The sequence below is a fragment of the Blautia sp. MSJ-9 genome (assembly GCF_018919065.1).
Taxonomy (GTDB): Bacteria; Bacillota; Clostridia; order Lachnospirales; family Lachnospiraceae; genus Blautia_A.
This window is the reverse complement of record NZ_JAHLQG010000043.1, coordinates 1-115,343: the sequence shown is the minus strand read 5'-3', so window position 1 is coordinate 115,343 and position 115,343 is coordinate 1. Positions and strand designations below refer to the sequence as shown.

The window sequence follows — 115,343 nt, the reverse complement described above, 5'->3', positions numbered from 1 at the left end:
GATCCGGTATGGTCTGAACCAGTTCATCAAACATATCAGAAATCGTCTTACTTCTGTCATATTCACATTCTGTATGATTGAACTCAGCAATTTTATTTACTGCATTTTCAGAAATAACAGAGATTTCTGAAACATATTTGCTCTTCAGCATAGATTTCATTGCTGCTTCATATGCGTCAAGAATTCCGTCTATAAAAGCTTCACTGTACATATCACTGCGGTATTCTGCAGTAAGTACATACTGATTATCGTACTCTCTCACCTGGATCAGCATAGGCATTTTGGCCATATCAAGGGAAAGGTCGCTGCCTTTTGCGATCGTATCTCCGATCGGATAATCGTCACTGAGCTCTGCCTGATATGCAAATACGAGATCAGAATTAAATCCATATTTCGCGCAGATATCAGAGAATGGGAAAATATCATTTGCCATGGATGACAGTACCTGTTCGGAAAGTTCTGTCATATATGCCTGTATAGTTGTTTTTGGTTCAAATCTGCTGTAAACAGGAAGTGTTTTTACAAGCATGCAGACAGTATTTTCAAGTCTGGAATCATTTCTTCCATTATAAATTGTTGCAAAAAGGCTGTTCTCTGAATTAGAGTATTTTGCCATAAGGATACCAAACAGACCTGTAAATAAGACGTTTGGTGTAACTCCAAATTTCTCGCAGCTTGAGAGGATGGTATCTTCTTTGATGTTCAGTTTTCTTTCCAGATAGCCTTTTTCAGGAACTTTTCCTGCGCAGTCCGGAAGTGGAAGTGATTCTGTCTCAACTTCTCCAAAAACGCTGTCATAATATTTCTCAGCTTTTTTGTATTTGCCCTCTTTCATCTGCTGTTCTTCATCAAGGGCAGCATCAAATCCTGTATAGGATTCTTTTTCCAGTTTTTCACCCTTATATGCCCGGTTGATATCTTCGAAAATAATATCGTAGGAATTGCCGTCTGCAATGATATGGTGAAAATCTGTAAAGAGATATTTCTTATCTTCTGTACAATAGATTCTGGCACGGAACAGACGTCCTTTTTCCAGTTTAAACGGACGTACAAGTTCATTCTTCAAGGTTTCAAACTGAGCATTTGTAGTTTCGATCACTTCAGGTATGAATGTGTCTTCACAAGGACGCTGTACCATTTCTCCTTTATCGCTGAGATAAACTTCTGTGAGCAGATAAGAATGTGCATTTACCATTGCTGTAACTGCTTCTGATAATTTCTGTACATCAACTGTATTTTCCAGTTCAAAAAGGAACGGGATGTTGTACACGGTGCTCTCCGTATTCTTGCTGCACTCTGCGAAAATTCCTTTCTGGGAACCTGTAAGCGGATAAACATCTCTCTTTTCATAAGTTCTGATTTTCGGGGCAAGCATAACATATTTTTCCAGTTTCTCAACTGTATTGTTCTCATGAATGTCACTTGTCTTTACAGTAACTCCAAATTCATCAGAGATCAGAATGCAGAGTTTCATGGCACTGATGGAAGAAAGACCGGCTCTGTAGAAGCTTGTGTCAATTCCGAAGAAGTCATTTTCCACAACTTTTGCAACGATTTCAAAGATTTTCTTCTGCATCGGTGTTTTCGGTTCTTTCAGATTTTCCGGCTGTGAAACTGGTTTCGGCAGTGCTTTTTTATCAATTTTTCCGTTCTGCGTTAATGGCATTTTTTCCATCTGGACAAAAACATCCGGAACCATGTAATGCGCCAGTGATCCTGATGCATAAGCGGTCAGTTCTTCGGTGTCGATCTCGCGGTCTGCCATAAAATAGCAGCAGAGATATTTGTTATCAACAGGCACTGTAATACTGGTGACAATTCCCTCGAAACTGTTGATCACTTCTTCAATTTCTCCAAGTTCAATTCTCAGGCCACGCAGTTTGATCTGATTATCAATTCTTCCGAAGAATTCAATTTCACCGTCCGGAGTGATCTTTGCAAGGTCACCTGTTTTGTACGCTCTTTCACCATTCAGTTCAATAAATACATCTGCTGTTTTTTCAGGCAGATTGATATAGCCTCTGCCTACGCCCAGACCTGCAACTACCAGCTCTCCGGTTTCTCCGTCCGGAAGAACTCTATTTTCTTTATCAACAACGTATACCTTAACATTGCCGTTCGGAGCACCGATGGTAATGTTTTTGCTGTCAGTGATCACTTTCATTGTACAGCTGATGGTTGTTTCTGTAGGTCCATAGCCGTTCATGATATGCGCATCTGGATTTACAGAACGGATCTTGTCATAAAGTGCAGGGGGAAAGGCTTCTGCTCCTACGTCAAAAACTTTGATCTGCGAAGCTGCTTCCTGAAGCTGTGGCAGATCGATCATGTTTGAGAGGTAGGTAGGTGTTGTTGTCATGATATCAACTTTGTTTTCTGTGATCACTTTGCCAAGCATGATCGGATTCTCAATCTCCTCATCACTTGCGATCACCGCTGTCATTCCATTTGTGAGAGGGATAAACTCTTCCAGGACAGATACGTCGAATGTCATAGCTGCCATGGAAAGGGACACACTTCCTCTGCTTACATAACCGTAGGTTTCCGCGTTTTTCAGATCTGGATTTACAAAATTGGCAAGGTTGATGTGTTCGATCATCACGCCTTTTGGTTTTCCGGTTGAACCGGAAGTATAGATACAATAGCAGAGATCATGTTCCCCGATCTCTACATCCGGATTCTCTGCATTTTTGTGTTCAAGAAGTTCTTCCAGTAACAGGATGGTGCATGGAAGCTTTGTAAACAGTTCATGGTGTTCCTTTTCTATTTTCTTTGTTGTTATGATAAATGGTGCTCCTGCATCTTCAAAAATAAACTGGATTCTATCGTCCGGATAATCCGGTGCTGCAACAGCAAATGCACCTCCGGCTTTCAGGATACCCTGGCGCACTGTGTAAAAATCGCAGCAGCGTTCCAGCACAACTCCTACAATGCTCTCTCGCTTTACTCCTTTTTCGATAAGCGCATTTGCAACTCTGTTTGCCCGCTCATTTAACTGGGCGTATGTAAAGCTTTCTTTTCCTGCGATCACTGCACATTTGTCAGGATGAAGTTTCACCTGTTCTTCAAACAGTTTTGTTACAGGCTGGAACTTAAAATCAAAACTGCTTCTTTCGTTAATGTCAGACATTTTTCTGCACCTCCTGCTATTATATTGTCATAAACATATTTCTCTCATACGACTAAAAGCTTTTGTTGAAAATTTTTTGTATCTCTTGTTAAAAAGAGATAATTGTATTATTCATATCAATTGCACGGATATAATCCATTGATGTTGAGATTTTCTTTACAAGCTCGATTCCGTGGATATCGAAATCCTCACTGTCATAGCTGTATTCCAATGGATTAAAGTTCACTCCATTGTCTCTTATTCTTAATCTGCAGGTATCATCTTCCAGACAGAGATTGATATCGATCCAGTTGGAAGTTTTTCCACCGAATTTAATGATGTTTACGGTCATTTCTTCTGCACATACAGCAGCAAGATTTGATTTCTTTGCAGATGCTCCGTTTGCTTTGCAGAATTCCATGATTTTCTTATTCACATTCTGTGCTTCTTCCATTGTACTTTTAATGGAGAAATCCAGATTTGTTCCCGGGTTTTTATCCGGAACAATATAGAATGTTGAGTTTTTGTGCTTGATCTTTCTGAAGATCCAAGCCGCGATCACGGTTATGATCTCTGTCGCAACAAATCCGACTGCAATTCCATTAATACCAATTCCGTCAATCTGTTTCCAGATATAAATTCCCACATATGTTGCAGGTAAAACTGCCACTGCATTCTCAAGGAATGTAACGAAACTTGCAATTGCTGTTTCTTCTATGGATTCATAATAGCTTACGATAAATTTGTTCCAGAGATACGGGATCACGCATACGGCAAAGAGACGCAGTGCAGAAACCATATGTACTCCCAGTTCTCCTCCATCACTTCCGAACAGGATTGTGATCTGTTCAGTAAACAGCATGATAGCCACAAATATGACCGCCAGCACTATATAACTGTATTTCAGCATCTTTTTGCAGAGAACACGGATTCCTACATAATCTTTCTCTCCAAAGAGAATTCCTGCAACATTCGGGATCACACCGATGATTCCTCCTGTCAGCATTTCAACGATCAGCAGAACATTATCGCAGACAGTAAATACTGCCATTCCCTCTTCGCCGATCTGATTCATAATGATCGTATTCAGCCCAAGTGCTTTTATAAAGTTGGCTGCCATGAAGATAAGCATCGGCACGCCTGTCACAATGGCTTCTTTGATGATTCCAAAATCACTGACTTTCATCCTGACAAACTGGATATTTCGTTTATCAGAACGAATGTAACGTACAAAAACTACCATTGCGATCAGGAAACCAAGTACCGTTGATAAAGATGCACCTGTAACTCCCAGCGGCGTAAATCTAAGGAAGATGTAGTCAAGCACAAGGTTTATTACGTTGGCTGCGATCAGATATACAGATGCCAGTTCCGGGTGGTTCTCAACACCAAGATAACTTACCATCATCAGACCAATTCCGATCACCGGAGCACCAAGCATGCTGACACGGATATAGTCTCCTGTATAAGTTGTCAGAATGCCGTCACCGGATACCAGAAGTCTGGCGATCGGACCTGCTGCCGGGAATGCGCAGATTGTAAATAAAAGTCCTACTAAAAGAGTCACTGCGAAAGTAGCTGTGAACAATTTCGATGCACTTTCCTTGTCACGTTTGCCGAGCATGTTTCCGACGGCTATAGAGCCGCCGACTCCCAGACAGTAACCGGTAAGCTGAACGATCGTCTCTACTGGAAGACTCATTGTGATCGCAGACATTGCTTCTACACCGATCAGATTACTTACAAAAATCGTATCGACAATGTTTCCTAACTGAAGTGCCAGTGACATCATAATTCCCGGAATAATGTACTTGTTCAGCTTTGCATTCAGCAGTCTGTTATTTGTCTTTTCCATTCTTTTCCCCTTTTTTCTGCAGTAATATTTTTATTATTGTTCACAAGTCAACCATTCATTGCATCTTTAGGTACATTAGCTGAAGACGTTGTGAATAATAATGTATTTTGGGGCTTCATACTCCCAATTATTGTATTTATTTTACCATAATAGACAATTTTTTTCGGATACTCGGAGTGAATTGCATGTATACGGTGCGAATTGCAGATATATGGCGCGAATTGCAGATCACTAATCAGATAATTCAGGATAAAGCTGTTTTTTCCTGAAATTTGTGCAGGCAAGTATGAAAAAGGCCGCTTTCTTTGCTGAAAATCATATTCAGTAGTGAAAGCGGCCACATATAAAACAAATGTCAGTCGATCAGATCATTCTGGAATCTTGACAGATGTTCATAAGGCAAAATAAGGCGTCCTCTGTACAGTCCACATCCGTCATTGATCAGACTGTTATTCACTGCTGCAAACATGTTTACATCCAGCTTTGACAGATCCAGCGTCTGCAGACGGATTCCTCTTTCATATGCATCATCGAAATATCTGCATTCTCCCTGAGGAATGGCATCCCGTCTTGCGCGTTCGCTCTCCTGCTTTTTTTCGTATCCAAGATGGTTGGCAGCACCGATCTCTGCTACATCATCCATGTCCTTTGTCCGGATCTGTACTTCCAGATAAGATCTGGAGCTGTTGTCGTAGAATGTAATATGTAAGGACTGATAGTCAGAATCTTTTTTCTCAGAAATATAATCTCTGTAATAAGGCTTCGCAAGTTCATCCATCAATTCAGAATGGCTTACTTTCACCCCGTTTGCAGGCTCCGCGGTAAATCCCCGTTCCTCCAGGAAACCCGGAAGTCTGTTTGCAATATCGTACAAATATTTCAGCTCTTCTGTCTCTCTGTCCTCACCTGGTTTCAGATGACATTTCGGCAGTGAGATCACGATGCGGTATGCGATCAGATCACGAAAACAGCTCAGTTTATTCTTCAGTTCTGAGATAGGCGGATAGGTTCCGTTTTTCGTGTAGTAATCGTAAATGTATTCTACAATGTATCCGTTAAATTTCTCTTCCGCGCGGATCAGGGATTTAATACGTCCTTTTACTGTAAAAGCCAGAAATGGATATTCATGAGTCATATATTTATAAAACTCTCTGATTTTCTGGGACTGCGCTGTCAGGAAATCGTTATGTTCAAGCAATTCCTTGATCTGAATAAGAAAATTACAGTGGATCAGATCAATTTCATTGCGGTTTTTCTTTGCATCTTTTCGCAAGTCTTCAATATATCTCTGTAAAATTTTCAGTACCGTATCACCGGAGTATAAATAATCATTTAATGTTATCATAAGTATGTCTTGTGCCTTCCCTTTACTGGTTGTTAAAATTTACAAAAAATTTTGTAAATTTTTTGGTTACTTCCTATTTTATCAGACTCTGGGAGATTATCAAGGAAAATCCCGCTATTTATTTTCTTTAATTAATTATTTTAGTACACAAAAACAGACGGCTTATCTCACCGTCTGTTTCCTATTGTTATTTCTATTTCACTTCACTTTTACTCATATCCAGCTGGTATTTGAATCTGCCCGAAAAATTATCCGATCGGCTCAAAATCTACTGCTCCATGTTTGCAAAGCGGGCAGATGTAATCTTCCGGAAGTTCATCACCTTCGTAAATATATCCGCAGACTTTACATACAAAGCCTTTCTTTCCTTCTGTCTCTGGTTTTGGTTTTACATTCTTCTGATAGTAGGTGTAGCTCATAGTCTCCTGGTCGCTTACCACACGGGCTTCTGTCACGCTGCAGATAAACATTCCATGAGTTCCAAGGTCTACATACTGCTCTACTTTCAGGGACATGAATGCGTTGATGTATTTATCCAGGAATACCAGACCGTTATCGGAACGGTTCACTTTCTGCCCTGCAAATTTGTCTGCACTTCTTCCACTCTGGAAACCGAACTGCTCAAATACAGAGAATGGTGCTTCTACAGAGAGACAGTTTACATTCATCACACCAGTCTGTTTGATAACATGGTGGGAATAGTTTGTCTTATTGATATTAACTGCCACACGGAACGGAGAGTCTGTCAACTGTGTAACTGTATTGACGATCAGTCCGTTATCCTTCTTGCCATCATTGGATGTTACTACATACAGACCGTATCCGATACGGAATAATGCTGTCATATCATTCTTATTTGCCAGCTCATCATTCTTTGCAATGTATTCCTGGCAGAGTTCAGAAGCCATTGCTTCCATCTGATCTTTGTTATCCTGGTTTACTGCAGACATGATCTTTACAGTCGTATCCAGCCAGTCAATCTTCTTGCATTCAGAAAGCATCGTTTTCATCACTTTTGCTGCCAGAGGTGCCCAGGAACCGTTCTCGATCAGACCTACTGTGCGGTTCTGGAAATTATGCTCTACAAGGCGAGTGATAAAGTCATTCATAAATGGATAGATTCCTGCATTATAGGTAGTGGTTGCAAGCACCAGTTTGCTGTAACGGAAAGCATCGCTGAGCGCCTGAGACATATCATCTCTTGCCAGGTCATAGACAACTACTTTCGGACATCCTTTGCTCTTTAATTTCTCAACAAACTGATTGACTGCTGCTTTTGTATGTCCATATACAGAAGTGTAGGCAACTACAATTCCCTCTTCTTCAGGTGTGTAAGAGGACCAGGTATCATAAAGTCCGATATAATGTCCCAGATTCTCTGTGAGTACAGGACCATGCAATGGACAGACGATCTGGATATCCAGTGTTGCTGCAGCTTTCAGAAGTCTCTGTACCTGTGCGCCGTATTTGCCTACAATGCCGATAAAATATCTTCTTGCTTCATCGTCCCAGTCTTCTTCTACATCAAGGGCACCGAATTTGCCAAATCCGTCTGCGGAGAAGAGAACTTTATCTGTGCTGTCATAGGTGACCATAACTTCCGGCCAGTGTACCATTGGTGCAAATACGAAAGTAAGGTTATGATTTCCAAGACTTAATGTGGAACCACTCTCTACTTCCAGTTTCTGTCCTTCCAGATCCAGTCCGAAGAAGTTCTTGATCATAACAAATGTCTTCGCATTGGCTACTACAGTTGTACCCGGATATACTTCCAGGAAATTAGCTACGTTTGCTGCGTGGTCCGGTTCCATATGCTGCACGATCAGATAATCTGGTTTACGTCCGTCCAGTACCTGCTCCAGATTATCCAGCCATTCGTGTTTGAAATTAGCATCTACAGTATCCATAACTGCTACTTTCTCATCCAGAATCACATAGGAATTATATGCCATTCCGTTTGGAACTGCGTACTGTCCTTCGAATAAGTCTACCTGATGATCGTTTACCCCAACATATTTGATCGTATCTGTAATCTTCATAATTTCCGCGCCCTCGATTCTTTCTTAATATAGTGTGTTCTATAAACTCTTTTGTATTCATATTTTTGTTTCTGATCTCATTCTATACCATTTCAGTCCAGTTTTCAAGTCTTTTTGGAAAAATTTTCTCAAATTAAAAAAAACGTCTGTGATAAGACGCTTTAGCAACATACATAAGCCCTCTCCACTGTAATTCAATGCGGTCCTGCCCGGATGACTTTGTATGTCATAGCAATATTATGGAATAATTTTTTATGATATAAAAAACAGCGAAGCAGATAAAATTCATCCACCTCGCTGTCTATCTTCTATAACCTTGTAATAATCTTATATAGTGCCTCTACACTATACGGCAGTATCCTCTCATCCAGCTGAAATTTCGGATGATGCAGAGGATGTTCTTGTCCCGGAATCCCTGCAAGAAATACGGAAAAAAGTCCTCTGGTCTCTTTGAAGTATCTGTAGGCATTATCCCCGGATAAAAACAGTTCATCTTCCCCTTCCAGAACAAATTTGTCTCCGAACACTTCCTCTCCCACTGCTTTTGCAGTCTCTACCAGTTCATCATCATTGGCAAATGCATACACTGGATCTTTTGGAAATTCCATACAGATCTGTGTTCCTGTCTGCTGTTCGATCTTCTTCAGACATTTCTCCAGTTCCTGTTCCAACGCCATATATGTTTTCTCATGAACAGCCCGGATGTTTCCATTCAATACTACATGGTCTGCAATGATATTTGTATATTCACCGCCATGGATCGTACCGGTTCCTATAATATATTTACCTGCATTAGGATGCTGTTTTCCGAAATTCTCACTCAGATCATGAATGGCATTTACCACCTGGGATGCAGCATAGATTGCATCAATTCCCTTGTCTGCCTCACACCAGTGGCTTGATTTTCCATGAACATGTATCTGCATGCTGTTGATCATCGAGGATGCCTGTCCCTGATGCACTGCCATTCCCAGTGTCATATCTGCAGCATAGTGAAACATCAGAAATGCATCTGCTTTTGGATTCTCCAGTGCTCCTGCCTGCAACATCCTCTTTGCGCCTTCACCAATCTCCTCCGCAGGTTCAAAGAGGAAACGCAGCCTTACCGGAAAGTTCTCCTGTTCCTCTGCCACAATCTTCGCCAGGATCAATGCTGATGCAAGAATACAATCATGTCCGCAGGCATGCATACATCCCTGATTCACGGACGCATAAGAAAGCCCCGTCTGCTCTTTTATAGGAAGTGCATCCATTTCCGCCCGGAGTACAATGAGTTTCTCCCGATCTATCAGGGAGGGAAGTTCTGCGATCAATCCCGTAGGTTCCACAGGTTTGATCACATATCCCAGTTTTTCCAAATATCTTCGGATATATGCCGATGTTTCCACTTCGTGGAGTGCAAGCTCTGGGTGCTGATGAAAATGGTGTCTCAGATTGATCAGTTCCTCTGTATAATTTTGGATATTCATACTCCCTCCTGTTTTTACCCCGCCAGACATATGATTCATGTACGGTTCTTATTGATTTTGGTAAATCAGTTATTCAATACCCTGTAAATTTTTGAAGACAGTGCGCGGATACCACTTACTCCGCTTCCCTCATAAGTCTGCGCAAAAATGCAGACAACATAATTTGTCTTTTTGCCGTAAACTATTGCCACGTCATTCTGGCAGCTGTCGTTTTCTCCGGTTTTGTTTGCGCATTTTGTTCCTGCTGGAAGTCCTGCCGGGATTTTCCATCTTCTTGTCTGTCGCAGCAAAAGATTTAACATCTCTTTTGAATATTTCGCAGACACACACTGGCCTTTATAAATTTTCTCCAGAATCAGTCCCGCATCTTTTGCAGATGCCATGTTTGTCTGACCATCCCAGGTAAAGGAAGAACTGGAAGGATGAAGACTGCTGTGGCATCCTGTTTTGGTACATCCCACTTTCTTCAGATATTGGTTGATCACGCTGCATCCATTTGTAAAGCTTCTGTAGGAACTGTTTCTTCGGACCAGTTCATTAAAGGATTCATTGTCGCTGACTGTGATCATGTCTTCCAGCAGACTGTTCACGCTGCTTGTCTTCTGAATTCTTCCACTTTTAATACCATCATAAGTTGCAGCCATTGTAAACAACTTGATTACACTGGCCGGCTTCATTGCTTTATCATTAATGGAAATCACATCACCTGTTTTGAGGTCTTTAACATATACAGACCATTCTCCGCTGTATCCATTGATCATTGACTGCAGCTGCTTTTTCAGACTGCTCAGAGACATTTCTTCTTTTTTACATTTGCGGCCATCACAGTCCACATAACTGCCATCCGGTGTCTTCATATTCTTTGCAATCTGACCGTCATCTTCCAGATAATACCCCTGCACCCATGTATTTACATACATTCTTCCAGTTCTGGAAAGATAATATTTCTTTTTTCCAATCTGGGTCCAGCCACGCTTATTTACCCAGAGTTTTCCGTTCTCTCCTCCGAAGTAATATTTTCCTTTAAAGCGTGTATCCATGATTTTGGTATCCAGCACATGAAATGTTCTTCGTAGATCCAGGATTCCTTTTTTATTAAATGCATAATAGCCGGTTGTGATATCGCTTCCTTTGGTCGTTTTCAGATACACAATCCTGGAGGATAAAATCTGTGCATCCTCCTCTTCATCTCCTGTTGTAAGATGCCAGGAATCGCCCTGCTTCTCCAGTACTGCTTTCACACTTCCGTTTACTTTTGCTGAAATTTCTTTCTTCGCTGCTGCCTGAGCCTGTACAGAAATTGCAAAAAAGCAGAATACCGCAAGCATGCAGACCAGAACTTTTGTGATTCTTCCTGTTTTCTTCTCCATCTTTATTTCCATTTCTCGTTTCCTTCTTTTGTTTTCTTTTCTTGTTTTTTTCTTTCGTTTTCCTGTGATTCTTTTATTTCATGATATCAGAGTCAAAAAGCCGTTCGTGCTTGCACGATAAGGCATTTGAACTTGGGGCCCTAACCTCATTTCATCTGTATGTCTCAGGATTCAGGCATACTCAAAACTGCATCAGGGCGGTCTCTGCAGAAATTCTGAATTTCTTCCAGAAATCTCTGACCATATTTCTTTAACTTATTTTCTCCCACACCGGAAACTTCCAACATTTCGGATTCATTGGACGGCTTCTTCACACACATATCGATCAGCGTCTTGTCACTGAATACAATATATGGCGGCATGGACTCTTCCCGTGCGATTTCCAGACGCAGTTTCCGCAATGCTTCAAATAAATCATAGCCTGCAGATGTAAGTGCATCTGTACTGCGTTTTCGGACAGATTTTGCGGTCTTTTTCTTTTTATCCGGCTCTTTTTCTTCATAAGTACGCATGACTACGTGCGTATTTTCATCTTTTAAAGGAGTAATATTTCCCAGTCTCAGAACACTGTAACGTTCCTGTGTCTGGTATAAATATCCCATTTCTACCATCTGGCTGATCAGGGTTCTGAGTTCTGCTTCGCTGTGATCACTCAATGCACCATAAGATTTATACTTATCTGTTCCGAGTTCCCGCAGGCGTGCCCGCTTTGCCCCTATAAGTGTGCCCAGTACGATTGTCAGTCCGTATCTTCCTCTGGTTTCTGCCACGCAGTTGACTACCTGTTTTGCTTCTGCTGTCATATCTACTTCATGGTATTCCCGATGACAGTTTCCACAATTGTCACATGGACCTGATGTCTTCTCCCCGAAATATTCCAGAATATAATTTCTCAGACATCCTGTTGTCTTACAGTAGCCTTCCATGATCTGAAGTCTGCGGATATCCCTCTGACGGATCAGATATTCATCGTCCTCCTCCACATCAGAGAAATCTTTGTTATCCAGAAGCATCCTGTTGATCATTACATCCTGCGGAGAAAACAGCAAAATGCACTGGGAATTTTCCCCGTCACGACCTGCACGTCCTGCTTCCTGATAGTAATTCTCCATGCTCTGCGGCATATTATAATGGATCACATAACGCACATTCGATTTATCAATTCCCATTCCAAAAGCATTCGTCGCCACGATCACCGGCGTTCTGTCATAAATGAAATCGTCCTGGTTCTGCTTTCTGCTCTCATTGTTAAGTCCTGCATGATATCTGGTAACAGGAACACCTTTTTTGAAGAGCATTTCAAACAGGTTATCTACATTCTTTCTTGTTGCACAGTAAATGATTCCACTTTCTGTCGGATGTTTCTCTATATATTCCATCACAAAGTCATCTTTACGGCGGATATTTTCTACACTGTAATATAAATTCTTTCTGTCAAATCCGGTAACAACAACTGCCGGATCAAACAGATTTAAGGTACAGAGAATATCATTCTTTACTTCTTCTGTGGCTGTCGCTGTAAATGCGCTGACGATTGGTCTTTTGGGAAGATTACGGACAAATTCTACAATTTTGAGATAGCTCGGGCGGAAGTCCTGTCCCCACTGGGAAATACAGTGTGCTTCGTCCACCGTTATCATAGAAATTTCTACATGTCTGGCAAATTCCAGAAATTCGTAGTTTTCCAGACGTTCAGGAGCCACATAGATGATTTTGTATCTTCCCCCAGCTGCCAGATACAGAGCTTTGCTGATCTGATTTTCCGTGAGGGAAGAATTAATAAATGCAGCATGGATCCCCGCCTCATTCAGGGCTTTTACCTGATCCTGCATCAGAGAGATCAGCGGGGAAATTACAAGTGTAATGCCCGGCAGCATAAGCGCCGGAATCTGATAGCAGATAGATTTACCTGCTCCTGTCGGCATGATTGCAAGCACATCCTGATGTTTCAGGATGGACTCCACAATACTCTCCTGCCCTTCTCTGAATGTATCGTAGCCAAAATACGTCTTTAAGGTTTGTAATGCGTTCAACTTTTTCTCACCTTCCATTCAGTTAAGTTATCATTTTACGTAATATAATCCATAATACGGTCATTCATCCGCTGTATTTTGTTACTGTTCACTCCGTTTTCAGTAATACATTTTGCAGAACAGCAACTGTATTTTTTTTTCATTTTATCACACTTCTTCTAATGCGTCAGGTCTTTTACCCATTTACATTTTCGAAAATGATACAGCACCCACGGCAGTTTACCAACCTCATCAATGCAAGTACATGCATATACGAGCACTACAGGCCAGTGGAAAAAGTAAGTTCCTGCTACAGCCAGTGGAATTGCCAGACACCACATACACACTGCAAGGCTGTACATATCAAACATAGTGTCCCCACCGGCTCCAAAGATTCCGTTGATCGTAACATCATTCACTGCACGTCCAATCATATAAACCGCAATAACTGCAAACATTCCCTTCAGATATCCTGCTGCCTGCGGTGTCAGTTTCACAAAATGTAGAATAATCGGTGCCGATATCACCATCAAAAGTGCCATAGCAGCTCCACATACCAGTGAAATCTTCAGCAGGCGAATGCCGTAAGCCTTTCCTCTCTCCAGATTTCCGGCTCCCAGTTCATTTCCTACCATAATTCCTGCAGCACTGGAGATTCCGGCACTGAAGCAGCAGATCATATCTCTTACAACTGCTGCCACAGAATTTGCGGCTGCCGCATCTACTCCAAGATGCCCCATAAAGGAAGAATAGGAAGTAAATCCGACTCCCCAAAACAAACATGCTCCCAGAAGTGGAAGTGCACATTTCCGGAAGTCCTGCGATAACTGCTTATCTCTCTGGAATAACTGATCCATATTCGGATGAATATATCCTTTTCTATAAGAAACAGCTATGGAACATGCAAGTTCAATGATCCTTGCGATCAGAGTTGCCACTGCCGCACCTCTTACTCCCATCGGAGTAATTCCGAATGCTCCGTAAATAAATACTGCGTTCAGGATAATATTGATACATACAGTCGCAGAACTGATCACTGCGGTTGTCTTTGCATGCTCGCTGGTCTTCATGATAACGAGGTAGCACTGTGAAATTCCTGTAAGCAGATAGGAAAATCCTGCAATTCTCAGATAACTGATACCATAATCAATCAGTACACTCTCATTTGTAAAGATCAACATGAGATATTTTCCGAAGAAAACACATCCTGCAAAGAATATCACGGACACCAGTCCGCATAAGCGAAGTGCCATACAGAAGATGGCATCCAGAGTCTTAATGTCGCCTTTTCCCCAGTACTGTGCCCCCAGAATTCCGAGACTTGCAGTTGCCGCTGACAGAAACATGTTCTGGATAAACTGGATCTGTGTTGCCAGGGAAACGGCAGACATATAATTCTGATCCATTCCTCCAAGCATAAATGCATCCGCTACTGCTACCAGAGCCAGCATCAGATTCTGCAGCACGATAGGGATCATCAGACTCCATAATTTGTTGTAAAATGCATGGTCTTTTTCTCTTTTCATCATTTGCTCTTTCTATATTATTATTCGGGCAGGTAAAAATATCCGCTTCACTACTTACTTAATCATTCAAAGTTACAATTCATATAACATATCATGCCATTCTTCGCCACCCCATGAAGAGCCTGAGATTCCCAGATCCTTGTATCCCATTTTAGTGTACATCTCCACTTTGTTATCCAGACAGGTAAGAAAAACTTTCTCTCTGCCGTTTTCTTTCTCTCTTCTCAGATACTGATGCATCAGTTCTCTTGCGAGTCCCTGCCCTCTGTATTCCGGCAGTACGTCAAGCCCCAGAAGCATAATGTTCTTTCCATTCCGGTTGTTTAACGTAACATCTGTGAAAAATTCATCACGGAAAACTTCCTCATCTGTTGCGCTTCCATTTAAAAAACCGGCTATTTTGCCAGTCTTTTTATCCACTGCGACCAGAAAGAGTTCTGAAACTTTCTGTATTCTTTCTGTCATATGCTTCTCTGAGCACGCCTCATTTGGCGGAAAACAGATCTGTTCTATCTGTACTGCCTGATCTGTTTCTTCCGGTCTGATATTACGGAATTCATATTTCTCCATAATTGTTTCACTGATAAATTCCTTCATTTCTTTTTCCTCATCCAAAAATTATTCTAATACTCCCTTTTATCAACTTACTGACCGCACAAAGAAAAGTAAAGCTTTTCGCAGGGTGTATTCATTTCATTATACTGTAAAATATTCGATTTCTCAATGAATATTATCGCCGGAACGAATAAAAACAGAGATACCTGCTTTTTACAAGTATCTCTGCTCGCTATTGGTAAAACAGATAAAATTCTCCTCTTTGCCCCTTACCTGATCTGGTTAAACAATAACTACTCCTCCGGCCATACAAAATGCGCATTTCCCGCTTCCAGACCATCTATCAGGATATTCTGTCCGGTGCAGAAACGGTTTGTGACTGTCATAAAATAGGCCCAGTCTGCAGCTTCTTCTACTGTCATCCAGCGTTTCAGAGGGGTCTGCTCCATGATCTCGCTCCACAAAGCTTCATCCTCCATAACCGGTTTATTCAGTTCCGTCAGAACGCCTCCGAAATCAAGGCTGTTGCAGGTTGCTCCATATTTTGCAATGCGGAGAGCAACATTCTTTGTATAGGAAAGGACTCCTCCTTTACTTGCAACATATTCCGGAAATTCAGAACCGTTATGCCCACTGGCAGAACCAATCATAAGGACTGCTTTAATCCCCGGATGTATTCCATATTTCTCGGTAATGGCAATCGTTCCTTTTAAATTTACATCGATATCCTCTTCGTTCTGCACCCCTGCATTGTTGACCACAATGTCAAATGGCTCTAATTCCGGATACTGCGCCTTATCGCGGATATCCATACAGATATGTGTATAACTCTCATGCTGTATGGATGCTTTCCTGCGGTCAATCCCGATAACTGTATGTCCTTCTTTCAAAAATTTATCTGCAATACCCTTTCCAATCCCGGAATTTGTACCCGTGATCAGTACTCTCATATTCAGATCCTCCATTTTTCTGCCTGTGTATTCTTGTATTTATTTAATCTTATCATATTCACCTGAGAAATTATCCTCGTATTATTCCTGCGTTTTTGATACCTTCTTTGTCCTATGTTTCTTTGCCTCATACAGACTCTCATCAGCACGGGATAATGCATCATGTAGTGATATTTTTTCATCTATTTCCCGGGCAGAACAACCAAATTTACATCTGCTTCCTTTGCTGCATCTTATATTCTTTTCCTCATCATAAACAGATTAAGCGGATAAAACCGCTCTGTTCTCAGTAACGTATATGTAAGTCAAGTATACTCTCCACTGTAAGTTCATGTCAAACGGATATATAACAATTCTTTCTTCTCCCCTGCAACAATGTTACAGTTCACTATAAATATATTCTTCCCGAAAATGCTACATGCGGAAGTTCATAAAAGGTGCTGCTCTTTGGACAGATTGGTCGGTACAGTGGGTCTGCTACGATGATTTTGGAATCTTTCAGTGCTTCTTCCATTGCTTCTTCTCCCAGTACTACTTTGTCTTTTTTGCCAAGTAAAGCTTCGCATCCTTTCAACGGACAGAATACACGGGTCGAATGTCCATATTTCTTTTCGATACCTGCTGCCAGCGATCCCATCGTGACAGGTTCTCCAATCAGAGTGATCTCTGCATTCTGCCGCATGCGGTTCTGCAGATATATAGCCGCAGGGTCTGCCTGCTGTGCAGCTGAAGCCCCGTCTGTGACTGTAGAGTACTGCTCGATTGTAGACTGCTGTGTAGTTACAGACTGCTGTGTTTCTGCAGTGCATCGCGCGATTGCTGTCTCCAATGCATTTGAAATATCTTCTGCCAGCCACTGGTTTGGCGTTCCGATCACATATGGTATTTTGTATCTTTCCCAGAGGACCTTTGCCGCCCGCAGTCCCACTGCAGACACCACCAGATTGACGGCTGCTTCCCCTGCTTTTTGCAGAGTTTCCAGGTCATCTCCCATCGCCCATGTAGATAAAACGTTCCATCCGTATTTTTTCAGATTTTCTTTTAATACTTCTACGTTTTCCTGTGGTCCAAAATCCAGTGGTGTCACACCTAATAGATTTACACTTTTTAAAGAAGATCGGTCTTTTTCCTGCCTGTCAGGCTCTTTAACAAACCGCCGGGCGATTTGTTCCAGTGCAATTCCTGCTCCATAGATGTAATCATTCATGCCATTTGTCGGCACAGAAAATGTCGGAATTCCGGTTTCTGTCTCGATCACACGCGCAATTGCCGGGAAATCCGTTCCATTCATAAATGGGATCGGTGAGCCTGCCAGTGCGATAAATTTCGGGTGCAGTTCACGGGCTGCATGCTCGATATCGTCAATAAATTTCCGGTCATTTCCCATAATCGCATCGATTTCTGTAAGTCCTGAAATAAAGATCAGGCTGTCCTGATCATACCAGCGGATCTCATCATGGGTATTGTATGTAGAATTGCATCCGGAAGGGTCATGCATCACTGTCATTCCGCCAAGTTCATACAGTGCGGAACAGACACCAGATACATCTGCCGTATAAATTGGTATGATTCGATAAGATTGTCTCATAGGCAGCACTCGCACCCCCATCCTTTTTGCACTACAAGTTTCTCTGTATCCTTTTCTTCTCGATACGCCTCCATCATCAGCTCCGCCGTTCTTCTGATCCCGTCAAATCCATACAGACCTTCTCCCTGTACCAGATTGACAAAGTGGCGGCTTCGGCTGAAATAGGCTGCTTTCTGTCCAATGGCAAGCATTTCTTCACTGCCACCTCTTGGCAGTACACGCATCTTCACCTGAATGGTTGCGATCAGTTCAAGTTCCGGCGCATGCTTCTGCAGCCAGAGAAACTCCTCTCTTTCCTCCGGACTGATTCCATCCAGATAAACTGCTTTCACACAAAATCCATGTGTCAGAAGTAGCTTTGCCAGTCCAAGGGGTCTTGGATGATATAGATAGTCTAAAGTGACAGGCATATCTTTAATCAGCTCTTTTGCTCTTGCCAGCACTTCCTCACAGTTTTCTCGTTCATGCGCTAATTCGTCTTCTGTTAATTCCGGCAGTCCAAGTGCATCTGTCAGCTGTTTTAACTGTTTTTCAATTTCATCATAGTCAAAACTGCCAGGCAGATACAGATGCTCACGTCCCAAGCGCTCCGCCTGTGCTTCCATTCCGTATTTTCCTGCCGGATAGCAGTCGATAAACAGACTGCCTTTGCTCATATCCAGCAGATCCTGCCATGTTTTACAGGCTGGCAGTTCTCTCACTGTATACTCATATCGTTTTAATAAACGCTTGATATCACTGCTCTCATCCAGCACAAAATCACTGCCAAAGACAGATACTGTTTTCATGTTCGGTTTGCAGGCCGGAAGCGGATCATACATTGCTTTGCGCAGCTTCTGATCCGGAGTTAGTCCATGCTTCTGCATGATTGGGTCCATGTAACAACGGATAAAACAGATATCCGGGAAACGATACTCCAGTTCACTGTAAATATAGTCCAGATTGCTTCCCACAAAATGATGCAGACAAACCGTAAACAGTAAAACAGCCTTTGGGTGATCTCCGCGTTTGTTCAGCACGTCTGTCACGCCCTCAATAGTAATATCCTCCAGATTGCTGTTTAAGAGATCCTGTTCTTCCAGGATTACAAAGGAAAAACGTTCTGCCGCGTTCATCTCTGCTGCTGTCAGCACAACGCCCCGCATACAGTTATCTGCACAGACATAAATCTGAATGGATTCCGGAACCTGCATCCCTGTATGTACAATATTCCAGTTGCCATGCACCGGAGAATTATATTCCAGCTCCGAAGCAAATGGCGCCGGGAAGGAAGCATCTTTTATTTTTACCACTGCGCCTTTCGGATCAACCGTTTCACCCATACGACGTAACATTACACATCCTCCTGTGTCTGTCCATTCATGCATTCATTTATATGTTCATTCATACGTTCGTCCGTATATTTATCCATATGCTCGTCTATATATTTATCCATATGCTCATCCATACATTTACGCATATATTCATCCCTTACAACATCGTTTTCATCTTTCAAAACACCACCACATATCCGGTACATCTGCACCGCAAGTGCACGGTATTCCTCTGCCATTTCACTTTCAGGATAGCACTCCATCAATGTTTTCTGCTGTTCTTCCGCCAACGCTACCTGACTGCTGTGTGATAACGTACCAATAACTGCTGTCTGGAAATCATCTGCCAGTTCTACCACTTTTTTTTCTTCCCTCGGAACATCCCTGCGGTTCAAAATCAGTCCGCCAAGCCCTGCATATCCACGATTTTTAAAGTTCTGCACTGCCATGGCAATATTTGCCGCCGCATGAATCGCCATATTTTCCCCGGATGTAAGAATAAATACTTTGTCAGCGTAACCATTTCGCATCGGCATGGAAAATCCTCCACAGACTACATCTCCAAGTACATCATATAAAACCACATCCGGTTTGTATACCTCATAGGCTCCCAGTTCTTTCAGCTTTTCCAGCGCCGTGATGATTCCACGACCTGCACAGCCAAGCCCTGGCGTCGGTCCTCCGGCTTCCACACAGATGACATTATTATAGCCAATGCGTATCATATCTTCTAACTGCAGTGATTGCTTTTTTTTGTTATATAAATCGAGCACTGCCGGAACTGCTTCTCCGTGACGAAGTAAAATGGTAGAATCCGCTTTCGGATCGCATCCGATCTGCATCACTCTAAGCCCCATCTCAGCCAATGCTGCCGCTACATTGGAAACAGTCGTAGATTTTCCAATTCCGCCTTTTCCATATACTGCGATCCTGATCAATCCTTTATTCCTCCTTCCGCCGGAGTAATGACCTTTGAATATGCTGTTTTTGCAGATACTCCTTTTAAATGTCCGATTTTTCCGGAAAGTGCACTGATCTTATCCTGCGGTGCATCGATTGCAATGCTGATAATACTAATCCCTTTCGAGCGGTATGGGATACCCATTCTGCCAATAATATACTGACGTGCCTCATGAAGCAGGGTATTTAATTCTTCGATCGCATCTTCCTGTTCTACAATAATTGAAATAACTGCCACTCTGGTGTCCATGCCCTGATTCCTCCTGTTTAACAGATTCTTGGTAACAGCTCTCCTCCCGGCTGTGGAAGCAGTGCCTGTGTGCCGATCTCAGTCTCCATGATAACTCTTCCAGGTTCTTCTGCGATCACTTCACCGATGATCGCTGCATTTTCGGAATATGGACATTTTCGCAAGGTTTCTACAATTCCTTCAGCCTCTTCCTTTGGCGCCATAATGACAAGTCTTCCCTCACATGCCAGGTATAAAGGTTCCAGTCCAAGCATTCCACAGACTCCTTTTACTTCCGGCTGTACCGGAACTGCTGCTGCATTTAAGCGAATACCCACGTTACTCTGTCCTGCAATCTCATACAGGACAGTTCCGACACCGCCTCTGGTTGCATCACGGATCACGTGCAGATTGTGTGTGGTATCCATGACTGCTTTTACCGTATTCCATAAAGGTGCACAGTCACTGGTCACGTCCGCATCAATTCCAAAATCTTCTCTCTCTAACAGAATCGTGCATCCATGGCGTCCGATATCACCGGTTACAATGATCGCATCCCCCGGTTTTGCCAGTTCTCCGCCAACGATTACTCCTTCTTCGATCTCACCCATTCCGGTCGTAGTGATAAAGACTCCGTCCACCTGGCCTTTTCCTGCAACCTTTGTATCTCCTGATACGATATGTACTCCTGCTTCTTTTGCCGTTTTCTCCATGGCTGCAGCAATTTCTTCCAGTTTTTCCATCGGAAATCCCTCTTCAATTACAAATGCGCAGGTAAGATACAATGGTTTTGCTCCCATGCAGGCAAGGTCATTGACAGTTCCGCAGATAGACAATTTTCCGATATTTCCTCCCGGAAAGAACGCCGGAGATACGATGAAACCATCGGTAGATACTGCCATTTTGCCTGTAGGAGGAACTAATACTGCTGCATCATCAGCTGTCAGATCCTTGTTCGCAAAATGTGCTTTAAACACCTGGTCGATCAGTTCAGAGGTCTGTTTTCCACCGGCTCCGTGTGCCATTGTTACTGTTTTATTTTCCATGATGATTTCCTTCTTTCTTATCAAGATAATTCCCATCGCCAAATGCGATTTTCAATAGATTTTGGCTCATAACTGTGAATATACTGAACAGTTATGAATACTGATAGTATGCAGAACAGGCGCCTTCGCCGGATACCATGCAGGCTCCGACCGGATGCTGCGGTGTACAGCCTTTTCCAAATACTTTACAGTCAGATGGTTTGCATTTTCCCTGCAACACATCCCCGCAGCGACAGGCCGGGTTTGGTTTTCCTTCAATCTTCGGCATCTGATATTTGATACGTGCATCGAAATTCTGCCATTCCTGTCTTAATTTCATGCCGGATGCAGGAATCACACCCAGACCTCTCCATTCACAGTCACATGCTTCCATCATCTCATCTACAAGCACCTGTGCTTCCCTGCTTCCATCCTGTGTCACCACACGCGGATAACAGTTTACAAAAAACGGCTTTCCTTCCTGAAATTTTACCAGTGCAACTGCCAGTGCTGTCATCAGCTCTTTTGCAGTAAATCCTGCCACAACACCACTGACTCCTTCTTCTGTCAGTGCTTCGCACAGACGTGTTCCTGTAATGGCGTTGACATGTCCCGGATATAAAAATACATCCGCACTGCCTTTTAACACCTCATAAGCCTGAGGCATGGTTTTGTTGGCAGTTAATATTGAGTAATTATCCAACCCGTTTTCTTTTGCAGCTTTTACTGAAAGACAACTTGCCGGTGTCGTTGTTTCAAATCCGACTGAAAGAAATGTCACCTGTTTGTCCGGATGTTCTCTGGCATATTTTTCCGCATCTGCCGGAGAATATACGACGTGAATGTCAGCCCCTTGTTCACGGGCTCCTGCAAGGCTCATCTTTGTTCCCGGCACACGTACCAGGTCACCAAATGTACAGATGGTAACTCCTTTTTCCAGTGCCAGATAAATCGCTTCGTCAATAAAGCTGACCGGAGTTACACATACCGGACATCCCGGTCCGGAGATCAGTTCCACCTGTTCAGGAAGCAATCTGCGGATTCCCAGTCGGAAGATCTCATGAGTGTGCGTACCGCATACTTCCATGATCCGTACCTTTGGGCCATCATAATTTTCAATGATCTCTCTGGCGGTTTTCCTTTCGGTTTTCTCTTCGCTCTTCTTTTCACATTTCTCCTCTGCCATTATAAAAATTCCTCCATGAGCTGCTCGGTTTCACTGTCGTCTTCATCGGTGATCTTTGCAATTGCCACACCTGCGTGAACCATAACATAATCTCCAGGCTCCAGATCTTCCAGAAGCTGAGAAGAAACCTCTCTTTTGGCACCGCCTGCGTCGATGAGCGCTGTGCCATTACTGATTTTTACTACTTTTGCTGATAATCCTACACACATCTTTATATCCTCCTACCGTTCGATCAAACGGATAAAAGCATCCGCTTTGTTATTTATTCATACCCTAAGAACTGCTTCGCAGTTTATCTGGTCAAATTAATATGTTACTGTTCGCTACTATTTTTAAAAGCGCATGATTCAGAACAAGGTGAACAATTATATCGATACATCCCATATGCTGCCTGTCCGATCGCGATTCCTCCATCATTTGGCGGGATCATGTGATGCCGCAACACTTCAAAACCTTCCTGTTTAAGTCGTTCTTCTGTCAGGCGCAGCAGTAATCGGTTCTGAAATACACCGCCGCTCAGTGCGACTTTATTTCTGCCACTGCTGTTACGTGCTTCGCTACAGACTGCTACAATCTGCTCTGCCAGTACCTGATGAAAAAGATATGCCAGCCTGCCGCTGTCTGCACCTTGCATTTTTTCTTCTACAATCTGTTGTATCAACATTCTGGTATTTAAAATGAAACGTTCCTCGTTTTTATACACCAGCTTGTCCAGTTCCTCATTTCCGCTCAGATTTTCAACTACTTCAATATCCTGCAGTTCATATTCTTTTTTTTGCTGTTCGCATTCTCGCTGTTCACAATTTCCCTGTTTATATTTTTGCTGTTCATATTTTTTCTGTTCATATGCTTCTGCTGCAAACTCCAATGCCATCGATGCTTCACCCTCAAAACTTGACTGGCGCCTGATACCCAGAATCGCACTGACTGCATCAAAAAGCCTTCCCACACTGGTTGAAATCACTGCATTGATCTTACGGTCTGCCATGGTAAACTGCACTTTGCTTTCCTGTTCGCTGCAAAGTCCAAGCTTTTCAATAATCTTCCATGCCTGTTCGCGGTCTTTTGTATATCCATAGATCATAGATACCGCAATACGCCAGCCCTCTTTTGCAGAAGCGTCACCGCCAATCTGCAAAAACGGGGTAATATTTCCAAATCTTGTAAAATTCTCATAATCTGCCAGCAGAACCTCGCCACCCCAGATCGTACCGTCCGTTCCATATCCGGTTCCGTCAAAAGCAACTCCAATGACCGGATCGTGGCAGTCATTTTCTGTCATACAGGACAAAATATGCGCATAATGATGCTGCACCTGGATCATCGGATAACCGAGTTCCTTCGCTACAACCGTGGAGTTATACTTCGGATGCATATCACAGACCACCACCTGTGGCTTTACTTCCAGCAATGTCTGAAACCGGTGAATCGTTTCCTGCAATGCTTTTACAGTTCTCAGATCTTCCAGATCTCCCACATATGGAGACGGATAAAATCGACTGTCCACACCAATGCAAAACGTATTTTTCAGTTCTCCACCAACAGCAAGCACCTGCCCTTTCCAGTCTGTTGATGTCATAAACGGCAGCGGTGCATAGCCTCTGGACCTCCGGATCATGTATGGTTCGTTTTTATAAAAATCCATCACCGTATCATCTGCCCGGATCCTGATTTTTCGATCATGCGATAACATCGCATCACACAAATGTGACAATTCAGCAACTGCTTCCTCATCTTCCCGGCAGATTGGAGCCCCGGATGTGTTCCCACTGGTCATCACCAGAAGATCCGGCATTTCGATTCCATCATCATACTGGAAAATCAGCAACTGCACCGGTGCATAGGGAAGCATCACTCCAACTTTCGGATTTTCCGGTGCTACAGAAGCTGCCAGTCTGCCGCTGTTTTTTCTGTCCAGCAGCAGGATTGGTTTCTGATGTCCGGTAAGAATTTCCTCCTGTTCCGGTGTCACAACACATTCCCGTTTTACCACTGATTCATCCTTTGCCATCACCGCAAAAGGCTTGGCAGGACGTTTCTTTAATGTACGCAGACGTTTAACCGCTTCTTCATTTGTCGCATCGCAACACAAATGAAAACCTCCGATTCCTTTGATCGCTACAATTTTACCTTCACTGATCATCCGGCGTGTATATGTAATTGCATCACGCCCTCTCTCAGTTCTGCCGATCAGATATACCTCCGGTCCGCATTCATTGCAGCACACCGGCTGCGCATCATAGCGCCTCGTTTTCTCATCGAAATATTCTTTCGCACAGTCCGGGCACATCGGAAACTCTTTCATACTTGTACGTTCCCTGTCATATGGCAGTGAATCCAGAATCGTAAGTCTCGGTCCGCAGCAGGTACAGTTGATAAACGGATGCAGATAGCGCCGGTTTTTCGGATCAAACATTTCTTCTTTGCATTCTTCACAGATTGCAATATCCGGGGAAACGAATATCTCTCCCTTTGTTTTCTCACTTTCGATGATATCGAATATTTCGAAATGTACTGCTGTCTCTGCTGTAACATCTTTTGTATTTATTTTTAAGATAGCCGCACGTTTCGGCGGATGTTCTTTCAGTTCATTCAGGAATCCATCGATCTGTTCTTTTGTACCCTGCGCAAAAATTTCCACATATGGTCCTTTATTACAGACAGTTCCGCAAATCCCATGAGTCGTCGCATGGCGGCTTACTGTTGGCCGAAAACCAACTCCCTGAACAATACCGTATACCCGGATACGCCAGGTCATCTCCTCTTTATTCATACACTTCTCCCACCGAACTCATACGATCATAGTCACAATGATCGTGGCTGTCCGGTTTTCCCGGTTCTTTTACTTCTCTTGTTTTTTTGATTCTTTCAGTTTTCCTGGTTCTTTCAGTTCTTTGGAGTCTTTCGCTGCTTCCACTGTTACAAGTTTCCCTGACACTGCAAAATGTATAGTATCTACAAATGTTCCTTCAAATTTCGGTGTCATTCTTGCCATACATGGATCCGCATAAATCACATCATATGCGCCATTTTCCACCAGCTTAATATAATCTTCCTCATCCCGCAGATGCAGATCTTCGTCCCTGCGAATCTCCGGCTTCATCATAAACCAGCTTGCCACTGTTACCTGTACATCCGGCGCTTTCTTTAATATTTCCTCACGGATAGCATTTCCTGTCACCTGCTGCTGTACAATAAGTACTTTTTTTCCATGATAATTCATGTCACAAAGCAGCTCATCCACTAGCGGATAGCCAATCTCATAAGGTGTTCCATAGGTTTGTTCCAAGTATTTCGCCGCTTCCAAAGCTGCCGGTGCTGCTACAATATTTTTCTCCACACTGGAAGCCTTTTTCACATCATCAAGTCCGTTTCCCATTCCGTAACAGACCGCCGTTTTCCCTTCTGCTGCAAAACGTTCCCGGATACGGTCTGCTGCACGCAGATCACTGATATCCTGCGGTGTCATGCCGAGAATCCCTATTTTGTTTGGAATCACTTCTTCCTTTTCGCCCGCAAATACACGAAACAGCTCCATCCATGCTTTTTCTTCGCCCTTGTCATATAATTCCATGCCATCTGTATCTACAGTCAGGATTGGTAGATCCACTTTTTTTTCAGTCATACGTTTCAGTGCATGGTAATCCGTTCCGATCACTGCCGGAACCGGTGTCCCGATGATTGCCGCAAATTTCGCATCCAGCTTTGTCACTGCATCTGCCAGTTTTGCCACCAGACGGTCATCGCGGCCAAGAATTGCGTCCATGTCACGAAGCCCGGCACTGAACAGTGCGCTTTTGCTTTCAAACCACCGTGGTTCATCGAATCCGCAGATATTTCCGGTACAGCCGCCGGCATCACAAATAACGATAATGCCTCCAAATTCATATAATACAGACACAGCCCCGGACTGATCCGGTGCAAAAGGTGTCAGATATTTTCTCAGTCCTCTCATTGTGTTATACCTCCGCCAGTGACTCAAACAGTCTGCGTACGCCGGCATAACCATATGGCTGCCGTTCTTCATTCCAGCGCACGTTTGGACATTCTTTATGATAATATCCGGCATCTTTTCCAATAGTCAGATTGACGCCGGACTGACTTCCATCATAATACAGCATAGTTGGTTCCAGATTGGAAAATACTTTCGTTTCCGGACTGATCTGCGCTAATTGCTTCACATAGATGAAATTTTCGCCGGATAAAGTTCCATAAATCTCCGGCACATGAAATCCGTAGCGTACCAGTGCAAGTGCCAGCTCAAATGGATCTCCATTCATCCATTCTCCAACTGCAAATGCTGCATCCGGATGTACTTCCTTAAATTTTACCACCACATCCTCTGCTGCTTTCCGCGGCATTTCATCATCAAATTCCACGCCTAATGCAGCTCCAAATGCACGATACTGGCTGGCAATTTTATCAATCTGATACAGTCTGCGCAGCTCGATATACGGGATTTTCAGACGGTCATGAAAATCCTCTGCTGCAAAACGTGCTTCCGGGTGCAGTACCAGATTAAAGTTTGCTTCCGACATGGTCTGATATTCTGCATAATCCCTGCATCTGGAAATCTCATGAATTGTTTTTATCCCTGCTCCGTGAAGCAGATCATACAGTTCACAATCATCCACCAACGGCGAAAAATATCCAAGTAAATTCACCACATTTCCTTTTTTCTTCTTCGGCTCTAACAGGGAATAAATGGACTGTCGCACATGCACCATCGGCGGCTTTCTCCCCTCTCTGGTCAGTGCATACATATAACACGGTCTTACGGGAATACCTGTATATTCCTCTACCTTATGACAGACACGCTCCATATCTGTGCCAAGCAGGGCATCCACACAGGTAATACATATCATCACAACGGATGGCTTTTTCTCAAGTTCTTCGCAGATTTCCGCCACTGCTTTCGGGATTTTTTTCAAATGTCTTCCTGTTACAATATCTGTCTCATCCATCAGCAGGTAATAGAAACGGTCGTGGTAAGCACGCATGGAACTAAGCACCGATGTATTACGACCACAGCATCCCGGAGACACGATCAGCATGATAGAGTCCGGAACTGCCAGACCTGCTCGCTTAACGCCAAATCCTTCTGCTCCTGGAGAGTTGAACGCCAACGTTGCCGGAGAACTGTAGATCAGATGTGTATGGGAAATAAGCTGCTGCGGAATCTTATCTTTTCCCAGCTCATTCAGCTCTTTTACTGTACAAAAATAGGCTTCCTGTCTCATACGTTTTCCTCTTCTTTCCATAACAATGCAGCCAGGTCAAGGAAACATTTACTGATCTCGGAGTCTGGATTTCCTTCGATCACTGTCTTTCCCTGTTCTTCCCAGTGGATAATTTCATCACTCCGTGGTACTTCTCCCACAATCGGCACTCCAATTTTTTCAGAAAATGCCCGTACTTTCTTTGTCTCATTTTCTACATTTCTGTGATTTAACACGATGCCAAATACACGGGCATAACTGCGGTCCTCGAAATTTCTGACAGCGCTGGAAATATTGTTTGCAGCATACAATGCCATTTTCTCCCCGGATGTAACGATCAGAACTTTATCCGCGTATCCCTCACGGATCGGTGCTGCAAAACCACCGCATACAACATCACCCAGTACATCATACAAAACCACATCCGGTTTATAATGTTCGAATAACTCCATATCCTCGAGAAGCTGAAAAGTTGCAATAATCCCACGCCCCGCGCAGCCAAGTCCCGGAGTAGGACCGCCAGTCTCAATACAGAGGATTCCTCCGTAACCTTCCTTTGAAATCTGCGCCAGTTCATCCGGCTCCTCGTCCTCTTCCCGCATAAAATTCATTACCGGACGAAGTGGCTCTCCGCCTAATAAATTAATAGTGGAATCCGCTTTCGGATCACAGCCGATCTGAATGACACGCTTCCCCATATTTGCAAAAGCGGCCGCCAGATTGGAAGTCACTGTGGACTTTCCGATACCGCCCTTTCCGTATATTGCTACCTTTAACATATTGCCCCTCCTGTTGTTTTCCGCTACTTATTAAATATGCAAAAAACCACTTTCCTGGCATTTTGTCAGAAAAATGGTTTTGTAAATTCTTATCTAGCAACTATTTCCGCTCGGATTCTCCTTGCCGTCAGAGTTTTCTTATTTATTTGTATTAAGATCATTTCCATTAATTACTGTTATGTCTTTTTCAGCAAATATTTCGCAGATGCGTGAATCAGATACAGTAATTTTATAGATTAATTTTATCATCTACTATACAAATTAGTCAACACGAACTCTGGTGATTTCTGAATTAATGGAATTACAATGTTACTGTGTACATCGTTTTCAGTAACATTACAAGTAAATAGCAGAATTGCTATAAATAATCCACGCCATTAGCTATTCATTGCAAATATATCAATGGCTTTACTTGCAAATTCCGAAGTTCCTGTTCCACCTGCAGCATCAATATTTTCAGTAAGTTCTCCTTCACCAGCATACATTCTTCCAAGTCCCTGCAGAATTTTAGCTGAACATGTATAAAAATGTTCTGTGATATAATCTTGAAGTTTTTTAACCTGTGCCTGAACCTGCTTATCAGATGGATTCATTTCCTTCATCTGCCCGAACTCAACAAAAATCTCCATAAACTCATTTACAACTGTAACTTCGTCATCTTCTGTCCAGTTCTTTGTTTTCTCTTCGTACTCTTTGTACTCAGGCGTCTGTCTCCACAGTTCTTTTGCACGTTTAGAATACTCATCTATCTTTCTTGTATCAAAAGCTTTAAAATCCATATATTTCGTCCCTATTCCTTTTATTCCCCGAGCAAGATTAATAAGATTTTCCAGATGTTCTTTTTTCATAGTAAGCAATTCGATTTGCTGTTCTAATGCTCTGTTTCTGTCAAAATTAGGTGCATCTATGATACCTTTAATCTCCTTAAGTGGAAATTCCAGTTCCCTGAACAGTAAAATTTGCTGTAACCTTTCCAGGGATGTATCATCATATAATCGATATCCTGAAGCTGTATATTCTACTGGTTTTAAGAGACCAATGGTGTCATAATATTGCAAAGTGCGTATACTCACTCCTGTTATTTTACTTACCTCATTCACTGTCATCATCGACAATTCCTCCTCTTGATAAGCATACTCTAAACCATTACGTAGCGTAGGAGTCAATAGTTTTTTGCAATTATTCTTTTAAAATAATAAAAGCCCGGATTTCTCCGAGCATAAAGAAAGCACCAATCGATTTGATACGACTGATGCCTTCGTGTAATTACGACCTGCTGAAAGGAATGCTATTCCAATGCATCGCTTCTAACATAGTGTGTTTTTCGTCCAGAACCAAGGCGAGTAAGCGTACCGTCCTGAACTAATTTTTTCAATGCTGCTTCGACAGAAGAACTGCCCAAACTCGGACAGCCCGCCAAAGCATTCTGCTTCGTAAAAGTACCAATATAATTCATTGCATACTCCTGTACAACATCATAGGCGGTCCTTCTTTCTACCGCCGTGCTTTTCTTTCTCCCAATTATATATTGTAATTGGGAGAAAATCAATTCGTATTGGGAGATAACCTTAGGGTTGAAACATAATATTCTCTGGAAATCTGCTAATATTTTGTTTCACTTACTCATTTAATCGTTTGACTTCATCCCCATAAAATTCTGCTAAACTTCCAGCTTAACGCTATAAATAGGAATTACTTTTCACTTCCATCTCAGGCAGTATGTTTTATCTCTATTACATACTTTTCCTTTAATTTTGAGCATCTATTCTGAGCAATAATCCCTTCATGCTGCATCCTGCCAGCTACAATTCCTGGATGAATTCCTATTGATTTCGCAAATTCTACAATCTCATTATCAGAAGTGTATTTTGATGGTGCTAATTTCTTATATTCTGCAGGAGGAATCAAATAATTAGTTGCAAATTTATCCGCTTCCCTTTCCAGATTATTATTAATGTCTATCATTTCTTCAACTGTACTGCTTACAAATACTGTTTTAATCTTTTGCTGAAGAACATGTTTAATTTCATGGAATAGCGAAAACCAGAATTTATCTGCATCCAATCCTCTATTATTCATAGCAAGCACTACTCTATCCTCGTTTACCCATTTAACCGCGCCATTCACTCCTGAATTTTTCAAATGAGGCAATAAGACAAATGCAACACCACACTCTGCAAAAATTTCACGCATTCTTGGCAAAAATTCTTCCGGTTTCTTAATCGTCATCCCTCTAAGTTCTGGCAAATATCCTTTTAATTTTTCAGCATCATAAGGTTTGGTCTCGACATTTTTTGAAATATTTATAGCTGTTTGAATCCAGGCTCTGGAATTTATAATATTCTTTTCTCTTCCGCATGTCCCGCTTGCCCTGAAATTCACTAAAAAATCTGGCTGTAACATAATTCTCAAATCGGCTACCTTGAAGAACTTACACAAATTAGACACTTTTTCATTAATATTTCTTGTTACTGAAAGACCAATAACATCTACAAAATATTTATAATCAATTTCCCTTGCGAGTTCTGCCTGCGCATCAAAATCCTTAGCCTGCTGTATTTCAATCAATTTCTGATCATAAGTATTCTGCAAATTAAGCCAGACTTCTGCACTTGTTCCCATCATAACAGAAAGCTTCTTTGCCAAATCATTTGATATATTAGCCTGTCCGTTAATCAACTGGCTTAAAGTCTTTGCTGTTGTTCCCATTCTTGTTGCAAACTCAGCCTGACTTATTTCCATATCCGCAATAATATCCGCAATATAATATCCTGGGTGAAATGCCACTATATCCTTGTATTCATCTACATTACTCATAATGGTTCGACACCTCCGTCACCTTCACAATTTTAATCATTCTACATTGAGCTAAAATGTCCCCTTCTGTAATTTCATTTCCATCATTGTCACAAGGAATCATTGTAACTCTATATCCTGTATTCCCTAATCGTATACTCCATTCCTCTTTTCTATCACCTTTTAAATGTTCAAAATGAAATGGAGGATAATTAGCAATATCCATCAAAGACCCTGCATTAATTATAAAGTTTTCTGCAGCTTCAAGTTTCTTTTTTACTTGCTCAGGATATCGCCACTTTTTCTTGTACTCCGAACAAAACTGTTTCTTTGCAGTTTCATTCTTATACAATATCTGCATTCCCAAACTTAATCATACAACTCCTTTCATTTTTTCATTACCAATTTAGTAATAGTAATTATAGCATCATCTAAAATCATAGTAAATACTTTTCAGACATTTTATTACCTTTTAGGTAATTATTTAAGTGCAAAAAATCCTCTAAGAGATAAGTATTTCACTATCTCTTAGAGGATTTTCCTTTGTGTAATAGAAAAAGAGGGAGAGTCCCGCAGGCTCTCCCCCGCCTGTAGGCTTCACAAGTTTCTACAGAACGATCACTAACCTCAATATATGTCATTTTAAATGTCTTGTCAATATTCTCACACATTCTTATGTCAGATCTAATCACGATTATTTTATTCTATTTTTGAAAAAAGCAATCATTTTTTACGTTTCATACCTTATCCCATTGCCTCTTATCATCTAAATCTATCCTCCAATTTGTCACATACATCTCCTTGGGTGCCATCTTGAGTGCCATCTTGGGTGCCAAAATTTAGCTTTGGCACCATTACAAAAATTTAACCTATAGGAATGGAATACAATTTTTCTCATTTTCCATATAATTAACTTAGAATTCATAGGCATACCAATCTGTGGAGTTCTATTACTAATGTTCCCGACATTTGTGTCGGGAACATCCTACTCAAATATACAATTCATGAATTCCTTAATCTTTTTTCCTTTTTATATTTCATAACCATTAACATAATTTCATTAGAATTGCTCTTACCTAACTGTAGATTCGTATTTATCTCACTAAATCAAAGTGCAACTCTACAATTGAATTTAACTGTCCTGCTATTTCCGTAAACGGCAAATTTCCCCAGAAAATTTAATTCATATCCCTCATTTGTTATATCTATATTGTCTGATAACAATTCTTTAAATTTTAATAGATCGAACTTTCCTTCATTTGTAAAACAAGACGGAAAGTCTGCTCTTAATTTTTTTATCGTATCATCACTTATATTAACCGCTTCATTTGCATGAATTTCATCTAACATATTATCAAATTCCTTTTAAGACAATCTGTATTAATTATATCAAAAATCCGCCGTTTTTGCTATTAGAATCTTGCTTGAATTTCTGTAATTTTTACTCACCAGAATCTTAATACGCAACCCAAAAATTTTCCAAAATATAAGGAATCTCATTCCTTTTTGATGTAAAATTAAATCGCCACAATAAAATCTCACTAACCAAAAAGAAAAGCGATTCCTTATACCTTATTTTGCATCGAACACTTGCACTTTGAAACGGAAATTTTTAAATAAAATTTCCAAATATCTTCCCAAACCCGATATCAATTTTACCGTCAACATGACTTATTTAAGTGCCTCTACTTCTTAATATTACAGTTTTTACTTCATCAAAATCTAGCAGACTGACGCCTTAGGAGAAGTTATTCATTTTTCAATAACATTTTGCTGAAACTCAAGCAGTTGTTTGGCAACCACATAAAATCTTCCTTTTCAACTACTATAAAAAATACTCCTTTTGGGTAAGAATTATCGTATCTGATTTTTTACCCAAAAGAAGCTATTTTTTACCAAAAACATCAATTATTTTTCACTAACCATATTATATCATTTTTTAATTATCAACTCACATTTTATAACATTTGCGCAACTGCAATTTCCGTAAGAGTATCTGCTTTTTCTCGACCTTCAGTATCACTTACCTCTGCCATCAACTCATTTGCTACCCGCTCCCTATCATACTTTAATCGTTCTAGCATTGATTTATGCTTTATTTCAAAACTTTTAAATATATCATCCCAAGTAAGCGCATATACTTCACAATTATCTACTTGAAATACTAGTCCAACTTTCCCTTTATCTTCAAATGCTTTATATTGGCTCTTAACATAATCATCTACCTCTTTACATACAGCAATAAACTTCCATTTTCGGAATTCACTATTAAATTGCGGTTGCCTTCTAACATAATCCATATAGTCTTCGACTTGTCGTAATACTTTCTTTGTTAATGGAATTCTCGGCGCTTTTAATTCAACAACAATATTTTCTTCCAGTGTCGTTTCAAATGTTGTTTCAACATTTCTTGTATTACATAAAAAAATATCCATACGTCGTTCATTTTCCGCATCCGGATTCAATTCTGCCGTAACATCCTCTTCTCCATATAAAATGTTCCTATACTGTTCCAATGCTTTTTGCATCCTCTGATCAGCACTTGCCAAATTGTACTGTTCACCAAATAGCCAGAAATGTCTTTCTACAATTTTCTGTATATGATCACGTTCATTTGAAAATTTTGTTAAATCATACACTATACTTTTCAATAATTCTATTACTTTGTATCTATCTTCAATAAACTTGATTGTATCAATAATATTCTCCAAAGATGTTTTCTTTAATATCTTTGAAAAATCATTTCTTTGCTCAGGTGATAATTCCACAACTTGCTCTATTATAGTTAAAACATTTTCCCTTTCTTCAGAACTTAAGAGCAGATTCAAAAAACCTAGTAACGATTTTTCCTGAATTTGCTTTAATTTATGAAAAATCAAAGGCTCCAATTTAAAAATTTCCTTTGTTACTCTTTTCAAATCATTCTTACGCATTTGTCCATATGCATCATCTGGAAATTCAGGAAAAGTTTTTCTTTCGCTTATCATGGCTTCAACCTCTTCTTCAGCTTTATCCGATAAATATATACTAATTTTATTTTCAATTAGCTTTTGAATTTCTTTATGCAATTTTCTCAGAACCTTTTTCTCACTCGGAGATTCAAACAAACTAATCTGTGCATCTTCATAATCATCTATAACATTTTCTTTATCATCAAAAAAATCCGATTTGACAAACACACTATGGTTAAAATTAATGGTATTACGATTAAAAGTTGTAGTTCGTTTTCCCTTCAATATGGTTTTTTTATCAAAATAGTAACAACAAAATTTTTCAGAGATTGATTCCTGCCATACAATCAAATTAATTTCAAACTCATATCCATCAATTGTTACTATAGCTTTTTCACTCAAATCAATATTTATATATTTTTTATAATCAAGCTTTTCTCCATTAATTACTATCTCAGCATTTTTATTTTTATATAAATACAAAAACCATGCGAAATCTTTGAGTAACGCTGGCTCTATTACTTCAAAACTCATATTTTCCACAGTTAATGTATTTATATTAACAAATTTCACTTCGGTTCCCGTTACCCTTTTCCCAGACAACTGCGGTTCTGAGCAATCAATCACTTCTTTTTTATCGCTTGACATAGCGATCTCGTATTCTTTATATACATCATTATCTTTATAAACAGTATGCCACACTGCATTATTAGAAAAAGCAATAAAAGAGAATCTCCCTTTTCCTTTATTTGCCTTAGCTTTCATTTGTAACGACAACAAATTCTTCTTTGATGCCAGAAATGCACCAAATGTTTCCCCTAATTCATTATAATTTATTCCATCACCATTATCTTTTATAATTAATTCCTTAATTCCAAATGCTTCATTAAGTGTATATTCTACACTAACAGTTGTAGCATTAGCTTCAAAACCATTCCAAATATATTCACTTATGGCCGCTTTATAATCACTTGTAATTCCAGAAGAATCAATACTTTGATTTTTTATACTTACAGGTATAATCATAACATCCGCCTCCCATATCATAAGTGTCTTATATCATTTTCACGTTTCTTTTCTCACGACTTATTCATTGCTGTTAATTCAAAGAGATTTTGTATCTAACTTTACATCTACAAATTTCTTCTCTGCAAAGTAGCTTTCACAATTCTCACACATTGAATATATTACAAATCGGAGTCAAAAAGCAACACTACACTTTCAACTGTGTTTTCGTTGATCAAGCAAATTGCTTCACCTTCATGTTTTCTATAACACACTGTAGATGTCAAATTAATTTTTCCAATTATGCTCTCATTTTTTATCAGTTATCTTTTCCAACACCTTAACTGAATTCAAATAATCTTCTTCCACAGCACTGAGTGTCCGTGCTTTATATTTTCTATATTCATCTGCCGCTTTATCAATAGCCTGTTTGTGTGATATACTTCCATTCCCCTGCAAAAGCTGTTCCCCACTCATTGTCAGAATCCGGTCCAGATGTTCAGCCCAATCTTTCATTGTCATCGCCTGTTCTCTCTCCGCCTGACGTTCTGCGAAATCAAGATATCCCGATACCAGTTGTCCCATTGCACGCAATTCTTTTTCAGATAAATAATTCTTTGCAACTACTGCTTCCTTTAATGTTGGTTGATTGCCTTTAAAAGTAGTAAGTCCCATAAACTCCTTTTCTGCATCAGCTCTGGTATAAATTACTTCTGCTGCAGTTTGTCCATGAATTGCATAGTGAATTTTATTTTGCACTTTTTTGAAAAATACAATGGATATTTCCGCTTTCGGATCATAATCTATGCTCGTTGCATAAATTTCCAGGACCTGACGATAAAATACTTTCGCGGATGCACGAATATCACGGATTCTCTCCAGCAATTCCTTGAAATATCCACCGCCACCCAAATTTTTCAAACGATCATCATCTAAAGCAAATCCTTTTCTCATGTATTCTTTTAAAATTCCGGTTGCCCAGATTCTGAACTGTGTTCCTCGTTTTGATTTTACACGATAGCCAACAGAAATAATAACATCAAGATTGTAATAATCTACATTGTAAACTTTTCCATCAGAAGCAGTTGTTGCAAATTTTGCAACAACTGAGTCCCGCTGTAATTCACCTTCTGTAAATATATTTTTTATATGTCTGGAAATGGTTGATTTATCTCTCTGAAACAATTCGGCCATCTGATCAATAGACAACCAGACTGTATCACCATCAAAAGTAGTTTCAACTTTCGTCAGACCATCCTCTGTCGTATAAATAATCATATCTGCTTTTTCTTTATCCATAAATTAATTTCCCTCCAAAATCAGATATATTATCAACGTGAACGAGGCACTATAGCGAAATCATCATTCCCCATCTTTACCATTTATGATACGGTAGTAATCATCCATATCCACGCTGAGTTTTACCGTGGCGTCTGGTTTTCGTTTGCCCAAAAGGCACACAGTCTCAACATGAACAGTCATCCCAAACTGGTCAACTGCACAGACCTTGCGAAGTTCATACCCTCTCTCACACAAATACTTCAAATCTCTTGCCAATGTCGCACTATCGCAACTGACATACACAATCCTCTCCGGATTCATCTCCACCATAGTCTCCAGCAGCGTCTCATCGCATCCCTTTCTAGGTGGATCCACAACGATAACATCTGCATAAACACCATTTTTCTTATATTCTCTCGGCAATACTTCTTCCGCTTTGCCTACAAAGAATTCTGTATTCTCCAGCCCGTTAAGCTTCGCATTTTCTTTCGCGTTCTCAATCGCCGCCGGAACAATCTCTACACCGCGAACAAATTTCGCTTTCTGTGCCAGGAACAGCGAAATAGTTCCGATTCCGCAGTAGAGATCCCAGACTGTTTCCTCGCCATGGAGGTCTGCATATTCCAGTGCTTTTGCGTAGAGTTTCTGTGTCTGTCTTGGGTTGACCTGGTAGAATGAGAGTGGGGATATCTGGTAGGAAATATCGCCAATCTTATCGGTGATATATTCCTGTCCCCAGAGCAGGCGGATTTCTTCGCCGAGGATCACGTTGCTGCGTTTCTTATTTACATTGATGGTAATGCTTGTCATTCCCGGAATTTCGCGCAGGGATTCTACCAGCGCATCTTCTTTCGGGATTTTATTTCCGTTCAGGATCAAACAGACCATCACTTCTTTTGTGAAATATCCGTAACGGATCAGAATATGACGCACCAGTCCCTTGCCTGTTGCTTCATTGTATGGTTCAATCCCGTATTTCTCCATATGTGCGATCACACGGTCCAGAACTTCTTTATTCTCTGCTACGCCAAGTGCGCAGTCGCGGTTTTCGATAATGTTATGGGTTCTTCCCGCATAGAACCCTGTGACGATTTTTCCCTCTTTATTTCTGCCTACAGGGAACTGTGCTTTGTTTCTGTAGTGGAAAAGCTCGTCCATGCCAATGATCGGCTCCATAGGGATATCTGTAAATCCTCCGATGCGCTCCAGATGACCTTTGACTTTATTTGTCTTAAATACAAGCTGCTGGTCATAGGAGAGTGCCTGAAGCTGGCATCCGCCGCACTGGCGGGCGAAGGCACATTTCGGTTCTACTCTGTATGGAGATGATTTGAGTACCTCCATCAGACGACCGTAGCCGTAATTTTTCTTTGCTTTGATTATTTTAGCTGTTACTGTATCTCCGATTACTGCGTCCTTGACAAAAACGGTGAAGCCATCGGCTTTTCCGATACCTTCACCGTCAATTCCGCAATCTTCTATCTCTAACGTAACAAGATCGTTCTTACGAAATTCCATAAAGATTACACCTCATCTGTTCTTCTTAAGTTGGACTCAAACAGTCTGTTGTATCCGAGCCATTCTTTCTTGCCCTTATCTGCGGCAAAAATCTCTGTGATGGTTTCCATTCTTGCATCTGTATTGTCTGCAAGATTCAGAGCTACCGCTTCCACAAGTGCAGGTTTCTTTGGTGAACCGTATTCCAGTTCGCCATGATGAGCAAGAATACAGTGGATCAGCTCATTCTTAAGTACCTCCGGAAATTCTGGAATCTGTCCTGCCAGGTCGTGAATCATCTGCGCACCGATATAGATGTGTCCCAGAAGCTGGCCTTCGTCTGTATAGTCATTTAACGGGAATGAGGATAATTCTTTTGTCTTTCCGATGTCGTGAAGCAGGGATGCTGTGATCAGCAGGTCTCTGTTAATGACCGAATATGCTTTTGACATATAATCGCAGAGTCTGGTAACTCCGAGTGTATGCTCCATCAGACCGCCGATAAATCCGTGATGTACGGTCTTTGCTGCGGAATGTCCCTCAAATGCTTTGATAAATTCCTCATCTTCTATAAACAGCTTCTTCAGCAGTGCAGACAGATATGTATTCTCTACACTGCCAATAAAAGCTTTTAACTGACTGTACATGTCATCTGTGCTGTTCTCACTTACAGGAAGGTAATCTGCCGGATCATACTCGTCCTCTGCTGCCTTGCGCACACGCTTAATATTTAACTGCATAGCACCTGCAAAGCTAGTCACATCTCCAACTACGTCAATGTAGTCCAATGCATCAAAATCATCAATACCCAGGGAATTCGGATCCCAGATCTTACCGTCCATGATGCCGGTCTTATCCTGAAGAATAATGTTCTCATACGGTTTTCCGTTCTTTGTTACAGCGGACTGTTTCTGCTTACACAGATAAATCCCGCTGATTCTGTCTCCCTCATGTAATTCGTTTAAAAAACGCATAACTCTGCCTCTCTATCTATTCTATATTTTCAAAACTTTGCGGTATAAAATTATTCGCTTCCCATTGCCTATCTCTCTTCAACTAATACCTTATAATCCTTCTCTACGTAATCCCCTCTGGAATTCTTACGCAGAACAGTTAAAGTAATTTTCTCTCCCGCTTTCTTTGTCTGCAGGTATGTATAATAAGACTGCATACTTTCTGTCAGGTTTCCGTCAATCTTACTGATAATGTCTCCGCACTGGAGTCCAGCTTTCATTGCAGGGGAATCTTTCTCTGTCCGTTCTATATAAAGTCCCTGTCCGATTCCTGTTCCGTAAATTCCTGTATATCTGGCTTTCTCTCCGTTAGCCAGACGCTCTACCAGCGGGAGGATCTGTGAAACAGCGATCGCATGGATATTATCACCGTCGCTTTCGCTCTCTTTCAGGATCATGCCTGTTACATTTCCTGATATATCCAGAAGCACACCACTTCCGTCTTTATTTCCCTGCATGTCTGTAGATAACACTTCATATTCTGTATCCGCAGCTTCCAGCTTCTCAGACACGGAAGTAACCATTCCGTAAACCACTGCATCACTGTCACCGGCAGGGCTTCCAATCGCGATAACCATATCGCTCTGCTCTGGTTCCTGTGCATTTGTCAGATCAGACACTACAATGTCCTCTCTGGTACTGTCACTGAGAAGACTCTTCTTCACCGTTGCAACCGCAAGTCCGGTATCTTCGTCCCCCTTACATATCTCTCCTGTTACTGTAGAACCATCCGCAAATATGATCTGCAGTTCCTGCAGGTTCTCCAGTTCTTCCTCATAAGTCAGGATATAAAACTGTGTATCTGTTTCCAGGAAAATAAGTCCTTCCGAATCGCCCTGCTGCAGATAAGAATTATCCAACAGGTCTTCATCCTTTGAAATCCCTCTTACGCTAACAAGTGACTTCTGCGATTCCTGAGATACCTTAAGTACTTCTTTATAAGTTTCCTCATAGAATGCAAGAGGACTCTTCGCTGTCTCCTCTGACATCTGTTCCGTCTCTTCGCTCTCCACAGTCTGCGCCTCAGATACAGCCTCTGCTTTCTCCATAGTACTGGTTTCTGTCAATTCTATCTTCTGCTGTGTATCCTCTTCTTTATCCGCAAGAACAGGAAATACCCCTGCAAAAGTTACAGCCGCACAGCCGCCAAATAAAACACCACATCCTGCAATTGCCAGTAATCTGCATGCCATGCTTCTGCGTTCTCTGGGTTGTTTCTTTATGGTTTCCTGTATAAACTGATACTCTCTTGTATCCTTTCTTTTATTTATGTCCTGTTTCATAAAACTCTTTCTCCTGTTATCGTTACTGTCCGCTCTACTCCCAGTAACCGCTATTCCTCAACTCAGGTCTGATCTATCATCTGTCAGGACGAACAAATCTAAAAATATTTTAGCAAAGAGATATGAATTTTTTATGAATATAGTATAAGTAATTTTCCAGTGACATAAAAAAACCTTGCATCAGTTAAGATACAAGGTTTCTCATGCGGAAGATGGGACTTGAACCCACACGAGCGCAATGCTCACAAGATCCTTAGTCTTGCTCGTCTGCCAGTTCCGACACTTCCGCATATCGCGTTTCATCTTTAAGTTTTACTTATTGTTGCGACAATTGGTACTATACCAAAAACTATATAAAGTGTCAATAGTTTTTTTGAAATTTTTTAAATATTTTTTTAAAAACATGTTTTTGACCTCTCAGACCAAACTATTTTAGCACTTTTCACAGCACCCAAAATCATATATAATAAGAAAGGTATTTCAGCCATACCCAATAATCCAGCTGAGATACCCCCACTATTACAGATACACCCGGAATGAGATCAGCTCTTTTTTCCGGTATCATAAATATTAAAAGTAATAATCAGGAGACTTAAATCAACAATGAATCAGAAAGCATATAAAGCACTTGAATACTATAAGATCATCAATATACTGACAGACAAGGCTTCTTCTTCCATGGGAAAAGAAATCTGCCGAAAGACAGAGCCGTCTACAGATATTGATGAGATCCGCCATATGCAGACTCAGACTAAGGACGCCCTCACCCGTCTCTTCCAGAAAGGCAATATCTCTTTCGGAAGTGTCAAGGATGTGCGTGGTTCTCTGAAGCGTCTGGAAATCGGAAGTTCTCTCGGGATCGGTGAACTTCTTGCCATCTGCAGCCTGCTGGAGAATACCAATCGTGTCAAAGCTTATTCCAGAAGTGAGCGCGGTGATTCGCTCCCGGACTCTCTGGACGGAATGTTTGAAGCATTGGAGCCGCTGACTCCTCTTACAACAGAGATCCGCAGATGTATCCTCTCAGAGGATGAGATCAGCGATGATGCAAGCAGTAATCTTCGCCAGATCCGAAGAAACATGAAAATTGCCGGAGACAGGATCCATACGCAGCTCTCTTCTCTCGTAAACGGAAGTGCCCGCAATTATCTGCAGGATTCCGTTATCACTATGAGAAACGGCCGCTACTGCATCCCGGTCAAAGCAGAATACAAAGGTCAGGTTCCAGGTATGGTACATGACCAGTCTTCTACAGGTTCTACTTTATTCATCGAGCCTATGGCGATCGTAAAATTAAACAACGACATTCGTGAACTTGAACTGGAAGAACAGAAAGAGATCGAAGTGATCCTCTCCAACTTAAGCCAGATGACCGCAGAACAGACCGACTCTATCCGCGCAGACCTTAATATCATGGTACAGCTTGACGTCATTTTCGCCAGAGCATCCCTTGCCATGGATATGAATGCTACAGAGCCGATCTTCAATGATGAGGGACGTATCCGCCTGAAACAGGCACGCCACCCGCTCATTGATAAGAGGAAAGCAGTTCCGATTGATATCCGCCTTGGTGATGATTTCGACCTGCTTGTTGTTACCGGACCAAACACCGGTGGTAAAACTGTATCCTTAAAGACTGTCGGACTTCTCACTCTCATGGGGCAGTCCGGACTTCATATTCCGACACTGGACCGCTCCGAACTTGCACTGTTTGAAGAAGTTTACGCAGATATCGGTGATGAACAGAGTATCGAGCAGTCCTTAAGTACGTTCTCCTCACATATGACAAACGTGGTCTCTTTCCTTAAGAAAGCTAACCGTCACTCACTCGTTCTTTTTGATGAGCTTGGTGCAGGTACAGACCCGACAGAGGGTGCTGCCCTTGCCATTGCGATCCTCTCCCATCTCCACGAGCAGGGAATCCGCACTATGGCAACCACCCATTACAGTGAGCTGAAAGTATACGCCCTCTCCACTCCAGGCGTGGAAAATGCCTGCTGTGAATTTGACGTGGAAACTCTCCGTCCGACTTACCGCCTGCTGATCGGTGTTCCGGGAAAAAGTAATGCATTCGCTATTTCTTCCAAACTCGGACTTCCGGATTATATCATTGATAAAGCCAAAGAACAGATCAGCGAACAGGATGAGTCTTTCGAAGATGTCCTCAGTTCTCTGGAGAGCAGCCGTGTGACTATTGAGAACGAACGCCGCGAGATCGAGCAGTACAAACAGGAAGTTGCTTCCCTGAAATCCGAAATGGAATCCAAACAGGAGAAACTGAACGAACAGCGTGACCGCATCATCCGTCAGGCAAACGAAGAAGCTCATGCCGTTCTCCGCGAGGCCAAGGAATATGCAGACCAGACCATGAAAATGTTCCACAAGTTCCAGAAAGACCACGTCGATCTCTCTGCTGTGGAAAAAGAACGACAGAATCTGCGCAAGCGTATGAATAAAGCTGAAAAAGGCATGACTCAGAAAACTGCTGCCAAAAAACCGAAGAAAGAACTTACAGCCAAGGATATTTCCCTCGGTGATGCAGTCAAGGTTCTCAGCATGAACCTGAAAGGTACTGTCAGCAGCCGTCCGGACAACAAAGGTTTCCTCTTTGTTCAGATGGGTATTATCCGTTCCAAAGTTCATATTTCTGATCTGGAACTGATCGATGAGGCAGAGATCACCACTCCTACCATGCAGCGTACAGGTGCAGGTAAGATCCGTATGTCAAAATCAGCTCATGTATCCACTGAGATCAACCTGCTCGGCAAGACTGTAGACGAGGCAGTTGCAGAACTTGACAAATATCTGGATGACGCTTATATCGCTCATCTCAAATCCGTCCGTATCGTTCACGGTAAAGGAACCGGTGCTCTGCGAAAAGGTGTACACAATTATCTGAAACGCCAGAAACACGTAGAATCTTTCCGTCTGGGAGAATTCGGCGAGGGTGATGCAGGTGTCACAATTGTAGAATTTAAGAAATAGGAGGAAATGCCATGGTTTCCAAACAGAAAATCCTCATCGTTGATGATGATAATAATATCGCAGAGCTTATTGCCCTGTATCTTACCAAAGAATGTTTTGAGACAAAGATCGTAAATGACGGCGAAGAAGCACTAAAAGAATTCGCTTCTTTTCACCCGGATCTGATCATTCTGGATCTGATGCTTCCAGGCATCGACGGTTATCAGGTCTGCCGTGAGATCCGCCATACCTCTGATGTTCCGATCATTATGCTCTCTGCCAAGGGCGAAACCTTTGACAAGGTCCTTGGCCTGGAGCTTGGTGCTGATGACTACATGATCAAACCTTTTGACTCCAAGGAACTGGTAGCCCGCGTCCGTGCTGTCCTGCGTCGCTTCCAGGTAAAACAGCCTGCAGTTTCTTCCAATGAGAAATGCGTCACTTATCCGGATCTGGTCATCAATCTGACCAACTATGCAGTTACTTACATGGGACATCAGGTGGACATGCCACCAAAGGAGCTGGAACTTCTCTACTTCCTTGCATCCTCACCAAATCAGGTATTTACCCGCGAGCAGCTTCTGGATCATATCTGGGGCTATGAGTATATCGGTGATACCCGTACTGTAGACGTTCATATCAAACGTCTGAGAGAAAAGATCAAGGACAACCCACACTGGGCAATCGCCACTGTATGGGGAATCGGATATAAATTTGAGGTAAAAAATCCATGAAACAGCATCATCTTTCCACAAAATTTCTGATGTTCTATATTTTCATCGGGGTTTTTGGATTCTTTACTGTAACACTGGGCGGCTCCTATATGGTGGAAAAGCATTTTGAGCATTCCTTAAGCACCGCTCTTTATACGGAGGCACATAATATTGCTTCCAATGATGCAGTTAAAAGCAATATTTCTTCCACTACAGTAGACACCCTGCAGGAACACTTATCTGCAATCGCAGATTTTCAGGATGCTGTGTTGTGGATCATTAACAGCAATGGCGAGATTATTGTCAGCACGCGAAAAGATATCGACATCGATGATCCGATTCCACTGGAGGAATTTGACGCTGCCAAATGGGGCAGCAATTATTATCAGGTTGGAAACTTCTATGGCTATTTTGACACGGATCAGCTCAGTGTCATTGCTCCGATCACCTCTGATATGACGACCAAAGGCTATGTAGCGATCCATTATGCTATGACAAACCTCTACCAGAGCCGCAGCAGTATCCTGTTTATCATGCAGGTGATCTTTCTCATCTGCTATGCTGCCACCAGCCTGCTTCTGTGGGTCTACAGCCACTATATACGTAAACCGCTGACTAAGATCATGAAAGGTGCCAGTGAATACGCTGGTGGAAATCTGGAATACAGGATCGAAGTTACTTCTGATGATGAAATGGGTTATCTGGCAAACACCCTGAATTATATGTCAGACGAGCTGAATAAAAACGGAGAATACCAGCGAAAATTTATCGCCAATGTCTCTCACGACTTCCGCTCTCCGCTTACTTCCATCAAGGGATATGTCAATGCCATTCTGGACGGCACGATTCCCTATGAAATGCAGGACCGTTACCTGAAGATCATCGCATTCGAATCGGAACGTCTGGAAAAACTGACCCGCAGTCTTCTGACTCTGAACGAACTGGATATGAAGAAACGAATGATGCACATCCACCGCTTCGACATCAACGATACGATCAAAAATACAGCAGCTGTATTTGAGGGAATCTGTACCAACCGCCAGATTCGTCTGGAGCTGCTGCTTTCTGGTCATGAGCTCTATGTCAAAGCGGATATGGAACAGATCCAGCAGGTTCTTTATAATCTTCTGGACAATGCCATTAAATTCAGCAATGATAATTCCTCTATCCAGATAGAGACTACCGTAAAGAGTGGAAAAGTTTTCGTCTCTGTCAAAGACCACGGAACCGGCATCCCGAAAGAAAGCCTTAACAAAATCTGGGACCGCTTCTACAAGATTGACGCCTCCCGCGGAAAAGACCGCAAGGGCACCGGACTTGGGCTCTCTATTGTTAAGGAGATCATTAATGCACATAACCAGAATATTGATGTGATCAGTACAGAGGGCGTAGGAACTGAATTTATCTTTACTCTTGAAAAGACAAAATAAAATTCATTTTTCAACTTGAATGGAACCCATCACCCTGAATCGTACATAATATTTACAACAAAAATACCGTAACAAAAGTAATTTATTATCTACTTTTATTACGGTATTTTTATATGAATTATCCACTGCTCTACTTACTTGAATTATTGTAATCCTCGTAAATAATACATTTAAGACAGTTCAACAAAGTGTGAAAACAAGGAAAATATCGCAGGCGTGTTTGGCGCACGGCAAAGATATCTGACGCAGGATTTCACTCTCTGTTGAACTGGATTAAGATGCATTATTTCAGAAGATTACTATAGTTAAAAAACATCTATCAAATTTAGCTAAATGGCGTCCTCAGCATTCTGTCCTCATTTACCAGATAAATTCCACGCGGTGTAATTCTGATCTCCGGAATTACCGGCAGTGCCATAAAGGATAACGTAATAAACGGATCAAAACCATCTTTAACGCCCATCTCATGGGCTTTCGGGATCATCCTTGCAAGTGCCTCGTTTACATGCTCATAACCGGCATCACTCATCAATCCCATTACCGGAAGCGGCAATGTTCCATAAATCTCTCCGTTGCATACCAGTGTATATCCGCCCTGTGTACGCATCATTTCTTTTACAGCAAGTGCCATATCATGGTCATTATCTCCCACTACGATAATATTGTGGGAATCATGAGAAACACTGGAAGCAATCGCACCGCCGCGGATTCCATATCCTTTCACAATACCGACTCCCATTTTTCCTGTGTTCTTATGGCGCTCAATTACAGCAATCTTCTGGAATTCGCCGTCAGGAGCGAAATATTTCTCACCATCTGCTTCCATCCACGGAACCTCTTCCAGCACATCCTTCGTTACAATCTGCTTCTCAAGCATCTGGATCACTCTCGCCTTTGTTCCCGGATGTTTCAGTTTCAGGCGTTCCTCACTGAAACCTGATACATGAACTGTATTTTTCAGATGCGGAGGACACGGCTTCACTTCTACTTTCTCATCCCTGATGATTTTCTTTCCGCAGTGATATACATCTATAACATTCAGATCTGTCACATTATCCAGAATTACAAAATCTGCCTGTCTGCCAGGTGCGATCATTCCAAGTTGATGCAGACCATAGCATCTTGCAGGTTGAATTGTAGCCATCTGCAGCGCTTTCTCAACTGGAAGTCCAAGCTGTACTGTACGCTTCACATTATAATTAATATGCCCCTCTTTACGGATTTCCTCAATATGCTTGTCATCTGTGCAGAAACAGAAACTGGAAGTATCTGTATGATGCTCCACAATTCCTTTCACGATTGCATCCAGATTTCTCGCCGCACTTCCCTCGCGGATCAGCACATACATTCCATTCCTTGCCTCAGACATTGCATACTCATAATCCACACATTCATGATCTGTGTCAATTCCACCCAGTACATATGCTGCCAGATCACCAGGCGAAAGAAACGGTGCATGACCATCTTTCACTCTGTCCTGAAACAGATGAAGCTTCTCATGCATGGCAATACTTCCGTTGATAACAGACGGTGCATCCATCACTTCTCCAAGTCCCAGAATCCTCGGGTGATCCAAATAAGCTTTCATTCTGCCTGCTGTAAGAAGACATCCATTATCATCCACATGCGTAGCCGGAACACAGGATGGCATCATCACATATACATTCGCCGGAGCGTCCTCTGTCTGATCCAGAATGTAATCAATACCATCTGTACCAGATACATTCGCAGACTCATGCGGATCTACAATAAACGTTGTTGTTCCGCACTGCGCCGCCTGCCGGACCAGCTCTCCCGGTGTCACCAGAGTAGATTCCAGATGCAGATGACTGTCAATAAATCCCGGACAGATCACTTTTCCATCCAGATCAATCTCCGTCACCCCTTCATATGTACCAACGCCAATCACAATTCCATCCGCAACAGCCACATCGCCATCAATAAACTCCCCTGTACCAGAGCTGAACACACGACCATTCTTAAACACCAGCTCCGCTTTCTCAAGACCTCTCGCCATCTGCGAATATCTGCGATATACCTCAAGTTCCATAAAAACGCCCTCCCTTCTAATCTTGAAAAGCTTTTTAATTTTTCAGACTTTTTAGGTTTAAAATTATATTTTTCTTTATATTTCATTATATATTATCATCTGTATTCCCAATATGCAACCCGATTTTTCTTATTTTCAATAAATTATTTTTAATAAATCCTCACAGAAAAAAGCTGCAGAGCAATCCCCTGCAGCTTTTCTGTATAAATCATATCTTTTATATTTACATCATATAATCCTTGATCACATCATGATCTCTGAGCACTTTCTCAACCACTGTACCCTTAACAACCTTCAGAAGTGGTTTCTTCAGTACATCCAGCGGTCCAGGAAGTTCGATTTCCAGTGGAGATTTTCCATCCATCAGCTTCACGCTGCTGTCCAGTAATTCTCTGATATCATAGACACTGCCCCAAACTTCCGGCACACCTCTGTCCACACCGAGGAGTCCATAAACAGCCTCCATAGCAGTTCTGACAGAATATTCAGTAGTAAATACAGTATCTCTAGGAGTCTCAGCAAACTGTCCTAAGAATGCGAAGTTTACACATCCATCCGGAATAACGTCAGGTCTGTCACCTTTTGTTCTCGGCATGAAGAATGCTGTGATATAAGGCATCATAGTCGGTACACAAACTGCACTGTTCTCTGCCAGATCCTCGATATCCTCAACCGGAACGCCCAGATGATACAGCCACTCTTCTGTGATCTCCTTACCTGTACAATCTTTCATAGGTTTCTTGATATAATCTCCAGGTACATCTGTAAACAGACCATATACCCATACGCAAACCTTATCTTTATCCTGATCCTTGAACTGTCCCTGTCTGTTGATCGTCCAGCTCATCAGCCAGCTGGAATCCTGGCAGCTTACGATACCGCCGGTAACAACCTTACCTGTTCTTGGGTCACGTTTGCAGATATCTGTAATATAAGGAATGATCTTGTCATCCAGAGTTGTAACTGTTGCTGACTCCCAGTTTGTCTTTGCAATATCGGAGCAGAATTTCTCAGGATGTCCAAAAGACGGATCCTGTTTTGCGATATTTTTCCAGAGGCTCCAGCATCCGCTTGTACGAACTTCAGCATCTCCGTTCGGTGCATGATTCTGGTCACCGTAGATCGTTCCCTCTGTACAGCTTCCGTTTGTTACAAATACAAGGTCATTTTCAGTAAGAACAATACCTTTTTCTACGCCATTTACCTTGCACTCGATTGCTTTGGCGATCTTCTTATTTCCTTCAAACTCAAAGAGCACATTTGTAACTTCTGTGTTGAACTGGAATTCAACGCCTGCTGCCTCCAGATATTTCTGCATTGGCAGGATCAGAGATTCATACTGATTGTATTTTGTAAATTTCAGAGCACTGAAATCCGGAAGTCCGGAAATATGATGGATAAATCTCTGGAAGTACAGTTTCATCTCCAGTGCACTGTGCCAGTTCTCGAATGCAAACATGGTTCTCCAGTATAACCAGAATGTGGAATTAAATACTTCGTCATCGAATACATCTTCGATTGTCTTGTCATAAAGGTCTTCATCTTTTGTCATGAACAGTTTCATGATCTCCATGCAGCCTTTCTGGCTCAGATTGAATTTGCCGTCTGTATGTGCATCCTTGCCTCTCTCTTTGGTTGCACGGCAGAGAGAATAGTTCGGGTCTTCTTTGTTCAGCCAGTAGTATTCGTCAAGCACGGATACGCCCGGTGTTTCAATGGATGGAATACTTCTGAAAAGATCCCATAAGCATTCGAAATGGTTTTCCATCTCACGTCCGCCGCGCATTACATATCCTCTGCTCGGATCGAAGATACCATCGCATGCGCCGCCTGCAATGTCCATTGCTTCCAGAATGTGAATGTTCTTTCCAGGCATCTGTCCGTCACGTACCAGGAAACAAGCTGCTGCAAGAGATGCAAGTCCGCTTCCTACGATATACGCATGTTTGTCATCTACGCCTTCCGGTTTTCTCGGGCGGGCAAATGCTTCATAGTTACCATTGGAATAATAAATTCCTTTGCTGTTTTTCTCATATTTTCCACGCTCTGTATTGCGGTATTCACTTGTGTTGTGAAGTGCATCATATTCTTCTTTTTTCTTTGTTTCTGCTGTTTTGTATTTCTTTCCTGCTGCCACTGCTGCTACGCCGGCTCCAACTGCTAATGCGGATACAAGTCCTAAACCTTTATTTTTACTCATAATACACATCCACCTTTCTCGAATTCTTGTCCTTCGGAAGTTCTTCAGATTTGTGATCATACATGCCTTTTTCGTTCTGTCATCTTTACCCATTTTAAGGAACCTCTTTTGCATCTGTCAAAAATTTTCTTTTTGTTTCAGCAATCATTCTCATGACTTTCTTATTTACATATTTCCCATCTGTCTGGCATCTCATCCATCTGAATTTTTATTTGTTTGTTGCTATGGGTGTATATTAACAGTTAAATTAACTTCCCACAATTTACAAAAACCGCAGAATGATAAGTTTTTTATCACCCTGCGGTTTTTGTAAAGAATTTTTATGATTTTTCAATATCCTGCTGGAAATTCTGAATAGAGGTAGTCACAGTATTATGAAGAGTCAGGCTCATCTTGTTTACCAGCTCCTCAATGTCCTCTTTCATTCCTGCCTGGATCCACTCAAACATAATCCCCACAAATCCATATTTATAGAAGTTTGCAATGAATTTCTTATCTTCTTCTGTGAGATCCAGCCCCTTACTCTTCTCTTCCACCACACCTGCGATCAGATCATAGGTAAGTTTGAAAAGATAATTCTCCATTCGTTCCCTGTCTACATTTCTGTAAACATTCATGATAAATGGTTTGTTTTCCAGAACTGCCTCAAATACATGAGTCAGCCCTTCTGTCCAGGACTCGGAAGTCTTTTTGCCCTGGAGAGCTCTTGTCCCGTCTTCTACGCACGACCATTCTACCAGATCATAGATATCCTTGAAATGGTAATAAAAAGCCATACGGCTGATTCCGCAGTCTGTAGTAATATCTGTGATGGTGATCTTATCCAGCGGTTTCTTCAGAAGAAGCCGCTTCAGGGATTCTTCCAGTGCTGCTTTTGTCGCATTTGGCATATTGATTTCTCCTGTCTGTTTCTATTATATTGCTCCACCAATAACTATCTCCCCCGTTATCTGTGGATTGGATAATAGAATGCTCCACATACTTTAATCGCAGTTATTTCCACTCGTAGTTTCTCAGGTGTCCTTCCAGGTTCATATGGTCAAAATTATTCTGGCGCAGTGCTTCGTAGAGAACGATAGCCACGGAATTGCTAAGGTTCAGAGAACGGATATCTCCGATCATCGGAATTCTTACGCAGTTTTCCTGATTGTTTACCAGAATATCCTCCGGGATTCCGGCACTTTCTTTTCCGAACATAATGTAGCAGTCTTCTTCGTAATGAACATCTGTGTAGGTCTGCGGTGCTTTTGTTGTTGCATAGTAAATCTTTGCTCCCGGATTCTTCTCCAGGAAGTCTTCGAAGTCCAGATACGTAGTCACATCCAGATCTTTCCAGTAGTCCATTCCGGCTCTCTTTAAGGCTTTCTCACTCAGGGAAAAACCCAGAGGTTCGATCAGATGGAGTCTGGTTCCTGTTGCTACGCAGGTGCGGCCGATATTTCCTGTGTTTGCAGGAATCTCAGGCTCATGAAGTACAATATTTAACTTTGCCATTTTTGTTATTCCTCGTATTAAATTTATCTTTCTTTCAATCCAATTTCCCGTCTAAACAAGGTAGTTTGCTTATTAAACTTCCACTATTATTCAACGAGTTTCCATATCTATTATATTATACGATATAATTCATCCTCTGCCGGACGCTCCAGATATCGGGCACTGCCGCCGCTGTACAATAAACGGTCATTGCCGCTGTTTGTCTGTCCAATGATCTCTGCCATGAATCCCTCATTGCGAAGTCTCTGCACAAGGGCCTCGCCTCCGCGGATTCCGATCAGTACTGCACCATCTGCCTGAAGTTTATATGGATTCAGATCAAAAATCTCGCACACTTCTATCGTTTCCTGGCGGATCGGAACTTTACGGAAGTCTGCTTCCAGCCCTACCTCCGAAGCTTCTGCCATCTTCCAGAGTGCACTCAGGAAACCACCTTCACCCATCGCATATAATGCGCTGGCACCTGCTTCCTGCGCAGTTTTCCAGATAATGCTGCCAGCCCCATAATCGCTCCAGAGTGAAATACAATTCTGAATAAAACCGGCAGAGAATCTCTCTGCCAGTTTGTCCTTTTTATTTTTTGCTATTACAGAGGTTCCTTTCAGAGCCACCGGACATGCCACTACCAGTTCATCTCCCGGTTTCAGACATCCGGTTATTTCTGCCCTCAGAGCCTCCATTGCTGCCTGTCCAAGTCTCATTTGTTTTCTCCTGAATATTAATTATACAAGCAGAGACAGAACGGTCGGCACTACCATTGCCAGTACCAGGATGATCGCAATGATCGCAGTGATCACTTTACGGTTCTTCGGATTAAACATTCCCATTTTTCTTCACCTCTTTAAGCCCTGTTCGGGTTCTCAAACACATCTTTCGTCACATCTGTCACGCGGGCATTATTTGTCAGCGGATCGCGGTCTGCATAATCAAACAACAGCACTTTTCCATCTGCAAATACTTCCACATGTGCATTCTTTGCCACTTTTTCCCGTTTTCTGAAGTCCCATATCTGTCTCTCAAAAGGCTTCTGGTCTCTGGCAAAGCCCGGACGGCTTTTCAGATTCTCTCTCAGATAGAGATCATACACCATCTGGTCTTTTACCTGATCCATGGAAATCTCCGACACATCCTCCAGAAATTCCAACAGAATCTCATATCTTCGCATTCTTGTATGAGAAACATCACCATAACCTTTTTCCATATAAAAATTGCCAAGTCTCTCATAAATTGAGAAGGCATCTGGGAAAAAGCCTTCCAGATATTCAAGTGTATTCTGGAATTGTCCACTATTATAATACACTTCCACCATATTTTCCACCGTTTTCAGCTTCAGAACGTGGTCATAATCCAGCCATTTCGTGGAAAGCACCTCATAAGGCTCCCGTGTTTTGTATACAATGCCGTATTCCTGACACATTTCCATCATGTGGGAACCTTTTAATACTTTGAGAAATCCTAACTGGAGCTGCTGCGGTTTCAGTGCATAGACATCATTAAAGGAGTGTCGGAAGCTGTCGTAGTCTTCATATGGAAGTCCTGCGATCAGGTCCAGATGCTGATGGATGTTGCCAAAGCTGTGAATTCTATCTACTATTCCTTTCAGTTTCTCGAAATCCATGGTTCTGTGGATTGCCTTGATCGTGTCCGGATTTGTGGACTGTACTCCGATTTCAAGCTGGATCAGACCCGGACGCATGGTAGACATTTCCTGCAGTTCCTCTTCTCTTAAGAGGTCTGCGGAAATTTCGAAATGGAAGTTTGTCACGCCGTTATCGTGTTCATTGATATACTTCCAGATTGCCATTGCATGGTCATGTTTACAGTTAAAAGTACGGTCCACAAACTTCACCTGCGGCACCTTATTGTCTATGAAAAACTGCAGCTCTTTTTTTACCATCTCTGTATCTCTGAAACGCAGTTTCTTATCAATCGAAGAAAGACAATAACTGCAGGAGAACGGACATCCTCTGCTGCTTTCATAATAAATGATCCTGTTCTTAAAATCGGACAGATCTTTGTAAATGAATGGGATACTGCTTAAGTCCATGATCTGGCGCCATCCATTATGTATGATCTTCTCTCCGTCTTTGTAACAGATTCCTGTCATATCTTTCAGATCCTGTGAATTCTTTTCTACATAATATCCGGCAAGTTCTCTGAATGTTTCCTCACCCTCTCCGACCATGACACCCTTAAATTCCGGGTTCTCTGTCAGGAATTTCTCCGCATCATAAGAAACTTCCGGACCGCCGGCCCAGAAGTCGGCGTCCGGAAGAATCTTTGTCAGATCTGCCATCAGTTCTTTTACAAAAGAAACATTCCAGATATAACAGGACACGCATACCACATCCGGATGCTCCAGATAAATATCCCGCATGATATCATCTTTCTGCTGATTAATGGTATATTCCTTCAGCACAATATGATCTGCATACTCTGCTGCATACGCCTGCAGATCATAAACAGCAAGATTGGAATGAATATATTTGGCATTGCATGCCGCTAATAAAATCTTCATAAGTTCCTGTTCAACCTTCCAGTGCTGCTTTTAATTCTTCTTTGGAAGTAAGACCTACGAAACGTTTCACTTCTGCTCCGTCTTTAAACAGGATCAGTGTCGGGATGCTGACTACACGGAACTGCTGTGCAAGTGCCATGTTCTGATCTACGTCAACTTTACCTACCGCATAGCCTTCTTCTGCCAGTTCTTCTACGACCGGTCCCTGACGCATACATGGTCCGCACCATGTTGCCCAGAAATCGATCAGAATTGGTTTCTCGGATTCTAATACTTCTGTTTCAAAATTTGCTACTGTAATCTCTTTTGCCATGATTTATTTCTCCTTTACTTGTTCTTAATTATCAGATATTTCTAACAGCAGCTCCTGCAGAATCATTTTTTATTTAATGACCTTACATATTTTCCTGCATTGATACCTGCCTGTGCTCCCTCATAAACCGCTTTCGCTACCTGAAGAAGTCCGCCTGTACAGTCACCTGCCGCATAGAGTCCCGGAATGGTTGTCTCCATATTCTCATTTACTTTAATGTTGCCTTTTTCTGTCAGCTCTGCCCCCATCTGACGGGCGATCTCCGTACTGCCGGCAGTTCCCATTGCAATAAACACCCCGTCTGCAGGACAGAAATTATTTGCCTGCTGCTCTGCACTCATTTCCTGTGCCTGTACATCAGGTGCAAGACGGATTCCGGACACCAGATCATCGCCCTCTACAGACTGAATCTTCATTGTATTTACGCTGATATTTTCCTCTGGTGTAAATTCCGGTTCCTCGCCGTTTGTATAAATAGTTACGGTAGAGGCTGTATTGGACAATTCCTTCGCTTCATGCATGGCAAAGTCACCGTTTCCCAGAACTGCTACATCCTTGCCTCTGTAAAAGAAAGCATCGCAGATCGCGCAGTAGCTGACACCTTTTCCCTCAAATTCCTTAACACCCGGAATCTTCGGTGCAGCACGTTTGCTTCCTGTTGCAAGGATCAGACTCTGCGTCTCAAATTCACCCTCTGTAGTCTTTACCACAAAAGTATCAAATCCGCCAACTCCCAGAACCTGCGCATCCAGCATTCTCACGCCAAGTGCTTTCGTCTGAGCAATTCCTGTGTCATATAGTTCCTGACCGGACAGAGGATGCTCCAGTCCGTAATAATTCTCTATTTTCTCTGCTTTCTCCAAAGCACCGATACCATTATTGATCACCAGCGGATCCAGATTCCCTCTTACAGCATAAAGTGCTGCGGAAATTCCGGCAGGTCCGGCACCTATGATTATGACTTTCTCCAATTTATGTCACCTGCTCTCTGCTATTATTCTCAATATGTTTCAATATATGCTGTTTTTTCTGCTTCAGTATGATCAACAGCCGTTACTGATCACAGCGCGAACAATAACTAACAGCTACTGTTACTATACTACGATTCATGCAAAAAATCCATTCTTTTATTTGGATAATTTTAGTTTACAATTTTCCCAAAAATATGCTGTTATAAAAACCTCCCGGACAGATGTTCATTTTTACATCAGTCCGGGAGATTTTTACATTTCCATTTTCTATTTTACTTTGATAACAGCCTTTACAAGATCTGTTTTATTATTGACCGCTTCATCATATGCATCCTGAATATGCTCAAGATCAAATTCATGTGTTACAATTCCTTTTACATTGATCGCACCACTTGATACTGCTGCGATTGCCTTTGGATAAATATTTCTGTAACGGAATACAGATTTGATGGTTGCCTCTTTATCCATGATCTGTGCAAAATTATAGGTGATCTCTTCTTTTGCGGAAATTCCTACTAAAGTGATCGTACCACCTCTTCGTACAATAAACGGAGTCTGAGCAATTGTAACCGGTGAACCTGCAGTCTCAAAAACAACATCGGCTCCGCGTCCGTTTGTAAGTTCTTCAATCTTTTTCAGCGCATCTTCTTTTCCGCTGTTAATCACCTCTGTTGCACCAAGCTCTATTGCTTTCTGCAAACGTGCTTCTACAAGATCAGCTACAATAATCTTACCAGCTCCATGTGCTTTACATGCAAGAAGCGTCACAAGTCCTATACATCCGGAACCAAGAATTACAACAGTATCTCCGGTCTTAACCCCACCCTGTTCAGAAGCATAAAAACCTACTGAAAGTGGTTCAATAAGAGCCCCTTCCTTTGTAGAAACATTATCTGGAAGTTTAAAACACATATTCTCCGGAAAAGCTATGTACTCCTCATTACATCCCTGCACTGGAGGTGTTGCCAGAAAGACAACATCCGGACACAGATTATAATGACCTGACTTACACTGTTCGCACTCTCCGCATGTAATTCCAGGTTCCAATGCTACTCTGTCTCCAACCTTCAACCTCTCTACTTCTTCTCCAACTTTCACAATAGTTCCTGCGCATTCATGTCCAAGCATATAGTCTTCAGATAAATCTACTTTGTAAGAACCACAACATCCATTATGGAAATAGTGAACATCCGATCCACAGATTCCCACATATTCAAGTGATACCAGGACTTCCTTTTTCCCAATCTCCGGAACCGGGATTTCTTTGATAACCATTTTATCTATGCCCCTCATAAAGGCACCTTTCTGCATTGTCATTTCTTTGCTCTCCTTTTTGTTTTATATTTCGACTCACTTTTAATTTATTCTTTGATATCTTTAGTATATTATTTTATGTAAGTTATGTCAATATTTTTATGTAAGTCTGTACATTTACACAAATATCATTCTGCATTTTTGTATATTTTGATATTTTTTCTATTATGTTTTGTATTTTTTTTATTTAAGTATCTTTACACTTTTTCACATTTTTTATTTAAGTTTTAGAAATCCATGGTTTTTGCCAAACAATAATGTTAAAATATAGTCACTTTATCACTGTCAATCCAATCAGATATAAAATCAGGAGAATTTGAATATGGACGAAACAATTGTACGTAATAAAAATATTGAAGAGATCTATCGGCTTATCTATCAAAACAGACAAATTTCCAGACAGGAAATTTCCAGACTTCTGAACATCAGCCTGCCTACCACCACTCAAAATCTGAATACCCTTCAGGAACTGGGACTGATTCATAAAGCCGGAGAATTTCAATCGACAGGCGGACGAAAACCATCTATTTATTGCTGTGTACCGAACGCCCGCTATGCTGTTGGTATTGATATCACAAGGAACCATCTTTCCATAGTTCTTGTTGATCTTGCTCTGAACCTTATTGACAGCCTCAGAATACGGATTGCATTCGAAGAAAGTGATTCTTATTTTTCTGCTCTCAACAAACATCTGGAACAGATCATCTCTCAGAATATTTCTGACCGCTCCCGTTTACTTGGAGTTGGTATTTCACTGCCCGCACTCCTTGGAACCGACCATAAGACTGTCAGTTATGCTACCGTCATCCCTCTGTCCTCCGATATATATTCCAAACTGGAAAAATATATCCATGCCCCTTTTCTGTTCTTTAATGATTCTAACTCTGCGGGCCTGGCTGAAAGCTGGAAAGGGAATTATACGAATTCTGTGATTTATCTTTCTTTGAGCAGCAGTATCGGCGGCGCAAATATGAATGGAAAAACACTTTATACGGGAGATCATAACCGAAGCAGTGAGTTTGGACATATGACTATTATTCCACATGGCAAACGTTGTTACTGCGGACGTTACGGATGTCTTGATGCATATTGTTCCTCTAATGTATTATCTGATTTTACGCACGGCAACTTGAAAGAATTTTTCAAGCAGATAAAATCCAACCAGGGACTGCGCAATGTATTTGATGACTATATGGATCATCTGGCAATTGCAGTCAATAACCTTCGCATGTGTTTTGACTGCGACATTATACTTGGAGGAAATGTAGGCGCATACATCTCTGACTATATAGAAGACTTCCGCCAAAAAGCGCTTGAACTCAATCCATTTGAAAATGATGGAAGCTTTATCCATCCCTGCCATTACCCTACCGAAGCGGCAGCTGTCGGTGCGGCAATATACTATATTGACGGTTTTGTCCAGAATTTTGCTATATAAAACTGTGCTCTTTTTTCTATATAAATGAAACTTATTTCTATTTTCATTACAGGCATTCTGCGTTATGGTAAAAACACTCATTATAATAAAGGAGGCTCTTTTTATGCTCAAGAAAACTTATCACAATCCTCTTCTTCCCGGTTTTTATCCAGATCCTTCTATCTGCCGTGTAGGGGAGGATTACTATATGGTCACTTCATCTTTTGTCTACTATCCGGGACTGCCAATTTTCCACAGTAAGGATCTGGTTCACTGGGAGCAGATCGGGCATGGGATTCACAGACCTGAACAGCTTGACTATAAGAACTGCGAGACTTCTGAGGGATTATGGGCTCCGAGTATCCGTTATCATGATGGAACTTATTACATTATCAACACTTTCGTATCTGCAGGACGTGAAGCAGACCGTGACAATTATATTATTACAGCGAAAGATCCTGCAGGTTCCTGGAGTGATCCGGTTGTTGTAAAAGGTGCAGACGGAATCGATTCCAGTCTTTTCTTTGATGATGACGGCTCTCTGTGGTATGTGGGCAACTATATCAGCCCGGACTGCCTTTACGAAGGACATCATGGTATCTATCTGAATGAACTTGACCCGGAAACCTTCCAGTTCAAAGGACCTCGTTATATCATCTGGGACGGTGTAAAAACACGCAGCAAATGGATTGAAGCTCCACATATTTATAAAAAAGATGGCTGGTATTATCTTCTCGTTGCAGAAGGCGGCACTTTCGTAAATCACAGTGTACAGATGGCTCGCTGCCGCACTATCCAGGGCGATTATGAGATCTGCCCGAGAAATCCGATCGTTACTCACAGACATATGCCTCTGTTAAACCCGATTTCTGTAACAGGACATGCAGATATCGTAGAAACTCAAAATGGTGAATGGTGGATGGTTCTTCTTGCTGTACGCCCGTATGAGGGAGGTCATTATAATCTTGGACGCGAAACCTTTATGGTTCCAATCGTATGGGCAGAGGACGGATGGCCTATGGTCGATAATGAAACAGGACTTGTCCAGACCGAAGACCGCCTTCCGGATCTTCCTAAGACTATTTATCCTTTAATGCCTGAATCTGATAACTTTGAATGCAACACTCTGCTGATGCAGTGGAACACCATTCATCCGCCAGTTGAACCAATCTATTCTCTGGCAGACCGTTTCGGATATCTGCGTCTGTATACAAGAAAAGAAGTTATGAATGAGATCTGCCTTCCTTCTTTCGTAGGCCGCAGACAGCGTCATAAAGTATTCCTGGCAAAAACAGCTATGGAATTTACCCCTGCAAATAAAAATGAAGAGGCAGGAATTGCCCTTGTGCAGGATGACCGTTTCCATTATCTCATGGTGTTAACCCAGAAAAACGACAGACCTTTCCTTCAGGCTTACAAAACAGAAAATGGCAGCAAATCTCTGCTCGCAGAAACCGAGATTAAAGATGTAAAACGCCTCTACCTCAGTGTTCAGGGAAATACTACTGATTATGATTTCTATTATGGATACACAGAGCAGGAGATGATCCCGCTTGTCAGAGGACTGGATGCTTCTCTGTTAAGCTCTGTAGTAAATAACGGATTTACCGGAACATACATTGGTATGTATACAAGTTCCAATCATCAGCCAAGTACTAACTATGCTGACTTTGACTGGTTCAACTATCAAGGAGAGTAATCGCTATTTCCAATTAACAAAGCCATAAAAAATCAAACAATATAACGCAAAAACGGATTGCCGCTCAATATGAGCTTCGCAATCCGTTTTTACTGTTTACAATATCTATATCTTTTTAGTCAGGCAGATAAAATCATCCTCTGCTCCTCTTGAACATAACCCAATAACTGCTCAGCAGTTTATTGATTAAAATGCTTTTTTTATCTGTTTCACCAGTGCATCTACATCTTCAGCCTTTACAAGAAATCTCTCAGTTCCATTGATTTCCACACTATCATAAGTATCATCGTATGTGTAATATTTCAGAGTTACTTCCGGAGCTTCCTCTGTGTTTCTGTGAAATGTTACAGTCAGGACTTCTTCTTTATCTGCTGCATCTTTTGTCTCTTCAATCTCAGAATCAAGCATTACACTCTGAATCGCCTGATACAGTTCCGTAAATTTCTCTTTCTTTACAGTCTTCTTACCGAACTTGTAATCTCCACCGTCCAGCTTCATTGTATAGGTTTTCTTCCCAATATTCATGTCTACGCTGTCAAGTGTATCGATATTTACCAGTGCCGGGATCTTCAGAAGCAGATTAAATGGTTTCAGTTCCAGAAGGCTGTTCACAGACTCTTTGGGAATCAGATAAACTGCATCCTCATATCCTTTTACACATGCATAATAATCACCGTTATCATCTGTATTTCCGATGAGGATTGTTGCTGTTGCATCTGCGTCCTGTGTTTCTCTGGCGGTATCGTCATTGACTGTGTTTACGAAATCTACGGTAAAATAAGTCTGTGTCTTATCCAGTCCGGTATCTGCATCTGCCGCATCAACACCGTTACTGAGATCAAAGTCAACCAGTACTCCAAACATTTCATACATATTCTCAGTGTTTACTGTTGCAATCTCATCATAAGGATTGGTAATCTCCCAGTAGTCGAAATCCATCTTATAATCTGCCGGTTCCTGTTTGATCTGAAATACTTCTTCGCCGTCCTTTACAATGGAAAAGCTACGGATGGAATAGGTGGACATTCTTGGATGTTCTACATTCTTCAGCTCTGTAGTTTCCGCTGTATCTTCTGCCTTATCTGCAGTTTCGTCTCCGGCATCTCCTGTTGTTGTTTCTTCTGCTGCCTCATACTCCTCTGCTGCGTCTTCTGTTTCATCTGCCCATACAGGACAGGATATAACTGCTGTACCTGCCATGCCAGCAGTAAACACGGCTGTCATTCCAAGAAGTAATATTTTTTTAATTTTATTTTTCATGTCTGTGTTCCTCCTGTCCATATATGATATGGCTTTTTATTTTGTCCCCCTGCCTGCTTTTCACAGTCTACGCAGGTGGCCTACCTGATCTGTTTAAATAGTCAAGTGGATAAAATTTTGTTAAAGTGTGATCTCAACTTCAACCGGCTTATGTCCTGTCAGTTCTGCACTTCTTGCATCCGGCTGGGATACACCTGCAAATAAGCGGAAATGTTTTCCTGCGATATAACGGTTACCATCTTCATCCACTACATTCATTGCTTTATTTGAAACTGTAAATTCTACAGTTTTCTCTTCTCCTGCTTTCAGCGACACTCTCTTAAATCCGCAAAGACTGTAATTGCGGACTGCAAGTGGAGAATCAAGATCTTTGATATATATCTGAACAACTTCATCTGTGTCTACAGTTCCGTTATTCTTAACAGTTGCTTTTAATGTAATGTCGGACTCCGCAGATACTTCACCAACAACCTCTGCACCTGTTACGCAGGCATCGCTGTATGTAAGTCCGTATCCAAATGGATAAAGTGCTTCTTTCTCCATGTAACGATAAGTTCTGTTCTTCATGGAGTAGTCTGTGAATTCCGGCATTCCTTCCAGATCTTTGTAGAAAGTGATCGGGAGTTTTCCTGATGGAGATTCTTTTCCGAAGAGAAGGTCTGCCACTGCACGTCCGCCTCTTGCTCCCGGATACCATGCAAGGAGTATTCCATTGCAGTTATCCTGTGCATAGTTCAGGTCAATCGCACTTCCTGCCATAAGAACTACGATGGTAGGTTTACCTACTGCAGTTACTTTCTCGATCAGTTCTTCCTGTACTTTCGGAAGGTGAAGGTCAACTTTATCACCGGATGCATCGCTATTTCCTGTATCTCCTTCTTCTCCTTCCAGAGTCTCATCCAGGCCTACACAGAGTACAACCACATCGCTGTTCTCCGCTGTGATCACTGCCTCAGAGATTCTGTCCTGATCCCATGCCAGATTTTCAACCTTATCTTTATATAAATCACATCCCTGGGAGTAAAGGATTCTTACATCATCCCCTGCCTCTGCGCGGATTCCCTCAAGAACAGTGATATATTCTGAAGAAGTTCCATGATAATTTCCAATCAGAGCAGCACGGCTGTCTGCATTCGGTCCGATCACACCAATGGTATTTACTTTCGATTTATCAATCGGAAGCACTCCGTCATTCTTCAGAAGTACGCAGCTCTTTCTTGCCATCTTAAGGGCCTCATCAATATGCTCGTTGCACTCTACCACACTGTACGGGATCTTATCATATTCACTTCCGTCAAATAAGCCCAGGAGGTATCTGGTTGTCAGCAGTCTTACTGCGGATTCTGTGATTTTCTCTTCTGTCACAAGTCCATCCTGGTAAGCTCCCATCATATGAAGATATGTATTTCCACAGTTCAGGTCACATCCTGCATTTAATGCCATAGCAGCGGACTGTCTTGGTGTAGAAGTTACCATATGATGTTCATGGAAGTCACGGATCGCCCAGCAGTCTGAAGTAAAATGACCTTCAAATTTCCATTTTCCTCTCAGGACATCCTCCATAAGATATTTATGTGCACAGCATGGTTCTCCGTTTGTTCTGTTATAGGCCCCCATCACAGCTTCAACATCCGCTTCTGTTACAAGTGCTTCAAAAGCCGGAAGGTATGTTTCCCACATATCCTTCATACTTGCCTGTGCATCAAATTCATGTCTGAGAGATTCCGGACCACTGTGTACTGCAAAATGCTTTGCGCATGCTGCTGCTTTCATTACAGGTCCGTCACCCTGGAGCCCTTCTACAAATTTCACGCCAAGTCTGGATGTCAGATATGGATCTTCACCGTAGGTTTCATGACCTCTTCCCCATCTCGGATCTCTGAAAATATTTACGTTCGGTGACCAGAAAGTAAGACCTTTATAAATGTCTCTGTCTTCTTTTGAGGAGTATGCATTGTATTTTGCTCTGCCTTCTGTTGCGATGATATCACCGACTTTTTTCATCTCTTCATCGTCAAATACTGCTGCCATTGCGATTGCCTGTGGAAACATGGTCGCCACACCCGCTCTGGCTACTCCGTGCAGTGCTTCATTCCAGTAATTGTATGCTGGAACACCCAGTCTCTTCACAGGAGCAGCATCATATTTTAGCTGGGAAGCCTTCTCCAGAATCGTCATCTGGGATACCAGTTTCTCTGCTTTTTTTCTTGCTTCTGCTCTTTCTTTTCTGTGGTCTTTCATTTCAGATCCTCCTGTATTATATAGTTTGATATTTGTTCGTCTGATACTTAATTTCGCTATACCAGAGTGTGTTTAAAAGTGCTTTATGTATTCTGCATTTCTTCTCTGTATTTTGTCGGTGACTTTCCTGTATGTTTCTTAAATGCCAGAGAGAAATAATTTGTATCCCTGTATCCTACCATCATAGCAATCTTTCCAGTCTTAATGCTGGTAGTTTCCAGCAGGCTTTTCGCTTTCTCGATCCTCTTTCTGACAATATATTCGTTACATCCTTCACCGGTAATCCTCTTGAATAATCTGGAGAAATAATTCGGTGTGATATAAAGATTTGCTGCAATACTGGAAACAGAAATATCCTCTGCCAGATGCTCATCTATATAGTGTTTTGCATTGGAAATGGTATAATGTACATTCTCCTCATCTTTTCCAATAAGCTGCTCAATAAACATTCTCGTAATCTCACAGGCCTCTTCTTTTCCTGCTGATGACAGGCTTTTAGAGAGTGCATCCAGCTTTCCTTCTTCCACATCACAAGATTCTTCCATGTAAGAAAAAATCAGAGAGGATGCAATCTCAAAACAGCATCTACGCACAGCCGCAGAGGAAAGATTGTAGGATTCCGTTGCTTTAGAAAAGGTGTTAAATGCCTTCAGTACATAATCTGGAGTTCCTATATTGGAAATCATGATATTTCGCAGTTCCGCATAGATTTCCCAGAAAATTTTCTTCTTGTTCTGAGCCCCCATCGTCTGTATAATATCCTGAATATTCTTTTTCTCATGTTCCAGAAGATATCTGGCATCATTGTAGGATATTGCCAGGTTTTCAAACCCCTGCACAGTACTTCCAACTGTAATCTTTGGTTTATATTCAAATTCATCCTTCAGCACATCCGACAACTCTTCTATCTGTTCCAGGACGCTGTCATCATCATTCTTTTCAAAACAGACAATCGCGATTGTACCGTCATCATCTGTGAATGTGATTCCTCTGTTCTGGGAATCCACCATACTCATACAGACATTTTTAACAGACATTGCACGAAATTTTTCATCGTTCTGCTGATCTGTATACATACCCTGTTCCAGAAGGATCAGGCTCATTTTCTGCTTAACATCAAACTGGAAATCATTCTGCAGAATGTATAACTGCATCTCGTTATCTGCCTTCGCATGAACCAAATTTCTCATACACTGCTCCAGCCTCATCTGAACTACAGATCCCTGAGACCTCCACATTCTGGCCTGATGTCTTTCTTCATTCTCCTGTTTTTTCAGTTCATTTATCTGCTTTTCTATTGCCTCGAAAAGGTCATCTTCGTCAATCGGTTTCAGGAAAAAATCCTGCACCTGAAGCCGCAGGCTCTCTCTTGCATACTCAAAATTATCAAATCCTGTAAGCACGATCACACGCAGTTCAGGTACTGATTCTCTGGCCGCTTTAATCAGTTCCAGACCCGTCATTTCTGTCATCTGGATATCTGTAACCATAATTTCAGGGCCTTCTTCTTTGAGAATCTTCAAAGCCTCGTTTCCTGACGCAGCAGTAAAGACATCGTCAATTCCCAGTTTCTTCCAGTCTATGGCATTTTTCATACCCATGCGTATCATTTTTTCGTCATCAACTATCAGTACTCTATACACACGTCCACTCGCCTCCCGCTGTGTTCTTTTTGATTTCTGTCTGATATGGCAGATGGATTACGACAGTTACCCCACCCGAATCATTCTTCTGATAATGAAGCCCATATCCTTCACCAAAAAGAAGTTCAATCCTCTTGTTTACATTCCGCACTCCATATCCGAAGGAATCCTCATATCTGGAGAGCTGTTCATTCATTTCATCTATCTGTTCCTGACTCATTCCTGTACCGGTATCTGATACTTTGATCACAACTTCATCCCCATCTTTATATGCGGTAAGATAAAGCGTACCTTTTTTTCCCTCTTTTACTTTCATTCCATGGTAAATGGAATTCTCTACCAAAGGCTGCAAGGTCAGCTTCGGTATCAGGCTTTCTTCCACCCGAGATTCCACGACGATCTCACTTCCGATAATATTGTCGTATCTCATGTTCTGGATGATCATATAATTTCTGATGTGTTCTATCTCTTCTCTGATTGGTATCACATCGTGTCCCTTGCTGAGACAGATCCTGTAATACTTCGCAAGTGCTTTTACCATTGTGGAAATTTCTTTATTTCCTTCAGCAATCGCCTGCCAGTGGATACATTCCAGTGTATTATACAGGAAATGCGGCTGGATCTGCGACTGAAGGGCATTAAAACGAATCTGCTCCAGCTGATGCTGTTCCAGTTTTACCTGTTCCATCAGTACTTCGATCTCGTCCATCATGGAATTAAAGCCGACCGCCAATTTGGTAAAATCTTCTCCCATATTATCCACATTAATTCGTGTTCTCAGGGATCCTGTTGCAACATGATCCATCTTGGATACTACCTTATCAAGAGGCTGATACATCTTCTTGACCAAAATTCTTATAATAATGCTTACAGTGATCAGCACTATGATCAGAACAATGATCACAACAACGATTGTACGGAATCCGGATTCCATCAGTTTATACGATGAAATCGAACTAACCACATAATAGTTCCAGTTTTTTATTTTCTGACATACATACATATTTCCATTCTTTGTAAATATCTGTATCCCATTTTCCATCTCATCTATGTAATTTACATAACGGCCTGTCTCCTCTTTATCCTTCGAAAGCAGGACCATTCCGCCTGTGTCAACCACTCTTGTTTCCGCTGAAGAATCTCCCACAGCCAGCATCCTCTGTACTGCCGGGTCATCGAAATTCATACACAGAAGACCTTGGGCATCAGATACTTTTCTGGTATCATATAGCGGATAATACAGGCTCAGTGTGTATCTGTTCCCTTTATAATAATCATTATTATAGGAAACTTTCAGAGTTCCTTTCTGCGCATATTTACTTTTATCATATGCCTGAGGATACACTTCTTCAAACTGTGTTACTGACAAAGAACCTTTTCCCCTATAGTAGTAACTCTCATAATCCGAACTGACAATAGCAGCAAAGTTCAGACTCTCATACATATTATTCAGATTCTCAAGCTTACTGTAAACTGCATTAATATCTGCTGTTTTCAGCGCATTTCTCTGCACCTGCCTGCAGTAATTCTGTACAGAATCATCCATAATCGTACCCAATACGATTTCTTTATATGAATCCATGGATCCCTGAAAAGATTCTGCGACTGTATTGTTCTGCATCTGTAGAAGTTCTATCGACTGCTCTTTCATCGATGCCAGCGAAAAAGTCAGGGAAACACCTGCAACCGTCAGTGTTACAATAAGAATACTGGCGGTTACAAGCAAAAGTATTTTTTTATCAAATTTCCAGCGGCCGAATTTCGTTTTCCATTTGTTCATGTCGTCTTTCCTCGTCTGTCATATAATTTCACATATACTCGTGTACACGATTAGGGGGCAAAAATTTTGCCCCCTTAATATCATACCATGTTCAACGGTAAATGGACACAACAGATTCTGCGGAAAGAATCACCCCTTTACAGCACCTGCTGTCATACCTTTTACCAGTTTATCCTGGAAGACAATAAACATGATAACCATTGGTAAAAGTGTTAATGTAAGAACTGCCATGATCATTGGTGTGTTCATGGAGTACTGTCCCTGGAATTCCCAGATTGCCAGCGGCAGTGTACGATTCTGTGCGGACTGTGTCAGTGTATTTGCGAATGAGAACTCATTCCACATATTTACACCATTGTAGATTGCCAGTGTTGCCATTCCAGGTTTGGAAAGCGGCAGGATCATGGAGAAGAACATCTGAATTTTTCCACATCCATCAATTTCAGCGGATTCTTCAATTTCTCTCGGAATCTCTTTCATAAAGCTGGTCAGAATAAATACAGAAATCGGAACTGCGAATGCAATATACGGTCCGATCAGTGACCAGATTGTGTCATAAAGTCCTGTTGACTTTGACATTTTAAATACAGGAATCAATGTAATATGTACAGGAATTGACATACATGCTACGATGATCGCGTAGATCGGCTGTGCCATTTTGAATTTAAATCTTGCCAGAGGGTAAGAAGCACATGCTGAGATAAACAGTAACAGGATCAGAGAGATTGCCAGAACAATTACACTGTTCTTAAAATAGTTTCCAAATCCACCTGTAAGTACTTCCGTATAGTTAGACCAGTTCAGTTTATCAGGAAGCTGGAATACACCTTTGGTAAGCATTTCAAATTTCTCTTTGAAAGAGTTCAGTACCATGAATACAAAAGGCATAAATGATACGATTGCTGCACCGATAGCAAGAACAAAAGCAATGATCCAGGCTATGATGCTTTTTCTTCTACTTTTCTTATAGCTGTCCATTCCTTAATCCTCCTGTTTTCCGTTGATGAGTTTCATTGTGATCATAGATACCATTGTGATCAGGATAAACATACCGCCTGCAATGGCAGAACCATAACCCATGTTAAAGTTCTTGAATGATTCTTTGTACATATAGGTTGCCATCAATTCTGTAGATGTACCAGGACCACCGCCTGTCATAACATAGATCAGGTCGAAGTATTTCAGAGATCCAACCATTGAGAGGATGGCTGCACTCTTGATTGACGGAACAAGAAGCGGAAGTGCAATCTTCCAGAAATACTGTCCTCTTGTAGCGCCGTCGATTCTGGCTGCTTCAAATACATCATATGGAATGTTTGTGTAACCAGCCATAAAGTAAACCATGTAGAATGGTGTAAACTGCCATGCAATGATAAGGATAACTGTAAGCAATGCTAATTTCGGGTTACCGAGAAGGTCAATGTTGCCGCCTCCGAACCATCCGGAAATTGTGCTGACAATACCGCCGTTTGTTGCAAGTGCATATGTGAAAAGGAAACCGATTGCAACAGAAGACATAAGCATTGGGATAAACCAGATAACTTTAAAGACTGTAAGTTTCTTACCGCCAAAATCAAGGAATGTTGCCATTGCAAGTCCTAGCGGAATCTGGATAACAATGGATAAAACCATGATAATAACGTTGTTCTTAAATGCTGTCCAGAATTTTGTATCCTTGATCAATTTTGCCCAGTTTGCAAGTCCTATCATCTTTTTGTCTGCGGAAATACCATTCCACTGATATCCACTGGTGATGAATGTATCAATGATTGGATACGCGATAAATACTACTAACAAAATGACTACAGGTGCCAGAAAGAGTGCCGCTGTCTGACGTGTTTTTCTCTGTCTTAACTGAGCCAGAGATATCCCTTTTTCATTCATTTTGGTGCCTCCCTTTTATTATTTTCATGTTTGATCATCTGACCTAAAGTGTGCCAGAGTATGTTTGAAAAATACTTTCGGAATATGTTTAGATATATATTTTTAAGATAATTTTGATATATTTCCTGACATGCTGTTTGACATATGATCTACTTTGAAATGATTTTTCAAGCACGCTCTGTGTGCTCACATATTTTTCAAAAAAAAAATCCTGCTTACAGGATTTCCCTCCTGTGACGGGTCGCTTCAGCGACATAATTTTCTATCATATTAAGATTAAGAAGGGGTCTGCACTTTTAACATGTGCAGACCCTTCTTTTCTCACCTTACTCAGGTCAGCATGAATGCCTGCTTTACCTTAAAAGATTATTCAGCATCTTCCTCTGCTGCTGCGTCATCTGCTGCTTCTTCTGTGTCCTCAGCTGCACTGGAATCAGATTTAGTGCTTAAATATTCATCCATAGCTGCCTGCATTTCTTCCTGTGCTTCCTGTGGAGTCTTTGTCAGACCAAATACTTCCTGTAAGCCATCAAGATGTGCAGATGCAACAGATGTTGGCAGGTACTGATCATACCACAGCTGGATAGAGGATGCGTTTTCAGCTGCATCAAAGATTTCCTGTACAACAGGGTCTGTGATGTGGTCGCCTGCGTCTTTTACAGGAACAATCTTGTTGTTGGAGTATGTGATATCAGCAACTTCGTCTGATAAGTGGTCTGCTGCACACTCGAATGCTGCTGCAAGTTTGTCGCCTTCGCAGTTGAAGGAAATGAACTGGTCACCTACAGTACCGATCTGGATTGTAGAATCAGCGTCAGATCCGTCGATTGCCGGGAATGGGAACCAGCCGATCTTCTGATAGAATTCTTCACTGTCAGACTGGAATGTTCCTGTATACCATGATCCGCAGAGCAGCATACCTGCTGTTTCCTGATACATTAACTGCTTAGCCTGTCCGTCATCCTCGCTTAAGGAGTTTACACCATCCGGGAAGTATCCGTTGTTAACCCACTCCTGAATCTTCTCACCTGCTTTGATGAAGCAGTCATCTGTAAATTTGCCTGTTCCTGCAACTGCATTCTGGAATGGTTCCAGTCCGCCATAACGAGCTGCCAGAGACATAAAGTACATGGAACCTGTCCATTTAGATCCGTTAGCAAGTGCAAATGGTGTGATTCCGTTCTCTTTTAATGTTGCACAGATGTTCTCCAGATCTGCTAATGTTTTCGGCTCTTCCAGTCCGTACTGTTCAAACATCTCTTTATTGTAGAAGATACCAGCCAGTGATACGTTCAGATATGGGATTGCATATACATGTCCGTTGTAGCTTCCCTGCTCGATAGCTGCATCCAGAAGTTTATCTTTGATATCAGACTGATCAAGAAGATCATCAATCGGCTGAGCAAATCCGGAATCAATGTATTCGTACATTGGGCCACCTGACCAGCTTGAGTACATATCAGGGCATTCACCAGAGCTCATAGCGATAACAAGTTTTTCTTTGTATGTATCGTTCTGGATGGATACCTGATTTACTGTGTAGCCTGACTCTGTTTCTTTGTTGAACTTATCTACTGCTGCGGTAACAATATCTTTGTCCGGGCTCTCTACCGCGATGTTCCAGTAAGTAATTTCTTTGTCGTCAGCTGCAAATGCAGTTGTCTGTGCTGCCATAGGTACCACCATAGCTGCTGTCATGGCAAGTGCCATAATCTTGTACATTCTTTTCTTCATTTCTTATTTCCTCCTTTTTTTGTTCACTTTGTATATTTAAGTGTATTTATCATATCATTTCGTTCGCATAATGCCCATAAAATTTTCTGTCCAAAATCTATAAATTTCTGTCTTTCCAATTTAGGTGTGTAGAAAATTATAGGTATCTGTGAAGAAATTTATAGATACATTTCAGCGCAGCCATTCTTTTCCTGTCTTTTAATATATTTTTAAATTTTTTATTATTTTTTGACTATTTTCCTATTATTTGCTTTAATAATATTGTACGTTACTGTCCCCGTTTTCACTGATAATAACAAAACACGGCCAGTAACTATTGTACTTATAAACGAAACATTATTCACTGGTACTGTTTGCCAGCTTACTGTTTGTGAAACCTACATATCTATATAGCATTACAGCTAACAGACAGTCTGTTAAATCATCGGAGGTAATTTAGATATTATGAGAAATTTTGAATATTATACACCAACCCGCGTCATCTTTGGAAAAGATACCCACCTTCAGGCAGGTTCTCTGCTGAAAGAATATGGAGCAAAAAAAGTGCTGATCCACTATGGCGGTCAAAGTGCTGTACGTTCCGGGCTGATCAGTGAGATTTCTGCTAATCTGAAAGAAGCTGGACTTGAATATGTTACTCTGGGCGGCGTTGTACCTAATCCACATCTTTCAAAAGTCTATGAAGGAATTAATTTATGTAAAAAAGAAAATGTAGATTTCATCCTGGCTGTAGGCGGTGGAAGTGTTATCGATTCCTCCAAAGCAATCGGATACGGCGTTGCAAACCCGGATACAGATGTATGGGATTTCTGTCTGAAAAAGGCAACTCCGGTAGGTTGCCTTCCTATCGGCGTAGTCCTCACAATTGCAGCTTCCGGAAGTGAAATGAGCAGTTCCAGCGTTATCACGAACGAAGAAACCAAAGAAAAACGAGGCTGCGCAAAAACTGATTACTGCAGACCCAGATTTGCCATCTTAAATCCACGCCTCACATACACACTCCCTCAGTATCAGACAGAAAGCGGCTGTGTAGATATCCTTATGCACACCATGGAACGCTACTTCGTAAATATTGAAACCATGGAGATTACCGACAGTATCAGCGAATCTCTCATGCAGACAGTCATCTACAATGCCCGCATTCTCATGAAAGAGCCAGACAACTACAGTGCCAGGGCAGAAATCATGTGGGCCGGAAGCCTCTCCCACAATGGCCTGACCGGATGTGGCACAGGCGGTGGTGACTGGGCCTGCCATCAGCTTGAGCATGAACTTGGCGGCGTCTACGATGTCACCCACGGTGCCGGGCTCGCCGCCATCTGGGGAAGCTGGGCCCGTTACGTTTACGAAGTAAACCCGGAACGTTTTGCGCAATTCGCAACTAACGTATTCGATATCCCATGTGGAACCGACTATAAAGAAACAGCCCTCGCTGGAATTGAAGCAATGGAAAACTTTTTCCGTTCCGTGGAAATGCCAACCAGTTTACATGAACTGGGGCTTGACCTCACTGAGCAGGAAATCCATGACCTTGCATTCAAATGCAGCTTTGAAGATACCCGCACCATTGGCGTATTCAAACAGCTCAATATGAAAGATATGGAAAAGATATACCTTATGGCCAGATAAGGTATATCTCCACCATTTTGTTACTGTTCACTCCGTGTCCAGTAACACGCTTCGCGATGCACAGAATTTATGCTAATCGCATAAATTCGCGCGGTATGTCTCGGGTTTTCTGTGACCTTCGCTCACACAAAACACCTCGCGGGATATTACCTGTGAACAGTAACACCATTTTCTCTTTTTTCGCAAAATTTTAAATTTTTGCTTGCATTCAAACAATCTATATGCTATTATAAAACTCGTGGTGAACATATCACATACCAAATGCCCAGATAGCTCAGTTGGTAGAGCAGAGGACTGAAAATCCTCGTGTCGCTGGTTCGATTCCGGCTCTGGGCATTTTTTTGTTATCTTTTATCTCATGACTGGTTAGAAAAAGCCTGGGCATTTTTTATTATCTTTTTTGTTGTCTTCTCTAATTTTCAGCGTTATAATCTTTTTATGGCTATCATGAAATTTTGTATCAATATCATCAATATTTTCCCAATATTAATACAACGTTTTATTGAAGCAACATTTAACATAAGAAAGGAAACTATCTCATGAGTGACTTCAAACTCGAGACTAAATGTCTCCATTCCGGTTACACTCCATCTAAGGGGGAACCATGTGCACTCCCGGTTTATCAGAGTACCACTTATAAATATGATACCACTGATGAAATGGGCCAGCTCTTTGATCTGAAGGCAGAAGGATATTTCTATACCCGTCTGCAGAACCCGACCAACGATGCTGTAGCAGCAAAAATTGCTGATCTGGAGGGCGGTGTTGCCGCAATTCTTACCTCCTCCGGACAGGCAGCTAACTTCTATGCCGTCTTCAATATCTGCGAAGCAGGTGACCACGTTGTCGCAGCTTCCACTATTTACGGAGGAACGTTCAATCTCCTTGCTGTTACATTTAAGAAACTCGGTATTGACTGTACCTTTGTTGACACAGATGCAACACCTGAAGAAATCGCTGCTGCATTCCGTCCGAACACCAAAGTACTTTTTGCAGAAACCATTGCAAACCCTGCACTGGTAATTCTGGATATCGAGAAATTCGCAAAGGTTGCTCATGAGCATGAAGTTCCGCTTATCGTAGATAATACCTTCGCAACCCCTGTAAACTGTCGTCCTTTTGAATGGGGTGCAGATATCGTTACCCATTCCACAACCAAATATATGGACGGACATGCTGTACAGGTCGGCGGCGCCATCGTTGACAGTGGTAACTTTGACTGGGATGCCTATGGACACAAATATCATGGTCTGACAGAACCGGATGAATCTTATCACGGCGTTGTCTACACCAAACAGTTTGGAAAAAAAGCCTACATTACAAAGGCAACTTCTCAGCTGATGCGTGATCTGGGTTCCATTCCTTCTCCAACAAACTGCTTCCTGCTGAATCTCGGGCTGGAAACCCTTCCGCTTCGTGTAGAGCGCCACTGCTATAACGCACAGAAAATCGCAGAGTTCCTGAATGCCCACGAAAAGGTATCTCACGTAAACTATGCCGGACTTCCGGATGACAAATATTATCCACTAGCTCAGAAATACATGAACAGTGGCAGAACATGTGGTGTTATTTCTTTTGAACTGACAGGTGGCAGAGAAGCTGCGGTACGATTTATGGACAGCTTAAAACTTGCTACTATCGCTACTCATGTGGCTGCATCCAAGACTATGATCCTGCATCCAGCAAGCCATACCCATCGTCAGATGAATGATGAACAGCTTGTAGAGGCCGGTGTATCACCTGGAATGATCCGTCTCTCCGTTGGTATTGAAAACGTAGAAGACATTATTGCTGATATTGAACAGGCACTGAAAAACGCATAATACGCAAGAGAGAGTTCTTCAAGCAAATTTCTCTGACTGCTAAAAACGTTTGATCAACATAAAAAATCCGACAGAAGTGAGAATGCTCCTGTCGGATTTTCTATGTTGTCTGTTTTTCAGTTTTACTGAAGTAAATATACATCTGTATAATATACGCCCTTATCTTCGCCTTCCTGGTGAGTCGCAACGTAAATATCGATACAATTCTGCTTGATCGCACCACCACAATCCTCTGCAACGTAAACCTGTCCATTGATTACGACTTTTGATCCATATGGAATCTGAGACGGATCTACTGCAATCGTATGATTGGTTGTCGCAGTCACACCAGACGCTGTAACACCATTTGCCCATGGACCACAGCAGATACTGCAAGGACAGTAATGTGTGATCTTAAATGTTCCCAGCGGCTTCAAAGTTGCATCAGAAGATACTGCAACCGGAGTACCGATCTGTACTCCATTAACAGCTTCTCCCTTATCTGCAGTCACACCTTCTACAGCATCCGCAAATACCCCTTTGCCTTCACTCTTATGGATCACTCCTGCTTCCTGACCATCAACTTCTGCAATCTTCGTTTCCTCTTCACTCTCCTGCGTATCTGTCACATTCTCCAGCACATTGGTAGGAATATATCCGATCGTATTCTTTCCCGCATCATTTTTATAGGAAATCTGACTCCAGATATCATTTACCGTAGCAAGACGTTTGATCTCATCCTCCTGGATAACCTCACCTACTACCTCTCCATCTTTCTTACCCGGATAATCCAGAATGTCACTGTCTTTTAATGCTGTAAAAGTACCCTTTGCAGTTTTCACCTGGTCACTGTCATTGATATTCTTTGTTCTGACATACCCGATGATCTTCTGTGCTCCCTTTTTATTCTTGTACTCGTAAGTTACCTTGCTCCAGCCATTATCACATACAGCAACACGCTCCACATTTGTTCCGAGATATACTTTCTTTAATTTTCCGGCATCCTTTCCCGGATTAGATCTTATATATGTATACTTGATGGATATAGAAACTGTATCTGCCTTGGCAACTGCAGTCACCTTCTTACCGTTGCCATCATCAATTTCAAAAATCTGTGGAGTTTTATTGTCCTGCTTATACGCATTGATCGTTCCCTCATAATCAAGGATATTCGCTGATACCGTAGTCGGAACCATCAGTGAAAAACAAAGCGTCAGCATCATCAGTCTTTTCTTCATGACTAAATTTCATCTCCTTTATTGCTTTTCATTCCTGTCCACTATTTACACAGGAACTTCTTTGCATTTGTTAATCATAGCACAGCCCCTGATGTTTTGCAATTTTCCTTCTTCAGACTTCACGAAATGTTCAGATTTTATATTCTCTGATACGCAAAGAAAAATATATATTTGAAATTTTATAAAAAAGTGAAAAAAACATTTGACAAAAAGAACTTTTTATAGTAGTATATATTTTGTCGCTGAGGTAACTGTTTCAGCAAAAAATAATAAATGCGATAGTGGCGTAGTTGGTAACGCGCGACCTTGCCAAGGTCGAGACCGCGGGTTCGAGCCCCGTCTATCGCTCTTAGAGAATCAGCTGTTGCTGGTTCTTTTTATTTTATCATCTACCAGGTTCTTACATTATTTCTTATAGTACCTCTTATATTATTCACTATCTCCCATCTTCAATACCAGTGCAAGACAAATAAAGATCGTGGGCGCATTTGCATAAGTTTTAGAAAATTTTTTTTCTTAAACTCCGAAACCACACCCACGATCTTTATTTGTCTCGCACGTCCCTTTTATATTTCTTAGTGATGGAATAATCTAATTCCAGTAAAGCTCATTGCCATTCCATATTTATTACATGTATCAATTACATCCGCATCACGCACAGATCCACCCGGCTGAGCAATATATTTTACACCACTCTTATGCGCACGTTCAATATTATCACTGAACGGGAAGAACGCATCAGATCCAAGAGTAACATCTGTCATCTGATCCAGCCATGCACGTTTCTCTTCTTTTGTAAATACTTCCGGTTTCTCTGTGAAAGTTTTCTCCCACATACCATCAGCAAGTACATCCATATATTCATCCCCGATATAAACATCAATGGCATTGTCACGCTCTGCACGGGAAATGCTGTCCTTAAATGGCAGATTCAGCACTTTCGGGCACTGGCGAAGGAACCAGTTGTCTGCCTTCTGTCCTGCAAGTCTTGTACAATGTACACGTGACTGCTGTCCTGCACCAACACCGATAGCCTGTCCATCTTTTACGAAGCATACAGAGTTGGACTGTGTATATTTCAGAATGATCAGAGAAATCTTCATGTCACGCTTTGCTTCCTCTGTAAGTTCTTTATTCTCAGTCACGATATTGGAAAGCATTTCATCGTCAATGACAAGTTCCTGACGTCCCTGTTCGAAAGTTACTCCAAATACCTCTTTATGCTCCAGCGGAGCCGGTACATAATTCTCATCAATCTGGATAACATTGTAGTTGCCCTTTTTCTTCTGTTTCAGAATTTCCAGTGCTTCCTCTGTATATCCAGGTGCGATGACACCATCAGATACTTCTCTCTTGATGAGAAGTGCTGTATCTTTATCACAAACATCAGAAAGAGAAATGAAATCACCGAAAGAAGACATTCTGTCTGCACCACGGGCTCTCGCATAAGCACATGCCAATGGAGAAAAATTCTTCCAGTCCATATCATTAACCCAGTAAATTTTTGCCAGTGTCTCTGTCAGTGGAAGCCCTACTGCTGCACCTGCCGGAGATACATGTTTAAAAGATGTAGCTGCTGGAAGTCCTGTTGCTTTTTTCAGGTTTGTTACCAGCTGCCATCCATTAAATGCATCCAGGAAATTGATATATCCTGGTCTTCCGGAAAGCACTTTGATCGGAAGTTCAGAACCATCTGCCATATAAATTTTAGCAGGTTTCTGATTCGGGTTACAGCCATATTTTAATTCGAATTCTTTCATTGTATTAATCCTCCGTATGAACGAAATAAATATTCCAAAATTGATTTCTGTAAATAATCCTTTACTGCAAAAGCATTGTCTTCTGTTCACGGTAATCTGCGCATATTATCTGTGTTCAGGCTACTATTCATTCTGTGCACAATAACACGATTCAGTAACTGACTCCGTGACTGACTGTTATTTATTTTTATTAATGATCTTACTTTCGTACTTACCAGTCTCAATATCAATATATCTCACAAACAGAGATACTTTGTTATCTTCGTTCAGGCTGTTCCAGAGAAGTTCTGCAAACTCATCCATATCATCCGGAATTGCTACCAGTTTCGGTTCGCCTTCAAAGCTTGGAAGTGGATTTCCGTCACATTTATAAGTATGGATGAAATGTCCCTCTCCTGCAATGGCATTCTCGTATGCAAATGTGTATCTGTTACATGCATCCGGATTTCCGTTGTTGCTCTTGAGAATTGACATTGCATAGTTGAATTTTCCGTTCTCTACGTGCATAACACCGGAGATACGAGGTGTATAGTTCGGACCGTCCGGCTCGAATTCTCTGCTTCTTAAGGACTGCTCAAAAGTAAGCTGATGATCCATTCCCTCATAAATGGTATCTGTCTGATCTCCGTTAGTTACGATTGTTTTGTTTCCCAGTACACGTACAGGTGCATAGATGATCAGACTCGGATCTGTAAGTTTGGACGGATCAAACGCCTGGGTACGGATTCCCTCACCATCCTCTACAAATACTCTGTTTCTGCTGTTCTCGCTTCTGCCCATGATGAAATAAGCTGTCACTGCTTTCTTACCGTCTGCGGAACGTCCGATTACAATTCCTCTTCCAGGATAGGAATTCTCTTTCAGTTCTTTTTCCAGTGATAACATTTCCATAGTTTTTTCTCCTTTTCTTTAAAAATAAGGTCAAAAAAAGCCTGGGAAACCCTTTATCTCCAGGCTGCCCAGGCGGTCGGCTCATATCCACGCTGCACTCCCTGTAGGTGATCCTACTTCCGCCAGTCATGCAGGCACTGTTGTGAAAAACTCACACGCTGTTATTATAGTACAATACTTCTTTGCGGATTTCAAGGCAAATTTTTTTGCAGGCTGCTGATTTTCTTTATGATTTCCCTCGTGATTTTTTATGCCCTCCATGTGAATTAAAAACTTTATCCTCACACGACTGAAGTCGCGTGCTTCCAGACGCTTTAGGCGTCAGACTGAATATCGGTGGATACGCCTGTAACTTAGGTGCGCAGTTATGCGTATTTCCCATGCCGGATATGGCTGGTTCCCACATTACAGGTAGTCCGCTGTATATCTGCCTGTATCTATGCTGCTTTTAAGAATTCCATTTCTGAATGGAGTTTCCTCAGATCTGCATAGACACATGAGGTCCTACGCTTTACAGAAGGGACTTTTGCCTCCAGTAAAGACCTTTCCGTTGCCGGAAGGGGTTTTAAAAGTTCCCTTATAAAATATCTCGCCCCTATATTACAGGATGCTGACAGGTCACAATTATATCGTTTTCCTGTCTGGAAAGTACAGATGCTGTGATTTTCCCAGTCACGTGTTACCACCCCGGAACCATCATAAGCCAGTCTGCTGGTATTCCATGCACAGATTCTGGATACCCGCATCCCTTTCCTGTGTGCCTGATGTTCACAACACTTCTGGATATCTCTTTTTCTCCACAGGTGCAGTTTCTGCTTTTTCTTTCCCGATATCTTCCCCTGCATCTCCAGATACTCGAACACGATCACATCTGCATGGTTTTCTTCCGCATATCTTACAATCGCACCTGCAATCTTTTTGCCCAGTTCTGTATTCAGACGTTTCGTATATGCCCATCTTCCCTGTGTCTGCGCAGAACCATGTTCCCTCTGGAATCTGCGGATCCGTCCCAATGTATGGTACATCCGGTCTTTTTCACTGGGATGATTGATAAATTTTCTTCCCAGGACAGTTCCGTCTGCCCGCATGATGGTACAGACTGCATCGGTATTAATCCCTAAGTCCACACTGCAGATGATCTGTTCTTTCATAGGTGTTTTGGTAAGTGTTACTTCTTCTGTATAGGAAAAACGCAAAAAATACTTCCGATGTCTCTTTTCCAGAGTCGGGGCAGATGCCTTTTTCCCTGACCAGTATTTTCTCAGATATTCCATATCTGTATGCTCCAGACGTACACAGAACCATTTCCAGTCATGGCCGTCATAGAGTTTCAGGTATGCTTCGTCTTTCCCTTCCGCTCCCTCACGGTACATGACATCACGGTAGAAGACCGGCATGGCATGGTTTTCATATACAAGCTTTGGTTTCCCGCTCTTTCCGTCTGTCTTTTCCCATAGATCCAGCCGTGTTTTATAAGAGGATACTGTCCCCAGTGCATGCTGAATGGCAGATCTGCGCAGATAGGAAGGCATCTTTGGGAACCGGATATCAAAATCAAAACAGGCATGGTTTTTCTTCGTAGTATGTACCAGATGTTCTGCAGCATTAAAACGCCTCTTTGCATCCGGGATTTCTGCTAATTCTTCCCATACCTGCACATAAATTCCAATCAGATAGCTGACAGCAGAACGGTATATCTCCAGTGTCTGGCGGATCGGGATATTCTGTTTTCGTAATTCTACACCATAACTGGATATTATCTGCATTTTTATTTCTCCCTGATAACTCTTTTCTCAGATTCTGTTGTTTTTTCTACTACCCATGGCTATATTTTAGCACATATAGTGCCAGAAGTAAACATATGTTCTTTCTTTGAATAAAAAATTTGCGCGTCTAACTCATCACGGTTAAATGTATTTTTAAATTCTACCTTGCAAGAGTAAAGGGGGTGCGGACGTTTTCTTGGACTAAGTTGCTATTCCTAGACTACGTCTATACTCAAGTGGGCTCATTCCACCAAGTGACATTTTGATTCGATCTTCATTATACCAGTGCATATATTTATCAAGTTCATTAACGAACGATTCTATAGAAATATGATTCCAGTTTCTGTTATAAAACATTTCATTCTTGAGGCGGCCAAAGAACCCTTCACATGCAGAATTGTCCGGAGAACATCCTTTTTTTGACATAGAACGGGTCAGTGCAGCCCCATCCATCAAGTTTATCCAATCTGGCCATCGATAATGACAACCTCTGTCCGAATGAACCAAAGGACGTTCATTATCTTTCAATGTGTCAATTGCGTTGACAAGCATGGTATTCGCCAGCTCAGCATTTGGTGAAGTTCCTATTGTCCATGAAACAGCCATACCATCAAAGCAATCTATTATAGGCGAAAGATAAATTTTTCCTGCAGGTATATGAAATTCAGTTATATCGGTAAGCCACTTCTGATTTGGTTGAGGTGCTGAAAAATCGCGATTGATTACATTTTCAACCTCTGGACTTAATTCACCTTTATATGAGTTGTATTTACGTTTCTTTGTTGTTTTTACTAGTAGTTGTTCCTCATTCATTATACGACGAACGACTTTTTCAGAGACAATAATGCCCTCTCGTTTTAGCAGACAATGTATACGCCGATAGCCATATCTTTCCTTATTGTGCACAAAGAGTACTTTTATTTTCTCGCGAATCTCTTTATATTTATCTTCACGTTTTATGCATTGTACCTGATAACAATAACTGCTTTTAGAGAGCCTTAGAACCGGTAATAGTTCATTTAACTTATATTGATTTCGTAGGGCATCAATCAAGAATACTTTTTCGCGATTTGTCAATTTATCGAGACTGATGCCCTTCTCTTTTTTTAAGATATCACCGGCTTTTTCAAGGACATCTCGTTCTAATTGCAACTTGTATACATCGCGTTCGAGGCGTTTGACTTTTGCTTCTAATTCAGCCTTTTCGCGCATCAGTTCATCAATAGATTTATCATTAGCAGAGGGTTGTTGCATTTTCAATATTCTCCCTTCGCTAAGCAGCTCTTTTCTCCAAGTGGAAACCGCAGAAGGGGTAACACCGTATATCTCAGCAATTTGTGATATCTTTAAGTTACCTCTGCATGATTCCATAACTGCCTGGATTTTTTCCTCTTGAGAACATCTTACATGTGGTTTAAAAGATTTACAACGTCTTTCTCCTTCTTCTGGATAAAGTTCTTTAACCCATTGAATGAGAAGTGGTCGACTGGGATACCCTAGATTCTTAACCGTCTTCAATGCATTACAATCGTGACTAAAGTAGTAATCAACAGCATCTCGTTTCTCTTTATCAGAAAATTTGCTGACTTTTTTACGACCTTGATGCAGATCATTGTACTGAGAGTACTCACGGTACCAGTGCTTTAAATTGGTCACATCAGGATACCCCAATTTACGTACAGTATACGCAGCATTGTAACCACAGTTAATATAAAACTTTACAGCGCGGATACGGTCTTCGTATGAATACATATGAACCTCCTAAAACTTATTTGGTCCAGGATTCTGTCCGCACCCCCTATGTTAGAATGTAGAATTTACTTTTTCATTCAAGCTCTAACTCATCACTAAAGTAACGAGAATGCGACGCGCAGTTATTCAAAAATGCAAATGTCAAGCGAATGAAATAATCTTCAAAATGTTCCTTAAATTTTCTGGGATTGCTATAAATAACAGATTATCGGCCTCTATTAATTATTCTGTAAGCTATAGTCTGTCTCAATCTGCGCTGCAATATCTGCTTTCATCTGTAACCATGCATCCGGATTCTCCACATAATATTTCGGACAATCTTTTCCTGTGACATCATAATGGCGAATCACATTTTCTGAAGTTAAATCAAACCTTGTGCAAAGCCACGCTGTTAATTTTACTACCGAATCATACGTTGCATCATTAAATTTTCCTGTCTCATCAGGATGACAACACTCGATAGATAATGTATCTACATTGCGGGAATTTGTTGCGTAAGACATCTCTGAAGTTGGAATACACTGTACTACCTCTCCCTCCAGTCCCACCACAAAATGACTGCTTACTTTTGTATCATGAGTATTCGCTAAATTTTCAAAATAGTTCCGGTTAGCAATCGCTGTTGCTCCCGGATTTGCAGTATAATGAACCGCTATATACTGTACACTCTCAATTGGAATCTGCGGTCTGGAATATTCATTCGGTGTAAGCAATTCCACATCTATGTATGGTGCCCCTTCTTTCTGCCATTGTTCCGGACCACCGGAAGAATCTGATGAATCTGTTTCTGACTGTTCTGTATCAGAAACCACTGTGTCAGAATTATGTATAAATCCTCCAATACTCCATCCATTTTCACTCATACGATTTATAACGATCCATCCCGCCAGAACTATAATAACCATCAGTAAACCGATAATAAGAACCCTTTGATTTCTCTGTCTGACCCTGCTGCTTTTCCCCCGTTTCTTTCTGCCTGCAGGTTTTTTTGCCGCATATGGCTTTGCAGATTTTACAGTCTTTGAAATTCCATTTTTCTTTGCTGTTTCTGCTGTCTTGGTTCTTCGTGATCTCACTGTCGTTTTTGCTGTTTTGGTCCCCGTTCTTTTCCTTTTTGTCTGTTTCTGCATTTTTACCTTCTCTTATAATTATATTGGTTCTATAGCACTCCTCGGAAATAATGCATCTTAACCCAGCTATCCCCCATCATATATTTATTACGCCTCTTCCAATGAATAATAAACAAAAAACACCCCGGTCAGCATGCCGGAAGGTATTTGCTTTCCTTCCACTAGCAGCCAACCAGGGCATATATTACTGTAAATCTTTATTATTTATCATCTACGCTATAGTTTGGCGCTTCTTTTGTGATGTGAATATCATGTGGATGAGATTCCTTAAGAGATGCAGCAGAAATCTTGATGAATCTGCCTGTTTCTTTAAGCTTCTCAATAGTTTCTGCTCCACAATATCCCATACCGGAACGGAGACCGCCCATGAGCTGGAATACAGTATCCTCAACATGTCCTTTGTAAGCAACACGTCCTTCTACGCCTTCCGGAACAAGTTTCTTCGCATTCTCCTGGAAGTAACGGTCTTTACTTCCGTTCTCCATAGCTGCGATAGATCCCATACCGCGGTATACTTTATATTTTCTGCCCTGATACAGTTCGAATGTTCCCGGGCTCTCGTCGCATCCTGCAAACATGCTTCCCATCATGCAGACATTCGCACCGGCTGCGATTGCCTTTGTGACATCTCCGGAATACTTGATACCACCGTCTGCAATGATCGGGATTCCGTATTCTTTTGCTGCTTCGTAACAGTCCATGACAGCTGTGATCTGCGGAACACCGATACCTGCAACAACTCGTGTGGTACAGATAGATCCAGGTCCGATACCAACCTTAACTGCATCTACACCGGCCTCGATCAGAGCCTTTGTCGCAGCACCTGTTGCTACGTTACCTGCGATTACCTGCAGTTCCGGATATGCTGCCTTGATCTCGCGTACAGCCTTCAGAATGTTCTCTGAATGTCCATGTGCAGAATCAATTACGATCACGTCTACAGATGCCTTTACAAGTGCATCAACACGTGCAAGTACATTAGCAGTGATTCCTACCGCAGCACCGCAGAGAAGACGTCCCTGCTCATCCTTTGCAGCCAGAGGATATTTGATCTGTTTCTCAATATCTTTAATAGTAATTAAGCCTTTTAAGTTAAAGTCATCATCTACAATGGGTAATTTCTCTTTACGGGATTTTGCCAGAATCTTCTTGGCTTCTTCCAGTGTGATTCCTTCTTTGGCTGTGATCAGTCCCTCAGAAGTCATGCACTCTTTGATCTTCTTACTGAAATCTGTCTCAAATTTCAGATCACGGTTGGTAATGATTCCGACCAGTTTTCTGCCTTCTGTGATCGGCACACCGGAGATACGGAACTTCGCCATTAACTCATCTGCGTCCTTAAGTGTATGTTCAGGAGATAAATAGAAAGGATCTGTGATAACACCGTTCTCAGAACGTTTTACCTTGTCTACTTCTTCTGCCTGCGCTTCAATGGACATATTCTTATGAATAATACCAATACCACCCTGTCTCGCCATAGCGATCGCCATGCGATGCTCGGTTACTGTATCCATTCCTGCACTCATCATAGGAATGTTCAGTTTAACCTTCTTTGTTAAGTAAGTTGTGACATCTACCTGATTCGGAATTACCTTTGAATATGCCGGAACTAACAGCACGTCATCAAAAGTAATGCCTTCACCAATGATAGTACCCATTGCATTTCCTCCCTTGTGTATATGAAATTGAATTACTACTATTGTCTGTTACAATATAAGAATTCTACAGAGCATTCCCTATATTGTAATAAATAAAAAGGAACCAGCAACTGGCCCTTTTATTTTTCACAAGTGTAACAAAAATCAGTTTCTATGTCAATCCAAAAAAACTTTGTTCGGTGCTGAATTTTTCATAGCTTTTGCAAGTGCTTCATCTGGTTCCAGAATAATCTTGCATAAATCTCCGTCCAGTCTTGTGATGACCCCGAAACGTTTATGTTCTGAATTTCCTGATGAAAAATCCAATACTTTCATCTTCTGGTTTCCGTTGTAATAGTCCATTCTGTGGGAATTTAGCGGAGCTGCCAGATCTGCCTCTGATAATTTGAAACTCTTTACTCTCTTTCTTTTTGTCTTTGACATGATCATGTCGATGTCGAAATCGCCATTGATAAACAGATATTCAAATTCTACATCTGTTTTCGGGATTACAAAGTAACATGCAATTCCACATACAACAGCCACGATCAGTGCCAGTGGTGTGATAAAGAGTCCTGCCGCTACTGCCAGAACTGTCAGAACGATCAGTCCATATTTAATCAGGCTGTCTTTGGCAGTTTTGTCTTTCTTTACCAGTAATTCTGAATACAGGTCGCCCATTGTTTCGTCTCCTTTTCTTATGTTTTATCCGAAAGATTCCGGATTGGTTAACAGGTATTATAGCACAAAAAAGAACTGTCGTCTATGCGGCAGTTCTTTACATTCAATTGTTCTTTTACTATTATTTACTTTATCCTCATTTTCACATAGTTAGATGATTCTGATGTTATAATACCTGATCCTCGATTCTGAAATGCAAGAACTTTATAATAATAGGTTATATTTCTATCTACAGTATTATCAATATATTTATTGTCCCCTGTCACAGTCGCAATTTTTTCATACTTTGGTTCTTTTGTGCTACGACGATATACATAATATCCCTGTGCATTATTAACTGTGTTCCAACTAAGCATTGCTTGTCCTCTCGAAGCTGAATAAGAAGTAATATTTACAGTACTAACAATAGGTTCTAGCTGTAAATGGTAAATCTTTCCTACAGCATTGCATGAATTAGTTACTTTTACAGTAAGATCACCAGTACATTTTGCAATTTTTAATATCTCATCAGTTCTAACATACTGATATGTTTTTAACTGTTTTTCATTTAAATCTCCACCCTGTTCAATCTCCACACTTTCCAAACGTTTATTACCATTTTGAAAAAATTCTATTTTCCAAGAGGGCTTTTTTGAAATATCAACACTTCCATCTATCTTAAATGTCAAAAGAGCTCCATTTGTTCCATCCATTTTAAAGTTATATATATCTTTATCCTTCTGACCGTACAAATTCCCTGTATATTCTTTATTTGGCACAGCTTGATTTGGTTTCTCATATGGAGAGAATGTTTCATTTTCCCATGAATCTGATTCCATATAATTTACTTTTAAATTATATGTGTCTTTTTTCCCCGCTCCGCTGACAGGCTTAACCATAATATAATATCTTCCAGGTGCTAAGCCTAATACATAGCTTCTATTTTTAAATAATTCTCTCTTAGCCTCATCATATACATAAAAACTCCATTTTGCATTTGCTGATGGATTATCACTTCCTCTTTTCAGTACAACCTGTGAACATCCTTTTTTTGTAATTGTAAACTTATACCAATCTTTATCGTTTTTTTCTGATACACCTTTCATCCATGTTTTTAAAGGAAGTTCATCAGCTAAACCAAATGTGTCATTGGATTTAGTTGAATCAATCAGTTCGCTTTCCATCAGCATACCTGCCTGTACCTGTGCCGCAGGATTGATAGCAGCTACACAGAGTGCCATTGTTGCACCTGCAAAAATAGCTTTTACAATCTTTTTTGCTTTTTCTCTTAACATAACTTTCCTCTCCTTTTCTTTCCCGTAAATTTATAAAATATGTTTCAGCATATTTTTATCTTGTTGTTTTTCTCCTTCCCTTTGATATGAAAATAACTTATAAAACAAATTTTATTCTAAATATTGTTTTACAAAAAAATTTTAGCATATTCCAAAGGCAGATTTCAACATATATTGTTATTATTATCCATATTTTCAAATAAATAGTTCTATTTTTCAAAAATATCTGTTTTCTATTCGTATAATGTTTTGGTTTTGCTCACCTTGTAAATTTATAATACAGCGACTCTTCATAAAAATGTTTATAACCTGATGAATGACCATATTTTTATGACGAACAACATCTTTTTATACAAAAAACGGCGTCCCATGAACCTTTCGATTCACGGAACGCCGTTCTGAATTTTATATTTTACTTTTAACGGATTACATCATTCCCATTCCCGGGTTAGCAGCCGGTGCCGGTGTGTCTTCTTTGATGATTGCAACAGCAGATTCTGTTGTAAGTAATGTAGATGCAACGCTTGTAGCGTTCTGAAGAGCACTTCTTGTAACCTTTGCAGGGTCAAGGATGCCTTCGCTTACCATGTCTACATATCTTTCATTCAGAGCATCGAAGCCCATTCCTGGTTCGGATTCTCTTACTTTGTTGATGATCACGGAACCTTCCAGTCCTGCATTTGCAGCAATGCGGAACAGAGGAGCTTCCAGTGCTTTCAGGATGATGTTTGCACCTGTCTTCTCATCACCTTCCAGAGTTGCTGCAAGTTTTGCAACTTCTTTGGATGCGTGGATGTATGCAGATCCGCCACCTGCGATGATACCTTCTTCAACTGCTGCTCTTGTAGCTGCAAGAGCATCTTCCAGACGAAGTTTAGCTTCTTTCATTTCTGTTTCAGTGGAAGCACCAACACGGATAACAGCTACGCCGCCAGCCAGTTTAGCAAGTCTTTCCTGTAATTTTTCTTTATCGAATTCAGATTTTGTTTCTTCGATCTGTCCACGGATCTGAGCAACACGGTTTGCGATTGCATCTTTGTCACCCATACCATCAACGATAACTGTATTCTCTTTTGCAACTTTAACAGATTTTGCACGTCCTAACTGTTCCATAGTTGCATCTTTCAGTTCCAGACCAACTTCTTCAGAAATTACCTGGCCACCTGTAAGGATTGCGATATCCTGAAGCATTTCTTTTCTTCTGTCGCCATATCCCGGAGCTTTGACAGCTACTACCTGGAATGTTCCTCTTAATTTGTTTACGATCAGAGTTGTAAGAGCTTCACCTTCTACATCTTCAGCGATGATAAGAAGTTTAGCGCCAACTTTTACGATCTGCTCCAGTAATGGGAGGATTTCCTGGATGTTGCTGATCTTCTTGTCTGTGATCAGGATGTATGGATCTTCCAGGTTTGCTTCCATTTTTTCCATATCTGTTGACATATATGCGGAAACATATCCACGGTCGAACTGCATACCTTCTACAAGGTCAAGTTCTGTGTGCATTGTCTTGGATTCTTCTACTGTGATAACGCCGTCTTTGGAAACTTTTTCCATAGCGTCTGCTACTAACTGTCCAACTGTTTCATCGCTTGCAGAAATAGATGCAACGTTTGCAATCTGTTTCTTGCCGCTGATTGTCTGGCTCATGTTCTTGATTGCTTCTACAGCTGTATCTGTAGCTTTCTTCATACCTTTTCTCAGGATGATCGGGTTAGCGCCTGCTGCCAGGTTTCTCATTCCTTCGTGAACCATAGCCTGTGCAAGAACTGTAGCTGTTGTTGTACCATCACCTGCTACATCGTTTGTTTTGGAAGCAACTTCTTTGATCAGCTGAGCTCCCATGTTTTCGAATCCGTCTTCCAGTTCGATTTCTTTTGCGATTGTAACACCGTCGTTTGTGATAAGCGGAGCACCGTATGGTTTGTCAAGAACTACGTTTCTTCCTTTCGGTCCTAATGTTACTCTTACTGTATCAGCTAATTTATTTACACCAGCTTCAAGAGCTGCTCTGGCTTCTGCGCCGAATTTAATTTCTTTTGCCATGATGAAATGACCTCCTGTTTAAATTCTATCGTAATCATCAGCGTCACCGTTAGATTTAAATATCTTCTATTGAAATCTCTCGAGAAATAATAGTATGCTGCCCAATGATTACGCTACATTGTTTATATTTCGATTTTATTTCTATTGTGCCTTATTTAACGATTGCAAGAATATCATTCTGTTTTACGATGATGTATTCTGTGCCGTCCATTTTTACTTCTGTTCCTGAATATTTGGAGTAGATAACTTTATCACCTACAGCAACTTCCATTTTTACTTCTTTGCCATCAACAACTCCGCCAGGTCCTACAGCTACTACTTCTGCCTGCTGTGGTTTCTCCTGTGCCTGTCCTGGAAGAACGATTCCGGATTTTGTTGTTTCTTCTGCTTCAACCTGTTTTAATACAACTCTGTCACCTAAAGGTACTAATGTCATGATCTATGATCCTCCTTTATTCTTCAACTTAATTTTGTTACCGTTTCCTCTGTATTGAATTCCGGCAACTGTTTCGGCGCTCTGTCTAACCTTGCCGATTTTTGCTAGCACTCATTTACTTCGAGTGCTAATCACTGTCCTTATATTATTGAAAACGGCCTGATTTCGCAAGTTCTTTTATCATTACAAAATAAAATATATTCTCTTATTTACTCTTCTATTCTCTTTTTTTCTTTCATTTTCTTAATTTGCAAATAATTTTAGTTTTTACAGCACTTTCTCAAAAAGAATCCTGTTGGCAAAATTCACATCTGTAGCAAAGGTTTCCGCAACCTAAAAAAGACCATCTGTCAAAAATGACAGACAGTCTTTCTTATTTTGTGTTTCTCAGATTATTTATCTCAGGATTTCTTACTGTTTCTCTGTGCTTTAATCTCTTCCAGTTCGTCAAAGATCACTTCATTAAGAACCTTGATATAGGTTCCCTTCATACCGGAAGATCTGGATTCAATGACACCGGCACTTTCAAATTTTCTTAATGCATTTACGATTACGGATCTGGTGATTCCCACACGGTCTGCAATCTTACTTGCAACCAGGATTCCCTCGTCTCCGTCAAGTTCGTCGAAGATATGAATGATTGCTTCCAATTCAGAGAATGATAAAGTATTAAACGCAGATTTCACTACCTGCTGCTTTCTGTCTTCCTCTGCATTCTCTTCATGAACAGCACGCATCATCTCCAGACCGACAACGGTAGTTCCATATTCGCTGACAATAATATCTTCAATATCATATGGTCTGTCATAACGGTACATAAATACTGTACCCAGTCTCTCTCCTGCAATATCTATCGGATTGATGATTCCCTGATAACTGCTTGACACATGCTCGAATCCCAGTGTCTGAAGATTCACATTCTCTTTTGTTGACAGTACGCCAAGAAATCTCTCATTTAATAATGAGTCCACATATCCGCCAACCTTATCTTCGATTAGCTCAGTGATCTCTTCTACACCCGGACATAAACTGACGCCCAGAACCTTTCCTTTTTTGCTGAGAACCAGAATATTGGAACTCAATGTTTCCATCAAAACCTGGCAGATATCATTAAATACCACCTTGCTGGAACTGCTGTTATGCAGAAGTTTGTTTATTTTTCTTGTTTTATCCAGCAACTGAACGCTCATATAGTCCTCCTTTCGCCTTGCATATATCTGAAGTCTTTTTCTCTACTGATCACAAAGTGAACAACACCATCTTTTCTGACACGATTCACGGAATGAACAGTAATTTTCTTCTGTTATGAAAGAAGATTCAGACATACTTGGTCATTAACATTACTCGTACTTTAATACTACACGTTTCACCGCCAAATTACAAGACAAATTTTATTATTTTTTAATTTATTTTTTCTTTTCTGAAAATAGATTCCTTTTACAAATATTATCCAATAAATATTTTTGTAGTTCTAAATCCGGACATATAAGCAAAAAAATACAGGAAAAAGCGAGATCTTCTTCCTGTATTTGCTGACTTTATTATATTTTATCTTAAAAAGCTTATTCCTCTTTTGCGTCTTTTGGCTCAACGTATCCACAAGTCTCCTGGCTGCAAACGAGCTTGTTCCCCTTTTCCACCATGTAACTTCCACATTTTGGACATTTCTTTGCGGATGGTTTCTGCCAGGACATAAAATCACATTCCGGATTGTTCTCGCATCCGTAGTATTTACGTCCTTTTTTGGTTTTCTTGAGAACAATTTCCTTTCCGCATTTCGGACATGAAACTCCGATTTTCTCAAAATATGGCTTGGTGTTTCTGCATTCAGGAAATCCCGGACATGCTAAGAAACGTCCATGAGGACCATACTTGATAACCATGTTTCTGCCGCAGTTGTCACAGATCACATCTGTGACCTCATCCTGGATATCAACTTTCTCAAGTTCTTCCTCTGCTGCGTCTACATCTTTCTTCAGATCAGGATAGAAGTTGCTGACCACCGTCTTCCATTTGACAGTGCCTGCTGCCACACAGTCGAGAAGACCTTCCATAGTTGCTGTGAAGTTTACATCTACAATACTTGGAAATGCCTGCTTCATAATGTTATTGACAACCTCACCCAGCTCTGTGACATAAAGATTCTTCTGCTCTTTTGCCACATAGCGACGACTGATAATGGTAGTAATGGTCGGTGCGTAAGTACTTGGACGTCCAATTCCCAGTTCCTCCATGGTCTTAACCAGGGATGCCTCTGTATAATGTGCAGGAGGCTGTGTGAAATGCTGCTCTGGTTTCAGTTCCTTAAGTGTCAATTTCATACCTTTCTCAAGGCTCTGGTTCAGCACATTCCCTTTTTTCTGATCCTCTTCATCTGTGTATACGGACATAAATCCATCAAATACGATCTTAGATGCAGAAACTGTAAAGATATATTCATCTGCTCCAATCTTTACAGATGTGGTCTCGTATTTCGCAGGAGCCATTCTGCTGGCTGCAAAACGTCTCCAGATCAGCTGATACAGTCTGAACTGATCTCTGGATAGAGATTCTTTCAGAAGTGCCGGTGTACGACTGATGTCTGTGGGACGTATTGCTTCATGAGCATCCTGGATCTTCTGTCCTTTCTTCACAGTTTTCTCAGACTGAGAAACGTAATTTTCACCGTACTGAGCTGTGATGTATTCTCTTGCTGCTGCATCTGCTTCCTCAGAGATTCGTGTGGAATCAGTACGCAGGTAAGAGATCACACCGACAGTGCCATTTCCCTTGATATCAATTCCTTCATATAACTGCTGTGCCAGACGCATGGTCTTCTGTGTGGAGAAGTTCAGTGTCTTGGCTGCTTCCTGCTGTAAGGTACTGGTAGTAAACGGAAGCGGAGCATTCTTGATCCTCTCACCTTTCTTTACTTCTGTGATCTCGTATTCCTTATCCTGCAGGGATGCAAGAAGTTCATCCATCTCCTGTTTGTTGTGGATGTTCATTTTCTTATCTGTTCCGTAGAACTTAGCCTGAAGCGGTTTCTTCTCTCCTTTTACCTGGAATTCTCCTTCAAGGCTCCAATATTCTTCCGGAATGAATGCATTGATCTCATCTTCTCTATCGCAGATGATACGAAGTGCAACAGACTGTACACGGCCTGCGCTTAAACCTCTCTTGACTTTCGCCCAGAGCAGCGGGCTGATGGTGTAACCTACCATACGGTCAAGCATACGTCTTGCCTGCTGTGCATCTACCAGATCCATATCCAGGTCTCTCGCCTGTTTAATGGAAGATTTTACTGCTGTCTTGGTAATCTCGTTGAAAGTAATTCTGTGCATCTTCTTAGGGTCTTCTTTCAATGCCTGCATCAGATGCCAGGAAATTGCTTCTCCTTCACGGTCAGGGTCAGTTGCCAGATAAATCTTATCTGCTTTCTTTGCTGACTTGCGAAGTTTTGCAAGAAGTTCTCCCTTTCCACGGATTGTTATATATTTGGGTTCGAAGTCATGTTCTACATCGATTCCGAACTGACTCTTGGGGAAATCACGAACATGTCCGTTAGAAGCTTCCACATCGTAATTCGCACCAAGGAATTTCTTAATTGTTTTCACTTTTGCAGGTGATTCCACTATCACCAGATATTTCGCCATGCTACCTCTCCTAGTCGTAATCTATGTCTGTTTGTAATTGTTCAGCAATCTACGTCAAGTGACTTGCTCATAGCCAAATAACTGCTCCGCAATTTATTTGGTTAAAATACTGAACCGTTACGTCTGTTTATATGAATCAGGCAGACATACCTATCCACCCCGCAGCTTACTCATAACCGGACAGTGAACTCTGCTTCATCCGGTGTTAACTGCTTCTTACATAATAGTATCTCCCGCACTCTCTTATGAGCCCCCGCAGTGTCAGTTCCACCAGACAATTGCTTACCTGAGCCGGTGAAAAGCCCGTTTTTCTCACAATATAGTCGGGATTTTTTGGTCGTAAATCGAGACAACTATACACCATATTCAAATCAGTTGCAAGTCCTAAGTTGTTTTTTTCCTCTGTTTGTGTGACTTTCGACGAGGAAATTCCAAGTTCTTCCAGCAGGATTTCCGGGCAGTATGCGATTCCTGCTCCATCATAGATCAGCTTATGACATCCTCTGCTGAGAACATCTGTGACAGCGCCCGGAATCGCATAAACCATCTTTCCCTGCTCCAGTGCAAACCCTGCAGTGATCAGGGATCCACTGCTCTCTTTTGCTTCTACTACAAGAACAGCGTCAGACAATGCACTGATGATCCTGTTGCGGGCCGGAAAATGCCAGGCTGCAGGCTCAGAACCAGGCGGACACTCACTGATGATGCCACCATTTTCCCAGAGAATCCTTTCATATAATTTGCGGTTTGTTCTTGGATAACACACATCTACACCACTTCCAAGCACCGCAAAAGTCGGCATCCTGCCTTCCAGTGCACCTTTATGTCCCTCTGCATCAATTCCAAGAGCCATACCACTGATGATCTGGACACCTGCCTGACTCAATGCCTTTGCATAACGGAAAGCCTGAATTCTGCCGTAAGGACTGCACATTCTGGCACCAATCACGGCTACGGTTCTCCTGTCTGGATCAGGAAAACGTCCTCTGACATAAAGTTTTCCGGGCATAGATGGATATTGTTTCATAATCTGAGGATATTCCGGACTTGATTTTTCAACACAACGAATCTGTGCATTCTTGTCTTCCTTTGCATTATTTTCTTTTATATTATCTCCGTCAGTATTGTTCTTTCTCATGTCAGTTCTTTCCATATAAAATACCTCGCAGATACTTATTTTATGACAGAATTTTTATCAAACACCCGATATGATAATGCCTCACCGATATGGTGGCTTGCGATGATTTCCTCGTCATCCATATCCGCAATGGTTCTGGCTACTTTCATAATTCGGTGATAGGAACGGGCACTAAATGCAATTTGATCAAATGCCCTTGCCAGAAGCCTGGATGCACCGTCTGTAAGAGGACAGTATTTATCAATCTGGCGGCTGCCAAGCTGTCCATTAAAATTAATTTCTTCATCTCTGTAGCGTTCTTCCTGAATTTTCTGTACCTTTTCCACTCTTTTTCGGATCACTGCAGAAGTTTCTCCTCTTTTCCCACCATGAAGCTGGGCAAAAGATATTGGTGGTACTTCTGTACTGATATCAATTCTGTCAAGGAGCGGTCGGCTGATTTTTCCCATATAATGACTGATTTCACCAGAAGTGCAGGTACACTTATTCAAATCTGGATAATAGCCGCAGGGACAGGGATTCATTGCTGCACATAACATAAAGTCTGCCGGAAAGCTATATGTTCCACTGGCCCGGGCTATCTGGATCACCTTGTCTTCCATAGGCTGGCGCAAAAGTTCCAGGCTTGCCCTTGAGAACTCCGGCATTTCATCCAGAAAAAGAACACCTTTATGTGCCAGAGTGATTTCGCCCGGTCTGGGATTACGACCGCCACCTGCGATAGCCTGAGGAGTACTTGTATGATGAGGACTGCGAAAAGGGCGCTCATTGATCAGAGGATGTTCCCTGGACAAAAGCCCTGCGATACTGTAAATCCTGGTAAGTTCCAGTTTCTCCTCAAAACCAAGCCCCGGCATAATGGTAGGAAGCCGTCTGGCAAGCATGGTTTTTCCTGTTCCAGGTGAACCGATAAAAAGGATATTGTGGAATCCGCTCACTGCAATCTCAGCGGCTCTTTTGGCGCTCTCCTGCCCTTCAATATCGGAGAAATCCATGTTCTTCTCTTTTTCTGCCGATAGTGGTATGTTTTCTTCTGTTTCTGTTTTAAGAAAGGGCTCCGGATCCAGGAGACAATCAATCAGTTCTTCTAAATTCTTTACTCCTGCTACCGGAACATCAGAGACCAGTCTGCCCTCTTTCAGATTGTCATATGGAACTACACAAAATCTGCATCCAAGGTTTCTGGCACATAATACAATCGGAAGAATACCTGAAACTCCATGGATTTCTCCGTCCAGACCAATCTCACCTGACATCATAACTCCACTGATAACCTGGGGACTGATCATGCCAAAAGCCGCCAGAACTGCTGCTGCCACCGGCACATCAAACCCTGCCCCTTCCTTCTTCATATCTGCGGGGGCGAAATTGACAGTTATCCTCTTTGGCGGAAACTGATAACCGTTATTTTTCAGCGCTGTGCGGACTCTGTCCTGAGCTTCTTTTACCTGAACTGACGGAAAACCTACCATAATAAAGGAAGGTAATCCATTACTTACATCTGCCTCTACCTGGACAGGGCATACCTCTACCCCAAAGATTGCAGCTGATAATACACTTGCAAACAAAAATTACTCCTTTCTGCCGTCATAAATTTCCCCGGATATTTATGCGCATCCTAATTATTTCATTAGAGCATGTTTGAAAAAGGCTTTCTGCAAGATGTGCGTCACAATTTGTGGAAGATTTTGTTCGGATGAGGGCGTCGTAGCGGGCTACGACAACCGAATTCGGACAAAATATACCGCAAAGTGGGGCGTGCAGATTACAGGAATGATTTTTCAAACACGCGCTAGATCATTTACGTAATTGATCCTCGATCATTCATTTATTTTCATGGGATTTTTCTGAGAAATCAGATTTGAAAAAAAGATCATCTTTTATTATAGTCCATTTTGCTCCAAATTGCAATAGTGCATTTTGTTCTGTTTTATACTTTCTTCACAATCGGATGTTCAGCCATAAATCCGACTGCAACAAAACTATATAACAGAGAGGTGGATCATATGAAATTTCAGCGTATTCAGGATTTACGTACAGATGCTGACCTGTCTCAGAGACAGCTTAGTGAGATTCTTCACATCAGTCAGCGTTCTTATTCACACTATGAGACAGGATCTCGCAACATCCCAATCGAGATGCTGATCAGACTGGCAAATTATTATGACATCAGTATTGATTATCTGGTTGGACGTACTGACAAGAAAGAAATGAATAAATAAACAAGCAAAAGGATTCCTGTAACCAACTTGTGTTACCTGAATCCTTTTGTCGTTTATCTTTTGATTCTATTTTTATGTATTATCCTGTCTGACCATGTATCCTGTTATTCTCTGATCATGATGGTATCCACAGATGGATGCACTTTTACTCCCTCTGCTTTTGTCTTTGTCTTAATATTGACATACAGACGTCCATTATCAAAAGTAAGATAGCCTTTCGCTACATTTCCCAGCGAATCTGTAAAAGAAAATCTGGACGCATTTCCTGCTACGGATTTCTTTACTGTTGCTTCGCAGGTTGCTGTCTTTTTCTTATTAGTCTGAGAATAAGTAAAGGTCACTGACTTCTGGCTGAGTTTGGTGATCTCGATCACAATTCTGCCGTTCTTACTGTGCCAGGTTCCCAGATAATCATCTGGGTCAAACACATATGCTCGTTCCAGCACCGGAGTCGGGGTCACTGTCGGGATTGGAGTCGGGATCGGAGTCGGCGTAGCTGCTGGTGTCGGAGTTACGGTCGGAACACTTTCCAGTGCTGCCAGCGCTTCTTCTTTTCTCTGCTGTTTTTCCTCATTCTTTCGATACCGCATAAGCAAAGTACCTGCAAGTATAAGCAGAAAGAACAGGATCAGCATGAATATCAGAAGCTTCTTAAGTCTTTTTTTCTTTTTGTTCTGTTTCTGTTTTATCTGGTTATTGATTTCCGACAAATTCTACGTCTCCTCTTTGTTTTTCTTTATTCTTTTCCGTCCCAGCAGTAAGTACAGAGTTTGCACGGTGAAATTCCGATGGATTCTTTCAGGTCGTCCAGTCTGTGGAATTTCAGGGATGTAAAGTTCAGTTCCTTACGGATCTCTTCTAACATCTCTTTGTAATTGGTTGAGTTCGGGTCTGCATAGTCTGACAGAATCTTATCGCTGACATTGTCACCCTCACGTTTCGCAATGATCCTTCTTGTGATCAGATCCATCTCGGATTTGGAACGTGAGAAGTTCAGATATTTGCATCCATAAAGCAGCGGCGGACATGCAGGACGGATATGTACTTCTTTAGCGCCGTTTCTGTAGAGAAATTCTGTAGTTTCTCTTAACTGAGTTCCGCGTACGATTGAGTCATCAATCATAAGGAGGCTCTTATCTTTGATCAGACGATGTACCGGGATCAGTTTCATTCTGGCGATCAGGTTTCTCTGGCTCTGCTGAGTTGGCATAAAGGATCTCGGCCAGGTCGGTGTGTATTTAATAAACGGGCGGGCAAAAGGTACGCCGGACTGGTTGGCATATCCGATGGCATGAGCGATACCGGAATCCGGTACTCCGGCTACGATATCCGGGTTTACTTCGCCTTTGTCTCGTTTTGCAAGCATATCACCGCAGTGATAGCGCATCTCTTCTACGTTGATTCCCTCGTAAGTTGAAGTCGGATATCCATAATATACCCAGAGGAAAGAACAGATACGCATCTCTTCTCCAGGTTTCTGCAGTGTCTCCACCCCATCAGGAGTTACTGCTACGATCTCGCCAGGTCCCAGTTCTTTGAGGTCTTCATAGCCGAGGTTCAGGTATGCAAAGCTCTCAAAGGATACGCAGCAGGCATCTTCTTTCTTACCTATGATCAATGGAGTTCTTCCCAGACGGTCACGGGCTGCAAGCAGACCTTTTGGTGTAAGGATCAGCATGGTCATGGAACCCTCGATCACTTCCTGTGCATAACGGATTCCCTCGATCATATTATCTTTCTGATTGATCAGGGCTGCTACCATTTCTGTGGGGTTCACACTTCCTCCGCTCATTTCCAGGAAATGGGTACATCCATTCTTGAAACAGTTTGCGATCAGTTCATCCATATTGTTGATCTTTCCAACTGTGGTGATCGCGAAGTTTCCAAGGTGAGAGCGTACCAGAAGTGGCTGTGGTTCATTATCTGAAATACATCCGATTCCTAAATTTCCTTCCATATCACCGATATCACCATCGAACTTTGTTCGAAACGGTGCATTCTCAATGTTATGGATGACACGGTCAAAACCACGTTTCGTATCATACACTGCCATTCCACCTCTGCGTGTTCCCAGATGGGAATGATAATCAATTCCGAAGAAAAGGTCCAGAATGCAGCTGGACTTTGATGCTACTCCAAAAATTCCACCCATTATCGTATTCTCCTTTTGTTCATTATCTTCGGGCTTATTCGCCCGCCTCATCATAATACTTATTGCTGGTTAAACAACACTACCCATTATATAGAACACAAATTTATAAGTAAAGAGTTTTATGCCCTGTAAAACCAACCTCTTTTTGGCGTCTGCTTACAATTTTTTGCTATTATAACTGTTATTTACAGTAGATTTCTTATTCAAAATACCTATTTTCTTTCATAACTACTCTCATAACTATTCAGCAGCTTTACAGAACAGCAGACTGTTTACATAGTTACTTTTTTTCTTTAATAACACCTGTACGGTACGCATCCAGCAACTGAATAAGCTCTTGTATCCTCTCTTTTAAGGCGTGTCCGGTATCTGTGTCACCTACCAGCTGGCGTCTGGACATGTAGCTGACCGCTACACGGTTTGATACGATATCTGTTTCCTTTGCTACAGCATCTGCCTTGGATGTAAATGGCTCATGCGCGGTAAGATTCAGTCCGTAAGAGTTATAGATCAGCGTATATCCTGCAATTCCGGTAACCTTCTGATAGGGTTTGGAGAATCCACCGTCAATAACAATTACTTTGCCATTGCATTTGACAGGGCTCTCGCCTTCACTCTGATGTACAGGCACATGACCATTGATAATGTGCCCTTTTTCAGGGTCCAGGCCGAACTCTCGCAGCATATTATCTACTACCTCTTCGTTCTCCCAGAGACGGTAATAGGCGTTCTTTTTCTCTTCATGAGTAGACGGATCTTCAATAAAATATCGCTCAAAAGTGCTCATCTTGCTCTTGCCAAACAATGGTGAATTTGGTGCTGCCCAGATATACCACATGATATCCCGGCCTTTCTTCTGCTCTTCTTTCCCTACAGAGTAGAAAGCACGGCGCACATAGGTTTCCAACGCATCATACAGCTCTTTTCCTTTATAGCTTTTTCCATAAATCTGTACTTCACGGAAGGTTCCATCCTCATTCAATGGGATGCTTCCATGGAATAAAAGATTTCCATTATATACAGTGTAAAGACCACCTTTATCAAGTAGAAGACGGATATGATTCTGTAGTTTCTCGCAGTTTCTGAATGCAGAGGACAGCTTATCCATAACCTCTTTCTCACCCTCTGTAAGATCATAAGGATGTTTCCAGTCAATGGTCGGGAAATTGCTGTCGCGGAGTGGATATTCTTTTCCGCCCGGCAGTGTGATCGTGCCTTTCTTCGGGTCAATTCTGTGAAGAAGTGCACGGTCTTCCATATGGAATTCTTTGTGCTTGCGAACCAGTTTTCCTTCTAATTTAAACTGAATCACTGCGATGGCCTTGTGCATTTTTTTGCCCAGTTCTTCTTCCAGAATATTGTAGTTGGAAGCACCTTTCATGGCAAAAATATCGCACGGATCATCCTTGTAAGCTTCCATGACAAAGGTCGCCAGAGGCAGCATATTGATGCCGTAACCATCTTCCAGAATGTCAAGATTTCCGTAACGGATGCTGTTTCTTACTACTGTGGCAATGCAGGCTTTCTGTCCTGCTGCTGCGCCCATCCAGACTACATCATGATTTCCCCACTGGATATCCAGTGAATGATACTGCATCAGACGGTCCATGATGAAATGTGGTGCCGGTCCTCTGTCGTAAATATCTCCAAGGATATGCAGATGATCTACAACCAAACGCTGGATCAGCTCTGCCAGCGCAATGATAAAGTCCTCTGCACCGCCGATTTCGATGATAGTATTAACAATAGAATCATAATAAGCTTCTTTATCCAGAACCTCCGCCTTCTCTGTGATCAGCTCTTCAATTACATAGGCATAATCCGCAGGAAGTGCCTTGCGTACTTTAGATCTGGTGTACTTGGAGGCAGTAGTTTTACAGATTTCGATGAGACGATACAGGGTAATCTTGTACCAGTTCTCCATATCTTCTTCTGTTTCCTTAACCAGATCCATCTTCTCTTTCGGATAGTAGATCAGGGTTGCAAGGGAACGTTTATCATTGTTGCTAAGGGTGTGGCCGAATACATCATCAATTTTCTTTCGTACTGCACCGGAACCGTTTCGCAGTACATGGGAAAATGCCTGGTATTCACCGTGGAGGTCGGACATAAAGTGCTCTGTTCCCTTGGGCAGATTCAGGATAGACTGAAGGTTGATGATCTCCGTGGATGCTTTTCCTATTGTAGGGTAAATCTCTGCAAGTCTCTGTAAATATCTTAATTCTTCTTTTCTCATATTCGTCTCCTGTTGCCGTGGCCTGTATGTTATATCTCGATGCTAATATCTCTTCAAAAAATCTAATTTCTTTTACTTAACTTTAATCAGGCAGATCATTTACCCGCCTTATTTGATACAAAATAATTGCCCTGTGGCTTGTATTTTCAACCTGTAAAATCAAATAGTGACATCTGGTTGGACTGTGGAATATCTCCGAACAGCTTCAGATCATCCATCAGATCAATAACTGTTTTGCTGACTTTCGTTCTGTCGCGGAAGTCGTCTTTTGACAGGAATTTGCCCTGTTTTGCGGCATCTACAACAGCGTCTGCCGCCTTGTCTCCAAGTCCGTCGATAGTCGCAAGGGATGGCATCAGTTTGCCGTCTACGATCTGGAATCGCTGAGCTTTGGCTGTATAAAGGTCGATTGGAACAAATTCGAAACCTCGCGCATACATCTCCTGCACGATACGCATATCCTTCAGTGTATCCTGCTCTTTCTTAGATGCGGAATCGCCTTTCTTACGGATTTCTGCCATGTAATATTCCAGACGTTCCTTACCCATACACATAAGTTCATAGGAGAATGCGGTGGCACGGATACTGAAATATGCCGCATAATATGCCAGCGGCTGGAACACTTTATACCATGCGATTCGGTATGCCATCATAACGTACGCCGCAGCATGTGCCTTCGGGAACATGTACTTGATCAGCTTACAGGACCAGATATACCAGTCCGGTACGTCGTGTTCTTTCATCGTCGTGATCCACTCATCACGGAGGCCTTTTCCCTTACGGACACTCTCCATGATCGTGAATGCCAGACCACTCTCTACCCCTTTACCAATAAGGTAGATCATGATGTCATCTCGGGTACAGATGGCAGTGGAAATGGTTGCTTTTCCTTCCTGGATCAGCACCTGTGCATTGCCAAGCCATACGTCTGTACCATGGGAAAGTCCCGCAATACGGATCAGGTCTGAAAAGTATTTCGGCTTGGTATCAATAAGCATCTGCATGGCAAAATCAGTACCAAACTCCGGGATTCCAAGGCATCCAAGCTTACATCCGCCAATGGATTCCGGCTCAATATTAAGTGCTTTTGTGCTGGCAAACAGAGACATGACGTCTCTCTGATCCAACGGAACATCTCTGGCACTGATACCAGTTAAGTCCTCCAGCATTCGGATCATGGTCGGATCATCGTGTCCCAGTATATCAAGTTTCAGCAGGTTTCCATCAATGGAATGGTAATCAAAATGCGTGGTGATAATATCACTGTTTACGTCGTTTGCAGGATGCTGAACAGGGGTAAATTTCTCGATTTCTTCGCCCACCGGAAGTACGATGATACCTCCCGGATGCTGCCCTGTTGTACGCCGTACTCCAGTGCATCCCTGTACAATTCGATTAATCTCGCAGTAACGTTTATGCACGCCGCGCTCTTCAAAATAGTTCTTCACATAACCGAATGCAGTCTTCTCCGCAAGGGTACCGATGGTTCCTGCTTTGAAGGTCTGGCCTTTGCCAAAGATAACCTCTGTGTATCTGTGGGCATTTGCCTGGTATTCACCGGAGAAGTTAAGGTCAATATCCGGCTCTTTATCTCCCTTGAATCCAAGGAAAGTTTCGAACGGGATATCAAATCCTTCTTTCTTCATCTTTGTTCCGCACTTCGGGCAGATCTTGTCCGGCATATCGCATCCTGCCATACCTGCATATTTCTTTACTTCCGGCGAATCAAAATCACTGTATTTGCAGTCCGGATTCGGGCAGAGATAATGCGGTGGCAGAGGATTTACCTCTGTGATACCGGACATGGTCGCTGCCAGAGAAGATCCTACAGATCCTCGGGAACCTACCAGATATCCGTCCTCATTGGACTTCCATACCAACTTCTGGGCAATGATATACATTACGGCATATCCGTTGGAAATGATTGAGTTCAGCTCTCTGTCCAGACGGCTCTCTACGATCTCCGGAAGAGGATCTCCATACATTTCATGAGCTTTTGTAAAGCAGATATTCTTCAGATCCTGATCCGAATTCTCGATGACCGGAGGGAATTTGTCCGGATGGATCGGAGAGATTTTCTCGATCATATCTGCAATCTTATTCGTATTTGTAATGACAACTTCTTCTGCTTTCTCACTGCCGAGATAAGCAAATTCTTCTAACATTTCCTCGGTGGTACGCAGATACAGAGGTGCCTGTTCATCTGCATCCGAGAAGCCGCTTCCTGCCATGATGATCCTTCGGTAAACTTCGTCCTGCGGATCCATGAAATGCACATCGCAGGTTGCCACTACAGGCTTCTTAAACTGTTCTCCCAGCTTCACGATCCTGCGGTTCATTTCACGTAAATCTTCCTCGGAATTAATCATATCATGCTTATCATCTGCGATCATAAATTTATTATTTCCGATCGGCTGAATTTCCAGATAATCATAGAAATTTACCAGTCTGGCAATCTCTGTCTCAGGTGCATTTCGCAGCAATGCCTGGTACAGTTCGCCCGCCTCGCAGGCACTTCCTACCAAAAGTCCGTCACGGTATTTCTGCAGGATGCTCTTTGGTACACGGGGACGTCTGTGATAGTACTTCAGATGAGACTGGCTTACCAGTTTATACAGATTAATACGACCCGTTTCATTTCTGGCAAAAATAATTACATGGTATGTCGGCAGTTTCTTAATGGTATTGGCTGAAACTGCACCCTGTTTGTTCAGCTCATCGACATCAAGGATATCGCGGTCTGCCAGCATCTTTACGAATTTTACAAAAATCTCTGCAGTGCAGGCAGCATCGTCTACTGCGCGGTGGTGGTTTTCCAGAGAAACACCTACTGCTTTTGCTACTGTATCCAGCTTAAATCTGTTCAGCGCAGGAAGCAGAAAACGTGCCATGCCTACGGTATCTACATAAGTAAAATCATGCTCGATCCCCAGTCTGTCGCAGTTCTTCATAATGAATCCCATATCGAAATCTGCATTGTGTGCAACCATCACTGCACCCTTGCTGAATTCAAGGAATTTCGGCAGAACCTCCTCGATCGTCGGGGCATCCATGACCATACTGTCATTGATACTGGTAAGCTGCTCGATACGGAACGGGATCGGGACTTTCGGGTTTACAAAGGTGGAAAAGCGTTCTGTAATCTCACCATTCTCTACCAGTACCGCACCAATCTCAATGATCTGGCAGGTCAGGGATGAGAATCCGGTGGTCTCGATATCGAAGACTACAAATCTACCGTCCAGTTTCTGACCTTTTCCATTGGTAACCATACCTTTTAAGTCATCTACCAGATAACCTTCCATGCCATACAGAACCTTGAAATCAGAATCCTTCGGGACACATCCGCCCCATGCATCAAAACAGTGGTTCGCCTCAGGGAACGCCTGAACAACGCCGTGATCTGTGATAGCAATGGCAGGATGTCCCCACTCATATGCACGCTTTACCAGAGACTTGGCATCTGTAACACCATCCATATCGCTCATCTTTGTATGGCAGTGAAGTTCTACACGTTTCTGTGGGCTGGTGTCTATTCGGGATGTAGTAAAATTGGCAATTTTCTTGATTCCTGCAATAGATGCGATCGTAAGTTCACTGTCAAATCGGTCTACCGTTGTTACGCCTCGGAACTTCAGGAATGCACCTTTCTTTACATGTTCTGTCACTTCCGGCACCTGCTCATTTCGCAGGAACATTTTTACTACAATACTGTCTGTAAAATCTGTGATTGGGAAGATCAGGATGGTCTTTTCGTTGCGGATTTCTCTTGCTTCTACATCCATAACCTGACCGCGGACGATAACTTCACCCATCTCACCGGTAATCGTTTCCAGAGCAACAGGTTCGCCTTCGAAATCTCTTCCATAGATAACATCCGGATTGCTGTCCCTTCTGAATCCGCCTCGGAAATCGCCCTTCTTGTCCTTGCGGTCGCCCAAAGCCGGCTTTTTGTCTTTCTTATCCTGCTGTGTTTTATCGGCTTTCTTTTCAGATTTTTTCTCACCATTTGCCTCATTCTCGTTCTGAGAAACCTGTCCACTTTTGGCGTGGATCTTCGCATGGCGCATAACGTTTTCTACTTCCTGTGCAATCTGAAGCTCAGCATTCTTATGGTATTTACTCTCCTGCATTTCCACATACTCAAGTTCCACTTTCAAGTCCATTCCACATCTTTCGCAGAAAACTTTCTGCAGATATTCGATCAGAATTTCACTCTTCTCTCTGGCAATCACGGAATCAGGAAGAACCATATGAAGATCATGTTCTCCAGGAAAAGTGATCTGCGCCTGCTTAAATGTATTGTATTCCAGCATGTTATAGTTGCGTAATTCCATTTCCATACTTGATCTGTATGTGTCCAGGAAATTCTGAGGAGTGTACTGTGCAGACAGACGAAACTTTTCAATAATTGTAATTGTAACGCCTAAGCCCGCAAAAAGCTGTCTCTCAATCTGCTCTTCCAATGCAAAAATGTACTTTTTATGAATCCAACGTTCACTCTTTATATATACCCAGATATGAGTCTTGGCAGGATTACAGGACACTCTTGTTACCACTACTCCATCCAGTAATTCTTCCAGTTCTTTTTTTATTTTTAAATTAGGAAATACATCAAAAAAGTCTTTTTCCAAAATAAAATCTCCTCGTTAATTTCAGCCGCTCCTCTGATCTCATTCTTTCCAGTTCAGAAGTTCCTGACGTAAGGTTTCCAGAAGCTGATCTTCCGGTACTTTCTGTATGATCTCACCATGTTTGATCAGAAGTCCTACACCTACTCCGCCTGCAATTCCAATATCTGCTTCTTTCGCTTCTCCAGGCCCGTTTACAACGCATCCCATAACTGCCACTTTGATGTCAAGCGGGATATCCTGCACCATAGTTTCTACCTGGTTTGCGAGACCAATTAAGTCGATCTGTGTACGTCCACAGGTTGGACATGATACTACTTCTACGCCGCCTTTTCTGAGGCCAAGTGTCTTCAGAATACGTTTGGCAGATTTGATTTCTTCCAGTGGTGCACCTGTAAGGGATACACGGATCGTATCACCGATTCCCTGATTCAGGATAATTCCCAGGCCAATGGCAGATTTGATATTTCCGGAATAAAGAGTTCCGGCTTCTGTGATTCCTACATGGAGTGGATAGTTTGTTTTCTCTGCAATCAGTTCGTGGGCTTTTGCACACATAAGGACATCGGAAGATTTGATGCTGATGACCAGATTGTCATAGCCTAATTCTTCGATAATATGCACTTTATCCAGAGCACTTTCCACTAGGCCTTCAGCTGTAACTCCATGGTATTTTTCCACAAGTTCTTTCTCAAGAGAGCCGCTGTTTACACCTACACGAATTGGGATTCCACGTTCTTTTGCCACATCAACAACTGCTTTGATCCGCTCTGTGCTTCCAATATTTCCCGGGTTGATGCGGATTTTGTCTGCGCCGTTTTCCATTGCTGCGATGGCAAGACGATAATCGAAATGAATATCTGCTACCAGTGGAATGTGGATCTGTTTCTTGATTTCTTTTAATGCTTTTGCAGCTTCCATGGTTGGTACCGCGCAGCGGATAATGTCGCATCCTGCCTGTTCCAGTGCAAGGATCTGGGCTACTGTCTGTTCTACATCTTCAGTCTTGGTATTAGTCATGGACTGAATTAAGATCGGGTTGCCACCGCCAATTTTTCTGTCACCAATCTGGATGACTTTTGTATGGTCTCTGTACATAATTACTCCTTTTTCAACTTATATCCGGCACTTTCGCAGAGTATAACGCTAAAAGATTTTTTAATTTTCAATTCATGCCTGAATAATTTCGGTTTTACTCTGCTTGTACTGCCATCAAACTACTTTTTACCTGTTCAAATTTTTCTTACATTTTTAGCAGAAACAGGAGCGGCCGAATTTCCGACAGCTCCCGCTCATTTTTCAAGCAGATACATCTGCTTTTACTACTAACTGTATCAATCATACATGATACAGTTTTGATTACTTATTTTCTAATCTCCAGAAGTTTACGCTTCAGTTCATCTTCCATACGGCGCATTTCTGTCTCTGCTGCCTGCCGCTTCTGACGGCCTTCCATCTGGATACGCATTACATCGTCCAGTGTCTGGATCAGGTCTGCATTTGTTTTCTGAAGTGTTTCGAGATCTACTACCCCACGCTCTGATTCCTTGGCAGTTTCAACAGTTGCCATATGAAGCATTTCCGCATTTTTCTTCAGAAGTTCATTGGTGATATCTGACACCTGTCTCTGTGCTTTTGCTGCTTCTGCGGAATGCGCGATTCCAAGCGAAAGAACCATCTGACTCTTCCATAATGGAATGGTATTTACGATAGTTGTCTGGATTTTCTCTACCATTACCGTGTCATTGTTCTGGATCAGACGAATCTGCGGTGCAGTCTGCATGGCAATGGTACGGGTAAGATCCAGATCATGCAGTTTCTTCTCAAAACGGTTGCACTTCTCATCCAGATCTCTGGCTGCCTGTGCGTCCTCTGGAAGTCCGCTCAATGCTGCTTTATTCTTCATTTCTGCAAGTTTTCCATTTCTGGTCTCTTCCAGTTTCTTCTTTCCTGCAAGGATGTACATGCTTAGTTCTTTATAGTAGTTCAGGTTCTGCTCATACATCTTATCCAGCATTGCAGAATCCTTGAGTAGGCGTACCTGATGCTGCTGAAGGGAATCTGCAATCTTTTCAATGCTGACTTCTGCCTTATCATATTTATTCTTCATATTCTCAATCTTGGAGGACTGTTTCTTAAAGAAACCGAAGAATCCGCTTTCTTCCTGTACATCGAAATCTTTCAGTTCAGTGACTACATTTGTGATTAGTTCTCCGATCTCACCGAGATCCTGCATCTTTACATTCTCCAGTGCTGCGTCAGAAAAATCTGCCATTTTCTTCTGTGTCCCGGCACCGTACTGAAGGATCTGATTTGTATTCTCAATATCAATCTTTGCAGCAAATTCCGCTACCATCTGCTGCTCTGCTGGTGTCAACACCGGTGCTTCTGGTTCTGGATCTGGCTGCTTCTCTTTTGCGATTTCTTCTTTCTCTTCCACTTCCCCAATATCTGGTTCCAAGGTCAGTGATGGTGTTTCCATTTCAAAATCCTTAAATTCGTTTCCCATGTTTTCTCCTTTTAGTCAGACTTTTCTTTACAGGTTTATTCTCAGATTTATAACTTTTCTGTCTTCATCTGATTGTTGTTTCAGATTCTTACTATTATTAATTCTTCTTCATTTTCGCAAAGTCATCATCTGTCAAGCCTTCCTGTGCCAGCAGTGTATGCAGTACAGAAATATCACTTGAGACATCCCACGCAGTATCCTGGAATACAGAATCCAGTAATTTCTCAAATGCCTGATTAAGCGTATCCAGTGTATCCTCTATTTCCTTCTTGGATGACTGGATATTCTCCCCCTGTACTGGCATCTGATCCATTTCTTCGTATGCATCCAGCAGTTTCACAGTCATTGGAAGATAATAATTCATCATCTTTTTCAGGTCTGGAATAATCTCCGGATGCTTCTCTGCACGTTCAAAAATCTTCTCAACGATCAGTTCCATTCGGGAAATCTTAGCAGATATTTCCACTCCTGGAATTGCATCATTACTCTTATGGATTTTGTCCAGAAATTCATTTCCTTTCTCCAGAACTTCCTGAACCTCTGGAGAAATATTCTCTCTGTTTTTCTTCTGTTCTGCCTGAATCCGCTCTTCTTCCTGTTTCTTATCTTCCAGTGCTTTTATTGTCTGAGTATACTGTTGATAGGTTTCATTGCTTGTGATCAGACAGGTTTCCTGTTCATCAATATGTCCCTGACGAAACCATCCATCGTCAATCATTTTCTTAATATCTTTTTTTACGAATTTCACCGGTTTGCCTACTGCTGCAGAAAGCTGTTCGAAATTACAGTATGTGTGATTTCCAAGTGTGCCGAGGTATTTCTGAAAACGTTCCAACTTTCCTAATTTCTTTAATCCACCTGCCAGAAGCCCTACGCCTGCCAGTGCTCCAACTGCCAGAAAACAGGTTCCACCAAATACAAGGGAGCTCATATGTCCCACTGCTCCGAAGATAGACAGTACCAACGTGCCAAGTCCCATGCCGCTGGCAAGGATTCCGCCGGATATAGAAAGCATCATCCCTTTCATTCTTCCGCCGGTGTTCTTATCATAGAGAGCTAGCATGCGCTCTTTTGCCTTGTCCTCTTCCTGTTTCTTTCGTGCTTCTTCCTGTGCCTGCTCACGTTCTCGCCTGCGCTGTTCTTCGAACTCTTTTGTTTTATTATGATATTCATGGTTTCCAGACTGGGCACTTCCTGAGCCAAACATGCTGTTCAGACCATTTTTAATTGCCTCACTTCCGGAGTCTACAGCAGAATTTACGGCACTGTTTACAGTCTGCCCTACTGTCTGTTTAATATCTTCTGTCATCTGCCGGTAATCTTTAGTGGAAACCGCCGTATCTATAATCTTCTTTATTTTGTCTCCAAGTTCTCCTAAATCGTCAAAATTTTCGCTCATGTTGTCCTCCATTTTTCTATTCCATATTATAGCGAAATCCACTATAAAAAACAAGACTACGCTTACCGACCAATCCCGTATTTAACCGTTACTGCTTACTCGACTCCCGTCAACAAGCTTAGCGATGCACTGAATTTATGTCTTGAGCATAAATTTTCGTCCGCATATCTCTGGTTTTTCAATTTTTTCACCAATTTTTCATTGAAATCGGAAATTTCCCATTGAACTTAGTAAACAAAAGTTTTACAATGGTAAAGAGATAAACAGTAATCACACTTCAAAAATACTGTAAATATGTGTGAACGGAGGAAAGATTCATTATGGAAAAAAAGAATATCGACTGGGGCAGCATCGGCTTCGGTTATGTACAGACTGATTATCGTTATGTATCTAAATTTAAAGATGGCGCATGGGATGCTGGTGAATTAACAACAGATCCTAATGTAACACTGAACGAATGTGCAGGTGTTTTTCAGTATGCGCAAACAGCTTTCGAGGGAATGAAAGCTTACACAACAGAAGACGGACGTATCGTTACCTTCCGTCCTGACTTAAACGCAGAGCGTATGGCAAACTCAGCCAAGAGACTTGAGATGCCTGTATTCCCGGAAGACCGTTTCGTTGATGCAATTGTTCAGACTGTAAAAGCTAACGCAGCATATGTTCCGCCATACGGTTCAGGTGCAACTTTATATGTTCGTCCATATATGATGGGTACTAACCCGGTTATCGGTGTAAAACCTGCTGATGAGTATATGTTCCGTGTATTCACCACACCTGTAGGACCATACTTCAAGGGCGGCGCTAAGCCGATCACAATCCGTGTCACTGATTTTGACCGTGCTGCACCTCATGGAACAGGTCATATCAAAGCTGGTCTTAACTATGCGATGAGCTTACATGCAATCGTAGATGCCCACAAGAACGGATTCGATGAGAACATGTATCTTGATGCAGCTACACGTACGAAAGTAGAAGAAACAGGCGGTGCTAACTTCATCTTCGTTACAAAAGACGGCAAAGTTGTCACACCTAAGTCTGACAGTATCCTTCCTTCTATCACACGTCGTTCCTTAATCTATGTTGCTAAGGAATACCTTGGATTAGAAGCTGAGGAAAGAGAAGTATACTTCGATGAAGTAAAAGATTTCGCTGAATGTGGTCTCTGCGGTACTGCTGCAGTTATCTCTCCTGTCGGAAAGATTGTTGACCATGGCAAAGAAATCTGCTTCCCAAGCGGAATGGAGAAAATGGGTCCGGTTATCCAGAAACTCTATGACACATTAACAGGAATCCAGATGGGTCGCATTCAGGCTCCAGAAGGATGGTTAAAAGTTATCGAATAATTTTTCATATAACAAAAGGGAACATATACACGTGTTCCCTTTTGTTATATTTCAGTTTAATCATTACTGTCGACTTATTCTCAGTAATAATAATTCAGGTTTCTATGAAACCGCAGATAATTCCCAGATTACTGCGGTTTCTGTGAAATAAATTTTCTCATATACTAAAAAAGAAAGTTGCTGCAAAACAGATGAACATCTATGATACAGCAACTTTCTTTTATTTCAATTTCTATTCTTCACTCTCATATTTTTATTTTTTTCTCTCATATTTCACAAACTGATATTCCAGGTCAAAATATGTCTGTTCATCACTCTCCCCGGTGATCTCCCATTCGTCATCTTCATCCAGATTCGGGAAATGGCTGTCTGCTTCGTAAGCGAAATCAATCTTTGTTACGTGAGCTACATCGCAGTATGGAAGCATCTGCGCATAAATGCTGTCGCCGCCGATACAGTAGACATCTTCTGTCGGATATTTCTTTACTTCTTCGAGTGCTTCTTCGATACTGTGCACTACAGTGGCACCTTTTGCATCGTAATCTTTATTCTTTGTAATAACAATGTTTACTCTGTTTTTCAGTGGAAGTCCGTTTGGAAAACTTTCCAGCGTTTTTCTTCCCATTACTACTACTTTTCCGCTTGTTTCTTCACGGAACATCTTCATATCTGCCGGGATGCTTACAAGAAGCTTATTGTCCTTGCCGATTCCCCAGTTTTTGTCTGCTGCTACGATAATATTCATTATGAATCTTCCTCTCCTAGTTAATTTTGTCTTTTTCAGTATTTATTAATCAAATATCAGCTATCTGCTTTGATTAGATAGCCACCGGAATATTCTTAATCTGCGGCCATGTCTCATAGTTCTCTACGATCAGATCGTCTGTTGTAAACTGATAGAAGTCTTTCACTTCCGGATTCAGCTTCACAACCGGTGCCGGATATGGTTTTCTCTTGATCATCTCTTTTACTACCGGAATATGTCGGTCATAAATATGGCAGTCTGCAACTACATGAAGCAGCTCTCCCGCTTCCATATCACATACCTGCGCGATCATCATAAGCAGGATCGCATACTGGCAGACATTCCAGTTATTTGCTGTAAGAATGTCCTGTGAACGCTGATTCAGGATTGCATTTAATGTCAGTTTCTCATTTCCCGGCGTCTGCGTTACATTGAATGTCATAGAATATGCACACGGATACAGGTTCATCTCATGAAGATCCTGATGTACATAAATATTTGTCATGATCCTGCGGCTGAATGGGTTATTTTTCAGATCATAGATCACTCTGTCTACCTGATCCATCATGCCCTCTTTGTACTGATGCTTCACACCAAGCTGATATCCATAAGCCTTGCCAATTGAACCATTTTCATCCGCCCAGCTATCCCAGATATGGCTGTTCAGGTCATGAATATTATTGGACTTTTTCTGCCAGATCCAGAGAATTTCATCCATCGCACTCTTTAACGCAGTACGTCTCAACGTCATAGCCGGAAATTCTTTTCTCAGATCATATCTGTTTACTACGCCAAATTTCTTGATCGTATACGCCGGAGTTCCATCCTCCCATACAGGACGGACTTTCTCTCCTTCCGTACTTGTTCCATTGTCCAGGATATCCTGGCACATTTTTATAAACACATCATCTGCGTAACTCATACTATCTACACTCCCATTTTTTATTTTCCCATAACGATCCATCTCTTTTTCAATTCAACCGCTAAATCGTTACATGTTCTCTTCATTCTCACATTTCACTGCATTATAACATTTCTGTCTGTCGTTCTCAACTGTACTGTCCTCAATCACTCATGTAACAACCACAGCTTCCGCTCCAGACACCTGAATTCTACCCGCGTAACATCTCCGCAGTACTCCCCATCTGCATGAAGTACCATCGGCTTATCCAATACCACACGGAATCCTTTTTCATCACGAATGTTAAAGCCCTTGATTCCTTCCTGTTTCGCTGCCACCAGAAGTGGAAGCAGGAAAAAAGTTCTCCATTTCGCTATACCTGCCGCACTGCTCAAGGACAGCAGACCATCCTGCGGAGATGCATCCGGTGCCATTGGAACACCGCCGCCTTCTGCCGGTAAATTCATGGATGCGGCAAAGATCATCTTCGGCAGAATGTATCCGCCATGTTCTGTGATCACTTTTGCATTGGCAGTCTCCATAGTAAAAAGAGACTGCACAGTTAATGCAAGATATGTAAGTTTTCCCAGATGGAAACGATTTAAAACCTGTTTCAGTCTGGAAGTAAGAGCTTTCTTGCATACCAGAGCATCCAAACCAAGCCCCGCACTGATGCCAAAGATTCTTGGATTCTTACATCCTTCCCAGCTTACCTGTCCAAGGTCAATCCGGCGAAGTTCTTCCCCTCGCTGATCCTTTCGGATGCAGGCACAGATTTGTCTTAAACTCTCCTTCGGTGTTTTCGGAAGATTCAGATTTCTTCCAAAATCATTTCCTGAACCAGTAGGGATCACACCGAGACGCACTCTGTCAAAATCTTTAATACCGTTCAGAACCTCATTGATCGTCCCGTCTCCGCCAACTACCAGCAGATAGATAGGATCCGTACCCTTCATTGTAGAAATCTTTTCCGCCAGTTTCGTTGCATGTCCCCTATATCCTGTCGTATGCGCCACATATTTTATTTTATATCCTCTGAGCAGACGCTGTGTCTCATTCCATACTCTGTGAGCCTGTCCGGTTCCTGCTCCGTTATTTACAATAATCTGTATTCTTCTCATTTTTCCTCACTGCCATGCATGTATTTTTGATTACCGTTCACTCCATGCTGGTAACTGTTTCGTCCAAAACTTCAATACCTATACTATACAATATTTGCTGCCTGTGCACAAGAAATAGTTCTCATGTTCCTAATCGTTTATCCTGTTCTTGTTACTGTTCTCTTCCTTTTCACTAACAAGTCAAAATAATACACAAATTCGTCAAAATATCGGAAGCATTTTTCTTAAAAAGTATTTATTATATAGATAGAATGTGCTGCAGCGCATCTGCACACACAGGATCAATATTGCTTTATCCAAACAAAAAATATACAAAAATAAATCCTTCAGGAGGTTTTTACAATGGAAAAAAGATGGTGGAAAGAAAGCGTCGTATATCAGATTTATCCTCGCAGTTTCTGCGACAGCAACGGAGATGGTATCGGTGATCTGAATGGTATTACAAGTAAATTTGACTACTTAAAAGAACTCGGCATTGATGTCATCTGGCTCTCTCCGGTTTACAAATCACCTAACGATGATAACGGATATGACATCAGCGATTATCAGGCGATCATGGATGAATTCGGAACTATGGAAGACTTCGACCGTATGCTCGCAGCAGCTCATGAAAGAGGCATCAAGATTATGATGGACCTCGTTGTAAACCATACTTCTGACGAGCACAAATGGTTCATCGAAAGCCGTAAATCCACAGATAACCCATACAGAGATTACTACATCTGGCGTCCTGCAAAAGAAGACGGCAGCCTTCCGAATAACTGGGGTTCCTGTTTCTCCGGTCCTGCATGGGAATACGACAAGACAACAGATATGTATTTCCTGCACCTGTTCTCCAAGAAACAGCCTGATCTGAACTGGGACAATCCAGCTGTACGTCAGGATGTTTTCGATATGATGAACTGGTGGCTGAAAAAGGGTGTTGACGGATTCCGTATGGATGTTATCAGCCTTATATCCAAAGAACCTGGTCTTCCGGACAAGGAACCTGGAATCAACGGCTATGCAACCTTCAACGTATCTGCAAACGGTCCTCATGTACATGAATATCTTCAGGAAATGCGTCAGAAAGCACTGAATAATGCTGACACGATCACTGTAGGCGAATGCTCAGGTGTTACTCTGGAAGAGGCAAAGAAATATGCAAGAAGCGATGAAAAAGAGTTGAACATGGTATTCCAGTTTGAGCATATGGATGTTGACAGTGATGAAAAAGCCGGCAAATGGACAACCAGAAAAATGGATCTGCGCGACCTGAAAAAAATCCTTACACGCTGGCAGAAGGGTCTTCAGGATATTGCATGGAACAGTCTCTACTGGGAGAATCATGACCAGCCAAGAAGCGTTTCCCGTTTCGGCAATGACAGTGACGAATACAGAGAAATCTCTGCAAAAATGCTTGCAACATGTATCCATATGATGCAGGGTACACCTTATGTATATCAGGGTGAGGAACTGGGTATGACAAACTGCCCGTTTAACACTCTTGATAACTTCCGCGACCTTGAAAGTATCAATGCTTTCCACGAATTAACCGGACAGGGTAAGATGACCGAAGAGGACATGATGGCAGCAATCAGTTATAAGGGACGTGACAATGCAAGAACTCCTATGCAGTGGGACGACAGTGCTTACGCAGGTTTCTCCACAGCCAAACCCTGGATCATGGTAAATCCGAACTACACTAAGATCAATGCCAAAGATCAGATTAACCGCGAAGATTCCGTATTCAAATATTATCAGAAACTGATTAAACTCCGTCATGAAAGTGAACTGATCGTATACGGTACCTATGATCTGATCCTTGATGATGACAAGGATATCTACGCTTATATCCGTACACTTGGCGATGAAAAACTGATCGTATACTGCAATTTCAGCGAGAACACACGTGAAGTAGAGCTTCCTGAAGAATTTACAAACGGAAAAGTTCTTATCTCCAATTACATTGATGCAAAAGTAAACCATAAAATCACTCTCAGACCTTACGAAGCAATCGTAATCCAGAAATAGTATACCATACAGGGCTGTTGTCAGATATTTTTTGACGGCAGCCTTATATTTGTTACTGTTCACTCCGTTCGCAGTAACACGCTTCGCGATGCACAGAATTTATGCTAATCGCATAAATTCGCGCGGTATGTCTCGGGTTTTCTGTGACCTTCGCTCACAAAAAACACCTCGCGGGATATTACCAGTGAACCAATGTCATTAACTTAGCAATTTGCCAATACTGCATTGATGAAAATATCAGCAGAAGGATTTGATTATGATAAAAAATGGGATATTGATGGATCAAGATACAACGTCTTACTAAAATTTAGGTATAACAAAAAGACAAAATCAATATTTAACATTGAAATTTGTCTAAAGATGAAATATAGTAATATATGAGTTAATGCTAATGTCTATAACAAAAACTCATCGGAAGTTTAAACCTATGCTGGCGGGCAAAGGTTCTTCCAGGTCTGATCGGCTCAATATTTTGGGCGATCAGACTTTCTACATTTATCTTTGTTATCCCATCGTGAATCCTTAAGAAATCCCTGCATGTTTTAAGTGCGGATGAATAATTCGCCTGATATTCATAAGCACGATCTTCCCGATCAACAGTTACATTTATGATTATGCTGGAACTGAAATTATATAGAATAACTCTTGCCCATACTTCCTGCACAATATAATCATATTTTTTTGAGTGAAACGCTTTCAGACACAGGGAATATTTTAAATCCCGGAAAGAGTTTTCCTCCTGCCATCTCAGATGATAAAGAGCTTTGAAATCTTCAGCTTTAAACTCTTCTTCCGGAAGATTCGTAGCAATGTTTTCATAAGAGCCATCATCAAGCTGTACGCGTAACAAACGTAAAGTAAGGTCATATTCCGTTCTTTGATCATTGAGATAATCCATCGGAGCATTCTGATAAATGTACCGGTATGAAGAGAATAGTTCAGGCCTGGAATATTTGCTTACAGCTTTAGACCTCGTCAGTATAAGAGAGATATCTTCATCAAAAGCTGGCAGGGTATCAACCGGGTATCCCATCATTCCGGAAGCTCTTTTATCGTTACATCGGATAAGGAAGTACTGCCCCTTTTCAATCACATGGGCAAAGTTGTTGTAAGAAGTATAACCTCTGTCCCCAAAGAAAATGACTTTGGAGTGCTCAGGGATATCTGCAGAATCAACCATGGAACAAAAAGCAGAATACTCATTCCGCTTTCGGGCAGGCTGGACTAAAATATCAGTAAAACGCTTATCAAGTAAAGAAAACATAGCATTGAT

At 41.8% G+C, this 115,343-nt stretch carries 83 protein-coding genes, 3 tRNA genes, 2 pseudogenes and 1 riboswitch (1 of these 89 running past the window's edge); of the genes and pseudogenes, 13 read left to right on the top strand and 75 right to left on the bottom strand.

The features are described from left to right. The 32 genes and pseudogenes from KQI87_RS12175 to KQI87_RS12020 all read right to left on the bottom strand — a co-directional run. Positions 1–3,130, bottom strand: the 5' end (the start) of a protein-coding gene (locus KQI87_RS12175) for a non-ribosomal peptide synthetase (protein WP_216460375.1). It extends 5,855 nt beyond the left edge of the window; 3,130 of the gene's 8,985 nt are visible here — the first part of the coding sequence; its start codon is at positions 3,128–3,130; its stop codon lies off the left edge, out of view. An 88-nt stretch (positions 3,131–3,218) separates the two neighbouring features. Beyond that, positions 3,219–4,964 (bottom strand): MATE family efflux transporter, encoded by a 1,746-nt coding sequence (locus KQI87_RS12170; protein ID WP_216460374.1) that lies wholly within the window; start codon positions 4,962–4,964, stop codon positions 3,219–3,221. Positions 4,965–5,319: 355 nt separating this feature from the next. Then, positions 5,320–6,309, bottom strand: coding sequence for a guanosine polyphosphate pyrophosphohydrolase (locus KQI87_RS12165; RefSeq protein ID WP_216460373.1), 990 nt, complete (start codon positions 6,307–6,309; stop codon positions 5,320–5,322). A 248-nt stretch (positions 6,310–6,557) separates the two neighbouring features. Continuing rightward, positions 6,558–8,348, bottom strand: coding sequence for a flavin reductase (locus KQI87_RS12160; RefSeq protein WP_216460372.1), 1,791 nt, complete (start codon positions 8,346–8,348; stop codon positions 6,558–6,560). 308 nt (positions 8,349–8,656) lie between these two features. Next, positions 8,657–9,817, bottom strand: a complete 1,161-nt coding sequence (locus tag KQI87_RS12155) for a M20 metallopeptidase family protein (RefSeq protein WP_216460371.1) — start codon at positions 9,815–9,817, stop codon at positions 8,657–8,659. A 65-nt stretch (positions 9,818–9,882) separates the two neighbouring features. Further along, positions 9,883–11,199, bottom strand: a complete 1,317-nt coding sequence (locus tag KQI87_RS12150) for a serine hydrolase (protein WP_216460370.1) — start codon at positions 11,197–11,199, stop codon at positions 9,883–9,885. A 152-nt stretch (positions 11,200–11,351) separates the two neighbouring features. Continuing rightward, positions 11,352–13,220: a DNA helicase RecQ gene (gene recQ, locus KQI87_RS12145; protein WP_253292504.1), complete on the bottom strand. Its 1,869-nt coding sequence runs from the start codon at positions 13,218–13,220 to the stop codon at positions 11,352–11,354. Positions 13,221–13,378: 158 nt separating this feature from the next. Further along, positions 13,379–14,728: an MATE family efflux transporter gene (locus KQI87_RS12140; protein WP_216460368.1), complete on the bottom strand. Its 1,350-nt coding sequence runs from the start codon at positions 14,726–14,728 to the stop codon at positions 13,379–13,381. A 69-nt stretch (positions 14,729–14,797) separates the two neighbouring features. Next, a complete protein-coding gene (locus KQI87_RS12135) occupies positions 14,798–15,322 on the bottom strand; it encodes a GNAT family N-acetyltransferase (RefSeq protein WP_216460367.1) in 525 nt (174 codons plus the stop codon). Between the two features lie 251 nt (positions 15,323–15,573). Beyond that, positions 15,574–16,230, bottom strand: coding sequence for an SDR family NAD(P)-dependent oxidoreductase (locus KQI87_RS12130; protein WP_216460366.1), 657 nt, complete (start codon positions 16,228–16,230; stop codon positions 15,574–15,576). Positions 16,231–16,618: 388 nt separating this feature from the next. Next, complete coding sequence (locus KQI87_RS12125; protein ID WP_216460365.1) at positions 16,619–17,818, bottom strand: nitrogenase component 1; 1,200 nt, start codon at positions 17,816–17,818, stop codon at positions 16,619–16,621. Further along, positions 17,815–19,152, bottom strand: a complete 1,338-nt coding sequence (locus KQI87_RS12120; RefSeq protein WP_216460364.1) for a nitrogenase component 1 — start codon at positions 19,150–19,152, stop codon at positions 17,815–17,817. Before KQI87_RS12120 ends, KQI87_RS12125 begins: the two co-directional genes overlap by 4 nt. Positions 19,153–19,322: 170 nt before the next feature. Next, positions 19,323–20,069 (bottom strand): annotated as a pseudogene (locus KQI87_RS12115) (nitrogenase iron protein NifH); the annotation flags it as partial. Further along, positions 20,066–20,341, bottom strand: coding sequence for a TM1266 family iron-only hydrogenase system putative regulator (locus KQI87_RS12110; protein ID WP_216460362.1), 276 nt, complete (start codon positions 20,339–20,341; stop codon positions 20,066–20,068). The gene KQI87_RS12110 and the pseudogene KQI87_RS12115, both read right to left, overlap by 4 nt. A 17-nt stretch (positions 20,342–20,358) precedes the next feature. Beyond that, the gene (gene hypE / locus KQI87_RS12105; RefSeq protein WP_216460361.1) at positions 20,359–21,366 is read right to left on the bottom strand and encodes a hydrogenase expression/formation protein HypE; all 1,008 of its coding nucleotides are present in this window, start codon (positions 21,364–21,366) and stop codon (positions 20,359–20,361) included. Between the two features lie 91 nt (positions 21,367–21,457). Beyond that, a complete protein-coding gene (gene hypD / locus KQI87_RS12100) occupies positions 21,458–22,531 on the bottom strand; it encodes a hydrogenase formation protein HypD (RefSeq protein WP_216460360.1) in 1,074 nt (357 codons plus the stop codon). Then, entirely contained in the window at positions 22,531–22,740 is a 210-nt protein-coding gene (locus KQI87_RS12095) for a HypC/HybG/HupF family hydrogenase formation chaperone (protein WP_118510825.1), read from the bottom strand. Before KQI87_RS12095 ends, hypD begins: the two co-directional genes overlap by 1 nt. 104 nt (positions 22,741–22,844) lie before the next feature. Then, complete coding sequence (gene hypF / locus KQI87_RS12090; RefSeq protein WP_216460359.1) at positions 22,845–25,304, bottom strand: carbamoyltransferase HypF; 2,460 nt, start codon at positions 25,302–25,304, stop codon at positions 22,845–22,847. Positions 25,305–25,373: 69 nt separating this feature from the next. After that, complete coding sequence (locus tag KQI87_RS12085) at positions 25,374–26,486, bottom strand: nitrogenase component 1 (protein ID WP_216460358.1); 1,113 nt, start codon at positions 26,484–26,486, stop codon at positions 25,374–25,376. Positions 26,487–26,490: 4 nt separating this feature from the next. Next, positions 26,491–27,771: a nitrogenase component 1 gene (locus KQI87_RS12080; protein WP_216460357.1), complete on the bottom strand. Its 1,281-nt coding sequence runs from the start codon at positions 27,769–27,771 to the stop codon at positions 26,491–26,493. Further along, positions 27,768–28,529: a nucleotide-binding protein gene (locus KQI87_RS12075; protein WP_216460356.1), complete on the bottom strand. Its 762-nt coding sequence runs from the start codon at positions 28,527–28,529 to the stop codon at positions 27,768–27,770. Before KQI87_RS12075 ends, KQI87_RS12080 begins: the two co-directional genes overlap by 4 nt. A 377-nt stretch (positions 28,530–28,906) precedes the next feature. After that, positions 28,907–29,638, bottom strand: coding sequence for a MerR family transcriptional regulator (locus tag KQI87_RS12070; protein WP_216460355.1), 732 nt, complete (start codon positions 29,636–29,638; stop codon positions 28,907–28,909). 179 nt (positions 29,639–29,817) lie between these two features. Continuing rightward, the gene (locus tag KQI87_RS12065; protein WP_253292503.1) at positions 29,818–29,985 is read right to left on the bottom strand and encodes a hypothetical protein; all 168 of its coding nucleotides are present in this window, start codon (positions 29,983–29,985) and stop codon (positions 29,818–29,820) included. A gap of 254 nt (positions 29,986–30,239) precedes the next feature. Continuing rightward, positions 30,240–31,346, bottom strand: a complete 1,107-nt coding sequence (locus KQI87_RS12060) for a HigA family addiction module antitoxin (protein ID WP_216460354.1) — start codon at positions 31,344–31,346, stop codon at positions 30,240–30,242. Beyond that, a complete protein-coding gene (locus tag KQI87_RS12055; protein ID WP_442860617.1) occupies positions 31,339–31,692 on the bottom strand; it encodes a hypothetical protein in 354 nt (117 codons plus the stop codon). Before KQI87_RS12055 ends, KQI87_RS12060 begins: the two co-directional genes overlap by 8 nt. A gap of 740 nt (positions 31,693–32,432) precedes the next feature. Next, positions 32,433–32,675 (bottom strand): hypothetical protein, encoded by a 243-nt coding sequence (locus tag KQI87_RS12050; protein WP_216460353.1) that lies wholly within the window; start codon positions 32,673–32,675, stop codon positions 32,433–32,435. Between the two features lie 608 nt (positions 32,676–33,283). Continuing rightward, on the bottom strand, positions 33,284–35,302 hold the full coding sequence (locus KQI87_RS12045) for an ATP-binding protein (RefSeq protein ID WP_216460352.1): 2,019 nt from the start codon (positions 35,300–35,302) through the stop codon (positions 33,284–33,286). Between the two features lie 288 nt (positions 35,303–35,590). Further along, entirely contained in the window at positions 35,591–36,580 is a 990-nt protein-coding gene (locus tag KQI87_RS12040; RefSeq protein ID WP_216460351.1) for a virulence RhuM family protein, read from the bottom strand. 63 nt (positions 36,581–36,643) lie between these two features. Next, positions 36,644–38,080, bottom strand: coding sequence for a 23S rRNA (uracil(1939)-C(5))-methyltransferase RlmD (rlmD, locus tag KQI87_RS12035; protein WP_216460350.1), 1,437 nt, complete (start codon positions 38,078–38,080; stop codon positions 36,644–36,646). A gap of 5 nt (positions 38,081–38,085) precedes the next feature. Further along, complete coding sequence (locus KQI87_RS12030) at positions 38,086–39,033, bottom strand: 3'-5' exoribonuclease YhaM family protein (RefSeq protein ID WP_216460349.1); 948 nt, start codon at positions 39,031–39,033, stop codon at positions 38,086–38,088. Between the two features lie 68 nt (positions 39,034–39,101). Continuing rightward, on the bottom strand, positions 39,102–40,355 hold the full coding sequence (locus KQI87_RS12025) for a S1C family serine protease (RefSeq protein ID WP_216460348.1): 1,254 nt from the start codon (positions 40,353–40,355) through the stop codon (positions 39,102–39,104). A 204-nt stretch (positions 40,356–40,559) separates the two neighbouring features. After that, positions 40,560–40,644, bottom strand: a tRNA-Leu gene (locus KQI87_RS12020). A gap of 314 nt (positions 40,645–40,958) precedes the next feature. Here KQI87_RS12020 and KQI87_RS12015 point away from each other — a divergent pair. Genes KQI87_RS12015 through KQI87_RS12005 form a run of 3 tightly spaced genes read left to right on the top strand, consistent with a single transcriptional unit; the run spans position 40,959 to position 45,462 of the window. Further along, a complete protein-coding gene (locus KQI87_RS12015) occupies positions 40,959–43,340 on the top strand; it encodes an endonuclease MutS2 (protein WP_216460347.1) in 2,382 nt (793 codons plus the stop codon). Positions 43,341–43,351: 11 nt separating this feature from the next. Beyond that, positions 43,352–44,053 (top strand): response regulator transcription factor, encoded by a 702-nt coding sequence (locus tag KQI87_RS12010; RefSeq protein WP_216460346.1) that lies wholly within the window; start codon positions 43,352–43,354, stop codon positions 44,051–44,053. Further along, a complete protein-coding gene (locus KQI87_RS12005) occupies positions 44,050–45,462 on the top strand; it encodes a sensor histidine kinase (protein ID WP_216460345.1) in 1,413 nt (470 codons plus the stop codon). Before KQI87_RS12010 ends, KQI87_RS12005 begins: the two co-directional genes overlap by 4 nt. Positions 45,463–45,787: 325 nt before the next feature. Here KQI87_RS12005 and ade read toward each other — a convergent pair whose 3' ends face one another. From ade to KQI87_RS11960, 9 genes are all read right to left on the bottom strand, one after another. Then, the gene (gene ade / locus KQI87_RS12000) at positions 45,788–47,512 is read right to left on the bottom strand and encodes an adenine deaminase (protein ID WP_216460344.1); all 1,725 of its coding nucleotides are present in this window, start codon (positions 47,510–47,512) and stop codon (positions 45,788–45,790) included. Between the two features lie 223 nt (positions 47,513–47,735). Continuing rightward, positions 47,736–49,712, bottom strand: a complete 1,977-nt coding sequence (locus KQI87_RS11995) for an oleate hydratase (protein ID WP_216460343.1) — start codon at positions 49,710–49,712, stop codon at positions 47,736–47,738. Between the two features lie 320 nt (positions 49,713–50,032). Beyond that, a complete protein-coding gene (locus tag KQI87_RS11990; protein WP_216460342.1) occupies positions 50,033–50,602 on the bottom strand; it encodes a TetR/AcrR family transcriptional regulator in 570 nt (189 codons plus the stop codon). Positions 50,603–50,705: 103 nt separating this feature from the next. After that, positions 50,706–51,206: a tRNA (cytidine(34)-2'-O)-methyltransferase gene (locus tag KQI87_RS11985; protein WP_216460341.1), complete on the bottom strand. Its 501-nt coding sequence runs from the start codon at positions 51,204–51,206 to the stop codon at positions 50,706–50,708. A 110-nt stretch (positions 51,207–51,316) separates the two neighbouring features. Then, positions 51,317–51,907 (bottom strand): AIR synthase-related protein, encoded by a 591-nt coding sequence (locus KQI87_RS11980; RefSeq protein ID WP_216460340.1) that lies wholly within the window; start codon positions 51,905–51,907, stop codon positions 51,317–51,319. 140 nt (positions 51,908–52,047) lie between these two features. Next, complete coding sequence (locus KQI87_RS11975; protein ID WP_216460339.1) at positions 52,048–53,724, bottom strand: B12-binding domain-containing radical SAM protein; 1,677 nt, start codon at positions 53,722–53,724, stop codon at positions 52,048–52,050. A 10-nt stretch (positions 53,725–53,734) separates the two neighbouring features. Beyond that, positions 53,735–54,037 carry a thioredoxin gene (gene trxA, locus KQI87_RS11970; protein WP_216460338.1) on the bottom strand — a complete coding sequence of 101 codons (303 nt, stop codon included), beginning with the start codon at positions 54,035–54,037 and terminating at the stop codon, positions 53,735–53,737. Between the two features lie 62 nt (positions 54,038–54,099). After that, the gene (locus tag KQI87_RS11965; RefSeq protein WP_216460337.1) at positions 54,100–55,008 is read right to left on the bottom strand and encodes an NAD(P)/FAD-dependent oxidoreductase; all 909 of its coding nucleotides are present in this window, start codon (positions 55,006–55,008) and stop codon (positions 54,100–54,102) included. 267 nt (positions 55,009–55,275) lie between these two features. Further along, a complete protein-coding gene (locus KQI87_RS11960; RefSeq protein WP_216460336.1) occupies positions 55,276–56,325 on the bottom strand; it encodes an NAD(P)-dependent alcohol dehydrogenase in 1,050 nt (349 codons plus the stop codon). Between the two features lie 319 nt (positions 56,326–56,644). Between KQI87_RS11960 and KQI87_RS11955 the strand changes: the two genes are divergently transcribed. Together KQI87_RS11955 and KQI87_RS11950 are read left to right on the top strand one after the other, a co-directional pair. Beyond that, the gene (locus KQI87_RS11955) at positions 56,645–57,760 is read left to right on the top strand and encodes an ROK family transcriptional regulator (RefSeq protein ID WP_216460335.1); all 1,116 of its coding nucleotides are present in this window, start codon (positions 56,645–56,647) and stop codon (positions 57,758–57,760) included. Between the two features lie 103 nt (positions 57,761–57,863). Beyond that, on the top strand, positions 57,864–59,438 hold the full coding sequence (locus KQI87_RS11950; protein ID WP_216460334.1) for a glycoside hydrolase family 43 protein: 1,575 nt from the start codon (positions 57,864–57,866) through the stop codon (positions 59,436–59,438). A 186-nt stretch (positions 59,439–59,624) separates the two neighbouring features. On the opposite strand, the gene KQI87_RS11945 is transcribed toward KQI87_RS11950, so the two are convergent. The 7 genes from KQI87_RS11945 to KQI87_RS11915 form a co-directional block, all read right to left on the bottom strand. Further along, on the bottom strand, positions 59,625–60,698 hold the full coding sequence (locus tag KQI87_RS11945) for a DUF4340 domain-containing protein (RefSeq protein WP_216460333.1): 1,074 nt from the start codon (positions 60,696–60,698) through the stop codon (positions 59,625–59,627). A gap of 120 nt (positions 60,699–60,818) precedes the next feature. After that, positions 60,819–62,939, bottom strand: coding sequence for a glycoside hydrolase family 3 C-terminal domain-containing protein (locus KQI87_RS11940; protein WP_216460332.1), 2,121 nt, complete (start codon positions 62,937–62,939; stop codon positions 60,819–60,821). Positions 62,940–63,022: 83 nt separating this feature from the next. Next, positions 63,023–64,582: a response regulator transcription factor gene (locus tag KQI87_RS11935; RefSeq protein ID WP_216460331.1), complete on the bottom strand. Its 1,560-nt coding sequence runs from the start codon at positions 64,580–64,582 to the stop codon at positions 63,023–63,025. Beyond that, positions 64,575–66,362 carry a sensor histidine kinase gene (locus KQI87_RS11930; protein ID WP_216460330.1) on the bottom strand — a complete coding sequence of 596 codons (1,788 nt, stop codon included), beginning with the start codon at positions 66,360–66,362 and terminating at the stop codon, positions 64,575–64,577. Before KQI87_RS11930 ends, KQI87_RS11935 begins: the two co-directional genes overlap by 8 nt. Positions 66,363–66,491: 129 nt before the next feature. Then, complete coding sequence (locus KQI87_RS11925) at positions 66,492–67,340, bottom strand: carbohydrate ABC transporter permease (RefSeq protein ID WP_216460329.1); 849 nt, start codon at positions 67,338–67,340, stop codon at positions 66,492–66,494. A gap of 3 nt (positions 67,341–67,343) precedes the next feature. Next, on the bottom strand, positions 67,344–68,246 hold the full coding sequence (locus KQI87_RS11920; RefSeq protein ID WP_216460328.1) for a carbohydrate ABC transporter permease: 903 nt from the start codon (positions 68,244–68,246) through the stop codon (positions 67,344–67,346). A gap of 366 nt (positions 68,247–68,612) precedes the next feature. Next, the gene (locus tag KQI87_RS11915) at positions 68,613–69,980 is read right to left on the bottom strand and encodes an extracellular solute-binding protein (RefSeq protein ID WP_253292502.1); all 1,368 of its coding nucleotides are present in this window, start codon (positions 69,978–69,980) and stop codon (positions 68,613–68,615) included. A 444-nt stretch (positions 69,981–70,424) separates the two neighbouring features. Here KQI87_RS11915 and KQI87_RS11910 point away from each other — a divergent pair, with 444 nt between their 5' ends. From KQI87_RS11910 to KQI87_RS11900, 3 genes are all read left to right on the top strand, one after another. Further along, positions 70,425–71,609, top strand: coding sequence for an iron-containing alcohol dehydrogenase (locus KQI87_RS11910; RefSeq protein WP_216460327.1), 1,185 nt, complete (start codon positions 70,425–70,427; stop codon positions 71,607–71,609). A 263-nt stretch (positions 71,610–71,872) separates the two neighbouring features. Next, positions 71,873–71,945 (top strand) — tRNA-Phe (locus tag KQI87_RS11905). Positions 71,946–72,148: 203 nt separating this feature from the next. Further along, positions 72,149–73,432, top strand: a complete 1,284-nt coding sequence (locus KQI87_RS11900; RefSeq protein WP_216460326.1) for an O-acetylhomoserine aminocarboxypropyltransferase/cysteine synthase family protein — start codon at positions 72,149–72,151, stop codon at positions 73,430–73,432. Positions 73,433–73,554: 122 nt separating this feature from the next. Here KQI87_RS11900 and KQI87_RS11895 read toward each other — a convergent pair whose 3' ends face one another. Beyond that, positions 73,555–74,649 (bottom strand): 3D domain-containing protein, encoded by a 1,095-nt coding sequence (locus KQI87_RS11895; protein ID WP_216460325.1) that lies wholly within the window; start codon positions 74,647–74,649, stop codon positions 73,555–73,557. Positions 74,650–74,924: 275 nt separating this feature from the next. Between KQI87_RS11895 and KQI87_RS11890 the strand changes: the two genes are divergently transcribed. After that, positions 74,925–74,997: transfer RNA gene (locus KQI87_RS11890), tRNA-Gly, on the top strand. Between the two features lie 227 nt (positions 74,998–75,224). Here the strand turns inward: KQI87_RS11890 and KQI87_RS11885 are convergent. The 15 genes and pseudogenes from KQI87_RS11885 to KQI87_RS17290 all read right to left on the bottom strand — a co-directional run. Beyond that, entirely contained in the window at positions 75,225–76,409 is a 1,185-nt protein-coding gene (locus KQI87_RS11885; RefSeq protein WP_216460324.1) for a phosphoribosylaminoimidazolecarboxamide formyltransferase, read from the bottom strand. A 177-nt stretch (positions 76,410–76,586) separates the two neighbouring features. Further along, entirely contained in the window at positions 76,587–77,300 is a 714-nt protein-coding gene (locus KQI87_RS11880; protein ID WP_008705693.1) for an IMP cyclohydrolase, read from the bottom strand. A 59-nt stretch (positions 77,301–77,359) separates the two neighbouring features. Then, positions 77,360–77,440: riboswitch (ZMP/ZTP riboswitch) on the bottom strand. Positions 77,441–77,737: 297 nt separating this feature from the next. Next, the gene (locus KQI87_RS11875) at positions 77,738–79,066 is read right to left on the bottom strand and encodes an IS200/IS605 family accessory protein TnpB-related protein (protein ID WP_216460323.1); all 1,329 of its coding nucleotides are present in this window, start codon (positions 79,064–79,066) and stop codon (positions 77,738–77,740) included. Positions 79,067–79,267: 201 nt separating this feature from the next. Then, positions 79,268–80,818, bottom strand: coding sequence for an IS3 family transposase (locus KQI87_RS11870; RefSeq protein WP_216460322.1), 1,551 nt, complete (start codon positions 80,816–80,818; stop codon positions 79,268–79,270). 218 nt (positions 80,819–81,036) lie between these two features. Beyond that, positions 81,037–81,723 (bottom strand): peptidoglycan recognition protein family protein, encoded by a 687-nt coding sequence (locus KQI87_RS11865; protein ID WP_216460440.1) that lies wholly within the window; start codon positions 81,721–81,723, stop codon positions 81,037–81,039. A 425-nt stretch (positions 81,724–82,148) separates the two neighbouring features. Continuing rightward, positions 82,149–83,606 (bottom strand): IMP dehydrogenase, encoded by a 1,458-nt coding sequence (gene guaB, locus KQI87_RS11860; RefSeq protein ID WP_216460321.1) that lies wholly within the window; start codon positions 83,604–83,606, stop codon positions 82,149–82,151. A gap of 156 nt (positions 83,607–83,762) precedes the next feature. Then, the gene (locus KQI87_RS11855; protein ID WP_216460320.1) at positions 83,763–84,266 is read right to left on the bottom strand and encodes a DUF6106 family protein; all 504 of its coding nucleotides are present in this window, start codon (positions 84,264–84,266) and stop codon (positions 83,763–83,765) included. A gap of 125 nt (positions 84,267–84,391) precedes the next feature. Next, positions 84,392–85,540 (bottom strand): hypothetical protein, encoded by a 1,149-nt coding sequence (locus KQI87_RS11850; protein WP_216460319.1) that lies wholly within the window; start codon positions 85,538–85,540, stop codon positions 84,392–84,394. A gap of 426 nt (positions 85,541–85,966) precedes the next feature. After that, positions 85,967–87,586 carry a chaperonin GroEL gene (groL, locus tag KQI87_RS11845; protein WP_216460318.1) on the bottom strand — a complete coding sequence of 540 codons (1,620 nt, stop codon included), beginning with the start codon at positions 87,584–87,586 and terminating at the stop codon, positions 85,967–85,969. Positions 87,587–87,737: 151 nt separating this feature from the next. Then, on the bottom strand, positions 87,738–88,022 hold the full coding sequence (gene groES, locus KQI87_RS11840; protein ID WP_008705701.1) for a co-chaperone GroES: 285 nt from the start codon (positions 88,020–88,022) through the stop codon (positions 87,738–87,740). Between the two features lie 401 nt (positions 88,023–88,423). Continuing rightward, positions 88,424–89,212, bottom strand: coding sequence for a GTP-sensing pleiotropic transcriptional regulator CodY (codY, locus tag KQI87_RS11835; protein WP_216460317.1), 789 nt, complete (start codon positions 89,210–89,212; stop codon positions 88,424–88,426). Between the two features lie 372 nt (positions 89,213–89,584). After that, on the bottom strand, positions 89,585–91,657 hold the full coding sequence (topA, locus tag KQI87_RS11830; protein WP_216460316.1) for a type I DNA topoisomerase: 2,073 nt from the start codon (positions 91,655–91,657) through the stop codon (positions 89,585–89,587). A 205-nt stretch (positions 91,658–91,862) separates the two neighbouring features. After that, positions 91,863–92,810 carry a DNA-processing protein DprA gene (gene dprA / locus KQI87_RS11825; RefSeq protein WP_216460315.1) on the bottom strand — a complete coding sequence of 316 codons (948 nt, stop codon included), beginning with the start codon at positions 92,808–92,810 and terminating at the stop codon, positions 91,863–91,865. A 20-nt stretch (positions 92,811–92,830) separates the two neighbouring features. After that, complete coding sequence (locus tag KQI87_RS11820; RefSeq protein WP_216460314.1) at positions 92,831–94,363, bottom strand: YifB family Mg chelatase-like AAA ATPase; 1,533 nt, start codon at positions 94,361–94,363, stop codon at positions 92,831–92,833. A gap of 19 nt (positions 94,364–94,382) precedes the next feature. Next, a pseudogene (locus KQI87_RS17290) lies at positions 94,383–94,520 on the bottom strand (DUF6783 domain-containing protein); the annotation flags it as partial. Here KQI87_RS17290 and KQI87_RS17285 point away from each other — a divergent pair. Beyond that, entirely contained in the window at positions 94,458–94,604 is a 147-nt protein-coding gene (locus KQI87_RS17285) for a DUF6783 domain-containing protein (protein ID WP_334300742.1), read from the top strand. The pseudogene KQI87_RS17290 and the gene KQI87_RS17285 sit on opposite strands and share 63 nt — an antisense overlap. A gap of 197 nt (positions 94,605–94,801) precedes the next feature. Beyond that, positions 94,802–95,017, top strand: coding sequence for a helix-turn-helix domain-containing protein (locus KQI87_RS11815; protein WP_216460313.1), 216 nt, complete (start codon positions 94,802–94,804; stop codon positions 95,015–95,017). A gap of 104 nt (positions 95,018–95,121) precedes the next feature. Here the strand turns inward: KQI87_RS11815 and KQI87_RS11810 are convergent, their stop codons facing one another. The 7 genes from KQI87_RS11810 to KQI87_RS11780 form a co-directional block, all read right to left on the bottom strand. Continuing rightward, positions 95,122–95,727 carry a hypothetical protein gene (locus tag KQI87_RS11810; RefSeq protein ID WP_216460312.1) on the bottom strand — a complete coding sequence of 202 codons (606 nt, stop codon included), beginning with the start codon at positions 95,725–95,727 and terminating at the stop codon, positions 95,122–95,124. Positions 95,728–95,753: 26 nt separating this feature from the next. Next, the gene (locus KQI87_RS11805; RefSeq protein ID WP_216460311.1) at positions 95,754–97,169 is read right to left on the bottom strand and encodes an amidophosphoribosyltransferase; all 1,416 of its coding nucleotides are present in this window, start codon (positions 97,167–97,169) and stop codon (positions 95,754–95,756) included. 280 nt (positions 97,170–97,449) lie between these two features. Next, positions 97,450–99,405, bottom strand: a complete 1,956-nt coding sequence (locus KQI87_RS11800) for a fructose-1,6-bisphosphatase (RefSeq protein ID WP_216460310.1) — start codon at positions 99,403–99,405, stop codon at positions 97,450–97,452. Positions 99,406–99,551: 146 nt separating this feature from the next. After that, complete coding sequence (locus KQI87_RS11795; protein WP_216460309.1) at positions 99,552–104,039, bottom strand: PolC-type DNA polymerase III; 4,488 nt, start codon at positions 104,037–104,039, stop codon at positions 99,552–99,554. 39 nt (positions 104,040–104,078) lie between these two features. Continuing rightward, complete coding sequence (ispG, locus tag KQI87_RS11790) at positions 104,079–105,134, bottom strand: flavodoxin-dependent (E)-4-hydroxy-3-methylbut-2-enyl-diphosphate synthase (protein WP_216460308.1); 1,056 nt, start codon at positions 105,132–105,134, stop codon at positions 104,079–104,081. Between the two features lie 265 nt (positions 105,135–105,399). Next, positions 105,400–106,545: a toxic anion resistance protein gene (locus KQI87_RS11785; protein ID WP_216460307.1), complete on the bottom strand. Its 1,146-nt coding sequence runs from the start codon at positions 106,543–106,545 to the stop codon at positions 105,400–105,402. Between the two features lie 97 nt (positions 106,546–106,642). Then, entirely contained in the window at positions 106,643–107,944 is a 1,302-nt protein-coding gene (locus tag KQI87_RS11780) for a 5-bromo-4-chloroindolyl phosphate hydrolysis family protein (protein ID WP_216460306.1), read from the bottom strand. A 320-nt stretch (positions 107,945–108,264) separates the two neighbouring features. On the opposite strand from KQI87_RS11780, the gene KQI87_RS11775 reads away from it, so the two are divergent. After that, on the top strand, positions 108,265–109,290 hold the full coding sequence (locus tag KQI87_RS11775; protein WP_216460305.1) for a branched-chain amino acid aminotransferase: 1,026 nt from the start codon (positions 108,265–108,267) through the stop codon (positions 109,288–109,290). Positions 109,291–109,543: 253 nt separating this feature from the next. Here the strand turns inward: KQI87_RS11775 and KQI87_RS11770 are convergent, their stop codons facing one another. The 3 genes from KQI87_RS11770 to KQI87_RS11760 form a co-directional block, all read right to left on the bottom strand. Beyond that, positions 109,544–110,035, bottom strand: a complete 492-nt coding sequence (locus KQI87_RS11770) for a dihydrofolate reductase (RefSeq protein WP_216460304.1) — start codon at positions 110,033–110,035, stop codon at positions 109,544–109,546. A 73-nt stretch (positions 110,036–110,108) separates the two neighbouring features. Next, entirely contained in the window at positions 110,109–110,957 is an 849-nt protein-coding gene (thyA, locus tag KQI87_RS11765; RefSeq protein ID WP_216460303.1) for a thymidylate synthase, read from the bottom strand. Positions 110,958–111,103: 146 nt separating this feature from the next. Further along, complete coding sequence (locus KQI87_RS11760; RefSeq protein WP_216460302.1) at positions 111,104–112,057, bottom strand: diacylglycerol/lipid kinase family protein; 954 nt, start codon at positions 112,055–112,057, stop codon at positions 111,104–111,106. 342 nt (positions 112,058–112,399) lie between these two features. Here KQI87_RS11760 and KQI87_RS11755 point away from each other — a divergent pair, with 342 nt between their 5' ends. After that, positions 112,400–114,070 (top strand): glycoside hydrolase family 13 protein, encoded by a 1,671-nt coding sequence (locus tag KQI87_RS11755; protein WP_216460301.1) that lies wholly within the window; start codon positions 112,400–112,402, stop codon positions 114,068–114,070. Between the two features lie 388 nt (positions 114,071–114,458). Here the strand turns inward: KQI87_RS11755 and KQI87_RS16630 are convergent. Then, a partial coding sequence (locus KQI87_RS16630) for a transposase (RefSeq protein ID WP_253292501.1) occupies positions 114,459–115,343 on the bottom strand: 885 nt, incomplete at its 5' end.

Coding starts and splice junctions, on each gene's coding strand:
- KQI87_RS12050 (WP_216460353.1), bottom strand. CDS start 32,675: ATGTTAGATGAAATTCATGCAAATGAAGCGGTTAATATAAGTGATGAT.
- guaB (WP_216460321.1), bottom strand. CDS start 83,606: ATGGGTACTATCATTGGTGAAGGCATTACTTTTGATGACGTGCTGTTA.
- KQI87_RS12135 (WP_216460367.1), bottom strand. CDS start 15,322: ATGAAGGAATTTATCAGTGAAACAATTATGGAGAAATATGAATTCCGT.
- KQI87_RS11985 (WP_216460341.1), bottom strand. CDS start 51,206: ATGGCAAAGTTAAATATTGTACTTCATGAGCCTGAGATTCCTGCAAAC.
- KQI87_RS11955 (WP_216460335.1), top strand. CDS start 56,645: ATGGACGAAACAATTGTACGTAATAAAAATATTGAAGAGATCTATCGG.
- KQI87_RS12030 (WP_216460349.1), bottom strand. CDS start 39,033: ATGCGTTTTTTAAACGAATTACATGAGGGAGACAGAATCAGCGGGATT.
- KQI87_RS11805 (WP_216460311.1), bottom strand. CDS start 97,169: ATGGGTGGAATTTTTGGAGTAGCATCAAAGTCCAGCTGCATTCTGGAC.
- KQI87_RS12165 (WP_216460373.1), bottom strand. CDS start 6,309: ATGATAACATTAAATGATTATTTATACTCCGGTGATACGGTACTGAAA.
- KQI87_RS12125 (WP_216460365.1), bottom strand. CDS start 17,818: ATGAGACAATCTTATCGAATCATACCAATTTATACGGCAGATGTATCT.
- KQI87_RS11975 (WP_216460339.1), bottom strand. CDS start 53,724: ATGAAGATTTTATTAGCGGCATGCAATGCCAAATATATTCATTCCAAT.
- KQI87_RS11760 (WP_216460302.1), bottom strand. CDS start 112,057: ATGAGAAGAATACAGATTATTGTAAATAACGGAGCAGGAACCGGACAG.
- KQI87_RS11780 (WP_216460306.1), bottom strand. CDS start 107,944: ATGAGCGAAAATTTTGACGATTTAGGAGAACTTGGAGACAAAATAAAG.
- KQI87_RS17285 (WP_334300742.1), top strand. CDS start 94,458: ATGTGCGTCACAATTTGTGGAAGATTTTGTTCGGATGAGGGCGTCGTA.
- hypD (WP_216460360.1), bottom strand. CDS start 22,531: ATGGCAGAGGAGAAATGTGAAAAGAAGAGCGAAGAGAAAACCGAAAGG.
- KQI87_RS11930 (WP_216460330.1), bottom strand. CDS start 66,362: ATGAACAAATGGAAAACGAAATTCGGCCGCTGGAAATTTGATAAAAAA.
- KQI87_RS12120 (WP_216460364.1), bottom strand. CDS start 19,152: ATGTTACGTCGTATGGGTGAAACGGTTGATCCGAAAGGCGCAGTGGTA.
- KQI87_RS11855 (WP_216460320.1), bottom strand. CDS start 84,266: ATGGGCGACCTGTATTCAGAATTACTGGTAAAGAAAGACAAAACTGCC.
- KQI87_RS11990 (WP_216460342.1), bottom strand. CDS start 50,602: ATGCCAAATGCGACAAAAGCAGCACTGGAAGAATCCCTGAAGCGGCTT.
- KQI87_RS12005 (WP_216460345.1), top strand. CDS start 44,050: ATGAAACAGCATCATCTTTCCACAAAATTTCTGATGTTCTATATTTTC.
- KQI87_RS12140 (WP_216460368.1), bottom strand. CDS start 14,728: ATGATGAAAAGAGAAAAAGACCATGCATTTTACAACAAATTATGGAGT.
- KQI87_RS11880 (WP_008705693.1), bottom strand. CDS start 77,300: ATGGAAATGTTATCACTGGAAAAAGAACTGAAAGAGAATTCCTATCCT.
- KQI87_RS11920 (WP_216460328.1), bottom strand. CDS start 68,246: ATGAATGAAAAAGGGATATCTCTGGCTCAGTTAAGACAGAGAAAAACA.
- groES (WP_008705701.1), bottom strand. CDS start 88,022: ATGACATTAGTACCTTTAGGTGACAGAGTTGTATTAAAACAGGTTGAA.
- KQI87_RS12010 (WP_216460346.1), top strand. CDS start 43,352: ATGGTTTCCAAACAGAAAATCCTCATCGTTGATGATGATAATAATATC.
- KQI87_RS12065 (WP_253292503.1), bottom strand. CDS start 29,985: ATGAATTATATTGGTACTTTTACGAAGCAGAATGCTTTGGCGGGCTGT.
- topA (WP_216460316.1), bottom strand. CDS start 91,657: ATGGCGAAATATCTGGTGATAGTGGAATCACCTGCAAAAGTGAAAACA.
- KQI87_RS11870 (WP_216460322.1), bottom strand. CDS start 80,818: ATGTATTCATACGAAGACCGTATCCGCGCTGTAAAGTTTTATATTAAC.
- KQI87_RS11940 (WP_216460332.1), bottom strand. CDS start 62,939: ATGAAAGACCACAGAAAAGAAAGAGCAGAAGCAAGAAAAAAAGCAGAG.
- KQI87_RS11945 (WP_216460333.1), bottom strand. CDS start 60,698: ATGAAAAATAAAATTAAAAAAATATTACTTCTTGGAATGACAGCCGTG.
- KQI87_RS11770 (WP_216460304.1), bottom strand. CDS start 110,035: ATGAATATTATCGTAGCAGCAGACAAAAACTGGGGAATCGGCAAGGAC.
- KQI87_RS11900 (WP_216460326.1), top strand. CDS start 72,149: ATGAGTGACTTCAAACTCGAGACTAAATGTCTCCATTCCGGTTACACT.
- KQI87_RS12075 (WP_216460356.1), bottom strand. CDS start 28,529: ATGTTAAAGGTAGCAATATACGGAAAGGGCGGTATCGGAAAGTCCACA.
- KQI87_RS12095 (WP_118510825.1), bottom strand. CDS start 22,740: ATGTGTGTAGGATTATCAGCAAAAGTAGTAAAAATCAGTAATGGCACA.
- KQI87_RS11960 (WP_216460336.1), bottom strand. CDS start 56,325: ATGACAATGCAGAAAGGTGCCTTTATGAGGGGCATAGATAAAATGGTT.
- KQI87_RS12150 (WP_216460370.1), bottom strand. CDS start 11,199: ATGGAAATAAAGATGGAGAAGAAAACAGGAAGAATCACAAAAGTTCTG.
- dprA (WP_216460315.1), bottom strand. CDS start 92,810: ATGGAAAGAACTGACATGAGAAAGAACAATACTGACGGAGATAATATA.
- KQI87_RS12060 (WP_216460354.1), bottom strand. CDS start 31,346: ATGAGTAATGTAGATGAATACAAGGATATAGTGGCATTTCACCCAGGA.
- KQI87_RS11980 (WP_216460340.1), bottom strand. CDS start 51,907: ATGAGACTTGGACAGGCAGCAATGGAGGCTCTGAGGGCAGAAATAACC.
- KQI87_RS11950 (WP_216460334.1), top strand. CDS start 57,864: ATGCTCAAGAAAACTTATCACAATCCTCTTCTTCCCGGTTTTTATCCA.
- thyA (WP_216460303.1), bottom strand. CDS start 110,957: ATGAGTTACGCAGATGATGTGTTTATAAAAATGTGCCAGGATATCCTG.
- trxA (WP_216460338.1), bottom strand. CDS start 54,037: ATGGCAAAAGAGATTACAGTAGCAAATTTTGAAACAGAAGTATTAGAA.
- KQI87_RS11815 (WP_216460313.1), top strand. CDS start 94,802: ATGAAATTTCAGCGTATTCAGGATTTACGTACAGATGCTGACCTGTCT.
- KQI87_RS11785 (WP_216460307.1), bottom strand. CDS start 106,545: ATGGGAAACGAATTTAAGGATTTTGAAATGGAAACACCATCACTGACC.
- KQI87_RS11865 (WP_216460440.1), bottom strand. CDS start 81,723: ATGGTTATTATAGTTCTGGCGGGATGGATCGTTATAAATCGTATGAGT.
- KQI87_RS12015 (WP_216460347.1), top strand. CDS start 40,959: ATGAATCAGAAAGCATATAAAGCACTTGAATACTATAAGATCATCAAT.
- KQI87_RS12110 (WP_216460362.1), bottom strand. CDS start 20,341: ATGGACACCAGAGTGGCAGTTATTTCAATTATTGTAGAACAGGAAGAT.
- KQI87_RS11775 (WP_216460305.1), top strand. CDS start 108,265: ATGGAAAAAAAGAATATCGACTGGGGCAGCATCGGCTTCGGTTATGTA.
- KQI87_RS12085 (WP_216460358.1), bottom strand. CDS start 26,486: ATGAGAGGACTGAGAAAATATCTGACACCTTTTGCACCGGATCAGTCC.
- KQI87_RS12040 (WP_216460351.1), bottom strand. CDS start 36,580: ATGGATAAAGAAAAAGCAGATATGATTATTTATACGACAGAGGATGGT.
- KQI87_RS12070 (WP_216460355.1), bottom strand. CDS start 29,638: ATGATGACAGTGAATGAGGTAAGTAAAATAACAGGAGTGAGTATACGC.
- KQI87_RS12045 (WP_216460352.1), bottom strand. CDS start 35,302: ATGATTATACCTGTAAGTATAAAAAATCAAAGTATTGATTCTTCTGGA.
- KQI87_RS12155 (WP_216460371.1), bottom strand. CDS start 9,817: ATGAATATCCAAAATTATACAGAGGAACTGATCAATCTGAGACACCAT.
- KQI87_RS11800 (WP_216460310.1), bottom strand. CDS start 99,405: ATGAGAAAAGAAGAATTAAGATATTTACAGAGACTTGCAGAGATTTAC.
- KQI87_RS11925 (WP_216460329.1), bottom strand. CDS start 67,340: ATGGACAGCTATAAGAAAAGTAGAAGAAAAAGCATCATAGCCTGGATC.
- KQI87_RS11895 (WP_216460325.1), bottom strand. CDS start 74,649: ATGAAGAAAAGACTGATGATGCTGACGCTTTGTTTTTCACTGATGGTT.
- ispG (WP_216460308.1), bottom strand. CDS start 105,134: ATGTACAGAGACCATACAAAAGTCATCCAGATTGGTGACAGAAAAATT.
- KQI87_RS11885 (WP_216460324.1), bottom strand. CDS start 76,409: ATGAAAGAATTCGAATTAAAATATGGCTGTAACCCGAATCAGAAACCT.
- KQI87_RS11850 (WP_216460319.1), bottom strand. CDS start 85,540: ATGTTAAGAGAAAAAGCAAAAAAGATTGTAAAAGCTATTTTTGCAGGT.
- KQI87_RS12160 (WP_216460372.1), bottom strand. CDS start 8,348: ATGAAGATTACAGATACGATCAAATATGTTGGGGTAAACGATCATCAG.
- hypE (WP_216460361.1), bottom strand. CDS start 21,366: ATGGAAAATAAAACAGTAACAATGGCACACGGAGCCGGTGGAAAACAG.
- KQI87_RS12130 (WP_216460366.1), bottom strand. CDS start 16,230: ATGAGAGTACTGATCACGGGTACAAATTCCGGGATTGGAAAGGGTATT.
- KQI87_RS12080 (WP_216460357.1), bottom strand. CDS start 27,771: ATGAGACAGGAAGCCTATTTTTGTACAGTAAAAGAGCTGAATGAGCTG.
- codY (WP_216460317.1), bottom strand. CDS start 89,212: ATGAGCGTTCAGTTGCTGGATAAAACAAGAAAAATAAACAAACTTCTG.
- KQI87_RS11875 (WP_216460323.1), bottom strand. CDS start 79,066: ATGCAGATAATATCCAGTTATGGTGTAGAATTACGAAAACAGAATATC.
- groL (WP_216460318.1), bottom strand. CDS start 87,586: ATGGCAAAAGAAATTAAATTCGGCGCAGAAGCCAGAGCAGCTCTTGAA.
- KQI87_RS11995 (WP_216460343.1), bottom strand. CDS start 49,712: ATGAGTAAAAATAAAGGTTTAGGACTTGTATCCGCATTAGCAGTTGGA.
- rlmD (WP_216460350.1), bottom strand. CDS start 38,080: ATGGAATTTCGTAAGAACGATCTTGTTACGTTAGAGATAGAAGATTGC.
- KQI87_RS11915 (WP_253292502.1), bottom strand. CDS start 69,980: ATGAAGAAAAGAATGTACAAGATTATGGCACTTGCCATGACAGCAGCT.
- KQI87_RS11755 (WP_216460301.1), top strand. CDS start 112,400: ATGGAAAAAAGATGGTGGAAAGAAAGCGTCGTATATCAGATTTATCCT.
- KQI87_RS12025 (WP_216460348.1), bottom strand. CDS start 40,355: ATGAAACAGGACATAAATAAAAGAAAGGATACAAGAGAGTATCAGTTT.
- KQI87_RS12170 (WP_216460374.1), bottom strand. CDS start 4,964: ATGGAAAAGACAAATAACAGACTGCTGAATGCAAAGCTGAACAAGTAC.
- hypF (WP_216460359.1), bottom strand. CDS start 25,304: ATGAATAAAGAGGAGATGACCTGGCGTATCCGGGTATACGGTATTGTT.
- ade (WP_216460344.1), bottom strand. CDS start 47,512: ATGGAACTTGAGGTATATCGCAGATATTCGCAGATGGCGAGAGGTCTT.
- KQI87_RS11910 (WP_216460327.1), top strand. CDS start 70,425: ATGAGAAATTTTGAATATTATACACCAACCCGCGTCATCTTTGGAAAA.